General features: G+C 60.7%; 106 protein-coding genes (2 of these 106 only partly in view). 63 read left to right on the top strand and 43 right to left on the bottom strand.

Features of this window, described 5'->3' with window-relative positions:
* On the bottom strand, positions 1-1,111 hold the 5' portion of the coding sequence (gene algB / locus J5M57_RS15825) for a sigma-54-dependent response regulator transcription factor AlgB (protein ID WP_003220286.1). It extends 236 nt beyond the left edge of the window; only the first 1,111 of its 1,347 coding nucleotides appear in the window; the start codon lies at positions 1,109-1,111; its stop codon lies beyond the left edge, outside the window.
* 427 nt (positions 1,112-1,538) lie between these two features.
* Between algB and J5M57_RS15820 the strand changes: the two genes are divergently transcribed.
* From J5M57_RS15820 to J5M57_RS15800, 5 genes are all read left to right on the top strand, one after another.
* Positions 1,539-1,823 (top strand): hypothetical protein, encoded by a 285-nt coding sequence (locus J5M57_RS15820; protein ID WP_064585242.1) that lies wholly within the window; start codon positions 1,539-1,541, stop codon positions 1,821-1,823.
* 72 nt (positions 1,824-1,895) lie between these two features.
* On the top strand, positions 1,896-2,060 hold the full coding sequence (locus J5M57_RS15815; protein ID WP_003177151.1) for a DUF1328 domain-containing protein: 165 nt from the start codon (positions 1,896-1,898) through the stop codon (positions 2,058-2,060).
* Positions 2,061-2,062: 2 nt separating this feature from the next.
* Positions 2,063-2,527 carry an inhibitor of vertebrate lysozyme family protein gene (locus tag J5M57_RS15810; protein WP_064585241.1) on the top strand — a complete coding sequence of 155 codons (465 nt, stop codon included), beginning with the start codon at positions 2,063-2,065 and terminating at the stop codon, positions 2,525-2,527.
* Between the two features lie 701 nt (positions 2,528-3,228).
* Positions 3,229-4,560 carry a glutamate/aspartate:proton symporter GltP gene (gene gltP, locus J5M57_RS15805; protein ID WP_064585240.1) on the top strand — a complete coding sequence of 444 codons (1,332 nt, stop codon included), beginning with the start codon at positions 3,229-3,231 and terminating at the stop codon, positions 4,558-4,560.
* 194 nt (positions 4,561-4,754) lie between these two features.
* A complete protein-coding gene (locus tag J5M57_RS15800; protein WP_064585239.1) occupies positions 4,755-5,984 on the top strand; it encodes a spore maturation protein in 1,230 nt (409 codons plus the stop codon).
* Positions 5,985-6,137: 153 nt separating this feature from the next.
* Here the strand turns inward: J5M57_RS15800 and J5M57_RS15795 are convergent, their stop codons facing one another.
* From J5M57_RS15795 to J5M57_RS15750, 10 genes are all read right to left on the bottom strand, one after another.
* Positions 6,138-6,764 carry an ABC-type transport auxiliary lipoprotein family protein gene (locus J5M57_RS15795; RefSeq protein ID WP_064585238.1) on the bottom strand — a complete coding sequence of 209 codons (627 nt, stop codon included), beginning with the start codon at positions 6,762-6,764 and terminating at the stop codon, positions 6,138-6,140.
* Positions 6,761-7,699, bottom strand: a complete 939-nt coding sequence (locus J5M57_RS15790) for an MlaD family protein (RefSeq protein WP_169842816.1) — start codon at positions 7,697-7,699, stop codon at positions 6,761-6,763. The genes J5M57_RS15795 and J5M57_RS15790 overlap by 4 nt, the downstream gene beginning before the upstream one ends.
* A 1-nt stretch (position 7,700) precedes the next feature.
* Positions 7,701-8,504, bottom strand: a complete 804-nt coding sequence (locus tag J5M57_RS15785) for an ABC transporter ATP-binding protein (protein WP_064585236.1) — start codon at positions 8,502-8,504, stop codon at positions 7,701-7,703.
* Entirely contained in the window at positions 8,501-9,649 is a 1,149-nt protein-coding gene (locus tag J5M57_RS15780) for an ABC transporter permease (RefSeq protein ID WP_207848692.1), read from the bottom strand. Before J5M57_RS15780 ends, J5M57_RS15785 begins: the two co-directional genes overlap by 4 nt.
* Positions 9,650-9,703: 54 nt before the next feature.
* Complete coding sequence (locus J5M57_RS15775; protein ID WP_207848691.1) at positions 9,704-10,732, bottom strand: DUF5924 family protein; 1,029 nt, start codon at positions 10,730-10,732, stop codon at positions 9,704-9,706.
* A 237-nt stretch (positions 10,733-10,969) separates the two neighbouring features.
* Positions 10,970-12,364 (bottom strand): insulinase family protein, encoded by a 1,395-nt coding sequence (locus tag J5M57_RS15770; protein WP_207848690.1) that lies wholly within the window; start codon positions 12,362-12,364, stop codon positions 10,970-10,972.
* Positions 12,365-12,533: 169 nt separating this feature from the next.
* Positions 12,534-14,192 (bottom strand): Na/Pi cotransporter family protein, encoded by a 1,659-nt coding sequence (locus J5M57_RS15765; protein WP_064585232.1) that lies wholly within the window; start codon positions 14,190-14,192, stop codon positions 12,534-12,536.
* 299 nt (positions 14,193-14,491) lie between these two features.
* Complete coding sequence (locus J5M57_RS15760; RefSeq protein ID WP_347709561.1) at positions 14,492-15,130, bottom strand: hypothetical protein; 639 nt, start codon at positions 15,128-15,130, stop codon at positions 14,492-14,494.
* Positions 15,127-16,284, bottom strand: coding sequence for a hypothetical protein (locus tag J5M57_RS15755; protein ID WP_207848689.1), 1,158 nt, complete (start codon positions 16,282-16,284; stop codon positions 15,127-15,129). Before J5M57_RS15755 ends, J5M57_RS15760 begins: the two co-directional genes overlap by 4 nt.
* A gap of 17 nt (positions 16,285-16,301) precedes the next feature.
* Positions 16,302-16,805 (bottom strand): PAAR domain-containing protein, encoded by a 504-nt coding sequence (locus J5M57_RS15750; RefSeq protein ID WP_347709560.1) that lies wholly within the window; start codon positions 16,803-16,805, stop codon positions 16,302-16,304.
* Between the two features lie 590 nt (positions 16,806-17,395).
* Here J5M57_RS15750 and J5M57_RS15745 point away from each other — a divergent pair.
* Complete coding sequence (locus J5M57_RS15745) at positions 17,396-17,746, top strand: DUF6124 family protein (protein ID WP_207848687.1); 351 nt, start codon at positions 17,396-17,398, stop codon at positions 17,744-17,746.
* A gap of 129 nt (positions 17,747-17,875) precedes the next feature.
* On the opposite strand, the gene J5M57_RS15740 is transcribed toward J5M57_RS15745, so the two are convergent.
* Both J5M57_RS15740 and J5M57_RS15735 read right to left on the bottom strand, forming a co-directional pair.
* Complete coding sequence (locus J5M57_RS15740; protein ID WP_064585231.1) at positions 17,876-18,643, bottom strand: TerC family protein; 768 nt, start codon at positions 18,641-18,643, stop codon at positions 17,876-17,878.
* Positions 18,644-18,713: 70 nt separating this feature from the next.
* Positions 18,714-20,021: a CitMHS family transporter gene (locus J5M57_RS15735; RefSeq protein WP_007954069.1), complete on the bottom strand. Its 1,308-nt coding sequence runs from the start codon at positions 20,019-20,021 to the stop codon at positions 18,714-18,716.
* Between the two features lie 323 nt (positions 20,022-20,344).
* Between J5M57_RS15735 and J5M57_RS15730 the strand changes: the two genes are divergently transcribed.
* Positions 20,345-20,746 (top strand): GFA family protein, encoded by a 402-nt coding sequence (locus J5M57_RS15730; protein WP_207848686.1) that lies wholly within the window; start codon positions 20,345-20,347, stop codon positions 20,744-20,746.
* Here J5M57_RS15730 and J5M57_RS15725 read toward each other — a convergent pair whose 3' ends face one another.
* Positions 20,747-21,073, bottom strand: a complete 327-nt coding sequence (locus tag J5M57_RS15725) for a DOPA 4,5-dioxygenase family protein (protein WP_207848685.1) — start codon at positions 21,071-21,073, stop codon at positions 20,747-20,749.
* A gap of 79 nt (positions 21,074-21,152) precedes the next feature.
* Between J5M57_RS15725 and J5M57_RS15720 the strand changes: the two genes are divergently transcribed.
* Positions 21,153-21,818 carry an NAD(P)H-binding protein gene (locus J5M57_RS15720; RefSeq protein WP_083367441.1) on the top strand — a complete coding sequence of 222 codons (666 nt, stop codon included), beginning with the start codon at positions 21,153-21,155 and terminating at the stop codon, positions 21,816-21,818.
* Between the two features lie 80 nt (positions 21,819-21,898).
* Here J5M57_RS15720 and J5M57_RS15715 read toward each other — a convergent pair whose 3' ends face one another.
* Entirely contained in the window at positions 21,899-22,849 is a 951-nt protein-coding gene (locus J5M57_RS15715) for a LysR family transcriptional regulator (RefSeq protein ID WP_207848684.1), read from the bottom strand.
* Positions 22,850-22,963: 114 nt separating this feature from the next.
* Here J5M57_RS15715 and betC point away from each other — a divergent pair, with 114 nt between their 5' ends.
* The 3 genes from betC to J5M57_RS15700 all read left to right on the top strand — a co-directional run bounded on the left by betC (position 22,964) and on the right by J5M57_RS15700 (position 27,176).
* A complete protein-coding gene (gene betC, locus J5M57_RS15710) occupies positions 22,964-24,478 on the top strand; it encodes a choline-sulfatase (protein WP_207848683.1) in 1,515 nt (504 codons plus the stop codon).
* A 16-nt stretch (positions 24,479-24,494) separates the two neighbouring features.
* Positions 24,495-25,415 (top strand): choline ABC transporter substrate-binding protein, encoded by a 921-nt coding sequence (gene choX, locus J5M57_RS15705; RefSeq protein WP_207848682.1) that lies wholly within the window; start codon positions 24,495-24,497, stop codon positions 25,413-25,415.
* A 192-nt stretch (positions 25,416-25,607) separates the two neighbouring features.
* Positions 25,608-27,176 carry a SulP family inorganic anion transporter gene (locus J5M57_RS15700; RefSeq protein WP_083367445.1) on the top strand — a complete coding sequence of 523 codons (1,569 nt, stop codon included), beginning with the start codon at positions 25,608-25,610 and terminating at the stop codon, positions 27,174-27,176.
* Between the two features lie 116 nt (positions 27,177-27,292).
* On the opposite strand, the gene aroE is transcribed toward J5M57_RS15700, so the two are convergent.
* Positions 27,293-28,114, bottom strand: a complete 822-nt coding sequence (aroE, locus tag J5M57_RS15695; RefSeq protein WP_207848681.1) for a shikimate dehydrogenase — start codon at positions 28,112-28,114, stop codon at positions 27,293-27,295.
* A gap of 9 nt (positions 28,115-28,123) precedes the next feature.
* The gene (hemF, locus tag J5M57_RS15690; RefSeq protein ID WP_025112274.1) at positions 28,124-29,038 is read right to left on the bottom strand and encodes an oxygen-dependent coproporphyrinogen oxidase; all 915 of its coding nucleotides are present in this window, start codon (positions 29,036-29,038) and stop codon (positions 28,124-28,126) included.
* Positions 29,039-29,202: 164 nt separating this feature from the next.
* On the opposite strand from hemF, the gene J5M57_RS15685 reads away from it, so the two are divergent.
* Positions 29,203-30,180, top strand: coding sequence for an NADPH:quinone reductase (locus tag J5M57_RS15685; RefSeq protein ID WP_207848680.1), 978 nt, complete (start codon positions 29,203-29,205; stop codon positions 30,178-30,180).
* A gap of 64 nt (positions 30,181-30,244) precedes the next feature.
* Here the strand turns inward: J5M57_RS15685 and J5M57_RS15680 are convergent, their stop codons facing one another.
* The 4 genes from J5M57_RS15680 to J5M57_RS15665 form a co-directional block, all read right to left on the bottom strand.
* The gene (locus tag J5M57_RS15680) at positions 30,245-30,919 is read right to left on the bottom strand and encodes a hypothetical protein (RefSeq protein ID WP_207848679.1); all 675 of its coding nucleotides are present in this window, start codon (positions 30,917-30,919) and stop codon (positions 30,245-30,247) included.
* A 240-nt stretch (positions 30,920-31,159) separates the two neighbouring features.
* Positions 31,160-31,717, bottom strand: coding sequence for an L-threonylcarbamoyladenylate synthase (locus tag J5M57_RS15675; protein ID WP_064585219.1), 558 nt, complete (start codon positions 31,715-31,717; stop codon positions 31,160-31,162).
* A 55-nt stretch (positions 31,718-31,772) separates the two neighbouring features.
* A complete protein-coding gene (dprA, locus tag J5M57_RS15670; protein WP_064585218.1) occupies positions 31,773-32,870 on the bottom strand; it encodes a DNA-processing protein DprA in 1,098 nt (365 codons plus the stop codon).
* Positions 32,871-32,952: 82 nt separating this feature from the next.
* A complete protein-coding gene (locus J5M57_RS15665) occupies positions 32,953-33,978 on the bottom strand; it encodes a LysM domain-containing protein (RefSeq protein WP_207848678.1) in 1,026 nt (341 codons plus the stop codon).
* A 159-nt stretch (positions 33,979-34,137) separates the two neighbouring features.
* On the opposite strand from J5M57_RS15665, the gene def reads away from it, so the two are divergent.
* From def to J5M57_RS15640, 5 genes are all read left to right on the top strand, one after another.
* A complete protein-coding gene (gene def, locus J5M57_RS15660) occupies positions 34,138-34,644 on the top strand; it encodes a peptide deformylase (protein WP_027610272.1) in 507 nt (168 codons plus the stop codon).
* Positions 34,645-34,701: 57 nt separating this feature from the next.
* Positions 34,702-35,661, top strand: coding sequence for a methionyl-tRNA formyltransferase (gene fmt / locus J5M57_RS15655; RefSeq protein WP_169842831.1), 960 nt, complete (start codon positions 34,702-34,704; stop codon positions 35,659-35,661).
* The gene (gene rsmB, locus J5M57_RS15650; RefSeq protein WP_169842832.1) at positions 35,658-36,968 is read left to right on the top strand and encodes a 16S rRNA (cytosine(967)-C(5))-methyltransferase RsmB; all 1,311 of its coding nucleotides are present in this window, start codon (positions 35,658-35,660) and stop codon (positions 36,966-36,968) included. Before fmt ends, rsmB begins: the two co-directional genes overlap by 4 nt.
* Before the next feature lie 22 nt (positions 36,969-36,990).
* A complete protein-coding gene (gene trkA, locus J5M57_RS15645; RefSeq protein WP_003220233.1) occupies positions 36,991-38,367 on the top strand; it encodes a Trk system potassium transporter TrkA in 1,377 nt (458 codons plus the stop codon).
* A 97-nt stretch (positions 38,368-38,464) separates the two neighbouring features.
* Complete coding sequence (locus J5M57_RS15640; RefSeq protein ID WP_064585214.1) at positions 38,465-38,779, top strand: hypothetical protein; 315 nt, start codon at positions 38,465-38,467, stop codon at positions 38,777-38,779.
* A 15-nt stretch (positions 38,780-38,794) separates the two neighbouring features.
* Here the strand turns inward: J5M57_RS15640 and J5M57_RS15635 are convergent, their stop codons facing one another.
* From J5M57_RS15635 to J5M57_RS15625, 3 genes are all read right to left on the bottom strand, one after another.
* On the bottom strand, positions 38,795-39,034 hold the full coding sequence (locus tag J5M57_RS15635; RefSeq protein WP_207848677.1) for a PilZ domain-containing protein: 240 nt from the start codon (positions 39,032-39,034) through the stop codon (positions 38,795-38,797).
* Between the two features lie 108 nt (positions 39,035-39,142).
* Positions 39,143-40,030, bottom strand: coding sequence for a lysophospholipid acyltransferase (locus J5M57_RS15630; protein ID WP_064389687.1), 888 nt, complete (start codon positions 40,028-40,030; stop codon positions 39,143-39,145).
* 40 nt (positions 40,031-40,070) lie between these two features.
* Positions 40,071-40,628, bottom strand: a complete 558-nt coding sequence (locus J5M57_RS15625) for a DNA-3-methyladenine glycosylase I (protein ID WP_207848676.1) — start codon at positions 40,626-40,628, stop codon at positions 40,071-40,073.
* Between the two features lie 81 nt (positions 40,629-40,709).
* Here J5M57_RS15625 and glyQ point away from each other — a divergent pair, with 81 nt between their 5' ends.
* From glyQ to J5M57_RS15605, 4 genes are all read left to right on the top strand, one after another.
* Positions 40,710-41,663: a glycine--tRNA ligase subunit alpha gene (glyQ, locus tag J5M57_RS15620; RefSeq protein ID WP_003187265.1), complete on the top strand. Its 954-nt coding sequence runs from the start codon at positions 40,710-40,712 to the stop codon at positions 41,661-41,663.
* Positions 41,660-43,714, top strand: a complete 2,055-nt coding sequence (gene glyS, locus J5M57_RS15615) for a glycine--tRNA ligase subunit beta (protein WP_207848675.1) — start codon at positions 41,660-41,662, stop codon at positions 43,712-43,714. The genes glyQ and glyS overlap by 4 nt, the downstream gene beginning before the upstream one ends.
* A gap of 4 nt (positions 43,715-43,718) precedes the next feature.
* On the top strand, positions 43,719-44,258 hold the full coding sequence (gmhB, locus tag J5M57_RS15610; protein ID WP_207848719.1) for a D-glycero-beta-D-manno-heptose 1,7-bisphosphate 7-phosphatase: 540 nt from the start codon (positions 43,719-43,721) through the stop codon (positions 44,256-44,258).
* An 82-nt stretch (positions 44,259-44,340) separates the two neighbouring features.
* On the top strand, positions 44,341-45,120 hold the full coding sequence (locus tag J5M57_RS15605; protein WP_064585208.1) for a lysophospholipid acyltransferase family protein: 780 nt from the start codon (positions 44,341-44,343) through the stop codon (positions 45,118-45,120).
* 167 nt (positions 45,121-45,287) lie between these two features.
* On the opposite strand, the gene J5M57_RS15600 is transcribed toward J5M57_RS15605, so the two are convergent.
* Positions 45,288-46,820, bottom strand: a complete 1,533-nt coding sequence (locus tag J5M57_RS15600; RefSeq protein WP_207848674.1) for a HAMP domain-containing sensor histidine kinase — start codon at positions 46,818-46,820, stop codon at positions 45,288-45,290.
* Positions 46,821-46,988: 168 nt separating this feature from the next.
* Here J5M57_RS15600 and J5M57_RS15595 point away from each other — a divergent pair, with 168 nt between their 5' ends.
* Together J5M57_RS15595 and J5M57_RS15590 are read left to right on the top strand one after the other, a co-directional pair.
* Entirely contained in the window at positions 46,989-47,708 is a 720-nt protein-coding gene (locus tag J5M57_RS15595) for a response regulator transcription factor (RefSeq protein ID WP_207848673.1), read from the top strand.
* Positions 47,709-48,046: 338 nt separating this feature from the next.
* On the top strand, positions 48,047-49,231 hold the full coding sequence (locus J5M57_RS15590) for a glycosyltransferase (RefSeq protein ID WP_338110655.1): 1,185 nt from the start codon (positions 48,047-48,049) through the stop codon (positions 49,229-49,231).
* Between the two features lie 90 nt (positions 49,232-49,321).
* Here the strand turns inward: J5M57_RS15590 and gyrB are convergent, their stop codons facing one another.
* Genes gyrB through dnaA form a run of 4 tightly spaced genes read right to left on the bottom strand, consistent with a single transcriptional unit; the run spans position 49,322 to position 55,529 of the window.
* Positions 49,322-51,739 carry a DNA topoisomerase (ATP-hydrolyzing) subunit B gene (gene gyrB, locus J5M57_RS15585; RefSeq protein WP_007960764.1) on the bottom strand — a complete coding sequence of 806 codons (2,418 nt, stop codon included), beginning with the start codon at positions 51,737-51,739 and terminating at the stop codon, positions 49,322-49,324.
* 5 nt (positions 51,740-51,744) lie between these two features.
* A complete protein-coding gene (gene recF / locus J5M57_RS15580; protein WP_003220208.1) occupies positions 51,745-52,848 on the bottom strand; it encodes a DNA replication/repair protein RecF in 1,104 nt (367 codons plus the stop codon).
* A 14-nt stretch (positions 52,849-52,862) separates the two neighbouring features.
* On the bottom strand, positions 52,863-53,966 hold the full coding sequence (dnaN, locus tag J5M57_RS15575; RefSeq protein WP_007960767.1) for a DNA polymerase III subunit beta: 1,104 nt from the start codon (positions 53,964-53,966) through the stop codon (positions 52,863-52,865).
* A 39-nt stretch (positions 53,967-54,005) separates the two neighbouring features.
* Positions 54,006-55,529, bottom strand: a complete 1,524-nt coding sequence (dnaA, locus tag J5M57_RS15570; protein ID WP_064585205.1) for a chromosomal replication initiator protein DnaA — start codon at positions 55,527-55,529, stop codon at positions 54,006-54,008.
* Between the two features lie 566 nt (positions 55,530-56,095).
* On the opposite strand from dnaA, the gene rpmH reads away from it, so the two are divergent.
* The 5 genes from rpmH to mnmE all read left to right on the top strand — a co-directional run bounded on the left by rpmH (position 56,096) and on the right by mnmE (position 60,023).
* Entirely contained in the window at positions 56,096-56,230 is a 135-nt protein-coding gene (gene rpmH, locus J5M57_RS15565; protein WP_003213577.1) for a 50S ribosomal protein L34, read from the top strand.
* Between the two features lie 16 nt (positions 56,231-56,246).
* On the top strand, positions 56,247-56,648 hold the full coding sequence (gene rnpA / locus J5M57_RS15560) for a ribonuclease P protein component (RefSeq protein ID WP_011336726.1): 402 nt from the start codon (positions 56,247-56,249) through the stop codon (positions 56,646-56,648).
* A complete protein-coding gene (yidD, locus tag J5M57_RS15555; RefSeq protein ID WP_010465488.1) occupies positions 56,641-56,886 on the top strand; it encodes a membrane protein insertion efficiency factor YidD in 246 nt (81 codons plus the stop codon). The genes rnpA and yidD overlap by 8 nt, the downstream gene beginning before the upstream one ends.
* 2 nt (positions 56,887-56,888) lie before the next feature.
* Positions 56,889-58,571 (top strand): membrane protein insertase YidC, encoded by a 1,683-nt coding sequence (yidC, locus tag J5M57_RS15550; RefSeq protein ID WP_207848672.1) that lies wholly within the window; start codon positions 56,889-56,891, stop codon positions 58,569-58,571.
* 81 nt (positions 58,572-58,652) lie between these two features.
* On the top strand, positions 58,653-60,023 hold the full coding sequence (mnmE, locus tag J5M57_RS15545; RefSeq protein ID WP_207848671.1) for a tRNA uridine-5-carboxymethylaminomethyl(34) synthesis GTPase MnmE: 1,371 nt from the start codon (positions 58,653-58,655) through the stop codon (positions 60,021-60,023).
* Positions 60,024-60,065: 42 nt separating this feature from the next.
* Here mnmE and J5M57_RS15540 read toward each other — a convergent pair whose 3' ends face one another.
* From J5M57_RS15540 to J5M57_RS15530, 3 genes are all read right to left on the bottom strand, one after another.
* On the bottom strand, positions 60,066-62,501 hold the full coding sequence (locus J5M57_RS15540) for a TonB-dependent siderophore receptor (protein ID WP_207848670.1): 2,436 nt from the start codon (positions 62,499-62,501) through the stop codon (positions 60,066-60,068).
* Positions 62,502-62,620: 119 nt separating this feature from the next.
* Complete coding sequence (locus J5M57_RS15535) at positions 62,621-63,568, bottom strand: FecR domain-containing protein (RefSeq protein ID WP_169842843.1); 948 nt, start codon at positions 63,566-63,568, stop codon at positions 62,621-62,623.
* Positions 63,568-64,074, bottom strand: a complete 507-nt coding sequence (locus tag J5M57_RS15530) for a sigma-70 family RNA polymerase sigma factor (protein ID WP_169842844.1) — start codon at positions 64,072-64,074, stop codon at positions 63,568-63,570. The genes J5M57_RS15535 and J5M57_RS15530 overlap by 1 nt, the downstream gene beginning before the upstream one ends.
* Before the next feature lie 570 nt (positions 64,075-64,644).
* On the opposite strand from J5M57_RS15530, the gene mnmG reads away from it, so the two are divergent.
* The 19 genes from mnmG to J5M57_RS15435 all read left to right on the top strand — a co-directional run bounded on the left by mnmG (position 64,645) and on the right by J5M57_RS15435 (position 84,227).
* Complete coding sequence (gene mnmG / locus J5M57_RS15525; protein WP_207848669.1) at positions 64,645-66,543, top strand: tRNA uridine-5-carboxymethylaminomethyl(34) synthesis enzyme MnmG; 1,899 nt, start codon at positions 64,645-64,647, stop codon at positions 66,541-66,543.
* Positions 66,540-67,184 (top strand): 16S rRNA (guanine(527)-N(7))-methyltransferase RsmG, encoded by a 645-nt coding sequence (rsmG, locus tag J5M57_RS15520; protein WP_169842846.1) that lies wholly within the window; start codon positions 66,540-66,542, stop codon positions 67,182-67,184. Before mnmG ends, rsmG begins: the two co-directional genes overlap by 4 nt.
* A gap of 18 nt (positions 67,185-67,202) precedes the next feature.
* Entirely contained in the window at positions 67,203-68,000 is a 798-nt protein-coding gene (locus J5M57_RS15515; RefSeq protein WP_003229787.1) for a ParA family protein, read from the top strand.
* A gap of 9 nt (positions 68,001-68,009) precedes the next feature.
* Positions 68,010-68,882 (top strand): ParB/RepB/Spo0J family partition protein, encoded by an 873-nt coding sequence (locus J5M57_RS15510; RefSeq protein WP_007960777.1) that lies wholly within the window; start codon positions 68,010-68,012, stop codon positions 68,880-68,882.
* A 148-nt stretch (positions 68,883-69,030) separates the two neighbouring features.
* Positions 69,031-69,438 (top strand): F0F1 ATP synthase subunit I, encoded by a 408-nt coding sequence (locus J5M57_RS15505; RefSeq protein WP_003229783.1) that lies wholly within the window; start codon positions 69,031-69,033, stop codon positions 69,436-69,438.
* Positions 69,439-69,454: 16 nt separating this feature from the next.
* Positions 69,455-70,324 (top strand): F0F1 ATP synthase subunit A, encoded by an 870-nt coding sequence (atpB, locus tag J5M57_RS15500; protein WP_064589928.1) that lies wholly within the window; start codon positions 69,455-69,457, stop codon positions 70,322-70,324.
* A gap of 133 nt (positions 70,325-70,457) precedes the next feature.
* Complete coding sequence (gene atpE / locus J5M57_RS15495) at positions 70,458-70,715, top strand: F0F1 ATP synthase subunit C (protein WP_003097235.1); 258 nt, start codon at positions 70,458-70,460, stop codon at positions 70,713-70,715.
* A gap of 59 nt (positions 70,716-70,774) precedes the next feature.
* The gene (locus tag J5M57_RS15490; protein ID WP_011336718.1) at positions 70,775-71,245 is read left to right on the top strand and encodes a F0F1 ATP synthase subunit B; all 471 of its coding nucleotides are present in this window, start codon (positions 70,775-70,777) and stop codon (positions 71,243-71,245) included.
* 12 nt (positions 71,246-71,257) lie between these two features.
* Positions 71,258-71,794 (top strand): F0F1 ATP synthase subunit delta, encoded by a 537-nt coding sequence (locus tag J5M57_RS15485; RefSeq protein ID WP_007911956.1) that lies wholly within the window; start codon positions 71,258-71,260, stop codon positions 71,792-71,794.
* Between the two features lie 21 nt (positions 71,795-71,815).
* Positions 71,816-73,360, top strand: a complete 1,545-nt coding sequence (gene atpA / locus J5M57_RS15480; RefSeq protein WP_064589927.1) for a F0F1 ATP synthase subunit alpha — start codon at positions 71,816-71,818, stop codon at positions 73,358-73,360.
* A 50-nt stretch (positions 73,361-73,410) separates the two neighbouring features.
* The gene (atpG, locus tag J5M57_RS15475) at positions 73,411-74,271 is read left to right on the top strand and encodes a F0F1 ATP synthase subunit gamma (protein WP_007954161.1); all 861 of its coding nucleotides are present in this window, start codon (positions 73,411-73,413) and stop codon (positions 74,269-74,271) included.
* Positions 74,272-74,298: 27 nt separating this feature from the next.
* Positions 74,299-75,678 carry a F0F1 ATP synthase subunit beta gene (gene atpD / locus J5M57_RS15470; RefSeq protein WP_034152182.1) on the top strand — a complete coding sequence of 460 codons (1,380 nt, stop codon included), beginning with the start codon at positions 74,299-74,301 and terminating at the stop codon, positions 75,676-75,678.
* A 45-nt stretch (positions 75,679-75,723) separates the two neighbouring features.
* Complete coding sequence (locus J5M57_RS15465) at positions 75,724-76,149, top strand: F0F1 ATP synthase subunit epsilon (protein ID WP_007954164.1); 426 nt, start codon at positions 75,724-75,726, stop codon at positions 76,147-76,149.
* Positions 76,150-76,267: 118 nt separating this feature from the next.
* Positions 76,268-77,635 carry a bifunctional UDP-N-acetylglucosamine diphosphorylase/glucosamine-1-phosphate N-acetyltransferase GlmU gene (gene glmU, locus J5M57_RS15460; protein ID WP_169842848.1) on the top strand — a complete coding sequence of 456 codons (1,368 nt, stop codon included), beginning with the start codon at positions 76,268-76,270 and terminating at the stop codon, positions 77,633-77,635.
* A gap of 158 nt (positions 77,636-77,793) precedes the next feature.
* Complete coding sequence (locus tag J5M57_RS15455; protein ID WP_169842849.1) at positions 77,794-78,570, top strand: DeoR family transcriptional regulator; 777 nt, start codon at positions 77,794-77,796, stop codon at positions 78,568-78,570.
* A 2-nt stretch (positions 78,571-78,572) separates the two neighbouring features.
* Complete coding sequence (gene glmS / locus J5M57_RS15450) at positions 78,573-80,405, top strand: glutamine--fructose-6-phosphate transaminase (isomerizing) (RefSeq protein WP_169842850.1); 1,833 nt, start codon at positions 78,573-78,575, stop codon at positions 80,403-80,405.
* Positions 80,406-80,480: 75 nt separating this feature from the next.
* The gene (locus tag J5M57_RS15445) at positions 80,481-81,407 is read left to right on the top strand and encodes a LysR family transcriptional regulator (RefSeq protein ID WP_064589923.1); all 927 of its coding nucleotides are present in this window, start codon (positions 80,481-80,483) and stop codon (positions 81,405-81,407) included.
* Positions 81,408-81,509: 102 nt separating this feature from the next.
* A complete protein-coding gene (locus tag J5M57_RS15440) occupies positions 81,510-82,136 on the top strand; it encodes a glutathione S-transferase (RefSeq protein WP_169842851.1) in 627 nt (208 codons plus the stop codon).
* A 60-nt stretch (positions 82,137-82,196) separates the two neighbouring features.
* On the top strand, positions 82,197-84,227 hold the full coding sequence (locus J5M57_RS15435; protein ID WP_207848668.1) for a pyridoxamine 5'-phosphate oxidase family protein: 2,031 nt from the start codon (positions 82,197-82,199) through the stop codon (positions 84,225-84,227).
* A 114-nt stretch (positions 84,228-84,341) separates the two neighbouring features.
* On the opposite strand, the gene J5M57_RS15430 is transcribed toward J5M57_RS15435, so the two are convergent.
* Genes J5M57_RS15430 through J5M57_RS15395 form a run of 8 tightly spaced genes read right to left on the bottom strand, consistent with a single transcriptional unit; the run spans position 84,342 to position 93,347 of the window.
* Positions 84,342-85,472: a glycosyltransferase family 4 protein gene (locus tag J5M57_RS15430; protein ID WP_064589920.1), complete on the bottom strand. Its 1,131-nt coding sequence runs from the start codon at positions 85,470-85,472 to the stop codon at positions 84,342-84,344.
* A complete protein-coding gene (locus tag J5M57_RS15425) occupies positions 85,473-86,603 on the bottom strand; it encodes a glycosyltransferase family 1 protein (RefSeq protein WP_169842853.1) in 1,131 nt (376 codons plus the stop codon).
* A complete protein-coding gene (locus tag J5M57_RS15420; RefSeq protein WP_207848667.1) occupies positions 86,587-87,963 on the bottom strand; it encodes a glycosyltransferase family 1 protein in 1,377 nt (458 codons plus the stop codon). Before J5M57_RS15420 ends, J5M57_RS15425 begins: the two co-directional genes overlap by 17 nt.
* Complete coding sequence (locus tag J5M57_RS15415; protein WP_207848666.1) at positions 87,960-89,225, bottom strand: ABC transporter ATP-binding protein; 1,266 nt, start codon at positions 89,223-89,225, stop codon at positions 87,960-87,962. Before J5M57_RS15415 ends, J5M57_RS15420 begins: the two co-directional genes overlap by 4 nt.
* Positions 89,225-90,022, bottom strand: coding sequence for an ABC transporter permease (locus tag J5M57_RS15410; protein ID WP_169842856.1), 798 nt, complete (start codon positions 90,020-90,022; stop codon positions 89,225-89,227). Before J5M57_RS15410 ends, J5M57_RS15415 begins: the two co-directional genes overlap by 1 nt.
* Entirely contained in the window at positions 90,022-91,464 is a 1,443-nt protein-coding gene (locus J5M57_RS15405) for a mannose-1-phosphate guanylyltransferase/mannose-6-phosphate isomerase (protein WP_207848665.1), read from the bottom strand. The genes J5M57_RS15410 and J5M57_RS15405 overlap by 1 nt, the downstream gene beginning before the upstream one ends.
* A gap of 3 nt (positions 91,465-91,467) precedes the next feature.
* Positions 91,468-92,436, bottom strand: coding sequence for a GDP-mannose 4,6-dehydratase (gene gmd / locus J5M57_RS15400; protein WP_207848664.1), 969 nt, complete (start codon positions 92,434-92,436; stop codon positions 91,468-91,470).
* On the bottom strand, positions 92,433-93,347 hold the full coding sequence (locus J5M57_RS15395; RefSeq protein ID WP_207848663.1) for a GDP-mannose 4,6-dehydratase: 915 nt from the start codon (positions 93,345-93,347) through the stop codon (positions 92,433-92,435). Before J5M57_RS15395 ends, gmd begins: the two co-directional genes overlap by 4 nt.
* Positions 93,348-93,775: 428 nt before the next feature.
* Between J5M57_RS15395 and J5M57_RS15390 the strand changes: the two genes are divergently transcribed.
* Genes J5M57_RS15390 through J5M57_RS15360 form a run of 7 tightly spaced genes read left to right on the top strand, consistent with a single transcriptional unit; the run spans position 93,776 to position 102,934 of the window.
* A complete protein-coding gene (locus J5M57_RS15390) occupies positions 93,776-95,416 on the top strand; it encodes a glycosyltransferase (RefSeq protein WP_207848662.1) in 1,641 nt (546 codons plus the stop codon).
* Positions 95,410-96,714, top strand: coding sequence for a glycosyltransferase (locus J5M57_RS15385; protein WP_169842860.1), 1,305 nt, complete (start codon positions 95,410-95,412; stop codon positions 96,712-96,714). The genes J5M57_RS15390 and J5M57_RS15385 overlap by 7 nt, the downstream gene beginning before the upstream one ends.
* Entirely contained in the window at positions 96,711-97,595 is an 885-nt protein-coding gene (locus J5M57_RS15380) for a class I SAM-dependent methyltransferase (protein WP_207848661.1), read from the top strand. Before J5M57_RS15385 ends, J5M57_RS15380 begins: the two co-directional genes overlap by 4 nt.
* A complete protein-coding gene (locus J5M57_RS15375; RefSeq protein ID WP_207848660.1) occupies positions 97,592-98,746 on the top strand; it encodes an acyltransferase in 1,155 nt (384 codons plus the stop codon). The genes J5M57_RS15380 and J5M57_RS15375 overlap by 4 nt, the downstream gene beginning before the upstream one ends.
* Entirely contained in the window at positions 98,740-99,567 is an 828-nt protein-coding gene (locus J5M57_RS15370) for a class I SAM-dependent methyltransferase (RefSeq protein ID WP_064589909.1), read from the top strand. Before J5M57_RS15375 ends, J5M57_RS15370 begins: the two co-directional genes overlap by 7 nt.
* Before the next feature lie 48 nt (positions 99,568-99,615).
* Positions 99,616-100,809, top strand: coding sequence for a DUF3142 domain-containing protein (locus J5M57_RS15365; RefSeq protein WP_207848659.1), 1,194 nt, complete (start codon positions 99,616-99,618; stop codon positions 100,807-100,809).
* Positions 100,796-102,934, top strand: coding sequence for a hypothetical protein (locus J5M57_RS15360; RefSeq protein ID WP_207848658.1), 2,139 nt, complete (start codon positions 100,796-100,798; stop codon positions 102,932-102,934). Before J5M57_RS15365 ends, J5M57_RS15360 begins: the two co-directional genes overlap by 14 nt.
* On the opposite strand, the gene J5M57_RS15355 is transcribed toward J5M57_RS15360, so the two are convergent.
* Positions 102,931-103,560, bottom strand: a complete 630-nt coding sequence (locus J5M57_RS15355) for a LysE family translocator (protein WP_207848657.1) — start codon at positions 103,558-103,560, stop codon at positions 102,931-102,933. The genes J5M57_RS15360 and J5M57_RS15355 overlap by 4 nt on opposite strands.
* Before the next feature lie 144 nt (positions 103,561-103,704).
* On the opposite strand from J5M57_RS15355, the gene J5M57_RS15350 reads away from it, so the two are divergent.
* Positions 103,705-104,178 (top strand): Lrp/AsnC family transcriptional regulator, encoded by a 474-nt coding sequence (locus J5M57_RS15350; RefSeq protein ID WP_169842867.1) that lies wholly within the window; start codon positions 103,705-103,707, stop codon positions 104,176-104,178.
* A gap of 178 nt (positions 104,179-104,356) precedes the next feature.
* Here J5M57_RS15350 and lpdA read toward each other — a convergent pair whose 3' ends face one another.
* Complete coding sequence (gene lpdA, locus J5M57_RS15345; protein WP_207848656.1) at positions 104,357-105,757, bottom strand: dihydrolipoyl dehydrogenase; 1,401 nt, start codon at positions 105,755-105,757, stop codon at positions 104,357-104,359.
* Between the two features lie 209 nt (positions 105,758-105,966).
* Between lpdA and J5M57_RS15340 the strand changes: the two genes are divergently transcribed.
* The 8 genes from J5M57_RS15340 to cfaB all read left to right on the top strand — a co-directional run bounded on the left by J5M57_RS15340 (position 105,967) and on the right by cfaB (position 115,254).
* Positions 105,967-107,931, top strand: coding sequence for a protease modulator HflK (locus tag J5M57_RS15340; protein WP_207848655.1), 1,965 nt, complete (start codon positions 105,967-105,969; stop codon positions 107,929-107,931).
* Positions 107,928-108,968, top strand: a complete 1,041-nt coding sequence (locus J5M57_RS15335; RefSeq protein WP_207848654.1) for a protease modulator HflC — start codon at positions 107,928-107,930, stop codon at positions 108,966-108,968. The genes J5M57_RS15340 and J5M57_RS15335 overlap by 4 nt, the downstream gene beginning before the upstream one ends.
* A complete protein-coding gene (locus J5M57_RS15330; RefSeq protein ID WP_207848653.1) occupies positions 108,965-110,026 on the top strand; it encodes a protease modulator HflK in 1,062 nt (353 codons plus the stop codon). Before J5M57_RS15335 ends, J5M57_RS15330 begins: the two co-directional genes overlap by 4 nt.
* The gene (locus J5M57_RS15325) at positions 110,023-111,930 is read left to right on the top strand and encodes a cation-translocating P-type ATPase (protein ID WP_207848652.1); all 1,908 of its coding nucleotides are present in this window, start codon (positions 110,023-110,025) and stop codon (positions 111,928-111,930) included. Before J5M57_RS15330 ends, J5M57_RS15325 begins: the two co-directional genes overlap by 4 nt.
* Positions 111,931-112,040: 110 nt before the next feature.
* On the top strand, positions 112,041-112,292 hold the full coding sequence (locus J5M57_RS15320) for a hypothetical protein (RefSeq protein ID WP_064589899.1): 252 nt from the start codon (positions 112,041-112,043) through the stop codon (positions 112,290-112,292).
* A 64-nt stretch (positions 112,293-112,356) separates the two neighbouring features.
* Positions 112,357-113,202, top strand: a complete 846-nt coding sequence (locus tag J5M57_RS15315; protein ID WP_207848651.1) for a DUF692 domain-containing protein — start codon at positions 112,357-112,359, stop codon at positions 113,200-113,202.
* Positions 113,193-113,981, top strand: a complete 789-nt coding sequence (locus J5M57_RS15310) for a DNA-binding domain-containing protein (protein WP_207848650.1) — start codon at positions 113,193-113,195, stop codon at positions 113,979-113,981. The genes J5M57_RS15315 and J5M57_RS15310 overlap by 10 nt, the downstream gene beginning before the upstream one ends.
* Positions 113,982-114,066: 85 nt before the next feature.
* Positions 114,067-115,254 (top strand): C17 cyclopropane fatty acid synthase CfaB, encoded by a 1,188-nt coding sequence (gene cfaB, locus J5M57_RS15305; RefSeq protein WP_207848649.1) that lies wholly within the window; start codon positions 114,067-114,069, stop codon positions 115,252-115,254.
* A gap of 41 nt (positions 115,255-115,295) precedes the next feature.
* Here cfaB and cls read toward each other — a convergent pair whose 3' ends face one another.
* A protein-coding gene (gene cls / locus J5M57_RS15300; RefSeq protein ID WP_207848648.1) for a cardiolipin synthase crosses the window boundary here: on the bottom strand, positions 115,296-115,343 show its 3' portion. It continues 1,392 nt past the right edge of the window; 48 of the gene's 1,440 nt are visible here — the last part of the coding sequence; its start codon lies beyond the right edge, outside the window; the stop codon is at positions 115,296-115,298.

The raw sequence follows: 115,343 nt of genomic DNA, 5'->3' as shown, positions 1-115,343 counted from the left end.
CCACGTTGCGCAGCTCACGAATATTGCCCGGCCAGCGGTAGCCGAGCAGCGCTTCGCGCGCCTCGTCGCTGAAGCCACGGGCCGGACGGGCGTATTCTTTGACGAAGCGCGCGAGGAAACGGTCGGCCAGGGTCAGGATGTCTTCGGCGCGCTCGCGCAGCGGCGGCAGATGCAGAGTGATCACGTTCAGGCGATACAACAGGTCCTCACGGAAGCGACCGTCGCGCACCATGTCTTCAAGGTTGAGGTTGGTCGCGGCCAGAATACGCACATCGGCGCGGCGGGTGACTGGGTCCCCTACCCGCTCATATTCCTTGTCTTGAATAAACCGCAGCAACTTGGGTTGCAACGTCAGGGGAAAATCGCCGATCTCATCGAGAAACAACGTGCCACCGTCCGCCTGATTGACCCGACCCAAAGTGCTTTCGCTGGCCCCGGTAAACGCGCCGCGACTGTGGCCGAACAGTTCGCTTTCCATCAGTTCGGCGGTCAACGACGGGCAGTTGATGGTCACGCAGGATTTCTTCTCGCGCTTGCTCCAGCCGTGAATGGCTCGCGCCAGTTCGCCTTTACCGGTGCCGGACTCGCCAAGGATCAGAATGTTGGCGTCGGTACCGGCGACCTGACGCGCGGTTTCCAGCACGACTTTCATCGCCGGGCTGTGAGAATCGAGGCCATCCTTGGGCTTGCGGATCTCGCCTTCGAGGGCTTCCAGGCGCGCCGAGAGCTGACGCACTTCCAGTTGCTTGGCGGTCGCCAGGCGCAACTGATCGGGGCTGCACGGCTTGACCAGATAGTCGGCGGCGCCTGCCTGGATCGCGTCCACGGCGGTATCGACCGCCGAGTGCGCGGTGACAATCACCACGCGCATCCATGGCGCCTGAACACGCATCTGCGCCAGCACATCAAGACCGTTGTCTTCGCCCAGACGTAAATCAAGGAAGCACAGGTCGAACACCTGGCGTTGCAGCAATGCCTCGGCCTGCGCCGCGCTGTTGGCGGTGGCCACTGTATAACCTTCGTCTTCGAGGCAATAACGGAAGGTTCGCAGGATGGCAGACTCGTCGTCCACCAGCAGAATGCGGCCTTGATGCTCAGTGGCAGATTCCATTTTTCCTACGCTCCATAAGTGATTGATCTTGGTTAGTCCCGGAAAAATCGGGCAAGTTGCATGGTCGATTCTGAACGATGCCAGCCATAGCAGGGTAGCCCTCTCCTGACATGACGGCCAATCCATTGAATTTGTTGAACATTTAAACAATCACCGGATTGCAGGCGGTTGCCTGCGTACTTTTCTGACATCCGAGACCTGCTCTCAATTCAATAAGAATGAAATCTCCTACGAAATAATCATGCATTTCGCACGACCGCAGATGACCCATCGTGCAGGATGCGTCCATGGCTGAAATCTCATCGCTTATAAGCCATTGATTTTATTGATTATTTTTCATTTAAAAAACTGGCATGCAGCCTGCAATAACTCATTCAGCCCGGGCAGATTCCACTGCCCCAACCAAACAAGAGTGAGGAAACCCAGGATGACTCGCCAACGTGCCGCCAAATTGCGTATCTCGCCACTGCATATCCAGCAGGGTCTGTTTGGCGTACTTGCACTGTTGATCACCCTGATCGCTTGCCAGCAATACCTGAGCTGGGAGAACAGCCAGAAACCTGAGCCGCTGATCTCGATTCAACACAACACGCAGACACATTTCAGCGCCGTCAGCAGCAGCCAGGCCGAGAGCGCCTCGATGCGCATGATGGATGTCGATCAGCCGCAACCGCTGGATCAACTTCCACGTGAAGAGCGCTGGGTTTTCTGACGCACTAAAGAATTCGGGCGCAACGCGCCAGGACACGCAACATCCCTAAATAGAGAAGTAAGGAGAATCACCATGTTGAGCTGGGCAATTACATTCTTGATCATTGCCATCATCGCCGCCGTACTGGGCTTCGGTGGTATCGCGGGCACCGCCACGGGTATCGCCAAGATTCTCTTTGTCGTGTTCCTGGTGATGTTCATCGCTTCCTTCTTCTTTGGCCGTCGCGGCCGAGGTTAACGATGATCGCTTTAAAGACACTGGCAGCCGCCCTGCTTCTGGGCGGTAGTGCCATGGCGATGGCGGCCAATGATGGCCAGACGCGGGTCAACGAGCTGCTCGGCTCCGACCCGCAATACAGGGAAACCTGGCAAGGCGTTGTGAAGCATGAAGAACGTCTGCCGGAATGGGTGATGAACCTGTCCGGCACGCCAGAACAGCAGATGAATGCCGTGACGGAAGACGGTGACAAGTATCTGGTCGGGCCGCTCTGCGAATCCGCAGACAAGTGCCTCAACCACCGCTTGATCGTCGCATTCAGCTTCGACAAGAAAGATGCTTACGCCATGCTCGTCGATGTGCCCGAAGGACTGCCGGCCGACAAGTCGCCGACGCGACATGCGACCTACCGCTTCCTCGGCAAACCCGATCAGGGCATGCAGGATCTTTTGATGGAAACCCTCAAGAAAGATCCAAAGTGGTACTGATTTGAACATGAAGGCAGCAGCCCTGCTGCCTTCCATTGCGCCCGCCCGAGGAAGGTGGTCGCATGACCAAGGGGCCGGGACGTTCTGACTGTTTCAGGGTCGGAGTGACCTACGGGTACAGGGAGTGCCTGCGCAAGGGCCGGGTCAGGGTAAAAGCTGCGACGCAGGTTCGCCGGCCCTCGGCGGTTCGACGGACTTGCGCTGAGCTTTTCATGATGCAAAACTTTGATCTAGAGCGTCCTGCTCATCTTTTTATGGCTCAGACTGCGCGCGAAAACATTTCGCCGTGTTTCCTGGCGACCGTATATCGACAAAGAGTCCTTTTAAACAGTGAGACTTCTAGTCTGCAAATGAAGGCTTTTTCTTAAATTTTTCGCCGAATTCACTCGCTCAAAAAATAACCAACCTAAGCTGAAATGGCCGGTTCACGGCACTTATGCCGGCTGAAATGTCGCAATCGAACCGGTTGGGACGCCAGTTTCATTTAAAAAAGCTCATGCCGATTCGGCATAGGGTAGGCGTTTACGGCATTAGACGGCGCAACCTTGCATCGGAATAGTTGCGCCTTTTTTCGCCTGCCGAAGAGCCGTAAACACGCGCTTCGGGGCACCTTATACGGAGGCAGATGCACAGACTTTTCCGCTAAAGAGCGTTCCAGTTGCTGCATGTGCCTGAGTCAAACGCAAGTAAGGGTAAAGATAATGAAGAAGGCAAAACTCAGCCTCGCCTGGCAGATCCTCATCGGTCTGGTTCTAGGGATTGCAATTGGTGCGTTGCTCAACCATTTCAGTGCCGAGAAGGCCTGGTGGATCAGTAACGTCCTGCAACCGGCAGGCGATATCTTTATCCGTCTGATCAAGATGATCGTGATCCCGATCGTCATCTCCTCCCTGATTGTCGGCATTGCCGGCGTGGGCGACGCCAAGAAACTCGGGCGTATCGGCCTGAAGACGATCATCTATTTCGAAATCGTCACCACTATCGCCATTGTTGTCGGCCTGCTGCTGGCCAACCTGTTCCATCCGGGCACCGGCATCGACATGAGCACGCTGGGCACGGTGGACATCTCCAAGTACCAGGCGACCGCCGCCGAAGTGCAGCATGAACACGCGTTCATCGAGACCATCCTTAACCTGATCCCGTCGAACATCTTCGCGGCCATGGCCCGCGGCGAGATGCTGCCGATCATCTTCTTCTCCGTGCTGTTCGGCCTCGGTCTGTCGAGCCTGCAGTCGGACCTGCGCGAGCCGCTGGTGAAGATGTTCCAGGGCGTCTCGGAAAGCATGTTCAAAGTCACCCACATGATCATGAACTACGCCCCGATCGGCGTGTTCGCCCTGATCGCGGTGACCGTCGCCAACTTCGGCTTCGCTTCGCTGCTGCCGCTGGCCAAGCTGGTGATCCTGGTTTACGTCGCCATCGCCTTCTTCGCCTTCGTGGTGCTGGGCCTGATCGCCAAGCTGTTCGGCTTCTCGGTGCTCAAGCTGATGCGCATCTTCAAGGATGAGCTGGTGCTGGCCTACTCCACCGCCTCCTCGGAAACCGTGCTGCCACGGGTGATCGAGAAGATGGAAGCCTACGGCGCACCGAAAGCCATCTGCAGCTTCGTGGTGCCGACCGGTTACTCGTTCAACCTCGACGGTTCGACCCTGTACCAGTCCATCGCGGCGATCTTCATTGCCCAGCTGTACGGCATCGACCTGTCGATCAGCCAGCAACTGCTGCTGGTCCTGACCCTGATGGTCACCTCCAAAGGCATCGCCGGCGTACCGGGCGTGTCCTTCGTGGTGCTGCTGGCCACCCTGGGCAGCGTCGGTATCCCGCTGGAAGGCCTGGCGTTCATCGCCGGTGTCGACCGCATCATGGACATGGCGCGTACCGCTCTGAACGTAATCGGCAACGCCCTGGCGGTGCTGGTTATTGCGCGTTGGGAAGGCATGTACGACGACGCCAAGGGCCAGCGCTACTGGAACTCCCTGCCGCACTGGCGCAGCAAGGAAAAACTGCCGGCTGGCGAAATTTCCAAGAACTGACACACAACCTGTAGGAGCTGCCGCAGGCTGCGATCTTTTGATCTTGCTTTTAAAAAAATGAAAAGATCGCAGCCTTCGGCAGCTCCTACAGTTGATTGAGGCACGCCTTACCAGACAAACCCCGGAGAAATCCGGGGTTTGTCGTTTCTGGCGACCCCGCTATCATTCGCCGCATCTTCCGGGGGATTTGACTGATGCTTAATGGCCTGTGGCTTGGCTTCTTCGTCGTGGCAGCAATATCGGCGCTGGTGCAGTGGCTGGTCGGCGGCAACGCCGGGATTTTTGCGGCGATGGTGGAAAGCATTTTTGCCATGGCCAAACTGTCAGTCGAGGTGATGGTGCTGCTGTTCGGCACCCTGACCCTGTGGCTGGGCTTCCTGCGCATCGCCGAGAAAGCCGGGATCGTCGAATGGCTGGCCAAGGTCCTCGGACCGCTGTTCCTGCGCCTGATGCCGGAAGTCCCGCCCGGTCACCCGGCGCTGGGCCTGATCACCCTGAACTTCGCCGCCAACGGCCTGGGGCTGGACAACGCCGCGACGCCGATCGGCCTCAAGGCCATGAAAGCGCTGCAAGAGCTCAATCCCAGTGCCACCGTCGCCAGCAACGCGCAGATCCTGTTCCTGGTGCTCAACGCGTCGTCCCTGACCCTGTTGCCGGTGACGATCTTCATGTACCGCGCCCAGCAAGGCGCACCGGACCCGACGCTGGTGTTCCTGCCGATCCTGCTGGCAACCAGTTGCTCGACCATCGTCGGCTTCCTCTCGGTGGCGTTCATGCAGCGCCTGCGCATCTGGGACCCGGTGGTGCTGGCCTACCTGATTCCCGGAGCGCTGCTCCTCGGCGGCTTCATGGCGCTGCTGGCGACGATGTCGGCCACGGCGCTGGCCGGGCTGTCATCGATCCTTGGCAACCTCACGCTGTTCGGCCTGATCATGCTGTTCTTGGTGATCGGCGCGCTGCGCAAGGTCAAGGTCTACGAGGCCTTCGTCGAGGGCGCGAAAGAGGGCTTCGACGTCGCCAAGAACCTGCTGCCGTATCTGGTGGCGATGCTTTGCGCGATTGGCGTGCTGCGGGCGTCCGGGGCGCTGGACTTCGGCCTGGACGGGATTCGCCACCTGATCGAGTGGGCCGGGTGGGACACGCGGTTTGTCGACGCGTTGCCGACGGCGATGGTCAAACCGTTTTCCGGCAGCGCGGCGCGGGCGATGCTGATCGAGACCATGAAAACCTCGGGCGTCGACAGCTTCCCGTCACTGGTGGCGGCGACGATACAGGGCAGCACCGAGACCACGTTCTATGTGCTGGCGGTGTATTTCGGCGCGGTGGGGATTCAACGCGCGCGGCATGCGGTGGGCTGTGCGCTGCTGGCGGAACTGGCCGGTGTGCTGGGCGCGATTGGCGTCTGCTACTGGTTCTTCGGCTGATCCCAGACTTCTTGGGCTAGACAGATTCTCTGTGGCGAGGGAGCTTGCTCCCGCTGGACTGCGCAGCAGGCCCCAGCTTTTGAATTAACCGCGAGGGCCGCTACGCGCCCCGGCGGGAGCAAGCTCCCTCGCCACAAAGGCATCCCTGTAAAGTCAGGGTTTTGGAGGGGCGAGTTTCTGGCCTTGATCGACCGCCCACGCCACGACTTTCGCGGTCAGCCGATCACTGGCCTGCCCAAACCCCGCCACCACCGCCGGCACCTGCACATCGCTCAGCGGCTGACGCTCTTCAAAGCGCCGGCTGGCGAGAATCTTCTGGTCATAACCGCGCACCAGCAACGCATCGACCCGCACCACGACGCTGGCCTGGTTGCCCTGATACTCGGTCTGAAACGCCTGCAGACTGCCGCCCAACTCCAGATCCGCAGCAAAGTTGCTGTCATCGGTGCTGAGCAAAGTCACCCGGCCATCACGCGCAAAGCCATCGAGCAGCCGATTGCGTACCAGCACCGGCGCCGGATCGCTCCAGCGCGAAGCCTTGTAGCTGCTGATCACGTCACCCTGTGGAATCACTGCGATGTTCGGCCGGTTCAGCGCTTCGCTGGCCTGCAGTTTGTTCAACCGCAGCGACCAGTGCTGGATGGCCGCCGGACTGGCCGAGGCGGGCGCCTGCGCGGCGGGCAGGCGATAAACGTCCGATGGCTCGGCCTTGGGCAGGATCGAGCACGCACTGAGCAGCGTAAGGCCGGCAGCGAAGAGGGCGAGACGAGTCAGCTTCATGGCGTGAACTCCTTGTTCTTGTCACTGCCCAGCAGGTAACCGCTGGGGTTGGCCTCCAGGCGTTGGGAAATGGCGCGCAGCGAAGTCAGGGTTTCACGCAGCTCGCGAATCGCCGGGGCCAGGCCATTGAGGCCCTGCATACCGTTGTCGAGGGCGTTCTGGTTCTTGAGCAGCAGGCCGTTGATGGTCGCGCTGCTCTGTTCCAGCGACTTCATCGCCTGCTCGGCACTGCCCAGCGCCTGCTTGCCCTGATCGTTGAGCAGGCCGTTGGCGTTGCGCATCAGCAGCGAGGTCTGTTCGAGCATGCTGCCGGCCTGTTTGCCGACGCTCGCCAGTTGCTGCATGGCCTGGCGCAGGTCGCCGCGTTGATCGTTGATCGAGCCGGTGGTCTGCTCCAGATGCGCCAGGGTGTTGCTGACACGCTCGACGTTCTGCGGGGAGAACATCTGGTTGGCATTGTTCAGCAGGGCGGTGATGCCGGTCATCAAGTCGTTGCTGTCATTAAGCAGCCGGGAAATGGGCGAGGGCGCGGCGACGATGGTCGGCAAATCGCCGTCATGCCCGCGCAGTTTCGGGCTCTGCGGGGTGCCGCCGCTGAGCTGGATGATCGAGGTCCCGGTGATCCCGGCCAAGGCCAGCTTGGCCTGGGTGTCTTCCTTGACCGGCGTGTCACCGCCGAGGCGAATCCGCGCCAGCACCCGGCGCGGGTCTTTGGGGTCGAGCCGCAGGCTGACCACGTCGCCGACCTTGATCCCGCTGTACTGCACCGGGCTGCCCTTGGACAGGCCGCTGACCGCCTCGTTGAAGACCACTTCGTAATCCTTGAACTCGGAGTCGACGCTGGACTTGGCCAGCCACAGGCCGAAGAGCAGGGCGCCTGCCACCACTATCACCGAGAACAGGCCGATCAACACATGATGGGCTCGGGTTTCCATGTCAGACCTCGTTGAGCAATTTGGCGGCGTCCAGCGCCGAGCGGCCGCGCGGGCCGTGGAAGTATTCGTGAATCCACGCGTCAGCGGTTTCCGAGACCACATCGATCGGGCCGGCGACCAGCACTTTCTTCTGCGCCAGCACCGCCACACGGTCGGTGATGGTGTAGAGCGTGTCGAGGTCGTGGGTCACCAGAAACACGCTCAGGCCCAGCGCATCGCGCAGGGTCAGGATCAGTTGATCGAACGCCGCCGCGCCAATCGGATCGAGGCCGGCGGTGGGTTCGTCGAGAAACAGGATGTCCGGGTCCAGCGCCAGCGCCCGGGCCAGCGCGGCGCGCTTGATCATGCCGCCGGACAACGAGGCCGGGTATTTGTCCGCCGCCGACAGCGGCAGCCCGGCCAGCGCCAGCTTCACCGCCGCCAGGTGCTCGGCGTCGTTGCGGCTCAGGCCGGCGTGTTCGATCAGGGGCAGGGCGACGTTCTCGGTCACCGTCAGCGAGGAGAACAGCGCGCCCTTCTGGAACAACACGCCGAAGCGCCGCTCGACCAGCGAGCGCTCGTGTTCGGACAGGCTCGGCAGGTTCTGGCCGAAGACTTTCACGCTGCCTTCGCTGGGCCGGCGCAGGCCGACAATACTGCGCAGCAGCACCGATTTGCCGCTGCCGGAGCCGCCGACCACGGCAAGGATTTCGCCTTTGTACAGATCCAGGTCGAGGTTCTCGTGCACGCTCTGGCTGCCAAAACGGTTGCACAGACCACGGACTTCGATCACCGCCTCCGAGGGCGCGCGGGGTAGACGACTCACCAGCCCATCTCCATGAAGAACAGCGCAGCCAGCGCGTCGAGCACGATCACCACAAAAATCGACTGCACCACGGCGGACGTGGTGTGCGCGCCGACCGATTCGGCGCTGCCGCTGACCTTGAAGCCTTCCAGGCAACCAATCGTCGCGATCAGAAAGGCAAAGATCGGCGCTTTCACCAGGCCGACCAGAAAATGCTGAATGCCGATGTCGCTTTGCAGCAGCGAGAGGAACATCGCCGGCGAAATCCCCAATGACACCGCACACACCACGCCACCGCCAATGATGCCGCAGAGCATCGCCAGAAACGTCAGCATCGGCAGCGCCACCAGCATCGCCAGCACCCGCGGCACCACCAGCAACTCCATCGGGTCGAGGCCCAGCGTTCGGATCGCGTCGATTTCCTCGTTGGCCTTCATCGAGCCGATCTGCGCGGTGAACGCACTGGCGGTGCGCCCGGCCATCAGGATCGCGGTGAGCAACACGCCGAACTCGCGCAGGAAGGAGAAGCCCACCAGGTCCACGGTAAAGATCGTCGCGCCGAAACTGGCCAGCACCGTCGCACCGAGAAACGCCACCACCGCGCCCACCAGAAAGGTCAGCAGCGCCACGATCGGCGCGGCGTCGAGGCCGGTCTGTTCGATGTGTGCAACGACGGGGGTGATGCGCCAGCGCTTGGGACGGAACAGATTGCGGGCGATGGTTTCGAGGATCAGGCCGATGAAACCCAGTACTTGCAGGGTGTCCTGCCAGACCGTTTCCACCGCGCGCCCGATGCGCGTCAGCAATTGCACGCTGACGCTGACTTCCGGCTCCTTGATCGGCACGCAGAAATCGCTCAGCGAGCGATACACGGTTTGCAGCAACGCGCGGTCAGCCGGGGAAATCGTGCAGTCGGGGTGTTCGGCGGATTGGCCCAGACGCTCGGAACCGAGCAACTCCACCAGCAGCGAAACGCCCGCAGTGTCGAGGGCGCCGAGGCTGTTGAGGTCAACCACGGTATTGGCGTCGTACTGGCCGCGAAGCTGTTCGGTCAGGTGCTTGAGGTCGGCGTAATGGACAAGCGTCCAGTCCCCGGACACCCGCAGGCGGGCAGGGCTGAGCGACGTGTCCAGTCGGGCATTACCGATCATCGAGCTGCTGGTCATAAGCTCCGTGCTTGTTTGGCTAAAACGCTGGCATACGTAATAGCACGAACCGGATTACTTTTCTTTGATCGCTGTGCTGTCCGTCACTTCGAAACGCAGCACACCAATCACCTGACCGTCTTCAGTCAGCACCCGCACCTGCCACTTGCCCACCGGGTTGCCGGGGAAGTTCTGCTTGTGCGTCCAGGCGCGATAGCCTTCCTTGCGCCCGCCATGGATATCGAGGGCGATGCGGTCGACTTCCTGACCGTTGAACTGCCATACGTGGTAGATCCGCTCATCCAGCCCGCGCGGGGCGTTGATTGCGGTGTAGGCGTAGAGGCCGCCGTTGCGGATCTGCTCGGCACTGACTTCGTCCAGGCTCGCGCCGGGCGTACGGTCCTGCAACTGGGTGCTGATCGCCACGTCGGTCATCCACAACGTCGCCGGCGGCACCCACGAGCGCAAGGTCCAGCCTACCGCGCCGATGCCGAACGTGATGCACAGGATTGCCAGTGCGTTGCGCACAGTGCGGATCGGAAAGATCGACGCCAGGCTCGGGAACGACAACACCACCGCCGTGCCCAGCGCCCATTTGAAACTCTGCGCGGTGGTCAGGTGCATGATCACCGGCAGCGCGGTGAGCAGGGCGGCAAACAGGGTCAGGGTGTGCAACGCGAGAAACGCCCAGCGCCGTGGCGCCAGCCATTTGTAGTAGAGCGGATCGACAATCGAGATCAACGCGGCGATGCACAGCAGGCCGGTGAAGATCAGCTGGCCGCTGTTCCACGTCGTGGTGATGAAGAAGAACGGCAGGACGAAAAACAGGCTTTCCTGGTGGATCATCTGCGTCGCGTAACGCAACAGCGGCTGCGGGATTTCGCGTTTGAAGATGCGGGTGAACAGCCCGGTGAGGGTGTTCTCCAGCATCAGCCAGATCCAGCTGAGCAGCATGATGATGGTGATCCAGCTCGCCAGCCCCTGCTGCCGATCGACCAGAATGAAACTGCCGACCCCGGAGATGAAACCGCCGAGCGCAATGACCCCGGGGTAGCGCTTCATCAACTCGAGAATGCGCTGGATCAGGACGGGGATTTTCGGCATGTTGGCGGTTCACGACTGGATAGGAAAAAACCTCGACAGAGTACCGTCCGCCGGGCGACGTTGCGAGGCTCCCGGTCAGCAAAGCGTCTTATTTCTGTGGCGAGGGCGCTTGCTCCCGCTGGGCTGCGCAGCAGTCGTTAAACCTGAGTGCGCGGTGTTCCTGAAACACCTGAGTCGTCGGTTTAGGGGCTGCTTCGCAGCCCAGCGGGAGCAAGCTCCCTCGCCACAGTATGTTCTTCACCCTTGGGCTTTGTGCTTTTCCCGGCGGTGCAAACGCCAGCCAATCAGCCCCAGCAACACCACGCCCAGACCACCGGCAATCAGCCACAACACCTCATCATCACTGAGCAACGGCTTCTCGATCCGCAGATACCCCGGCTGCAACAACAATTCGCGCATGGCCTTGTTCGCCGTTTCCAGGGTCACGCCCTGCAGCTCGCGGGCCGGGTTGGCAAAGCGCCCGTCCTCGTAGTCGCCCAGCGCGCTCCAGTAGTAATCCGCCATCGCGCTGTTGCCTTGCACAGCCCAGGCCTGGTGGGCGATGGCGGCCTGTTTGATCCGGGCGAAGGTGTCGGGGTCGAGGCCGTTTTTCAGCAAGTCGGCCTTGAGGTCTTCCAGCACCTGCTTGGCTTCGGCAAGGTCATCGCGATCCACGTCGGCATTCAGGCTCATGAAGCCGACCCCGCCAAACACTTCACGCTCGGCCCATGGCCCGTAGGACAAGCCGTGGTTCAGGCGAATCTGCCGGTACAGCGCCCAGTCGAGGTAGTCCTTGAGGATGTCGAACGTCTCGTCGTACTGATCGTCGAGCATCGGCTCCGGCACCAGCCAGTGCAACTTGGCACTGTCGCCGATAAAACCGCGGGTGAGGGTGCGTTCATGGGCGGCGCTGGTGCGGATGTCCGGCAGCTCACGGTGCTCGGCCGGGTCCACCGCTTCGAGCGCGCCCCAGGTGCGCTCCAGATAGGCCGGCAGCAATTTGTCGAGCTCGCCGACGACGATCAGGGTCATGTTGTTCGGCGCGTACCAGGTCTTGCGCACCTGCTCCAGTTGCTGCTGGGTCAGGTGACCGACTTCGGCCCGCTGCGGGCATTTCAGGCCCAGTTCCACCGCCAGTTGATTGCTCGCGGTGTGGCCCAGATCCTGCCGGTCGAGAAAGCGTTGCAGGCGCGTGTAATGGCCGCCGTCCTCGCGCTCGACCACGCGCTTGGCGGCGTTGATCGCGTTGTCGTCGATGCGGGTCTGGGTCAGCAGGCCGAGCAGCAGGTCGAGCACCTTGCGCTGGTTCTTCGCCGGGGCTTCGATGACGAACGTGGTGTCGGCGTTGCTGGTGAAGGCGTTCCACTCGCCGCCCAGCGCCTGCATGCGCTCCTCAAGGCCGCCTTCGCCGGTGGCGTCGACGCCGCTGAACAGCAGGTGCTCGAGCAGGTGCGGCAGCTCTTTTTCATCGCAGTCGAAATCGTCGAGACCGACGCCCACCACCAGGCGAATCGCCACATGCCCGCGTTCAGTGCCGGGCTTGAGCAACAGCTGCAAACCGTTGGGCAGCGCATAGCCTTCGACCTGAAAGCGATCAACGGCAAAGGCGGGCAGGGAACCGAGCAACAGACAGGCGAACAACAGGCAACGCATAACAGGCTTCCATACGGCTGATTTGGAGATCCGTGTCGTCAGTCAGGACCTCATCGCGAGCAGGCTCACTCCTGCATTTGAAACGCGTTCCCGCTGTAGGAGTGAGCCTGCTCGCGATAGCGCCCTGAAGGCTGAATCAATGTTACTGACTGACCCCAGCCGCAGACGTTCAAGGCGAATGCGTAATGTCGGCAATATCATCCGCTTCCAGCGCCCCGGTATCCGCCGTTTCCAGCACCACGTAAGCACTGCTGCAAAACAGCGAATTCAAGCGCTTCATATCCGCAATCAGCTCCAGGTGCAGCGAACTGGTTTCCAGACTCTGCACGATCTTACGTTGCAAACGGCTGACATGGGCATGGGCCAAACGGCGTTCCTGTGCGCGGAAGCGACGTTTTTCGCGCAACAACTGCCGGGCGCTTTCCTTGTCGCCGCTGAGAAACACCGACAGCCCCAGACGCAGGTTGGCGATCAGTTGCTGATGCAGCCCGGCCAGTTCTTCCAGTCCGTCCTCGGAGAACGAGCGCCGTTGTGAGGTTTTCTGCTGCTGCACCTTACGCAGCATGCGTTCGATCAGGTCGCTGGCCAATTTCAGGTTGATCGCCAGCTCGATGGTCTCCGCCCAGCGCCGACTGTCCTGCTCGCCAAGGTCCTCGCGGGGCATTTGTGCCAAGTACAGCTTGATCGCGCTATACAGCGCCTCGACGTCATCGGTCAGACGGCGCATCTCCTGGGTGACGGCGGTCTGTTTGCCGCGCAGCACATCGAGGGTAGCGTCGAGCATGTTGTCGATCAGATCGCCCATGCGCAGGGTCTCGCGGGCGGCGTTGGCCAGCGCCAGGCTTGGGGTGACCAACGCCGTCGCATCGAGATGCCGCGGCTTGGCAGTGCCATTGACCTCCGGGCGCTCCGGCAGCAGCCACGCGCACAGGCGCGCCATCGGCGAGACGCTGGGTAACAGAATCAGGCAGCGCGCCGTGTTGTAGAGCAGGTGGAAGCCGATGACCATTTCCTGCGGACTGAAATCCAGCCCGTCCATCCAGTGCACCAGCGGATCGAGCACCGGAATGATCAGCAACAGCCCAATCAGTTTGTACAACAGGCTGCCCAGCGCCACTTGCCGCCCGGCGGCGTTCTGCATGCTGGTGCTCATGAACGCCAGCACGCCGCTGCCGATGTTGGCGCCGATCACCAGACCGATCGCCACCGGCAGGCTGATCACGCTGGCGCCGGCCAGCGTCGCGGTCAGCAGCACGGCGGCGAGGCTGGAATAGGAAATCATCGCGAACAGCGCGCCAACCAGGGCGTCGAGGAGGATGTCGCCGGTCAGCGAAGCAAAGATCACCTTCACCCCTTGGGCGTGGGTAATCGGTGCGGCGGCTTCGACGATTAGTTGCAGCGCGAGAATGATCAGCCCCAGACCGATGCTGACCCGGCCCATCTGCCCGAGCCGCGTCTGTTTGCGCGACAGAAAGAAAATCACCCCGAGAAAAATCAGCAGCGGCGACAGCCACGACAGGTCAAAGGTCAGCACCCGCGCCATCAGCGCGGTACCGACGTCGGCGCCCAGCATGGTCGCCAGCGCCGGGGTCAGCGCCATCAGGCCCTGACCGACAAAAGAAGTGACAAGCATGGCGGTGGCGTTGCTGCTCTGCACCATCGCAGTCACGACGATGCCGGCGACGAACGCGAGCCAGCGCTTGGACATGTTCTGGCCAATGACATGGCGCAGGTTGGTGCCGTACACCCGCAGGATGCCGGTTCGGACGATGTGCGTGCCCCAGATCAGCAGGGTCACGGCAGAGAGCAAATTGAGCAGGGTGAGCATGCAGACCCCCTGTATTTCAGCGCCCCAGAGGGGCAAGTGGACGGTACCGCGCGGTTTCTACGTCTTGTACTTAAGCTGTAGTTGGCTAACGGTCAGGGCGCCAGCATTGCACAGCTAAAGTGCTGATTGAAATAAAAGTGTCATGAAAAGCACTTCATCCACCCCCTTCCACAATCACCACAAATCCCTGTGGGAGCTGGCTTGCCAGCGATGAGGGCCGCACTGCCGACATTGATGTTGCCTGACACGCCGCTATCGCTGGCAAGCCAGCTCCCACAGGGTTTGCGGGTGTGGCTGAATCAATCACTGAAATGATCCCTGCTCAGGCCAACGTCAATTAAATACCTGGCCGTATCCACATTCCGCTCGTCGCAACGCGCATAGCACTTGATGTGCATCAACAGGCTGTATTTGTGCGGAACCAAAAGAATGACCCCATCCGCCTGATCAAAAAGCTTTGCTTGTAGCTGTCGCTTTTCATCATCGCTTTGCACTTTGAGCCAATCATTTCCCTCAACGGGTTCAGGAATCCAGTTGGCGTCCCTGAACATCGATTGCAGCTCGTTCAATAGCTTCGCTGTCTGATCGAAGGGAAGCGTTTCAACCATTGGGGACGTGGTTATGCCATCCACTTTTCCCTTGGTATAGCCCACCGCTCCGTAGATGGTTTTGGGCAAGGTGAAGCCATGTTCAGGGTCATCAAAAGTGATCACGACCGGGCTGCTTATCCAGGTCGAGTCGACCTTGGGAGGGTCACCTGGGTACATGGCTGTTTTGCGCTCAACAGGAAAACTGGAGTCTTTGACGACTTCGGCATATGGCTTGCCAATATGGGCATAGATCCTGTCGACGCCAGACATGGAGTAGGCGACAACAACCGCCAAAACGACCGCAATCCCTGTTCCAGCAAACGCTAATCGACGAGAAAGTATCGTCACTTTATCCCCCCCCCGTGAGCAATGTCCGTAATCGACTGTTTCAGTTGGGCCCTAGTCGTTGGGTTCTTGAGCAGAGCATCGAATTGGTCAGCAGCACGTAATACGAACTCCATTCGCTGATCTCTGTCCGCGAGATTAGCGATAGGATTTTTGGAAAATGAAACCTGCCTGTTATCAGGCGCCTTGCATTGGCTAGCCAGCGTTAGTTGAATTTCCTCTGCTGCGCCAGAGAACAACCCCGTCACCACGGATACGTAATTGCCCGCATGAGTACCGCGCATCAACGTTGCAAAATGCGTGTCCTCGTACATTGCGGGCTGCAAGATATTCAATTGTTCGTGTCGCGCCATCTGTTGAACACTTTCGGCAATTTCACCGGCGTCAATGGCTTCAAATGTTCGGTAAATTTCACCCGTATCAACCCCAAACTGCACCTTATTCGCAATCGGCCACATCACATCTTTCGCGATCCCGCGCCGGCTCTTCAGACACTTTTCCATTTCCTTATAACCCCGCACCATAAAAAACCGGTGCAAGGGATAAACGTCCAGAAATAGCGATGTATTACCTAGCGCCAACATCTCATACACATAATCCAACTGCTGCTGAACCACTGAGCGTGGGTTGTCGCCGATAGTGATGTCCTCGGTCGGCATCGGGTTTGCCGCTCGGGCTTTCTCAAGTTCCTGTTCAACCTCAGGATTGGTTTTGCTGAACTTGAATCCGAAACCTTCGAACAATGTTTCCGATGGGGCGGTTCGCAGCTTTTCCAACGCTGCTTTCTGCGCAGCAATGGCGGTTTGCAGTTTGGTGGCATGGATCAAGCCACACCCCACCTGCTTCGAAGCAAACGCCGCCAACCCCGCCCACTGAAACCGGTTATCCGCCAGCCACAGTTGCGCATACGCGGCGTTGATCTTGCGGTTGCGCGCTTGCGGGTCGGCGATGAGGACGCCGCCGGGGGCGACCCAGTCTTCGGCTTCTTTCTGGAAGCGGCGCCACAGGCAGTTGCAGGTCAGCAGCGGGACTTCGACGCGGGTTTTAGGGTTGGGGCCGGTGGTGCTGGTTTCGCGTTTGCAGGTGGGCAGTTCGCAGGTGCTGTCCCAAAGCTTTTTCATGTCCAGGTCGTCTGGAGCGATGCATTGTCCGGTCATTGCTTCTTCCTTGAGTCTCAGACTGTCCAGCGCACGAGGGCGAGATCGGGCTGCAGGGTGGCGACGCTTTGGGTCATGCCTTTTTCATTGGTCTGGCCTTTGACGATGCGGCCTTCGGCGGTTTCGATTTCGTAGCCTTGTTCGGCGATGGGTTCGCCGTTGCCGGCGCTGACGGCTTTGAATTCCACCAGCGGCTGGCCAATGATCGGCAGCGGCGGGATGAAGGGCGCGGGTGTGTGCGAGCTGCCGATGATGACGTCGCCAGAACCGCCAATCACCACGCCGCCATGGCTGGCGGTGCTGTCGAGGGTCATGGCGTTTTTGCCGTTGATGAATACCGTCGCGGAGAAGGCGCCATTGAGGGCTTGGCCGCAGGTGCAGGTGTCACCGAGGCGGGCGGCGGCGAGGCCATTGAAAAAGACGTCGCCGGAACCGCTGGCAATCGGGTTGGTGCCGTGGCCAGGTAGCGGGCAAGTGGTCGGGTCCGTGACGCGCGCGGCGGGTTTTCCAGACATGAACATTCCTTGTTTGTCGTTTGAGACGAGCAGGGGACGCTAACGGCCGAGGCCCGGTGCGTCAACCTGTGAATCCCGTATCAAATGATTGCGATGTGCCACTGTGGGAGCGCTGAAAACCCTGTGCGAGCTGGCTTGCCAGCGATGACGGCGGCACCGCCAACATTGATGTTGCCTGACACGCCGCTATCGCTGGCAAGCCAGCGCCCACAGGGTTGGTGATGATGTTTGATAGGTGTTAAACGCGAATTTGGCAGAGTGTTTAAACAAACGTCGTGTTACGTCCGGGAGGCTACAAAACCTTGCGCCGTTGCCTACGGCTACGCCAGAATCCGCCGGCTTGTGCGCCTCGGGGCCGGTCTCTATCGTTTGCTTGCCACTGCTCATCAGTGGTCGGGATTAGTAGCCCGGGTTGCTAGTGTTGTGCGCAAGTACCGTTCAGTCAGGTTTCGCTTTCCTGCACTCGATGGTGGTTGTGCGCAGGGCACCCTCGGGTGCGCCGGTAAAGCTAGCTCCCCGGTCTACTAACCTGCGCACAGCCGCCTCCATTCTTTTAGTAGAGAACGATGGCGGCTTCATTTGAGGAGCTAGTCAATATGTTCAAAGTGACACCAAACCCGCCTGACACCGATCCGGCCACCGACACCCAGAAGATGAAAGAGGCGGCCGACCGGGCCATCGATTTCTACCTCGACCCAACGCTCAAGAAAGCCTGCGACCCGGTGCGCAAACCCAGCACGATTTTCCTTATCGACCCCAAGGTCGATAACGAAACCCTGTTGGTGCATGCCTGCGAATCCCTGGCGTCGGCGAGCGTCATGGCCAGTGATCTGGCGGGGTTTATCGACGGGCCGCAGCGCAGTTCGTTGTTGGGGATTGCGCAGGTGATCATGCTGGGTGAGCTGGCCGTGAACCGCGTCCTCGACAACCTCGTGCCGCCTGCCTGAACCCAGAAACAACTGTAGGAGTGAGCCTGCTCGCGATAGGGCCGTCAGCTTCAACATTGATGTTGACTGACAGGCCGCTATCGCGAGCAGGCTCACTCCTACAAGGGGTGTTGCGTATGGACTGGCGGATTACTGCCCAGGTACGTCCTTGCGCAGTTTCACCGGATCTTGCTGCTGTTTCTTCTTGGCCATCGCGCCGCGCAGTTTGATGTTGATCGCCTCAACCGCCAGCGAGAACGCCATGGCGAAGTAGACGTAGCCTTTCGGTACGTGCACGTCGAACGACTCGGCAATCAGCACGGTACCGACCACCAGCAGGAACGACAGCGCCAGCATCTTCAGCGACGGGTGCTTGTCGATGAACTCGCTGATTTTGCCCGAGGCCGCCATCATCACCAGTACGGCGACGACGATTGCCGCGACCATCACCGGCACATGGGAGACCATGCCGACGGCGGTGATCACCGAGTCCAGCGAGAACACGATGTCGATGATCGCGATCTGGATGATGGTGTAGAGGAAGTTGCCGCCCTTGCCCGAAGGCTCGTCGCCGCTTTCGTCTTCGCCTTCCAGCGCGTGGTACATCTCTTGCGAGCTCTTCCACAGCAGGAACAGGCCACCGAAGAACAGGATCAGGTCGCGGCCGGAAATGCCCTGGCCGAACACCACGAACAGGTCGGCGGTGAGGCGCATCACCCAGGTGATCGACAGCAGCAACAGGATCCGTGTGATCATCGCCAGGCCCAGGCCGAAGATCCGTGTGCGCTGCTGCATGTGTTTGGGCATGCGGCTGACCAGGATCGAAATCATGATGATGTTATCGATGCCCAGAACGATTTCCAGGGCGGTCAGGGTAAAGAAGGCAACCCAGATTTCGGGGTTGGTCAGCCAATCCATGTGTATTCCTTTGAGCAAGTGTTAAACCATGACGCCAGCAAGCAGCTGGCGTCATGGTGAGTGAATGCCGTTACAACGTGCTGAACAGCGGGAACGTCCCCAGCAGCAAGGCGGCCACCAGTATGCACAGGCAGACCAGCACTGCCCACTTCAGGGTGAAACGCTGGTGGTCACCGAATTCGATACCGGCCAGTGCCACCAGCAGATACGTCGACGGAACCAGCGGACTCAGCAAGTGGACGGGCTGACCGACGATCGAGGCACGGGCCATTTCCACCGCGGTGATGCCGTAATGGCTGGCCGCTTCGGAGAGCACCGGCAACACGCCGTAGTAGAACGCGTCGTTCGACATGAAGAATGTAAACGGCATGCTCACCAGCGCCGTGATCACCGCCAGGTACGGGCCGAGGAAGTCCGGGATTACTGCCAGCAGACTTTTCGACATGGCGTCGACCATGCCGGTTCCGGACAGGATACCGGTGAAGATACCCGCAGCAAAAATCAGACTGACCACCGACAGCACGCTACCCGCGTGGGCCGCTACGCGGTCCTTCTGCATTTGCAGGCACGGGTAGTTGACGATCATCGCGATACTGAACGCCACCATGAACAGCACCGGCAGCGGCAGCAGGCCGGCGATCAGCGTGCACATCAGCGCCAGGGTCAGCAGGCCGTTGAACCAGATCAGCTTCGGACGGCGGGCGTCCGGGAACTGCGACACGCTGATTTCGCTGTGATCGATCTCGTCGCCGATCAGGTGCAGCTCACCCAGACGCGCACGTTCACGTTTGCCGTAGAAGTAGGCAATGATCAGGATCGCCACCACACCGGCAGCCATCGCCGGGATCATCGGCACGAAGATGTCCGACGGGTCGACATGCAGCGCACTGGCGGCACGCGCGGTCGGGCCGCCCCAGGGGGTCATGTTCATCACGCCACCGGCGAGGATGATCAGACCGGCCATGATCCGCGGGCTCATGCCGATGCGGCTGTACAGCGGCAGCATGGCGGCCACGCAGATCATGTAAGTGGTCGCGCCGTCACCATCAAGGGAAACGACGAGCGCCAGCACGGCGGTACCGACCGAAACTTTCAACGGGTCGCCCTTGACCAGTTTGAGGATCTTGCGCACGGCCGGGTCGAACAGGCCGGAGTCGATCATCAGGGCGAAGTACAGAATCGCGAACATCAGCATCACGCCGGTCGGCGCGAGCTTGGTGATGCCTTCGAGCATCATCGGGCCGATCTTCGGCGCGAAACCACCGAACAGGGCGAACAGGATCGGGATGATGATCAGGGCGATCAGCGCAGACAGGCGCTTGGTCATGATCAGGAACATGAACGTGATGACCATGGCAAAGCCAAGGAAAGTCAGCATGGGAATACTCCAGGCGTAGCGCGGCGAATGAAGTGAGCGGATCGGAGGGGATCAGCGCAGAACGGGAAGCACGAGGCGTACGGGCGGAGTTTTAGCGAGAAGGCGGGCTACAGAGGACATCAGAATCACCATTGTTGTTGTTAATTGGGCCTGACGTGCGAGCGATCACACGCGTTGGCCAACCGGTCTGTTGCCGGTAGTGGCGGCGATCCTAATCGGGCAACCTTTCAGCTACCTTTCGCCGACGAAAGCTTCGGGCGAATGGCCAACCGGCCGTCGGATGCGGCTGGAGTCAATCAATTCGGGGACGGGAGGGCAGGGACATGGGAGAAGTGCACAGCGGTGGCTGCCATTGCGGACATATCCGCTATCAGTTCAGCGGGGCATTGCACGACATCGCGCATTGCCACTGCTCGATCTGCCGCAAGGTCAGCGGCGGCATCGTCACCACATGGATCACCGTGCCGGCGGCGAATTTCCAGTGGCTGGCGGGGACTCCGGCGCGCTATGACTCTTCCAGCAGGTGCGCGCGCTACTTCTGCCCGCAATGCGGCGCGCAACTGGCGCTGGTGACCCTGCTCAGTCCGGAGAGCATCGATGTGACCATCGCCACGCTGGATCATCCGCAGCGCGCACCGGCCGAGCGGCATATCTGGACCGACAGCCAACTGCCCTGGCTGCATCTGGACGAGCATCTGCCGGGCGAACCCGAAGAAACCCTTTGATCAGAAAATAGACAGGTCCAACGGGCGTATCGCGCCCATCCAGATCGCATGCTCGGTGTGGTCGAGCAGATCATTGCCGGTGTCCGGGTGCAGGAACACCACCAACCCCTGGCGATTGAGCGCCAGCCACGGCAGCACCTCGCCGATCAGCTGTGGGCCGAAGGCCAGTTGGCAGCTCCAGTCCGGATGCGGGCCGACCGGACGCTCGTGCATCCGGCCCATCTGCAAGGCAAATGTCTGCGCCGCCCGCTCGCACAAGGCCCGGGCCTGCGCAAGCGTGCTGGCGTTGTAATAGATATGGGCGTGGTAGCCCTTGATCGTATGCATGTGCAAGCCTCTGAATCGATTCGAACCCTCGCCGTTTCCTGTGGGTCACACGCCATATGACAGGAACAGGAGCTCAGCCATGAAAAATGCCGAAACCCCGACGGTGAAGGTGGTGCTCTATGGTGCCATGGCTAGCCTGGGCGGCGCGTTGATGGCTGAAATGCTGCGCAGGCAGCACGAAGTCATCGCGATTCTCGACGATTTGAACGTGCTCGCGCCACGGCCCGGGCTGCGCACCAAGAGCGGCGATCTGTTCGACGCCGAGCGGGTCAAGCAAAGCGTAGCGGGCAGCTCGGCGGTGATTTGCCTGCTGGATGCACCGGGCCTGCCGTTCAGCAGCGACCAGGTGGAACGGTCCGTAGTGCTGGGGCCGGTGGAGCAGGTGCTGGCGGTCGACGCACTGGTCGACGGCCTGCAAGCGGCGAACGTGTCTCGGCTGTTTCTGGTGGGGAATTTTGCCGTCCTTGATGAACCGGATCTGGACGACGGGCTGCAACGCCACGCCGCCGAAGAAATCCGCGAAGCCCTGCAAAGCAGCCCGTTGCAGTGGACACTGGTGAACGCGCCCCACGGTGTGGCCGGGCTGAGCATCGAGCATTTCAGTCAGGTGGGCGGCAATCTGGAGCCAGGGCTGGCAGAACCGCTGGAACGGCTGAACCGGGTCGCGGTGGGGATTGCCGATGAGCTGCGGTTGAATCTGCATGTGGGGCAGCATGTGAATTTTGTGGCGACGTCAGATACGTAAAAAGATCGCAGCCTGCGGCAGCTCCTACATAGACATGCAACCTCCTGTAGGAGCTGCCGCAGGCTGCGATCTTTTGATCTTCAAACCGCAATCGAAGGCAACGCCATACCATTCAGGGATTCGGCGCTGCTGGCCTGCTCAACCATCAACCAGTCAACAAACTGCTGAATCAACGCGCTCCGGCGTTTACGTTGCGGCAGCACCACGTAATAACCGAGGCGCGAGAGGGTGGTTTCGGCGATGGGCCGACAGAGCAAGCCTTGGGTCAGCAAGTTATCCACAAGGTGGCGCCAACCAATCGCCACGCCCTGACCGCCAATCGCCGCCTGAATCAGCAACGTGTAGTTGTCGAAACGCAATTGTCCCGGTGCCGGTGGCGTGCTGATGCCCAGTTCGCGGAACAGCCCGCTCCAGTCAAACCAGTTGCTGCTGTTTTCCCCGCGCAGGTGCAGCAGCGGCAACTCCAGCAGTGCCTGAGCGGGCAAGGGCAGGGGCCGGTCCTTGAGCAATTGCGGGCTGCACACCGGGAACACTTCTTCGCTGAACAGCCAATGGCTCTCGCCCTGTTTGAAGCGCCCGTCGCCAAACAGCACCGCGACATCAATGTCGGTGCGCAGCATGTTGTGGTTGCGCTCGCTGGTCACCAGGCTGACGTCGACGTTCGGGTTGGCCTGGTGAAAGCGCTGCAGGCGCGGCATCAGCCAATAGGCAGCGAAGGCAAAGTCGGTGGCGACCTGCAAAACTTCATGCTGCTGTTGCGTACTGATTGCGCTCAATCCTGCGTCGATATGCTGCAAACCGAGCTGAACCTGCTCGAACAGGATGGCCCCGCCCTCAGTCAGTTCGATACCGCGATAAATCCGGTCAAACAGCCGCGCACCCAACTGCTCTTCCAGGCGCTTGATCTGCTGGCTGATCGCCGGTTGCGTGGTACCCAGTTCCACGGCCGCCGCGGTGAAACTGCGATGCCGCGCCGCTGCTTCGAAGGCGCGCAACAGGTCGAGGGACAGATTACCGAGAGCGTCATACATAAGCGGTGCTTATCCTAGTCATTATCCGGCGCGGGCTTTACCGGACAGGGCATGGGCTCCATGCTCGATCGCAGCAATGTCGCATAAATATTCACTATGGAATGCCGCGATCACATGAAGCGCAAGAACATTCTTTTCATCATGGCCGATCAAATGGCCGCGCCAATGTTGCCGATCTACGGCCCATCGCCGATCAAACTGCCGAATCTCTCACGCCTCGCCGCCCAAGGCGTGGTGTTCGATGCCGCGTACTGCAACAGTCCGCTCTGCGCGCCGTCACGCTTCACCCTGGTCAGCGGCCAGTTGCCGAGCAAGATCGGCGCCTACGACAACGCCGCCGATTTCCCCGCCGACATTCCGACCTACGCCCATTACCTGCGCCGCCTCGGCTACCGCACCGCGCTGTCGGGCAAGATGCATTTCTGCGGCCCGGATCAACTGCACGGCTATGAAGAACGCCTGACCAGCGACATCTACCCTGCCGATTACGGCTGGGCGGTGAACTGGGACGAACCGGACGTGCGCCCAAGCTGGTATCACAACATGTCTTCGGTGCTGCAGGCCGGGCCGTGCGTGCGCACCAACCAGCTCGACTTCGATGAAGAGGTGGTGTTCAAGGCCCAGCAATACCTGTTCGACCATATCCGCGAGGACGGCGATCAGCCGTTCTGCCTCACGGTGTCGATGACTCACCCACACGACCCGTACACGATTCCCAAGGCATTCTGGGATTTGTACGACGACGGTGACATCCCTTTGCCGACAACCCCGGATCAACATTCCCTCGACCCGCACTCGCAGCGCCTGCTCAAGGTCTACGACCTGTGGGAAAAGCCGCTGCCTGTGGATAAAATTCGCGACGCGCGCCGTGCCTATTTCGGCGCGTGCAGCTATATCGATGCCAACGTCGGCAAACTCCTGCAAACCCTCGAAGATACAGGGCTGATCGACGACACCATCATCGTGTTCTCCGGCGACCATGGCGACATGCTCGGCGAGAAAGGCCTCTGGTACAAAATGCACTGGTTCGAGATGGCTGCTCGCGTGCCGCTGTTGATAAGTGCTCCAGGCCAGTTCAATGCAGGCCGCGTCAGCGCCGCCGTATCGACCGCCGACCTGTTGCCGACCTTCGTCGAGCTGGCCGGCGGTACCCTAGAACCGGGCCTGCCGCTGGATGGCCGTTCGTTGCTGGCGCATCTGCAAGGGCAGGGCGGGCATGACGAAGTGTTCGGCGAATACATGGCCGAAGGCACCGTCAGCCCGCTGATGATGATCCGGCGCGGCGCGTACAAATTTATCTACAGTGAAAGCGACCCGTGCCTACTCTTCGATGTGCACAACGATCCGCACGAACGTGAAGAGCTCAGCCAGTCGCCGCAACATCAACAACTTTTCGGCGATTTTCTCGCTGAGGCGCGGGCGAAGTGGGACATCCCGGCGATCCACCGCGAGGTCCTCGCCAGCCAGCGCCGCCGTCGTTTTGTTGCCGATGCCCTGACCATCGGCAAGCTGAAGAGCTGGGATCACCAGCCGCTGGTGGATGCCAGTCAGCAGTACATGCGCAACCACATCGACCTCGACGATCTGGAACGCAAGGCCCGTTATCCACAACCCTGCCAAAACCAATAATGTTAAGGGGAAGTCCATGCGCAAGTTATCCACAGTACTGACGATCAGCCTGCTGGCCCTGGGCAGTGCCTCGGCATTTGCCGAACAAAGCTGCGAAACGGTGAAAATGGCCGACCCGGGCTGGAGCGACATCGCCGCGACCAACGCCATCACCGGGTTTCTGCTGGACGGCATGGGCTACAAGGCCAAGGTCGACACCCTCGCGGTGCCGATCACCTTCGGCGGGTTGAGGGACGGTCAGGTGGATGTGTTCCTCGGCAACTGGATGCCGGCGCAGCAGGGCTTCTACGACAAGTTCGTCGCCACCGGCGACGTGACGCAACTGGCGAAGAACCTCGACGGCACCGAATTCACTCTGGCAGTCCCGGATTACGTGTGGGACGCCGGTGTGCATAACTTTGCCGACCTGAACAAATACGCCGACAAGTTCGAGAAGAAAATCTACGGCATCGGTTCCGGTGCACCCGCGAACATCTCGCTGCAGGAGATCATCAAGAAGAACGACTTCGACCTCGGGCAGTGGAAGCTGATCGAGTCCAGCGAACAAGCGATGCTCGCCGAAGTGTCGCGGGCCGTGAAGAAACAGAAATTCGTCACCTTCCTCGGCTGGACCCCGCACCCGATGAACGTGCAGTTGAAGATGCATTACCTGAAGGGCGGCGAGAAGTATTTCGGCGACACCGGCAGCGTGTTCACCCTGACGCGCAAAGGCTACGCCGAGGCCTGCCCGAACGTGGGCAAGTTGCTGACCAACCTGGCGTTCACCCAGGACATGGAGAACAGCATCATGGCTGAGGTGGTGAACAAGAAGGTCAGCAATGCCGACGCGGCGAAGGCGTGGATCAAGGCCAATCCGGCGGTGCTGGATAAATGGCTGGACGGGGTGAAGACCGTGGATGGCAAGGATGCTTTGCCTGCGGTGAAGGCCAGGCTCTGACGCATTCTTGTGGCGAGGGAGCTTGCTCCCGCTGGAGTGCGAAGCGCTCCCAATCGGGCTGACTGGGTTTTCGCAGATAAACCGAGCAGTCTGGTTTGCGACTGCTTCGCAGCCGGGCGGGAGCAAGCTCCCTCGCCACAGTGATTGCCGCGTCCTGATAACCTTGCATAAACCCACACCCCGCGAGGACCCATGGCCCTGCCCAGTCGCCATTCACTTTTCCCCTTCCTGACCTGGCTGCCCCGGCAAACCCGCGCCAGCGTCGGCCGGGATCTGGTCGTTGGTCTGAGCGGTGCCATTCTCGCGTTGCCACAGTCGATCGCCTACGCACTGATCGCCGGCCTGCCACCCGAATACGGTCTCTATGCCGCGATCATCCCGGTCTTGATCGCCTGCCTGTGGGGTTCGTCGTGGCATCTGATCTGCGGCCCGACTGCAGCGATTTCGATTGTGCTGTATGCCAGCGTCAGTCCCTTGGCCGTGCCCGCGTCGCAGGACTACATCACGCTGATCCTGCTGCTGACCTTTCTTGCCGGTCTCTTCCAGTGGCTGCTGGGCTTGTTGCGCTTCGGCGCTTTAGTGAATTTCGTTTCGCATTCGGTGGTGCTGGGGTTCACCCTTGGCGCGGCGGTGGTGATTGCCATCGGCCAATTGCCCAACCTGCTGGGGCTGGACTTGCCGGCGAAAGCCACGGCCCTGGCCAGCCTGATGGACCTGCTGCAACACCTGCGGGCTGTGGATAAACCGTCATTGGTATTGGGCGTGGCGACGGTGCTCGTCGGTTTCGTGCTCAAACAATTGCTGCCGCGCTGGCCGACCCTGTTGATAACCCTGGTGCTGGGCAGTGCAGTCGTGTGGTTATGGCCGTCAATGTTCGGCCATGTGCATCTGGTCAGCGCTTTTGTCGGGCGCTTGCCGCCGTTCAGTGGGTTGCCGCTGGATCTGGATCTGATTCTGCGCTTGCTGCCGAGTGCGGTGGCGGTGGGCATGCTCGGGCTGGTCACTAGCCTGTCGATTGCCCGCTCGATTGCTGCACGTTCGCAGCAACTGCTCGATGCCAATCAGGAGGTTCGCGCGCAGGGTTTATCGAATATCGTCGGCGCGTTCTTTTCCGGATCGTTGTCCGCCGGCTCGTTCACCCGTTCCGGCCTGAGTTACGAGGCGGGCGCCTGCTCACCGCTGGCCGGGGTGTTTTCGGCAATCTGGGTGGCGTTGTTCGCGATTTTCGGCGCCGGACTGATTTCGCACATTCCGATTCCCGCCATGGCCGGGAGCATTCTGTTGATCGCCTGGGGGCTGGTGGATCATCGCGGCATCCGCTCGTTGCTGCGGGTCAGCCATGCGGAGTTCGTGGTCATGGCACTGACCTGTCTCGCGACCTTGCTGCTGGAATTGCAGACCGCGATTTATGCCGGGGTGCTGGCGTCGCTGTTCTTCTACCTCAAGCGGACATCGCAACCACGCGTCCAGCATTGGCGCGACGGTGAAGACGATGTGCTGCGGGTCGGTGGCTCGATCTTCTTCGGCGCCAGCCATTACCTGCAAGTGCGCCTGCAACGGCTGCACGGCACGCGCGTGGTGATCGATGCGCAACACATCAACTTCATCGACTATTCAGGGGTGGAGATGCTGCATCAGGAAGCGCGGCGCCTGCTGCGCCAGGATCGCAGCCTGACCCTGCGCCGGGCACGGCCGCAGGTGGTGGAGGAGTTGAGAAAGCTGGAAGGGCCGGAGCAATGCCCGATCCGGTTCGAAGATTGACCATTTCTGACCTCTGTGGCGAGGGAGCTTGCTCCCGCTGGCTGCGTAGCAGCCCAAACCAATTGCGGGCGCTTCGCACCCGAGCGGGAGCAAGCTCCCTCGCTACAAAGGCTCTGTTATCGGGCTAGCTGGCGGCGTAGTTCGGCGAGCACCGGTGCCGTATCCGGACGCACACCACGCCACAGGAAAAACGCCTCGGCTGCTTGCTCAGCCAGCATCCCCAGGCCATCCATTGACACCGCTGCGCCATGCTCGCTGGCCCAACGGCAGAACGCAGTCGGTTCCTTGCCGTACATCATGTCGTAGCACAAGGTCTGGCCCGGCTCGATCAGGCTCGGCGCAATCGGCGGCACGTCGCCGGTCAGGCTGGCGGAGGTGGCGTTGATGATCACGTCCACCGGCTCCTGCAACCAGTCGAAACCACTGGCCGACACCGGTCCCAGATCACAGAACAACTCGGCCAGCAGCTCGGCCTTGTCCACCGTGCGGTTGGCGATGATCACCGACGCCGGTTTTTCCGCCAGCAACGGCTCCAGCGCGCCACGCACTGCGCCACCCGCACCGAGCAGCAGGATGCGTTTGCCGGTCAGGCTGAAACCGGCGTTCACCGTCAGGTCGCGCACCAGTCCGGCGCCGTCGGTGTTGTCGCCCAGCAATGAACCATCGGCCAGTTTGCTCAAGGTGTTTACCGCACCGGCCCGTTGCGCACGAGCGGTCAGGCTGTTCGCCAGACGATAGGCCTCTTCCTTGAACGGCACAGTGACGTTGGCGCCGCGACCTTCCCGGAAGAACGCCATGGCGCAGGCGCTAAAGTCGTCGAGTGGCGCCAGCAGGGTGCTGTAGTCGAGACTCTGCCCGGTCTGCTCGGCGAACAGTTTGTGAATCATCGGCGACTTGCTGTGGCCGATCGGGTTACCGAAAACGACGTAACGATCCATCAGCAGTCCTCAGGCCTGGGCCAGCCAGTCGCGGTCTTGCAGGAAGTAGTCGGTCAGACGCGCCTCTTCGCTGCCCGGCTCGGCTTTGAAGTCATAGGCCCAGCGCACTTGCGGCGGCAGCGACATGAGGATCGACTCGGTACGCCCGCCGGACTGCAGGCCGAACAGCGTGCCGCGGTCATACACCAGGTTGAACTCGACGTAGCGGCCACGGCGGAATTCCTGGAATTCACGTTGCTTGGCGCTGAACGCATCATGTTTGCGGCGCTGCACGATGGGCAGGTAAGCGTCGATGTAGGCGTCGCCGATGGCGCGCATGAAGGCGAAACTGGTGTCGAAATCCCATTCGTTCAGGTCGTCGAAAAACAGGCCGCCGATGCCGCGCGGCTCGTGGCGGTGCTTGATGTGGAAATAGGTGTCACACCAGGCCTTGTAACGCGGATAGACGTCCGGCCCAAATGGCGCGCAGGCCTGCTCGGCGACGCGGTGCCAGTGGATGCAGTCTTCTTCGTTGCCGTAATACGGGGTGAGGTCGAAGCCGCCACCGAACCACCAGACCGGCTCTTCACCTTCCTTTTCGGCGATGAAAAAGCGCACGTTGGCGTGGGACGTCGGCACGTGCGGGTTGTGCGGGTGAATCACCAGCGACACGCCAAGGGCTTCGAAGCCACGCCCCGCCAATTCCGGGCGATGGGCGCTGGCCGACGGCGGCAGGCCGCTGCCGAACACATGGGAAAAGTTGACCCCGCCCTTTTCGATCACCGTACCGTTTTCGATCACGCGGGTGCGACCGCCACCGCCGGCAGGTCGGGCCCAGGCGTCTTCGACGAAGCGCGTGCCGCCGTCCTCGGTTTCCAGTGCGGCGCAGATGCGGTCTTGCAGGTCGAGCAGATAGGCCTTTACGGCGTCGGTGCGGGTCGTCATGGCTTCACCTTGAATCAGGGCATAGCTACGCGGGCGCCCCGCAGGCGGGGGTCGGCGCAAATGGGCGCGTAGCATAACACCGCAGGCAAGCGCGCCGCAGTTGACGAAGATCAACCAGGGGAGTTGGATAGGGGGCTCATAAAAGACCCAAGGAGAGCAGGCAGATGGCAAAGCGTATCCAGTTCCGCGCCCACGGCGGTCCCGAAGTGCTCGAGTTTGTTGACTACGAACCCGCCGCGCCCGGCCCGAACCAAGTCCGGGTGGCCAACAAGGCGATCGGTCTGAACTTCATCGACACCTACTACCGCAGCGGTCTGTATGCACCGCCCGCTCTGCCATCCGGCCTCGGCGCTGAAGGCGCCGGCATCGTCGATGCGGTGGGCAGCGACGTCACCCGGTTCAAGGTCGGTGATCGCGTGGCGTACGGCAGCGGTCCGCTGGGTGCCTACAGCGAGTTGCACATCCTGCCCGAGGCCAATCTGGTCAAGCTGCCGGACGAAATCAGCTTCGACACTGCCGCTGGGGTCATGCTCAAGGGCCTGACGGTGCAGTACCTGCTGCGCCAGACCTATGAGCTCAAGGGCGGCGAAACCATTCTGTTCCACGCCGCCGCCGGGGGCGTCGGCTCGCTGGCCTGCCAATGGGCCAAGGCACTGGGCGTGAAACTGATCGGCACCGTCAGTTCCAAGGAAAAAGCCGAGCTGGCCAAGGCCAACGGCGCCTGGGCGACCATCGACTACAGCCACGAAAACGTTGCCCAGCGCGTGCTGGAGCTGACCGATGGCAAGAAAGTCCCGGTGGTCTACGATGGCGTCGGCAAGGACACCTGGCTGACCTCGCTCGACAGCCTGGCGCCGCGTGGCCTGCTGGTGAGTTTCGGTAATGCCTCCGGTGCAGTGGACGGGGTCAATCTGGGGATTCTTGCGGCCAAGGGCTCGCTGTACGTGACCCGCCCGACCCTGGCAACCTACGCCAACAACGCCGAGAACCTGCAGCGCATGGCCGACGAGCTGTTCGAGATGATCATCAGCGGCAAGATCACGGTGGACATCAGCCAGCGCTATCCACTGGCTGACGCGGCAAAAGCGCAGACCGAGCTGTCGTGCCGGCGCACCACCGGCTCGACCATCCTCCTGCCCTGAAAAACCTTCGGCGTCTTGCCAGTCAGGGTCTCGGTACCCCGACTGGCAGGACGGTCGAACGCCTTCAGACACCCCGCGGATGACACTCCAACGGGTGCTGCACCAGATGGCCAACCGTCGCCTGATCAGGCTGTTGAACGGCCGCGAGGATTTGCCGCCACTCGGCTGACAACACCCAGTAATCGCCGCGTGCGCGCTGTTCGATGTGCAGGGCATTGGACGCGATCGGCATCAGGCCGAACCGCTGGAAAAAGCGCAGTTGTTGCGACCTGCACAGTGCGGTGACGCCCTGGTAACCGCTTTTTATCGCCCACTCGGCAGCGGCTGCCAACAGACCGTTGACCGCGATGGGCAGTTGATGGGTCGAGTACGAGATCAAGCGACTGAATTCGACATGACGTGACAGCGCCACCGTGGGCGACACATGTTGCTGCGCCAGCAGCGCCCATTCGAACGGGGCCGGAGTCGCCCGCATGACCGCCAGCAGTTGATCGTGCCGATACAGCAGAAAGTGGGTACTGCGCGACTTTATCGCCAGTTGCGTTTCAAGCATCCGCGCACGTGAGGTCAGCATGTAATGCTGCAGCCGCAGCCGAAATTGCCGATCGATAAACCGATCGAACTCCTGAGTATCCGTCCCCGCTTCAAGCGTTACGATACGGCATCCCTCATGGTGACTCTTTAGCGTCACCTGAAGCGCCTGCAGGTAATCCGTGAGTTGCAAATCCGTAGTGTCCATTCTTTCTCCGCAGACCTTAACTTATCGAAGTGTTTCGAGTGCAGGGAAAGGATGGTTGCTTTTGGCGAATCCGCCACGGCAGGAGGTCTGATTATCAAGTGGGAAAAGTCAATGAATCCGGGCACTTGGCGACTTTTCCGACACGAGAACACGCCCCGTTGCAGGACAAATCGCAGGCATGCGTAGTACTCCTCGCCATCAAGCCGAAGAGTACTCACCTTTCGAGGGTTTGAGGCCGGATCAGTCGGGACGGATGACCTTGCCGGTCGCCAGATCACGGATCACGCTGGGGTTCTTGCGCCCACCCAGTTGCCCGCCGAGGATCAGGTCGATCTGCCCGCGGAAATACTGTTCGACACGCAACCGCGTACGCGCCGCCGGACGCCCCTGGGGGTTGGCCGAGGTCGAAATCAGCGGCCCGACCATCGAGCACAGATCGCGGACCTGCGGATGATCGCTGACCCGCAGCGCCACCGTGTCATGCACGCCCGTCACCCATTCCGGCAACAGGTTCTGATGCGGCACCAGCCAGGTATTCGGCCCCGGCCAGGTGCTGGACATGCGGTCGATCCACTCTTGCGGGAAGTCTTCGAACAGGAAATCGAACTGACGGATGTTGTCGGCGACCAGGATCAGTCCCTTGTCCACCGAACGGTTCTTGATCGCCAAAAGCCGATCCACCGCCTCTTCGTTCCACGGGTCGCAACCCAGCCCCCAAACGGCTTCGGTTGGATAGGCAATCACCGCCCCGGCGCGAATCTCTCGCGCGGCTTGTTGCACACGCCAACTGTTGACCATGAAAAAACTCTCCGCAAACAGGTTTTGCGCAGTTTACCGATCTTCCCTGTAAAACCTAGCGTGTCCTGGCCAGCCAGCGACCGTTTTCGCACACCGCACGCCCCTCCATTTCCAGTTCGGTGAGCGCGGCCAGGACTTTGGGCAGCGCCCAGCCACTGCTGTCGGCCAACGCCTCACTGGTGTGCGGCGCGGCATGCAGCAGGTTCAACAGGGGATGCTCACTGCGCGGCGTGTCTGTGGATAACGGCAGATGTTGCCAGCCGCGCAAGGCTTCGAGGATGTGCTCGATGGTTTCCACCAGCACCGCGCCGTCGCGGATCAACTGGTGACACCCCCGCGCGCCGGGGTGATGGATCGAGCCGGGAATCGCATACACCTCGCGCCCCTGTTCCGCCGCCAGCCGCGCGGTGATCAGCGAACCACTGGCGACACTCGCCTCAACCACCAGTACGCCGAGGGACAATCCGCTGATGATCCGGTTGCGCCGCGGAAAGTTGCTCGCCGTCGGGCCGGCGTCCAGGGGGAACTCCGAAAGCACCGCGCTGCCGGCGGCGATCATCGCCTCGGCCAAGCGCTGATTGCGCTGTGGATAAAATTTTTCCAGACCGGTGCCAAGCACGCCCACGGTGTGCCCGCCGACATCCAGCGCCGCTTGATGGGCGGCCGCATCGATGCCCAGCGCCAGGCCACTGGTGATGACAAAACCGGCCCCGGCCAGGCTGCGGGAAAACGCCGCGGCGGTGTCCATTCCCGGACGCGAGGCGCGACGGCTGCCGACCATCGCCAGTTGCGGTTTTTCCAGAATCAGCGGATCGCCGGCCACGAACAACAGCGGCGGCGGGTCGGGTATCTGCGCCAGCAATGCCGGGTAATCGGCCTGGTCCCACATCAGCAAATGCTGGTGCGGACGCTCTAGCCAGCGCAATGCATGGCTGGCACCGTCGCGCACTTCGGGACTGCGCCGCGCCTCGGCAGACGCCGCCGGCAAACCCAGCGCTCGCCAGGCACTGGCCGGCGCACTGAGGGCTTTCGAGGCAGAGCCGAAGGCTTCGAGCAGTTTGGCAAAACGTTTGGGGCCAACATCCGGCAAACGGTGCAGGCGCAAACGCGCTTCCAGTTCCGCAGGGGAAACCGGCGTACAGGCAGACAGCATCGTGGATCATCCTTGATCGTTATAAGTCCCGAACCATTCGGAACAAGCTGTGGATAACTCTGTTGGTAACTTGTTAAGCCTGCTAAGGATTTCGCACCTTGTCGAGCACCGCCAGCGAGCGTGAAGCGTTGAGCACAAGGCCGTAACTGAGCTTGTCGTAAGTGCGGAACACCATCAGCAACCCGGCCCGTTCGTCAGGAATTTTCAGTGGCTGGCCGGTGATCCGGTCGCGCACGGTTTCCCCGGTCTTCATCACCACCAGTACATTGCCTTCGGCCAGGCCGTCGCGTTTGCCCTTGTTCAGGGTGACCACGTCCATCACGCCGATCTGGGTGACGCCGCGCGGCACGTCGATGATCAGCCCGTTGATACTGGTGCTCGGAGCGCTGGGCATGAAGGTTGAGTTGATCGAACGCTCTTCGCCGCTGAACAAGCGGTCGCCCAGGCGCACTTCCTGGGTGGTGCGTTGCAGGGCGAGGGTGGCGACGTCGCCTTCGGTGGCCACGATCTCACCGCCGCCGATGTCGTCGGCGTTGATCCCGAGAAATTCTTTGGTCTGCGGGTCGGTGTAGACCTTGCCCTGGCGGAAGATGCCGTACACCGGCTGATTCGGGTCGAAATGGCCGCGCGCGAAGATCCGGTCGCCGGTGCCGCTGAGCACGCGTTCGGCATCGCCGGCGACGATGTACGGCGCCTTGTCGAATTCCTCGACCTTGTCGACGATGCGGTTGCTCAGCAGAAAACTGTTGATCGATTTCAGTGGGATGCTCGGAATCGCCTCGGCCACCGGGCTGGTGCGGATACGCGGCGACAGTTTGATCGTGCCCCGTGACTCGCCACGGTTGAGGGTCAGTTGCGGCTGGCCGTTGACGTAACGGAGCGTCAACGTGTCGCCGGGGTAGATCAGGTTGGGATTTTCGATCTGCGGGTTGGCCCGCCACAGCTGTGGCCACTGCCAGGGCTCGCGCAGGTATTTGCCGGAAATGTCCCAGAGGGTATCCCCCGAAACCACCGTGTATTGCTGTGGAAAACCATCCCTGAGTTGCACTTGCCCTTGCGCCACGCCGGCCGAAGCCAGAAGCAGCAGGGCGAGTAGTGTTTTCCTCATGCAACGAATCCCTTTATCATGTGCGTTCGCGTGAACCGTCAGAGCCCCCGTGGCTCGCCAGTGCAAACTGCATTGGCTACGCTTCACAACGGTAGCCTGCATCTTCGGACCTGCCAGGCCATCGACCCGACTTTACTCAATACGTGCAGCAATCAGCCTATGGCCATTTTGAACATCCTCGAATTCCCGGACCCGCGTCTGCGTACTATCGCCAAGCCTGTGGCTGTAGTGGACGACGAAGTGCGTCAGTTGGTCGATGACATGTTTGAAACAATGTATGAAGCGCCGGGCATCGGCCTCGCCGCGACCCAGGTCAACGTGCACAAACGTATCGTCGTGATGGACCTTTCCGAAGACCGCACCGAACCCCGGGTGTTCATCAACCCCGAGTTCGAATCGCTGACCGACGAGATGGATCAGTACCAGGAAGGCTGCCTCTCGGTGCCGGGTTTCTACGAAAACGTCGACCGCCCGCAGAAGGTCAAGATCAAGGCGCTGGACCGCGACGGCCAGCCTTACGAACTGATCGCCGAAGGTCTGCTCGCCGTGTGCATCCAGCACGAATGCGACCACCTCAACGGCAAGCTGTTCGTTGACTACCTGTCCACGCTCAAACGCGACCGGATCAAGAAGAAACTGGAAAAGCTGCATCGCCAGAACGCTTGATGCCCCTCTTCAAAGGCTTGCTGCGGCAAGCCTTTTTCTTTTTATGAGACTCCTTTCATGACTGAGCCATTGCGCATCGTTTTTGCCGGCACCCCGGAATTCGCCGCCGAGCACCTCAAGGCCCTGCTGAACAGCCCCTACGAGATCGTTGCGGTCTACACCCAACCGGATCGTCCGGCCGGTCGTGGGCAAAAACTGATGCCGAGCCCGGTCAAACAACTCGCGCTGGAAAATAATATCCAGGTGTTGCAGCCGCCGACGCTGCGCAACGCCGATGCTCAAGCCGAGCTGGCTGCGCTGCAGCCGGACTTGCTGGTGGTGGTCGCCTATGGCCTGATCCTGCCGCAGGCGGTGCTGGATATTCCGCGCCTGGGCTGCATCAACAGTCACGCCTCGCTGCTGCCACGCTGGCGCGGTGCGGCGCCGATCCAGCGCGCCGTGGAACACGGTGATGCCGAAAGCGGCGTGACCGTGATGCGCATGGAGGCAGGCCTGGATACCGGGCCGATGCTGCTCAAGGTTGTGACCCCGATCAGCGCCGACGACACCGGCGGCACCCTGCACGACCGTCTAGCCGAAATGGGCCCGCCCGCCGTGGTTCAGGCGATTGCCGGCCTCGCAGCCGGAACGCTGGCAGGCGAAGTGCAGAACGACGAACTCGCCACCTACGCGCACAAATTGAATAAGGACGAAGCACGCATCGACTGGAGCCGCCCGGCTGTCGAGCTGGAGCGTCTGGTGCGTGCGTTCAACCCGTGGCCGATCACCCACAGCACCCTCAATGGCGAAGCGCTGAAAGTGCTGGCGGCGACACTGGCCGAAGGCAAAGGCGCGCCGGGCGAAGTGCTCAGCGCCAGCAAGGACGGCTTGATCGTCGCGTGCGGCGAGCAGGCGCTGTGCCTGACACGCCTGCAATTGCCCGGCGGCAAGGCGCTGAACTTCAGCGACCTGTTCAACAGCCGCCGTGAGAAATTCGCCGTCGGCACCGTGTTGGGTGCAGCGGTGGACGCGCAATGAATCCGCGTCTGGCCGCCGCCAAGGCACTCGCCGCCGTCCTCAGCGGCAAGGCTTCGCTGAACAGTTCGCTGCCGACGCAACTGGACAAGGTCGAAGACCGTGATCGCGGTTTCACCCAGGATCTCGCGTTCGGCACCGCACGCTGGCAGCCACGCCTGTCGGCACTGGCCGAAAAGCTGCTGCAAAAGCCGTTCAAGGCGGCTGACGCCGATGTCGAGGCGTTGCTGCTGGTCGGCCTCTATCAGTTGCTCTACACCCGTGTGCCGCCGCACGCTGCCATCGGCGAAACCGTCGGTTGCGCCGACAAGCTGAAAAAACCGTGGGCCAAGGGTTTGCTCAACGCCGTGCTGCGCAACGCCCAGCGTGAAAGCGAGACGATTTTCGCCGAGCTGGAGCGCGACCCGGTGGTACGCACTGCTCACCCGCGCTGGCTGCAAAAATCCCTGAAGGCCTTCTGGCCGGAGCAATGGGAAGCGATCTGCGCCGCGAATAACGCGCATCCGCCGATGATCCTGCGGGTCAACCGCCGCCATCACAGCCGCGACGCCTACCTCGGCTTGCTCAGCGAGGCCGGCATCGCCGCCACGCCGTGTGTCTACAGCCGCGACGGCATCGTCCTCGACGCCGCCGCCGACGTGCGCAGCCTGCCGGGTTTTGCCGAAGGCTGGATCAGCGTGCAGGACGAAGCCGCGCAACTGGCCGCCGATCTGCTCGATCTGGCGCCGGGTCAGCGCGTGCTCGACGCCTGCTGCGCGCCGGGCGGCAAGACCTGCCACATCCTCGAGGCCGAACCGGCGCTGGCCGGCGTGGTGGCAGTGGACCTGGAAGCCAAGCGTCTGGTGCGCGTAAAGGAAAACCTTGAGCGACTGGGCCTGAGCGCCGAACTGATCGCTGCCGACGGTCGCGATACCGCAGCGTGGTGGGACGGCAAACCGTTCCAGCGCATCCTGCTCGATGCGCCGTGCTCGGCCACCGGGGTGATCCGCCGCCATCCGGACATCAAGCTGACCCGTCAGCCGGACGACATCGTCGCCCTCGCGCAACTGCAAGGCGAGTTGCTCGACGCGCTGTGGAAAACCCTCGAAGTGGGCGGGATCCTGCTGTACGCCACCTGCTCGACCTTGCCTACCGAGAACACCGAGGTCATTGCCGCGTTCCTCGAGCGCACGCCGGGTGCCCGCGAACTGGATCTGGCGACTGCCGCCGGGATCAAACAACCCCATGGTCGCCAATTGCTGGCCCAGCAGGGCGGCCATGACGGGTTCTACTACGCCAAGCTGATCAAGATCGCTGCCGCGCGCGGCTAAACGGATTCAACGGAGTGACTGGATGAAAATCATCATCCTCGGTGCGGGACAGGTCGGCGGTTCGCTGGCCGAACACCTGGCGAGCGAAGCCAACGACATCACCGTGGTCGACACCGACGGCGAACGCCTGCGCGACCTCGGTGATCGCCTCGACATCCGCACCATTCAGGGCCGCGGCTCGCTGCCGTCGGTGCTGCGTCAGGCCGGCGCCGATGATGCCGACATGCTGGTGGCGGTGACCAACAGCGACGAGACCAACATGGTCGCCTGCCAGGTCGCCCACACCCTGTTCCACACCCCGACCAAGATCGCCCGGGTGCGCGAGGCGTCCTACCTCAATCGCGAGGAACAGCTGTTCCAGAACGAAGCGATTCCGGTCGACGTGCTGATCAGCCCCGAGCAAGTGGTGACCAACTACATCAAGCGCCTGATCCAGCATCCGGGCGCGCTGCAAGTGATCGACTTCGCCGAAGGCCAGGCGCAACTGGTGGCGGTGCGCGCGTATTACGGCGGGCCGCTGGTGGGTCAGCAACTGCGTCAGTTGCGTGAGCACATGCCGAATGTCGAGACGCGTGTCGCGGCGATTTTCCGCCGCGACCGGCCGATCCTGCCCCAGGGCGATACGGTGATCGAGGCCGATGACGAAGTCTTCTTCATCGCCGCCCGTGAGAATATTCGCGCAGTGATGAGCGAAATGCGCCGCCTCGACGAAACCTACAAGCGCATCGTCATCGCCGGCGGCGGGCAGATCGGTGAACGCCTGGCCGAGGCCATCGAAAGCCGCTACCAAGTGAAGATCATCGAGATGAACCCGGCACGCTGCCGTTATCTCTCCGACACCCTCGACAGCACCGTGGTGCTGCAGGGCAGCGCGTCGGACCGCGACCTGCTGCTGGAAGAGAACATTGCCGACGCCGACATCTTCCTCGCGCTGACCAACGATGACGAAGCCAACATCATGTCGTCGCTGCTGGCCAAACGGCTGGGGGCGAAGAAGGTCATGACGATCATCAACAACCCGGCCTACGTCGATCTGATTCAGGGCGGCGATATCGACATCGCCATCAGCCCACAACTGGCGACCATCGGCACCTTGCTCGCTCACGTACGCCGTGGCGACATCGTCAGCGTGCACTCATTGCGTCGGGGCGCGGCGGAGGCCATCGAGGCGATTGCCCACGGTGATGCGAAGTCGAGCAAGGTCATCGGCCGGCCCATCGAAAAAATCGGCCTGCCGCCGGGCAGCACGATTGGCGCGATCATTCGCAACGAAGAAGTGATCATCGCCCATGACGACACGGTGATCGAAACCGGCGACCATGTGATTCTGTTTCTTGTGGATAAAAAGCATATTCGCGATGTGGAGAAGCTGTTTCATGTGGGGCTGAGCTTCTTCTGATCCTGAATGAGCGGTGTCTTCATTGGCCACATAGCTGGCAAGCCAGCGATTGCAGCGCCACAGATCTTCCCTGACACAGCAGAAAAGGAATCCACCGATGCTCGAATCCCTGGAAAAAATGCTCGCCAAGGGTGTGGATAACGCCTTGCTGCGCTTCGGCCTGGGCAAGGGTTATCTGGACCTGGGGGAGAACGCCAAGGCAGCCGAGCATTTTCAGCACTGCGTAGCCTTCGATCCGAAGTACTCGGCCGCGTGGAAACTGCTGGGCAAGGCGCAGCAGGCGCTGGGCGATCACGCCGCCGCGCGCCAGGCATGGGAACAGGGTCTGGACGCCGCCCGCGCCCATGGCGACAAGCAAGCGGAAAAGGAAATGACGGTGTTTCTGAAGAAGCTCGACCGTCAGGCGCAATAAGTCAGCGGACGTTATTCACAAATAGCGCAGGCCGATGCCCTCGGCATCCACCGCCACCACTTCCATCCGCACCCGCGGCGCGCCTGTGGGTAAACCCTGCACCTGACCATAAACCACCGCGCCCTTGGGCAGCGACGCCAGGCGCGGATGCTGCACATATACCCCGACAGGCGTCAAATTGCGGGTCTGCCCGAGGCATTCGCCGAAGCTGTCGTGGGTGATCTTGATGCGGAATGATTTGCGTTGTTCGGACATCTTTCTGCGCCCTTCGATGAACGGGGTGTGGATAACCGCAGAAGCCAGATCAAAAGATCGCAGCCTGCGGCAGCTCCTACAAGTTATCCACAGAGTGTGCCAAGTGGGTCAGTACCAGCGCTCTTCGCCCGGCGGACGTTTCTTGAAGCGCTTCATGCTCCACATGTACTGGCTCGGATACGCCGCCACATAGCGCTCGACCACTTTGCTCATCGCCGCGCAGGACTCTGCGGTATCGGTGCTGTACATGGCCTCTGGCGCCGCCTCGAGGATCACTTTGTATCCGGAACCGTCCGGCAGGCGCAGGGCATGAAGGAACACCCCGACCGCTTTGCCGCCGGCGAGCATGTTCGGTACGAATTTGCTGGTCAGCGCCTGAGTCGCGAAGAACGGCACAAAGATCCCGGCGGATTCGGCCGGTTCCGGGTCAGCGGGGATGCCCACTGCACCACCCTTGCGCACTTCCTTGATGACGCTGAGGATGCCTTCCTTGGTCGACGCGGCGACTTTGTTGCCCAGTTGCACGCGTTGTTTGCGCAGCAATTCATCCACCGCCTTGAGCTTCGGCGGACGGTAGAAAATGATCGGTTTGCACTGGCTGCAATAGAAATGGTTGAGCACTTCCCAGTTGCCCAGGTGGCTGGTGATGCCGACCACGCCTTTGCCCGAGGCCAGCGCATCCTTGAGGATGTCGAGTCCTTCGACTTCGCGCACCAGATCGATCGAGCGCTGCGCCGGCCAGATCCACGCGCAGGCGCTTTCGGTCAGGGACTTGCCGATGTCTTTGAGGCTCTGGCCGACCAGACGCTCGCGCTCGGCCGGGTCCATCTGTGGAAAACATTTGGCGAGGTTGATCCGCACCACGTCGCGGGAACGGTTGGGGGTTTTCCACATGATCCAGCCGATGGCCGAACCCACGGCCTGTACAGCCCGCCATGGCAGCAGGGCAAACAGCCGCAGAGCGCCTACCAGCAAGGCGCCTTTAAACTTTTCCACAGGTCACTCCTGATCTTGTGCTGTGCGCGAGGCGGCCATTCTAACCGCCGTTGACGAGCTGCGCGTAGCGGTCGCAGTCCTGGGTGTGATCCATGACCATGCCCGAGGCCTGCATCAGCGCGTAGCAAATGGTCGGGCCGACGAAGGTGAAACCGGCCTTTTTCAGGGCTTTGCTCATCGCCAGCGCTTCGGGGGTGATCGCCGGGACTTCGCTGCGATCCTTGAAATGATTGATGATCGGCTGGCCGCCGACGAACGACCAGAGGAATGCCACCGGGTCTTCCAGCGCCAGCCAGGCTTGCGCATTACGGCGGGCGGCATTGAGTTTGAGACGGTTTCGGATGATCCCCGGATCGAGCATCAGTTCGGCGATTTCCGCGTCACTCATCTGCGCCACACGCTGCACGTCGAAGCCGTACAACACCTCGCGGTAGCGCTCGCGCTTGCGCAGCACGGTGATCCACGACAGCCCGGCCTGGAACCCTTCGAGCAAAAGCAACTCGAACAAACCCTGCGCATCGCGTAGCGGCGTGCCCCACTCCTGATCGTGATAAGCCATGTACAGCGGATCTTCGGTACACCAAAAGCAGCGTGGCATAAGGCTCCAGGGGGTGGAGGTGCGACTGAATCGGGTATACTCCCGCTCTTTAAATCGCAGCCCAAGAAACAGGTGAATTTCGTGAGCCAGCCTACGCCAGCCGTGCGTACCTTCCAAGACTTGATCCTCGCGCTCCAGCAATACTGGGCCGAGCAAGGTTGTGTGGTACTTCAGCCCTACGATATGGAAGTAGGCGCCGGCACTTTCCACACCGCGACCTTCCTGCGCGCCATCGGCCCGGAAACCTGGAACGCCGCGTACGTGCAGCCAAGCCGCCGTCCGACTGACGGCCGTTACGGCGAAAACCCGAACCGTCTGCAGCACTACTATCAGTTCCAGGTAGTCCTGAAGCCGAACCCGGACAACTTCCAGGAACTGTACCTGGGCTCCCTCAAGCATGTCGGCCTGGACCCGCTGGTCCACGACATTCGCTTCGTCGAAGACAACTGGGAATCGCCGACCCTCGGCGCCTGGGGTCTGGGCTGGGAAGTCTGGCTCAACGGCATGGAAGTGACCCAGTTCACCTACTTCCAGCAGGCGGGCGGCATCGAGTGCTACCCGGTCACCGGTGAGATCACCTACGGTCTGGAGCGTCTGGCCATGTACCTGCAAGGCGTGGACTCGGTCTACGACCTGGTCTGGGCTGACGGTCCGTTCGGCAAGGTGACCTACGGCGACGTGTTCCACCAGAACGAAGTGGAGCAGTCCACCTACAACTTCGAACACGCCAACGTCGACAAACTGTTCGAACTGTTCGACTTCTATGAAAGCGAAGCCAAGCGCCTGATCGAACTCGACCAGCCGCTGCCGCTGCCGAGCTACGAAATGGTTCTGAAGGCGTCGCACACCTTCAACCTGCTGGATGCGCGCCGGGCGATCTCGGTGACCGCGCGTCAGCAATACATTCTGCGCGTACGCACCCTGGCGCGTTCCGTTGCGCAAGCCTACCTGCTGGCCCGCGCCAAGCTGGGCTTCCCGATGGCGACCCCGGACCTGCGTGACGAAGTACTGGCCAAGCTGGAGGCTGCACAATGAGTGCGCAAGATTTTCTGGTTGAACTGGGCACCGAAGAACTGCCACCCAAAGCCCTGAACACCCTGGCTGAAGCGTTCCTCGCCGGCATCGACAAGGGCCTGCAAGCCGCCGGCCTGAGCTACGAGAGCAAAACCGTCTACGCCGCACCGCGTCGTCTGGCTGTGCTGATCACTGCGCTGGCCACCCAGCAACCGGATCGCAGCATCAACCTCGACGGCCCGCCGCGTCAGGCGGCGTTCGATGCCGAAGGCAACCCGACTCAGGCTGCCCTGGGTTTTGCCAAGAAGTGTGGCGTCGAGCTGAGCGAAATCGACCAGAGCGGTCCGAAACTGCGCTACAGCCAGAACATCGCCGGCAAACCGACCGCGAGCCTGCTGCCGACCATCGTCGAAGATTCGCTGAACGACCTGCCGATCCCGAAACGCATGCGTTGGGGTGCGCGCAAGGAAGAGTTCGTGCGTCCGACCCAATGGCTGGTGATGCTGCTCGGTGACCAGGTCATCGACTGCACCATCCTCGCCCAGAAGGCTGGCCGTGATTCCCGTGGTCACCGCTTCCACCACCCGGAAAGCGTGCGCATCGGTTCGCCATCGAGCTATCTGGCCGACCTGCGCGCCGCTTATGTCCTGGCCGACGCCAACGAGCGTCGCGAGATCATCAGCAAGCGCACCGAAGAGCTGGCCACCCGTCAGGAAGGCACGGCAATCGTGCCGCCGGCACTGCTCGACGAAGTGACCGCGCTGGTTGAATGGCCGGTGCCGCTGGTGTGCTCGTTCGAGGAACGCTTCCTCGACGTGCCGCAGGAAGCGCTGATCACCACCATGCAGGACAACCAGAAGTACTTCTGCCTGCTGGATGCCGACGGCAAGTTGCTGCCACGGTTCATCACCGTCGCCAACATCGAAAGCAAAGACCCGCAGCAGATCATCGCCGGTAACGAGAAAGTGGTTCGCCCACGCCTGACCGACGCCGAGTTCTTCTTCAAGCAAGACAAGAAGCAGAAGCTCGAAGACTTCAACCTGCGCCTGCAGAACGTGGTGTTCCAGGAAAAGCTCGGCAGCGTCTACGACAAGGCCGAGCGCGTTTCGAAACTGGCGGCGTACATCGCCGCGCGCATTGGCGGCAACGCCTCGTGGGCGGCCCGCGCAGGCCTGCTGTCGAAGTGCGACCTGTCCACCGAAATGGTCGGCGAGTTCCCGGAGATGCAGGGTGTCGCCGGTTACTACTACGCCCTCAATGACGGCGAGCCGGAAGACGTCGCGCTGGCGCTCAACGAGCAGTACATGCCACGCGGTGCCGGTGCCGAACTGCCGGCGACCCTGACCGGTGCGGCCGTCGCGATCGCCGACAAGCTCGACACCCTGGTCGGTATCTTCGGTATCGGCATGCTGCCAACCGGCAGCAAGGACCCGTATGCCCTGCGCCGTGCGGCACTGGGTGTGCTGCGCATCCTGATCGAGAAAAAACTCGACCTCGATCTGAACGATGCTGTGAATTTCGCCGTGGCCGCGTTCGGTGCCAAGGTCAAGGCTGCCGGTCTGTCCGATTCGGTACTGGAATTCATCTTCGACCGTCTGCGTGCGCGTTACGAAGACGAAGGCGTGGATGTCGCGACTTACCTGTCGGTGCGTGCCTTGAAGCCGGGTTCGGCGCTGGACTTCGACCAGCGTGTACAAGCGGTGCAAGCCTTCCGCAAACTGCCGGAAGCGGCAGCGCTGGCGGCGGTCAACAAGCGTGTATCGAACCTGCTGAGCAAGGTGGAAGGCTCGGTGCCGACCGTGGTCGAAGCCAAGTATTTCGACAACGCCAACGAGTTCTCGCTGTACTCGGCGATCCAGCAAGCGGATCAGGCGGTGCAACCAATGGCCGCAGCACGTCAGTACAACGAATCGCTGGCGCGTCTGGCTGCCCTGCGCGAGCCGGTAGACGCGTTCTTCGACGCCGTCATGGTCAATGCCGAAGACGCCAAGGTCCGGGCCAACCGCTACGCGCTGCTGGCGCGTCTGCGTGGCCTGTTCCTCGGTGTTGCCGACATTTCGCTGCTGGGTTGAGGGACTGCTGTTGAAACTGCTGATTCTCGATCGGGACGGAGTGATCAATTACGACTCCGACGCTTACATCAAGTCGGTGGAGGAGTGGATTCCGCTGCCCGGCTCGATCGAGGCGATTGCGCAGTTGAGCAAGGCCGGCTGGACGGTGGCAGTGGCTACCAATCAGTCGGGCATTGCTCGCGGCTACTACGACCTCGCCACCCTCGACGCCATGCACGCGCGCTTGCGCACGCTGGTGGCGGAGCAGGGCGGTGAGGTCGGGCTGATCGTTTACTGCCCGCATGGGCCGGATGAAGGCTGCGATTGCCGCAAGCCGAGACCGGGCATGTTGAAAACCATCGCGGCGCATTACAACGTGGCGCTGACGAATGTCTGGTTCGTCGGCGACAGCCTTGGTGACCTGGAGGCCGCCAAAGCCGTCGATTCACAGCCCGTTTTGGTAAAGACCGGGAAAGGCGAAAAGACTCAGAGTAAAAACCTGCCGGTTGGCACCCTGATTTTTGACGATCTGGCGGCGATTGCCGCAGAACTTATCCACAACTAGAGTGCTTCTGAAGTTCCTGACCAGGGATTGATCGGGAGTGCGCTTGAACAGTCGGGCAGTGCCCGTAACGGTAAACGTCGCCATGTCGATACTGCAGGCCATCAGAATTTTTCTCTTTTACCTGCTGCTGGGCACCACTGCCTTGCTGTGGTGCAGCCTGAGCTTTTTTATCGCGCCCTTTCTGCCGTTCAAGGCGCGTTATCGTTTTATCAATGTCTACTGGTGCCGTTGCGCCTTGTGGTTGACCAAGGTGTTTCTCGGCATTCGTTATGAGGTCAAAGGCGCGCACAACGTGCCGGACCGGCCCTGCGTGATTCAGTCGAACCACCAGAGCACCTGGGAGACGTTCTTTCTCTCCGCTTATTTCTCGCCCTTGAGCCAGGTGCTCAAGCGCGAATTGCTGTACGTGCCGTTCTTCGGCTGGGCGATGGCCATGTTGCGGCCGATCGCGATTGACCGCGACAACCCGAAAGCCGCGCTCAAGCAAGTCGCGGCCAAAGGCGATGAACTGCTCAAGGATAACGTCTGGGTATTGATCTTCCCTGAAGGCACCCGCGTTCCTTACGGCACCGTCGGCAAGTTTTCCCGCAGTGGCAGCGCGTTGGCGGTGAATGCGGCGCTTCCGGTGCTGCCGATTGCACACAATGCCGGCAAGTTCTGGCCGAAAATCGGCTGGGGCAAACAGCCGGGCGTGATCACCGTGGTCATAGGCGAGCCGATGTACGCCGAAGGCACTGGGCCACGCGCCATCGCCGATCTGAACGACCGCGTGCAAGCCTGGAACGAGCAGGCTCAGCGCGAAATGGGTTCCCTGCCGCCGGCGCAACAGGCCCCGGCGGCAAATGATCAGATGGCTGTCTGATTTTTGTGGATAACCTGTGTACGGTTTTGTTGAAAAAGCCTGAATATTAAAAGTAACTGATTGATTTACTTATATATTTCTCAAGCTAATAAAACGCCGCAAAACGTGCATAAGTTTTTTTCGGAAGTAAAAAAACCGGCTGATATAGCCGGTTTTTTTGTGCCCGATCATTCGGCAATCAGTGGTATTCGAAGCCGGAAGGTCGTGCCCTGATTGACCACGCTCTGACACTCGATACTGCCGCCGTGATGATCGATCACGGCTTTGACCATCGACAGCCCCAGGCCGACGCCATCGATTCCCTGCGCCGATGAAAAGCGGCGGTACTGGGTAAACAGATCTGGGAGTTCTTCGGCGGCGATGCCTTTGCCCTGATCGGTCAAATCACAGCACAGCCACTCGTCCTGGCAACGGACGCTCAACTGAATCGTGGTCCCGGGCGGGCTGTACTTGATCGCGTTTTCCAGCAGATTGAACAAGGCGCGGGTCAGCAGGCCTTGGTCGGCATTGATCAGTCGCTCCTGGGATGGCTCATCCATGTCATGCAACAGCTGGATGTTTTTCTGCTGGGCAATGGGCAAGGCCTGGTCCAGTACGTCCAGCACCAGCATCGCGAACAGGCTGGGCTGGAATTGATAGGCTTCGGATTCCGCTCGCGCCAGCAACACGAAGCCATCGGTCAGATCCAGCGCACGGCGCACCTGGCGCTCGATCTGTTCGAACAGGGGAGAGTCCGCTCCGGCCTGATGACGGTGCACATCGAGCAGAGCGAGGATTGCCGAATGCGGGGCACGCAGATCGTGGGAGAGAAACCGCAGCAACACGCCGCGTTGTTCTTCGGCGGCGCGTTCGGCGCTCAGGTCCGTGAGGCTCAGCAGCCAGCCGATCGGCGTATCTCCATCCACCGGCAACAATGCCGCGCGTTCCAGACGCAGGCTGCGCTCCTTGTGATCGCGAAACTCCAGCAGCGCCAGGGCAGACAACGCCGGGCGCGGTACTGTGGACAACTCCGGGTAGCCAAGACGGGCCAGTTGTTCGAGCACATCGTCACCTACCAGCGGGTGATCGAACAGAACACGAGCCTTACGGTTGCCCAGCAGGATCTGCCCCTTCGGATCGCTGATCAGTGTCGCCACCGGCAGGTATTCCAGACCATCGGCAATGAAACGCCGGGTATCGCGGGTGCGGCTCATGGCCTGTTCCAGCGCCATGATCTGCCCCTGTAACTGGTCAGCGCTGGTGAATTGCGCGCGGCGACGTTCCGGGAACACTTTCGGCTCGCGGTCCAGCCGCGCCAGCTCCCAGCCAAAATACGTCAGCACCACGCTCAAGCGCCGCCAGTTCCAGATCAGATAGCCGAACAACATGCCGAGCGCCGCCGGGGTCGGTGACCACCAGTGCCGGATTTCCGCCAACCCGGCGCTGGTCAGCAACACGCACGCCACCCCGCCCAGCGTCACCCAGATCGCCCAGCGCGGGCGCCACAGCAGCAAACCGAGCACGCACGCCACCAACCCCACCGAGAGCAGCGCGCTCCAGGCCGGTACCGCATCGTGCAGGTTGATCTGGGCGCGATACGACAACAGCGCAGTCAGCGGCAACAGCACTAGACTTATCCACAACCACTCACGTACCAGCCGCCGAAACAGGCGCTGGACCTGACTCGGCTCGCGGCTTTCGCGCCGGCGCGGGTTATTCATGGCAAACAGGGCAGGGGGCAGTGAATGGTTTCATGAGCCACAGGTCTGAGGACGTAGATCCGAACAATCATAGCGGACGTCGATCGACGGCGGACGGCTTACTTTCACCGCAAAGGCCAAGCCGCTAAGGTTATCGGCCACTGCCCAAGCAACAAGGAACCCACGCGTATGCGCGTTGCGATACTGGACGATGAACCCGCCGAACTGCGCCGGGTCGAGCAAACCCTGCAGCAAATGGCCGATGCCGGCGAGCAGCCATGGTCACTGCACAGCTTCGAGCGCGGTGAAGACTTGCTGCGTCAATTGCGCCGGGACACGTTCGACCTGCTGATCCTCGACTGGCAATTGCCCGACCTGACCGGCCTGGCCCTGCTGCGCTGGACCCGTGAACACATGGAAGCACCGCCGGCGGCGATCATGCTGACCAGTCGCGATGGCGAGAGCGATATCGTCCAGGCCTTGAACGCTGGCGCCGATGATTACGTGAGCAAACCGTTCCGTCCCAATGAATTGAAAGCTCGAGTCGCCGCCGTACTGCGCCGGCACAGCCAGCAGCGCAGTACCGCCACCGAAGTGCTGAGCTTCAATGACCTGACCTTCGACGACGCTGAACTGACCGTTACCCGCAAGGGTAAGGCCGTGGTCATGACGGAGCGTGAATATCGCTTGGCACGGTGCCTGTTCAGTAACCTGGGGCGGCCGCTGTCGCGCGAATACCTATATGAACGGTTCTGGCCCCATGAAGAGGTGGTCTCTTCGCGACCGCTGGATACGCACATCTACCGTCTGCGCAACAAGTTGGGGCTGACGGCGGAGCGTGGATGGCAGTTGCTGACGATTTATGGGTATGGGTATCGGTTGGAAAGTGTCGCAACAACGAGCGAGTGAAGAGCGCAGGCCAACGGAATGCGTTGGCCTGCCGTGATCAATGAAAGGTCAGCGCCAGCAAGCGCACGGTCGTATTACTGTTAGCCAGCCCTATCAGTTTCCAGGCAAACCAACTCTGCGGAACAAAACAGGTCAGCAGCCACAGACCAAAGTAGGGGAAAGATACGGGCAGCCACGCGGCAACCAGCGATGATGATAAAAAACGAGCTCCCCAACAGCAGGGGCAACGCATTGACCCATGGACGTCTGGCCTATAGGTGAGTAATTAGGAACAATTACCGGAAGCCGTTGAGGCTTTGCCATCAAGATCTCATGGAATAAATGTCAGGGAATTGACCGTGAAAATAGCCCCCGCTCCCAATGCTGCCACCTTCGTGGTGTTCGAACATGTGGTCATCTCCCGGGACTGTGTCGATGCCTTGCGGATGCTGGGTTTCTCAGTGACCTTTCTGCCTCTGACCGAAGAAAACGTCATGGCGCTGATGAACACGCGGCCGGACTACGTGCTGACGATCAACTTCAATCAGTACATCTCCGAGGTTTGCGAACTCCTGCAAATCCCCTATCTGGCTTGGGTGATCGACACGCCTTGCTATCCCATCTATGACAAAGCCATCAACAACCCGCATACCTTCACCTTTATATATGATGTCGCCGTCGCGCTCAGGCTGAGGAACAGTGGGGTTCGACAGGTCTACCATCTGCCCGTTGCTGCCAACCTGGAACGCATCAGACAATTCCAGGTACAAGAACCTGACCTCGGCTTTGCCCACGACATCAGCTTTGTCGCCAACCTGACCCGGACCGAATATCGAACTTCAATTCTGCCCCGCCTGTCGGCAGCCACCCGGCAGCGGGGCGCTCGGCTGATCGACTCATTGGACCGATCCGAAGGATTCGTACATCTGACCAAGCAGATTGATGATGATCTGATCAGCGCATTCAAACGTGAATCGGGCTATCAACTTGCTGGAGATCACTATCTCTCGGTCGCGGAAAAGACCGCTTATTTGCTGGGTCGGGAACATTCATGGCAGGAACGCATTGGTCTGATCCAGCGCCTTGAGGCCGATTTTTCCATTCGTGTGTATGGCAACGAAGAGTGGCAAGACAAGATCCATTGTTACGTTGGGCATGTTGATCACTTCAGCCAGATGCCAAAGATATTCCAACGCTCCAGGATCAATCTGAATCTCACGCGCTCATTCGTGGAATCCGGGTTGCCGATGCGCGTCTTCGATGTGCTCAGTTGCGGTGCTTTTCTTGTCACCAATGACAAACCGGATCTGCACAAACTCTTTATCGATGGCAAAGACCTGGTGATTTTCCGCGACACTCAGGACTTGATGGAGATCTGCAGCTATTACCTCGCGCACGAAGAAGAGCGCAAGGCGATCGCCCAGCAGGGATTGGCGACGCTGGCGCAACACCATACGTTCCGATCACGCATGATCGATATGCTGACCACCGTGCAGGGCGAATTGAGCGGCAAGCCAGGCACTTTGAGCCGTTGGTATTCTTGATGCTCTACGCGGTGCCCAGGTCGCCGCAGAAATAAAAAAACCCCGGCACACAGGCCGGGGTTTTCTTTAGCGGGCGTTGCCTACACAGGATCAGAAATCCAGGTTGGACACCGCCAAAGCATTGCTCTCGATGAAGTCACGGCGAGGTTCGACCGCATCACCCATCAGGGTGTTGAAGATCTGGTCTGCGCCAATGGCGTCTTCGATGGTGACTTTCAGCATGCGACGCACGCTTGGGTCCATGGTGGTTTCCCACAGCTGATCCGGGTTCATTTCGCCCAGACCTTTGTATCGCTGAATGGTGTGGCGCTTGGTGCTTTCAGCCATCAGCCAGTCGAGGGCTTCCTTGAACTCAGTGACCGCTTTCTTGCGCTCGCCGCGCTGGATGTACGCGCCTTCGTCGAGCAGGGTGCTCAGTTGAGCGCCGAGGGTGACGACGGTCTTGTAGTCATTGCTGCCGAAGAAGTCGCGGTTGAAGGTGACGTAGTTCGACAGGCCGTGGGAGATCAGTTCGACCTCCGGCAACCACACGCCACGTTCACGGTCTTCACGCAGGCTGGCCTTGTAGACCAGGCCCGACTTCTCGACGGTGCGCAGACGGACTTCGTACTGGGCCAGCCAGTCCTGCATCTTGGCGTGGTCGCCGAGCATTTCCAGGCTGACGGCCGGCAGGTAGATGAAGTGCTCGGTCAGCTCCTGCGGATACAGGCGCGACAGACGCTTGAGGGTCTTCATCACCATGCGGAAGTCGTTAACCAGACGCTCGAGCGCTTCACCGGAAATGCCCGGGGCTTCTTCGTTCAGGTGCAGGCTCGCATCTTCCAGGGCCGACTGCGTCATGTACTCTTCCATGGCGTCGTCGTCTTTGATGTATTGCTCTTGCTTGCCTTTCTTGACCTTGTACAGCGGCGGCTGGGCGATGTAGATGTAGCCACGCTCGATCAGCTCCGGCAACTGACGGAAGAAGAACGTCAGCAGCAGGGTACGGATGTGCGAACCGTCGACGTCAGCATCGGTCATGATGATGATGTTGTGATAACGCAGCTTGTCGATGTTGTACTCTTCGCGACCAATGCCGCAGCCCAGCGCGGTGATCAGCGTGCCCACTTCCTGGGACGAGATCATCTTGTCGAAGCGTGCCTTCTCGACGTTGAGGATCTTGCCCTTCAGCGGCAGGATCGCCTGGGTCTTGCGGTTACGTCCCTGCTTGGCAGAGCCGCCCGCGGAGTCACCTTCCACGAGGTACAGTTCTGACAGTGCCGGGTCTTTTTCCTGGCAGTCAGCGAGCTTGCCCGGCAGGCCGGCGATGTCCAGCGCGCCTTTGCGGCGGGTCATCTCACGGGCTTTTCGCGCCGCTTCACGGGCACGGGCCGCGTCGATCATCTTGCCGACGACCAGCTTGGCTTCGTTCGGGTTTTCCAGCAGGAAGTCGGAGAAGTACTTGCCCATCTCCTGCTCGACCGCGGTCTTCACTTCGGAAGACACCAGCTTGTCTTTGGTCTGCGAACTGAACTTCGGATCCGGCACTTTTACCGAGATGATCGCGGTCAGGCCTTCACGGGCATCGTCACCGGTGGTGGCGACTTTGTGCTTCTTCGCCAGACCTTCCTGCTCGATGTAGTTGTTCAGGTTACGCGTCAGGGCCGAACGGAAGCCCACCAGGTGGGTGCCGCCGTCGCGCTGCGGAATGTTGTTGGTGAAGCACAACAGGTTCTCGTTGAAGCTGTCGTTCCACTGCAGGGCGATTTCCACGCCGATGCCGTCTTCACGCTGAATGTTGAAGTGGAACACCTGGTTGACCGCAGTCTTGTTGGTGTTCAGGTATTCAACGAACGCACGCAGGCCGCCTTCGTACTTGAACAGCTCTTCCTTGCCGCTGCGCTCGTCCTTGAGGACGATGCCGACACCGGAGTTGAGGAAGGACAGTTCACGAATGCGCTTGGCCAGGATGTCCCAGCTGAAGTGAATGTTCTTGAAGGTTTCGCTGGAAGCCTTGAAGTGGATCTGGGTACCGGTGGTCTCGCTGTCGCCAACGATGGCCATCGGCGCCTGAGGTACGCCGTGAACGTAGGTCTGTTCCCAGATCTTGCCGCTGCGGCGCACGGTCAGTACCAGTTCTTCGGACAGGGCGTTCACAACCGACACACCTACGCCGTGCAAACCGCCGGATACCTTGTAGGAGTTGTCGTCGAACTTACCGCCAGCGTGGAGGACGGTCATGATGACCTCGGCGGCGGAAACACCTTCCTCTTTGTGCACGTCTACCGGGATGCCACGGCCGTTGTCTTTAACGGTGATGGACTCATCCGGGTGGATAATGATGCTGATGTCGTCGCAGTGGCCGGCGAGGGCTTCGTCGATCGAGTTGTCGACCACTTCGAACACCATGTGGTGCAGACCGCTGCCATCGTCGGTGTCACCAATGTACATACCGGGACGTTTGCGTACGGCATCCAGGCCTTTCAGCACTTTAATGCTCGTTGAGTCGTACGTATTTTCTTCGCTCAATGCCTTCACTCCCGATGGTCGTGGGTCTGGGTGATACGGCCCTGTTCCACGTGGAACAGAGCGACTGGCGTTTCCGTCTGCCAGCCTTCCCTCAATAATTCGTGATCTACACAGGTGATAAAGACCTGGCAGCGTAAGTCTTCCAGCAAGCGGCACAGCGCGCGACGGTGGCTCTCGTCCAGCTCGGACGGCAAGTCATCCACCAGATAAATACACTGACCGCGTCGGGCCTGGCTCACCAGATGCCCCTGGGCAATCCGCAATGCGCAAACCACCAACTTCTGCTGACCCCGGGACAAGATGTCCGCGGCGTTGTGTGCGCCCAATCTAAGACGCAAATCAGCCCGTTGCGGTCCGGCCTGGGTATGACCCATTTGCTGATCCCGTTGTACGGAACCAGCCAGTACGGCACTCAGTTCCCGGTCCTTGTCCCAGCCGCGGTAATAGCTGAGCGTCAAACCTTCAAGCTCAACCAGTTCGCTCAAGGTTTGTTCAAAGACTGGTTTCAAGGCTTTGATGTAAGCGCGGCGGTATTCATCGATTTCAGCGCTAGCCTGGCACAGTTCCCTGTCCCAAACCGCTTGCGAAACGGCGTCAAGTGTACCATGCCGCAGCCAGGAGTTTCTCTGGCGCAAGGCCTTCTGCAAACGCTGCCAGGTCGCCATGAACCGCGGCTCGACGTGGAACACGCCCCAGTCGAGGAACTGCCGGCGAATCTTCGGCGCGCCTTCGAGCAGGCGGAAGCTGTCTGGGTTGATCAACTGCAGCGGCAGGATCTCCGCCAGTTGCGCGGCGCTGCGGGCGTTCTGGCCGTCGATGCGGATCTGGAACTCGCCCTGACGATCGCGCGAGATCCCCAACGCACTGTGCCCACCCTCGGCCAGCTCGACCTGCCCGAATACCGTGCAGGCAAGTTGCTCGTACTGGATGACCGGCAACAGCCGCGTGCTACGAAACGAACGGGCAAGCCCCAGCAGATGAATGGCTTCCAGAACACTGGTTTTGCCGCTGCCGTTGGCGCCGTAAAGAATGTTGATGCGGGGGGAGGGGGAGAAGGTCACCGGGTGCAGATTGCGCACCGCGGTGACCGAAACGCGACTTAAGGACATCCAGGTTCAGCTGATTACAGACGCATCGGCATGACAACGTAAGCCGAGTCGTCATTGTCGGACTCTTGCACCAGCGCACTGCTGTTGGAGTCGGACAGGATCAGGCGAACCTGCTCGGTGGTCATCACGCCCAGCACGTCGAGCAAATAGCTCACGTTGAAGCCGATTTCCAGCGAGCCACCGTTGTACTCAACGCCCACTTCTTCTTCCGCTTCTTCCTGCTCCGGGTTGTTGGCCTGGATCTTCAACTGACCGCTCGCCAGTTGCAGACGGATACCACGGTATTTCTCGTTGGACAGAATCGCGGTACGGCTGAAGGCTTCACGCAGTGCCTGACGATCGCCCAATACCAGTTTGTCGCCACCTTTCGGCAGTACGCGCTCGTAGTCCGGGAATTTGCCGTCGACCAGCTTGGAGGTGAAGGTGAATTCACCGGTGGTGGCGCGAATGTGGTGCTGGCCGAGAACGATGCTGACGTTGCCATCCGGCTCGGTGAGCAGACGCGCCAGTTCGAGAATACCTTTGCGCGGCACGATCACCTGATGGCGATCCGGCTGACCGATATCGGCCTGCATCGAGCACATCGCCAGACGGTGACCGTCGGTGGCCACGGCACGGATCACGCCGGCAGAGACTTCCAGCAGCATGCCGTTGAGGTAGTAACGCACGTCCTGCTGGGCCATGGCGAAGCTGGTGCGTTCGATCAGACGACGCAGTTTGCTCTGCTCCAGGCTGCAGGTCAGCGAACCCGGGCCTTCTTCCACGGTCGGGAAGTCGTTGGCCGGCAAGGTCGACAGGGTGAAGCGGCTGCGGCCGGCCTTCACCACCAGTTTCTGCTCGTCGACCTTGATATCGATCAGCGCATCGTTGGGCAGGCTCTTGCAGATGTCCATCAGCTTGCGCGCAGGCACGGTGATGGAACCTGTTTCGGCCGGCTCTTCGAGTTGCACACGACCGACCAGCTCGACCTCAAGGTCGGTACCGGTCAGCGACAGTTGCTGGCCATCGACGACCAACAGCACGTTGGACAGTACCGGCAAGGTCTGTCGGCGCTCGACGACGCCTGCGACCAGTTGCAGGGGTTTCAACAGGGCTTCGCGTTGAATGGTGAAATGCATGGTCTAGTCCCTTGCCTTAATAAGCTGCGCTGGTGTTCATCAAGTGGTCAGTGTACGCAGCAGGTTCTTGTAGTCCTCGCGGATGTCCGCGTCGGATTCCTTAAGTTCGTTGATCTTGCGGCAGGCGTGCAACACCGTCGTGTGGTCGCGACCGCCAAACACATCGCCGATTTCCGGCAGACTGTGGTTGGTCAGCTCCTTGGACAAGGCCATGGCCACCTGACGCGGACGAGCCACCGAGCGCGAACGGCGCTTGGACAGCAGGTCGGAGATCTTGATCTTGTAGTACTCGGCGACAGTGCGCTGAATGTTATCCACAGAGACCAGTTTGTCCTGCAACGCCAACAAGTCTTTCAGGGATTCGCGGATCAGCTCGATGGTGATGTCGCGGCCCATGAAGTGCGAGTGGGCGATCACGCGTTTCAGCGCACCTTCCAGCTCACGGACGTTGGAGCGAATACGCTGGGCAATGAAGAACGCCGCATCGTGTGGCAGCTCGACTTTGGCCTGGTCGGCCTTCTTCATCAAGATCGCCACGCGGGTTTCCAGTTCCGGCGGCTCGACGGCAACGGTCAGGCCCCAGCCGAAGCGGGATTTAAGGCGCTCTTCAAGGCCTTCGATTTCTTTCGGGTAGCGGTCACTGGTGAGAATGACCTGCTGACCACCTTCAAGCAGGGCGTTGAAGGTGTGGAAAAACTCTTCCTGGGAACGCTCTTTGCGGGCGAAGAACTGAATATCGTCGATCAGCAGAGCGTCCACCGAACGATAGAAGCGCTTGAACTCGTTGATCGCGTTCAGTTGCAGCGCCTTGACCATGTCGGCCACAAAGCGTTCGGAATGCAGGTACACGACCTTGGCATTCGGGTTCTTCTTTAACAGGTGGTTACCCACCGCGTGCATCAAGTGGGTTTTACCCAGACCGACGCCGCCATAAAGGAACAGCGGGTTGTAGCCGTGCTTGGGATTGTCCGCCACCTGCCAGGCCGCCGCGCGGGCGAGCTGGTTGGACTTGCCTTCCACGAAGTTCTCGAAGGTGAACGTGCGGTTCAGGTAACTGGTGTGCTTGAGCGCGCCTTCTACCTGAACGGTGCGCTGTTCGGCGCGAACCGGGGCCTGCTGCGAGGCCGCACCGGCCATCGGATCAAAGCTGTCGCGGGACGGCTCTTCACTGACTTCTTCGGTTTTCTGCGTCGAGCGCTTGGCCGGAGCGGGCGTTGGCGCAGGTGCCGGGGCACTGGCCGGCGCCGCGTTGGCCTGAGCCAGGGACGCCTGCGCGGCAGCCAACGGTGCATTCGGCGCGGCGCGGGGAGCCGAGCTGCGTTTGCTGCCTATTAATAAGGAAAGCGCTGGCGCCATGCCGTTGCCATGCTCATCCAGCAGTTCAAGGACGCGACCCAGGTACTTTTCGTTGACCCAGTCCAGCACAAAACGGTTCGGTGCGTAGACGCGCAACTCGTCGCCTTCGGCTTCGACCTGTAGTGGACGGATCCAGGTGTTGAATTGTTGGGCAGGCAGCTCCTCGCGCAAAAGCTCCACGCACTGCTGCCAAAGTTCCACTGACACGGATATCCCCTAAGTTGAAAGCCGGTGAGGCAAAAACAAGCGGCCATTGTAGCGGCGAGTGGTCCACTTATCCACATGCAGGTTGTGTGGTGACCATGATTAATCAATGCGTTAAGCGGGAAAAAGGCGACCAACGGTGTGTGCATAAGCTCTGTGGATAACCGCCTCTGAGGGCACTGGACAACTGGGGGTAGAACTCGGTGGATAACCAGCCTGTGCATAACTCGCCTTTCCACACACAGGTTATCCGATAGCGCAGCACAGGCTGAACACTGTTTTCCACCGTAGTTGTCATTCTCTGTACATCAAGCCGTATAAGGCCTGAGACTAGTTATCCACAGAAGGTGGCGGCCCTAGCTTTTACAAGCTTTACAGAAAAGCTTTAAATAATTCCCTTCTTTATTTTTATGTTTGGCAGGCAGGGTTTCGATTCTGGAAGGTCCCCAGATCTATTTATAAGGAAACGCTGGTTGGAAATTGACCTGAAGGCTTGCTTTCTCTAGAATCCCCGGTCTCTTAAAACGGGGGCCATTCCGGCCCGTTGTGGACGAACCAGGTAACACGACATGAAACGTACTTTCCAACCAAGCACTATCAAACGCGCTCGTACCCACGGTTTCCGTGCTCGCATGGCTACCAAGAACGGTCGTGCCGTCCTGTCGCGTCGCCGCGCCAAAGGTCGTGCGCGTCTGGCAGTTTGATAATCCGGCACTGGAGGTGAGTCAGGACTTCAGTCGGGAAAAGCGTCTGCTTACCCCCCGGCATTTCAAGGCAGTCTTTGACTCCCCTACCGGCAAGGTTCCGGGGAAAAATCTCCTGCTCCTTGCGCGCAACAACGATCTTGATCACCCCCGTCTCGGGCTGGTTATCGGGAAAAAGAGCGTAAAGCTCTCCGTCGAGCGCAATCGTCTCAAACGCCTAATGCGCGAATCGTTTCGCCTGCACCAGGATTCACTGGTCGGTTGGGACATCGTTATCGTCGCGCGCAAAGGTTTGGGCGACGTAGAAAACCCCGAATTGATTCAGCATTTCGGCAAACTCTGGAAACGTCTGGCCCGTAACAAGCCAGTTCCAGCAGTCAAAACCGAAACTGTAGGGGTAGACAGTCCAGATGCGTAAACTGGCCCTCGTTCCGATCCAGTTTTATCGCTATGCCATTAGTCCCCTGATGGCCAGCCACTGTCGTTTCTACCCCAGTTGTTCCTGCTACGCGTATGAAGCCATCGAAAATCATGGCCTTCTGCGCGGTGGCTGGCTGACCTTTCGTCGTTTAGGTCGCTGTCATCCGTGGAATCCCGGTGGTTATGACCCGGTTCCACCTATCCCTACCTCCCGTTCTTCTTCGATGGCCGAGTAATCATGGATATCAAACGCACGATCCTGATCGTCGCCCTGGCAATCGTGTCCTACGTTATGGTTCTTAAATGGAACCAGGACTATGGCCAGGCTGCCCTGCCGACTCAGAATGTTGCTTCCAGTACGACTGCATCCGGTTTGCCGGACACCGTTCCTGGCAATAACGCTTCCGCCAGTGACGATATTCCGCGTGCCGCCAGCGATACCAGCGCGCCAGCAGAAACCCCGGTCGCTGCCAGCAAGGATCTGATCCAGGTCAAAACCGACGTGCTCGATCTCGCGATCGATCCACAGGGCGGTGACGTTGCGCAACTGACCTTGCCACTGTATCCACGTCGTCAGGACCGTCCGGATGTTCCGTTCCAGCTGTTCGACAACGGCGGCGAACGTACTTATCTGGCACAAAGCGGTCTGATCGGCACCAACGGTCCGGACGCAAGCCCGGCCGGTCGTCCGGTTTACTCCTCGGAGAAGAAAAGTTATCAACTGGCTGACGGTCAGGACCAACTGGTCGTCGACCTGAAGTTCAGCAAGGACGGCGTCAACTACATCAAGCGTTTCACTCTGAAACGTGGCCTGTATGACGTGACCGTGACCTACCTTGTGGATAACCAGAGCGCGCAGCCTTGGTCCGGTTCGATGTTCGCCCAGTTGAAGCGCGACGCCAGTGCCGACCCTTCATCGACCACTGCAACCGGCACCGCGACTTACCTGGGCGCCGCCCTGTGGACAAGTTCCGAGCCGTACAAGAAAGTGTCCATGAAAGACATGGACAAAGGTCAGCTCAAGGAAACCGTCGCCGGTGGCTGGGTAGCGTGGCTGCAACACTACTTCGTGACTGCATGGGTTGCGCCGAAGGGCGAAAACAACATCGTTCAGACGCGTAAAGACAGCAAAGGCAACTACATCATCGGTTACACCGGTCCTTCGCTGACCGCTGCGCCGGGTGCAAAAGTTGAAACCAGCGCCATTCTGTACGCTGGCCCGAAAAGCCAGGCCGTGCTGAAAGAGTTGTCCCCAGGTCTGGAACTGACGGTCGACTACGGCATTCTGTGGTTCATCGCTCAACCGATCTTCTGGCTGCTGCAACACATCCACGCGATTGTGGGTAACTGGGGCTGGTCGATCATCTTCCTGACCATGCTGATCAAAGGGATTTTCTTCCCGCTGTCGGCTGCCAGCTACAAATCCATGGCGCGCATGCGTGCCGTTGCTCCGAAACTGGCTGCACTGAAAGAGCAACATGGCGATGACCGGCAGAAAATGTCGCAGGCCATGATGGAGCTGTACAAGAAAGAGAAGATCAATCCGCTGGGCGGCTGCTTGCCGATCCTCGTGCAGATGCCGGTTTTCCTTTCGCTGTACTGGGTTCTGCTGGAAAGCGTGGAAATGCGCCAGGCGCCGTTCATGCTGTGGATCACTGACCTGTCGATCAAGGATCCGTTCTTCATCCTGCCGATCATCATGGGCGCGACCATGTTCATCCAGCAGCGTCTGAACCCGACTCCGCCGGATCCGATGCAGGCGAAGGTCATGAAAATGATGCCAATCATCTTCACCTTCTTCTTCCTGTGGTTCCCTGCCGGTCTGGTGCTGTACTGGGTTGTGAACAACTGCCTGTCGATTGCACAACAGTGGTACATCACGCGTAAGATCGAAGCGGCGACGAAAAAAGCCGAGGCGTAACTTACTCTGTGGATAACACCACTCAAAACGCCCCCTAGTGGGGCGTTTTGCTATCTGCCATTTTTGTCTGGATTCCGGTTTATGAGCGCACCTCGTGAAACCATCGCCGCTGTCGCCACCGCTCAAGGTCGCGGCGGTGTCGGCATCGTCCGTATTTCCGGGCCGTTGGCCTGTGTTGCGGCCAAAGCCATCAGCGGCCGCGAACTGAAACCGCGTTACGCTCATTACGGTCCTTTTTTCAGTGCTGATCAGCAGGTGCTGGACGAAGGTCTGGCGCTGTATTTCCCGGGACCGAACTCATTCACCGGCGAAGACGTGCTTGAGCTGCAGGGCCACGGCGGGCCGATCGTTCTGGACATGCTGCTCAAACGCTGCCTGGAGCTGGGCTGCCGCCTGGCCCGCCCGGGGGAATTCAGCGAACGTGCGTTCCTCAACGACAAGCTCGACCTGGCCCAGGCCGAGGCGATCGCCGACCTGATTGAAGCCAGTTCTGCACAGGCTGCACGCAATGCCCTGCGTTCGCTGCAGGGCGCGTTTTCCCAACGTGTGCATAACCTCACCGAACAACTGATCGGGTTGCGCATCTACGTCGAAGCCGCCATCGACTTCCCGGAAGAAGAAATCGACTTCCTTGCCGATGGCCACGTGTTGAGCATGCTCGACAAAGTGCGCGATGAACTGTCCACAGTGCTTCGCGAAGCCGGGCAGGGTGCTTTGTTGCGTGACGGCATGACCGTGGTGATCGCCGGCCGGCCGAATGCCGGCAAGTCCAGCCTGTTGAATGCCCTGGCCGGGCGCGAAGCGGCGATCGTGACCGAGATTGCTGGCACCACCCGGGACATCTTGCGCGAACATATCCACATTGATGGGATGCCGTTGCACGTGGTGGATACCGCCGGTCTGCGCGATACCGACGATCAGGTGGAAAAGATCGGTGTGGAGCGGGCGTTGAAAGCGATCACCGAAGCAGATCGAGTGCTGCTGGTGGTCGATGCCACCGCTCCGGAGGCGGCAGACCCGTTTGCCCTGTGGCCTGAGTTCCTCGAAACCCGCCCGGATCCGGCCAAGGTCACCTTGATCCGCAACAAGGCCGACCTGACGGGTGAAGCCATTGCTCTGGAAGTCAGTGAAGATGGCCATGTCACCATCAGCCTGAGTGCGAAATCGGCCGGTGATGGTCTCGAACTGCTGCGCGAACACCTCAAGGCGTGCATGGGCTATGAACAAACCTCGGAAAGCAGCTTCAGTGCCCGCCGCCGGCATCTTGAGGCCCTGCGCCACGCCAGTGCGGCGCTGGAACATGGGCGTGCGCAACTGACGTTGGCTGGCGCAGGAGAGCTGCTGGCTGAAGATCTCCGTCAGGCGCAGCACTCGCTGGGGGAAATCACCGGGGCTTTCAGTTCCGATGACCTGCTTGGGCGGATCTTTTCCAGCTTCTGCATCGGTAAATGACCAAAGGGGCTGTGGACAATTTATCCACAGCCCCTTTTCGTTTCACCAGTTGTAAGACACCGTACCGAGCAAGGTGCGATCTTCACCCCAGTAGCAACGGCCAGCATCGTTGCATCCCGACACATATTCCTTGTCGAACAGGTTCTTGGCGTTCAGGTCGACGCTCCAGTGCGTGTCGATCTGATAGCCGATCGCCGCATCCACCAACGTGACGTCGCCGGCATCCAGCTTTCCGTACAGAGAAGGCGCGGTGTAGGCGAAAGCACTGTCGAAGTAACGCACGCCGCCGCCCACGTACAAACCTTTCAAATCGCCATCAAGGAAGCGGTACTTGGCCCAGGCCGACGCCTGATTACGTGGCACGCCGGTCATCTGGTGGCCTTTGACCAACGAGGTCGCCGCGTCCTTGGTGATCCGCGCGTCGGTGTAGGTGTAAGCCGCCGTCACATTGAGGTTTTGGGTCAGATTGCTGTTGAGTTCCAGCTCGACACCTTTGGAACGGCTTTCGCCTACCTGGCGATAGGTCGACGTGGTCGAGTCGAAGTAGGTGTCGTCCTTTTTGCGCAGGTCATACACCGACGCGGTGAACGCGGTATCCCAGCCGATCGGTTCGTACTTGAGGCCCACTTCGTATTGGCTGCTGGTGATCGGATCGAGCGGTGCGCCGGCATTGGAAATCTGCTGCACCGGTACGAATGAGGTGGAATAGCTGACATACGGCGTCATGCCGTTGTCGAACTGGTACATCACCCCGCCCTGATAGGTGAATTTCTTGTCCTCGGAAGTGATGTTGCTGCCCTTGGCCACTTTGTCGCGGAAATCACTGTCGACCCAGTCCTGGCGCCCACCGAGCAAGAACAACCAGTGGTCATATTTGCTCTGGATCTGTGCATAAACACCTTTCATCTGCTGCTCGAGCAAAGTGTTTTGCACCGCGATCGGGGTAGTGGGATCGCGTAGATAAACCGGATTGTAGATATCGATTGGTCCGACGATGCCGGCATTCCAGTCCTGATTGAACGAAGTGCGGTCGTAGCTGGCGCCGAACAGCACGGTGTTTTCCAGCTCACCGACCTGGAATTTGCCTTCCAGTTGGTTATCCAGCGAATACACCATCGATTTGTTGAAGCGATCGTACGCAGTCATGTTCAGGCGCGTGCCGAAGCCTGCGTTGTTGAGGTTGCCCGGCCAGGTTTCATGGCGGTTGATGCGCGACTGCATGTAGCGCGAGTTCTGCCGGAACTGCCAATCATCGTTGAAGGAGTGGCTGAACTCGTAGCCGGTACTCCAGGTTTCCCGTTCGAAGGTGTTCCAGTCCGGGTCACCGAGCAGGGTGCCTTTGGATAACTTGCCGTTGGGGTTTGTCAGTAAAGTCCCTGCGGCCGGTAGGCCAAGTTCCATATTGGTGTGATCCTTCTGGTAGTTGGCCAGCAAGGTCAGGGTGTTGAAATCGTCGAAATTCAGGGTCAGCGAAGGGGCGATGTAGAGACGGTCATCCGGGACGTGATCGGTTTGAGTGTCGGACTTGCGACCGAGCATTACTACGCGCCCGAGAATGTTGCCACTGTCGTTCAGGGGGCCCGACACATCGACACCGATCTGCCGGCGGTTGTTCGAGCCATAACCCAGCTGCACTTCACCCCGAGGCTCAGCAGTCGGGCGTTTGCTGACCAGATTGACCAGACCGCCCGGTGCGTTTTCCCCATAGAGCAGCGAGGACGGGCCACGGAAAATCTCCACTCGTTCAAGTCCGTAAGGCTCGGTGCTGGTGTCATAGCGGTTACCTTGCACACGTAGGCCATCGCGCAGCAGGCCGTAGCCGTAATCGGTCGCATTGAAACCGCGAATGAAAAACAGATCGCCGGCCAGACTGTCGCCGGCGGCAAACGGTGGGGCAAAGATCCCCGGAACGTAGCCGAGTACTTCGGTCAGCGTCTGAGATTTCTGATCTTTCATGCGCTCTGCGGTAACCACCGACACAGAACGCGGCGTTTCCGACAGCGGCGTGCTGGTTTTCGTACCGATCCGGCTGTTCTGCGCCCTGTAGCCGACGTCGGCGGCGTAATCCAGGTTCATCGGATTGGCCAATTGCCCATTGATGTTGGTCGGGGCCAGTTCCAGCGAATCGCCGTTCGGCAGCGCCTGCAGAATGTAACTGCCCGGCGCCTGCGGTACGACTTGCAAGCCCGAGCCTTGCAGCAGTTGGGCGAATCCCTGTTCGACGGTGAAGGTGCCGTTCAGTCCGGCACTGGTTAAACGGCTGGTCTGCTGCGGCGAGAACGACAGAATCACGTTTGCGGCGGAAGCGAATTGGCTCAAGGCGTTGTCGAGAGGGCCGGCAGCGATGGTGTAGGGCTGGGCGGCCGTTGCCGCGAAGGCGTTATCAGTCATTACCAGGCAGGCCGCGGCACTGGTCATCAGCAGGCTGTAGGCAATGCAATGGTGGGAAAAACGCTGACGGAATGTGGGAAGACGCATGTGTGGATAAGCCCTGAAGGTGGCGAAGAGCCGCGTTTATCGCGATTACCTGTAGGGCCGGGTCAGGGCAAAAAAAGATAACCCTGTTTTCGATTTATTTTTCCCCAGGTGATTTTCGATCAGCCATTGTGGCTGATCGATACCCAGTAACGGCTGAAGTAGCGGACGTTGATCGGTAGCGAGGCCTGAAGATTGGCGAGCACGGCATCAGTGGAGTCGAGCCGAAAGGTGCCGGACACCCGTAGATCCCGGGCGCGGCTATCGCAGTGCAGAATACCGCTGCGATAACGCTTCAGCTCTTCGATCACCTCACCCAGCCGAGCATCGAGCACAATGAGCTGGCCGTTGGTCCACGCCACTGCCGAGGATTTAAAGGGGTGAAGGAGCCCGATATGCCGACTATCGAAATCCGCACCTTCGCCAGCTTTCAGGATCATCGCGGTCGTTGATCGATCAGCGGGTTGCACGCTGACCCGATCTTCCAGCACGCCGACCCGGGTTGAACCCGACAACTTATGCACAGAAAAACGGGTACCCAACGCTTGAATCCGGCCATCCCCGGTTTCGACAAAAAACGGTCGCTGATCGCCAAGCTTGCCGGTCTGAATGAGGATTTCACCCGAGCGCAAGCGAATCAGCCGTTGCGCTGCCTCGAAAGACACATCGATGGCCGTATCGGTATTGAGCTGGATCTGGCTGCCATCCGCCAATGAGAGGTTACGCCGCTGGCCAACGACGGTTTTGTAGTCCGCCCAGGCATTCCCAAGGGACGTATGTTGTTGGGCATTCCAACCGAGGAATCCCGTTCCGGTCGCGAGCAGCAACAACTTCAGCACCTGGCGCCGTTGTTGGCCGGTATTCAGCGCGCGACGTTTCAAATCCTGCGGCAAAGTGCCGAGATGACGCTGCAATTGTTCCATCTGGTTCCAGGCCGCCAGATGCGCTGGATCGCTATCTATCCACAGCTGCCAGGCCTTTTGTTCGGCGAGCGTCGGCGGATCGGCCTGAAACTGCACGTACCAACCAGCAGCGGCTTCGAAAACCTTGCGGTTCGGTGCACTGGCCATCAACGCTGCGCCATGATCAGGGCACATTCCGTCAGGGCGCGGATCATGTGCTTCTTTACTGTGGTCAGGGAAACCTTCAGTTGCACAGCAATCTGTTGATAAGTCAGGCCGTCAATCTGCGAAAGGATGAAGATCTTCTGGGTTCGCGCGCCCAGACCGGCCAAGGCTTTATCCACAGCGACCAAGGTTTCGATGATCAGCGCCTTATCTTCTTCGCTGATGGCAGTGGCTTCCGGTCGAGCAGCCAAAGTCTGCAAGTAGGCGACTTCGATGGCCTGTCTTCGATAACGATCAATGACGAGGCCACGTGCGATGGTCGCCAGATAATCCCGCGGTTCACGAATCTGCGAGGCATTACGTGCTGCGAGAATCCGCACGAAGGTGTCATGCGCGACATCGGCAGCATCGCAGGCGTCATGCAGTTTGCCCTTGAGCCATCCATATAGCCACGAATGGTGTTGCTCGTAGATTTTCTCGATCGCTGCATGATGGGCGGGTAAGGACATGGGAGAAACTGGCGAGTTAATGATAATGGCTATTATTAGCCTCTGTTACGTTCTCTCACAATAGCCCTGTCGCATCCCTCTATCGGCTTCCTGGTCGTCACCGATCTCTCGGCGGCGCTTTTTTTACGCCCAGAAAAAATGCTTGGGTCGAATTTCTGTGGATTAAGCCCTGTGAATAACTGCCACTGAGGTCGGTTGATAACAGGGCTTCAAAACTGGATATAACCTCCTCTGTGGATAACCACCCCTTTGATCCACAGGCTTACACCGGTTATCCAACGGCCTCATTGGCACATGAGCACAGGGTTTTGAAACTCTGTACACATTGAATAATAAGGCTTGTAGCAATCTATCCACAGAAAGGTGGGTCAGTAAGAATAAACATAAAAACAAAGGTTTTATAAATTTCTCTCTTTTTTATTCTTTTAACTTCGAGTTCTCCACAGCTGGTTAAATTTTGTGCAAAGGGTTCTTTAGGAAGGGCGAAGTCCCTATACTTGTCGACCAGGTCCAGAAACCTGATCTCAAACTATTCCTGAATTACCTACTTAAGCAGGCACGAGGTGCGTGGTGGATTTCCCTTCCCGTTTTGAAGTGATCGTCATCGGCGGCGGTCATGCCGGTACCGAGGCAGCACTGGCCTCAGCACGTATGGGGGCAAAAACCCTGTTGCTGACGCATAACGTGGAAACCCTCGGCGCCATGAGCTGCAACCCGGCCATCGGTGGCATTGGCAAAAGCCATCTGGTCAAGGAAATCGATGCCCTCGGCGGCGCGATGGCCATCGCCACCGATCTGGGCGGCATCCAGTTTCGCGTGTTGAACAGCCGTAAAGGCCCGGCCGTGCGTGCGACTCGGGCACAAGCCGACCGAATTCTGTACAAGGCCGCGGTCCGCGAAATCCTGGAAAACCAGCCGAACCTGTGGATATTTCAACAAGCCGCGGACGACCTGATCGTTGAGCAGGAACAAGTACGCGGTGTTGTCACCCAAATGGGTCTGCGGTTCTTCGCCGATTCCGTGGTGTTGACCACCGGTACCTTCCTTGGCGGACTTATCCACATCGGTTTGCAGAATTTCTCCGGCGGTCGCGCCGGTGATCCGCCGTCGATTGCCCTGGCGCATCGTCTGCGTGAACTGCCGTTGCGTGTGGGTCGCCTGAAAACCGGTACGCCACCGCGCATCGATGGCAAATCTGTGGATTTCTCGGTCATGACCGAGCAGCCAGGCGATACGCCGATCCCGGTGATGTCGTTCATGGGCAACAAGGAACAACATCCACGCCAGGTCAGTTGCTGGATTACCCATACCAACGCCCGCACCCACGAAATCATCGCGGCGAACCTCGATCGTTCGCCGATGTATTCCGCTGCTGGCGAAATCGAGGGCATCGGTCCACGTTACTGCCCGTCGATCGAAGACAAGATTCATCGCTTTGCCGACAAGGAAAGCCATCAGGTGTTCATCGAACCGGAAGGTCTGACCACCCATGAGCTGTACCCCAACGGGATATCCACAAGCTTGCCGTTCGACGTGCAGTTGCAGATCGTGCAATCGATCCGCGGCATGGAAAATGCGCACATCGTGCGTCCGGGTTATGCGATCGAGTACGACTACTTCGATCCGCGCGACCTGAAGTACAGCCTGGAAACCAAAGTGATTGGCGGTCTGTTCTTCGCGGGCCAGATCAACGGCACCACCGGTTACGAAGAAGCCGGTGCACAAGGTCTGCTCGCTGGCGCCAACGCCGCGCTGCGTGCGAAGGGCAAAGAAGCCTGGTGCCCGCGTCGCGACGAGGCGTACATCGGGGTGTTGGTCGACGACCTGATCACCCTCGGTACCCAAGAGCCGTACCGCATGTTCACTTCCCGTGCCGAATACCGCCTGATTCTGCGTGAGGACAACGCCGACCTGCGTCTGACCGAAAAAGGTCGCGAGCTCGGATTGGTCGATGACGCGCGTTGGGCGGCCTTCTGCAAAAAGCGCGAAAGTATCGAGCTCGAAGAGCAGCGCCTGAAAAGCACGTGGGTTCGTCCGGGCACTCAGCAGGGCGATGCGATCGCCGAAAAATTCGGCACGCCGCTGACCCACGAATACAACTTGCTCAATCTCTTGAGCCGCCCGGAAATCGACTACGCTGGTCTGGTCGAAGTGACCGGGCAGGGCGCCGAAGATCCACAGGTCGCCGAACAGGTTGAGATCAAGACCAAATACGCCGGTTACATCGACCGTCAACAGGACGAAATCGCCCGTCTGCGCGCCAGTGAAGACACGAAACTGCCTGTGGATATCGATTACACCAACATTTCCGGTCTCTCCAAGGAAATCCAGAGCAAGCTCGGTGCGACGCGTCCAGAGACGCTCGGCCAGGCTTCGCGGATCCCGGGTGTGACCCCGGCAGCGATTTCGCTGTTGATGATTCATTTGAAAAAACGCGGCGCGGGCCGTCAGTTGGAGCAAAGCGCTTGAGTTCTAAGGTCACTTCGCAACACGCCGAAGAGTTATCCACAGGAGCCCGCGAGCTCGGTGTCAACCTCAGCGCCGCCCAGCACGAATTGTTGCTGGGTTACCTGGCCCTGTTGATCAAATGGAATCAGGCCTACAACCTGACTGCAGTCCGCGATCCTGACGAAATGGTTTCGCGCCATTTGCTCGACAGCCTGAGCGTGATGTCATTCATCGAAAACGGTCGCTGGCTCGATGTCGGTAGCGGCGGCGGCATGCCGGGGATCCCGTTGGCGATCCTGTATCCGGACTCGCAAGTGACCTGTCTGGACAGCAACGGCAAGAAAACCCGCTTTCTGACCCAGGTCAAACTCGAACTCAAACTGGATAACCTGCAAGTTATCCACAGTCGCGTCGAAGCGTTTCAGCCTGCCGAGCCGTTCAACGGGATCATTTCCCGGGCGTTCAGCAGCATGGAGAACTTCACAAACTGGACTCGCCACCTCGGCGATGCCGATACGCGCTGGCTGGCAATGAAGGGCGTTCATCCGGCCGATGAGCTGGTAGCATTGCCGGCAGACTTCAAACTCGATAGCGAACACGCCCTGGCCGTACCCGGTTGCCAAGGCCAACGCCATCTGCTGATACTGCGCCGCACGGCATGATTGGGAACACAAGCAAGAATGGCTAAGGTATTCGCGATAGCGAACCAGAAGGGTGGTGTGGGCAAGACCACCACCTGTATCAACCTCGCAGCATCCCTGGTCGCGACCAAGCGCCGGGTGCTGTTGATCGATCTCGATCCACAGGGCAACGCCACCATGGGTAGCGGTGTGGATAAACATGGCCTGGAAAACTCGGTCTATGACCTGCTGATCGGCGAATGCGATCTGGCCCAGGCCATGCACTACTCCGAACACGGCGGTTATCAACTGCTTCCGGCCAACCGCGATCTGACTGCGGCCGAAGTGGTCCTGCTGGAAATGCAGATGAAGGAAAGCCGTCTGCGCAGCGCGCTGGCGCCGATCCGTGAAAACTACGATTACATTTTGATCGACTGCCCGCCGTCGCTGTCGATGCTCACGCTGAACGCACTGGTCGCCGCTGACGGGGTAATTATCCCCATGCAGTGCGAATACTTTGCGCTCGAAGGTTTGAGCGACCTTGTGGATAACATCAAGCGCATCGCCGAACTGCTGAACCCGAACCTCAAGGTCGAAGGTTTGCTGCGGACCATGTATGACCCGCGTCTGAGCCTGATGAACGATGTTTCGGCACAGCTCAAGGAACACTTTGGCGAACAGCTGTACGATACCGTGATCCCGCGCAACATCCGCCTGGCCGAAGCGCCGAGTTACGGTATGCCGGCACTGGCCTACGACAAGCAATCGCGTGGCGCGCTGGCCTATCTGGCTTTGGCGGGCGAGATGGTTCGCCGTCAACGCAAAAATTCACGCATCGCCGCTGCCCAGCCAACTTAAGGAATCCCCATGGCCGTCAAGAAACGAGGTCTCGGACGTGGACTGGATGCACTGCTGAGTGGTCCGACCGTCAGCGCGCTGGAAGAACAGGCGGCGCAGGCTGATACCCGTGAACTGCAACACCTGCCGCTGGATCTGCTGCAGCGTGGCAAATACCAGCCACGTCGCGACATGGATCCGCAGGCGCTGGAAGAGCTGGCGCAGTCGATCAAGGCGCAAGGCGTGATGCAGCCGATCGTGGTTCGCCCGATTGGCGGTGGCCGCTTCGAAATCATTGCCGGTGAACGCCGTTGGCGCGCCAGCCAGCAGGCTGGCCAGGAAACCATTCCGGCCATGGTCCGCGATGTGCCGGATGAAACCGCGATCGCCATTGCGCTGATCGAGAACATCCAGCGTGAAGACCTGAACCCGATCGAGGAAGCCGTCGCCTTGCAGCGTTTGCAGCAGGAGTTCCAGCTCACTCAACAACAGGTTGCCGAGGCTGTGGGTAAGTCCCGCGTGACTGTGGCTAACCTGTTGCGGCTTATTGCACTGCCCGAAGTGATCAAGACCATGCTGTCGCACGGCGACCTGGAAATGGGTCACGCCCGTGCTTTGCTCGGTCTGCCGGACAATCAGCAGGTGGAAGGGGCGCGACATGTTGTCGCACGCGGCCTCACCGTGCGCCAGACTGAAGCACTGGTTCGCCAGTGGCTCAGCGGCAAACCGGAGCCTGTTGAAGCGGCGAAACCTGATCCGGACATCGCTCGTCTCGAACAGCGTCTGGCCGAGCGCCTAGGCTCTGCGGTGCAGATTCGCCATGGCAAGAAGGGAAAGGGTCAGCTGGTCATCGGTTATAACTCGCTCGATGAGCTTCAAGGTGTGCTCGCACACATCCGCTGAAACATTTCCTCATGTAGCGCGCAGTCGGAAATCACTACCTGACAGTTGAATAGGGGCAGAACCGCCCCTATACTCTGCGCGCATTTTGTCGGCACAAATTATGCCAAGTTATTGAATTCTGGCAGCCGACCATTGGAGAGCAAACGTGATGGAAACCCGCAAGCCAAACCGCCTGCCGTTCCATCGCCTGGCGGTCTTTCCGGTGTTGATGGCTCAATTTGTCATTTTGCTCATTGCCGCTTTGGCGCTTTGGCAATGGCACGGAGTCGTTGCCGGATACTCGGGACTTTGCGGAGGCCTGATAGCCTTGCTGCCCAATGTTTATTTCGCTCACAAGGCATTTCGGTTTTCCGGCGCCCGAGCAGCCCAGTCCATCGTCCGGTCATTTTATGCCGGCGAGGCAGGCAAACTGATTTTGACGGCAGTGCTGTTTGCACTGGTGTTTGCAGGTGTGAAGCCATTGGCGCCGATCGCAGTATTCGGCGCTTTCGTGCTGACTCAGTCGGTCAGCTGGTTCGCTCCCCTGCTGATGAGAACAAGACTTTCGAGACCTTAGGGCGTTTGAGGCAACCATGGCAGAAACAACCGCTTCGGGCTATATCCAGCACCACTTGCAGAACCTGACTTTCGGTCAGCTACCTAACGGCGGCTGGGGCTTTGCCCATTCCGCAGCAGAAGCCAAGGAAATGGGCTTCTGGGCTTTCCACGTCGATACCCTCGGCTGGTCGGTCGCACTGGGTCTGATTTTCGTTTTCCTTTTCCGCATGGCGGCAAAGAAGGCGACTTCCGGTCAACCAGGTGCACTGCAGAACTTCGTTGAAGTATTGGTCGAATTCGTCGATGGCAGCGTGAAAGACAGCTTCCATGGCCGTAGCCCGGTGATTGCACCGCTGGCACTGACCATTTTCGTCTGGGTGTTCCTGATGAACGCCGTCGACCTGGTACCGGTCGACTGGATTCCTCAGCTGGCCATCCTGATCACCGGCGACCACCACATCCCGTTCCGCGCCGTGTCGACCACCGACCCGAACGCGACCCTGGGTATGGCGTTCTCGGTTTTCGCACTGATCATTTTCTATAGCATCAAGGTCAAGGGCATCGGCGGCTTCATCGGCGAACTGACCCTGCACCCGTTCGGCAGCAAGAACATCTTCGTTCAAGCCCTGCTGATCCCGGTGAACTTCCTGCTGGAATTCGTGACCCTGATCGCCAAGCCGATCTCCCTGGCTCTGCGTCTGTTCGGCAACATGTATGCCGGCGAGCTGGTGTTCATTCTGATCGCTGTGATGTTCGGCAGCGGCCTGCTCTGGCTGAGTGGCCTGGGCGTTGTTCTGCAGTGGGCGTGGGCTGTGTTCCACATCCTGATCATCACCCTGCAGGCGTTCATCTTCATGATGCTGACCATCGTTTACCTGTCGATGGCGCACGAAGAAAACCATTAAGAGCAGCCTCGGCTGATCTGATGTCCCTCCCGGTCAAACGGGAGGGGGCTCTTAACCGGGCCTCTGAAACGATTTGTTTTACCGCTTTAATCTAAAAAACCTAAACCATACGACGTAAAAGTCGGGAGGAAAGATGGAAACTGTAGTTGGTCTAACCGCTATCGCTGTTGCACTGTTGATCGGCCTGGGCGCACTGGGTACCGCAATTGGTTTCGGCCTGCTGGGCGGCAAGTTCCTGGAAGGCGCAGCGCGTCAGCCAGAAATGGTCCCAATGCTGCAAGTTAAAATGTTCATCGTTGCCGGTCTGCTCGACGCCGTAACCATGATCGGTGTTGGTATCGCTCTGTTCTTCACCTTTGCGAACCCGTTCGTTGGTCAGATCGCTGGCTAATTACCCGGATTCTTCCGAGTAATTTGATGTGATGGACAACGTAACTGCGAGGTGTTGGCGTGAACATTAATGCGACCCTGATTGGCCAGTCCGTTGCGTTCCTGATTTTTGTACTGTTCTGCATGAAGTTCGTATGGCCTCCGGTCATTGCGGCTCTGCACGAACGTCAAAAGAAGATCGCTGATGGTCTGGACGCTGCCAGCCGAGCAGCTCGCGACCTGGAGTTGGCCCAAGAGAAAGCGGGTCAGCAACTGCGCGAAGCGAAAGCTCAGGCAGCTGAAATCATCGAGCAAGCCAAGAAACGCGGTAACCAGATCGTTGAAGAGGCTGTTGAAAAAGCCCGTATCGACGCTGACCGTGTGAAGGTTCAGGCTCAAGCCGAGATCGAACAGGAACTGAACAGTGTCAAAGACAAGCTGCGCGCCCAAGTGGGCTTGCTGGCTGTCGGCGGCGCCGAGAAGATCCTGGGTGCCACAATCGATCAAAACGCGCACGCAGAGCTGGTTAACCAACTGGCTGCTGAAATCTAAGCGAGGGCGATCATGGCAGAACTGACCACGTTGGCCCGACCTTACGCTAAGGCGGCCTTCGAGCACGCTCAGGCCCACCAGCAACTGGCCAATTGGTCAGCCATGCTCGGCCTGGCAGCAGCGGTGTCGCAAGACGACACCATGCAGCGCGTGCTCAAGGCCCCGCGACTGACGAGCGCAGAAAAGGCCGCCACGTTCATTGACGTGTGCGGCGACAAGTTTGATGCCAAGGCACAGAATTTCATCAATGTCGTTGCCGAAAACGACCGTCTCCCGCTTCTGCCGGAGATCGCCGCTCTTTTCGACCTGTACAAGGCCGAACAAGAGAAGTCGGTAGACGTTGAAGTGACCAGTGCTTTTGCATTGAACCAAGAACAGCAAGACAAACTCGCCAAGGTTCTCAGTGCACGACTCAACCGGGAAGTGCGCCTGCAAGTTGCGGAGGACGCTGCCTTGATTGGTGGTGTCGTGATCCGCGCCGGCGACCTGGTTATCGATGGCTCGATTCGCGGAAAAATCGCGAAACTTGCCGAAGCATTGAAATCTTGAGTTTGAAGGGGCAGCAGAGCAATGCAGCAACTCAATCCTTCCGAAATAAGTGAAATTATCAAGGGCCGCATCGACAAGCTCGATGTGACCTCCCAAGCCCGTAACGAAGGCACTGTCGTCAGCGTATCTGACGGCATCGTGCGGATTCACGGTCTGGCCGACGTCATGTACGGCGAGATGATCGAGTTTCCGGGCGGCGTCTACGGTATGGCCCTCAACCTGGAGCAAGACTCCGTAGGTGCCGTTGTATTGGGCGCATACACCAGTCTGGCTGAAGGCATGAGCGCCAAGTGCACTGGCCGCATCCTCGAAGTTCCGGTTGGTAAGGAACTGCTGGGTCGCGTAGTCGACGCACTGGGTAACCCTGTTGACGGCAAAGGTCCACTGGGCAACACCGAGACCGACGCGGTCGAGAAAGTTGCTCCGGGCGTGATCTGGCGTAAGTCGGTAGACCAGCCTGTACAGACTGGCTACAAGGCTGTCGATGCCATGATCCCTGTCGGCCGTGGCCAGCGTGAGCTGATCATCGGTGACCGTCAGATCGGTAAAACCGCTCTGGCGATCGACGCGATCATCAACCAGAAAGACAGCGGCATTTTCTGCGTCTACGTAGCGATCGGTCAGAAACAATCGACCATCGCCAACGTGGTTCGCAAGCTGGAAGAAAACGGCGCCCTGGCCAACACGATCATCGTGGCTGCCAGTGCTTCGGAATCTCCTGCGCTGCAATTCCTGGCACCGTACTCCGGTTGCACCATGGGTGAATTCTTCCGCGACCGCGGTGAAGACGCGCTGATCGTTTATGACGATCTGTCCAAGCAAGCAGTGGCTTACCGCCAGATTTCCCTGCTGCTGCGCCGTCCACCAGGCCGTGAAGCTTACCCAGGCGACGTGTTCTATCTCCACTCCCGTCTGCTGGAGCGCGCATCCCGCGTTTCGGAAGAGTACGTAGAGAAGTTCACCAACGGCGCAGTGACCGGCAAAACCGGTTCCCTGACCGCACTGCCGATCATCGAAACCCAGGCTGGCGACGTTTCCGCGTTCGTTCCGACCAACGTGATTTCCATCACCGACGGTCAGATCTTCCTGGAATCGGCCATGTTCAACTCGGGCATCCGCCCTGCAGTGAACGCCGGTGTTTCGGTATCCCGTGTGGGTGGTGCCGCTCAGACCAAGATCATCAAGAAGCTGTCCGGTGGTATCCGTACCGCTCTGGCTCAGTACCGTGAACTGGCGGCATTCGCCCAGTTCGCTTCTGACCTGGACGAAGCGACCCGTAAGCAACTTGAGCATGGTCAGCGCGTTACCGAGCTGATGAAGCAGAAGCAATACGCACCAATGTCGATCGCTGACATGGCGCTGTCGCTGTATGCCGCTGAGCGTGGGTTCCTGACTGACATTGAAATCGCCAAGATCGGCAGCTTCGAACAAGCGCTGATTGCTTTCTTCAACCGCGATCACGCCGATTTGATGGCCAAGATCAACGTTAAAGGTGACTTCAATGACGAAATCGACGCTGGCATGAAAGCCGGTATCGAGAAGTTCAAGGCCACCCAAACCTGGTAAGCCGCAGCGGGAGCCGCGAGGCTCCCGCTTGCTAACCTGATAGGTGTTACATGGCAGGCGCAAAAGAGATTCGCAGTAAGATTGCGAGCATCAAAAGCACGCAAAAGATTACCAGCGCCATGGAAAAAGTGGCGGTCAGCAAAATGCGCAAGGCACAAATGCGCATGGCTGCTAGCCGTCCTTATGCGGAGCGTATCCGCCAGGTAATTGGGCATCTGGCCAACGCCAACCCGGAATACCGCCACCCGTTCATGATCGACCGCGAAGTAAAGCGCGTCGGTTATGTCGTCGTGAGCAGTGACCGTGGTTTGTGCGGCGGCTTGAACACCAACCTGTTCAAGGCCCTGGTCAAGGACATGGCGGTAAACCGCGAAAACGGCGTCGAGATTGATCTGTGTGTCGTGGGTAGCAAGGGTGCGGCCTTTTTCCGCAACTTCGGCGGTAACGTCGTTGCAGCTATCAGCCACCTGGGTGAAGAGCCGTCGATCAATGATCTGATCGGCAGCGTCAAGGTGATGCTGGATGCCTACCTGGATGGCCGTATTGATCGCCTGTCCGTGGTGTCCAACAAGTTCATCAACACCATGACGCAACAGCCTACCGTGGAGCAGTTGATTCCACTGGTGGCGACCCCGGATCAAGAACTCAAGCACCACTGGGACTATCTCTACGAACCGGATGCCAAAGAGCTGCTTGACGGCTTGATGGTGCGTTACGTGGAGTCGCAGGTCTACCAGGCGGTGGTCGAGAACAACGCGGCCGAACAAGCTGCGCGGATGATCGCGATGAAGAACGCTACCGACAACGCCGGTGATTTGATCAGCGATTTGCAGCTGATCTACAACAAGGCGCGTCAGGCTGCGATCACCCAAGAGATCTCGGAAATCGTCGGCGGCGCTGCCGCGGTTTAACGGTTCAAATATTCAGAGGATCCAGCTATGAGTAGCGGACGTATCGTTCAAATCATCGGCGCCGTTATCGACGTGGAATTCCCACGCGACAGCGTACCGAGCATCTACAACGCGCTGAAAGTAATGAGCGCGGCCGAAACCACTCTGGAAGTTCAGCAACAGCTGGGCGACGGCGTGGTTCGCACCATTGCGATGGGTTCCACCGAGGGCTTGAAGCGCGGTCTGGAAGTTACCGATTCTGGCGCAGCCATCTCCGTACCGGTCGGTAAAGCGACCCTGGGCCGGATCATGGACGTCCTGGGTAACCCAATCGACGAAGCCGGTCCAATCGACACCGAAGAGCGTTGGGGCATTCACCGTCCAGCGCCTTCGTTCGCTGAACAGGCAGGCGGCAACGACCTGCTGGAAACCGGCATCAAGGTTATCGACCTGGTTTGCCCGTTTGCCAAAGGCGGTAAAGTTGGTCTGTTCGGTGGTGCCGGTGTAGGCAAAACCGTAAACATGATGGAACTGATCCGTAACATCGCCATCGAGCACAGCGGTTATTCCGTGTTCGCCGGTGTGGGTGAGCGTACTCGTGAGGGTAACGACTTCTACCACGAGATGAAGGACTCCAACGTTCTGGACAAAGTGGCACTGGTTTACGGTCAGATGAACGAGCCGCCGGGAAACCGTCTGCGCGTAGCACTGACCGGCCTGACCATGGCCGAGAAGTTCCGTGACGAAGGTAACGACGTTCTGCTGTTCGTCGACAACATCTATCGTTACACCCTGGCCGGTACTGAAGTATCCGCACTGCTGGGCCGTATGCCTTCGGCAGTAGGTTACCAGCCGACCCTGGCTGAAGAGATGGGCGTTCTGCAAGAACGTATCACTTCGACCAAGGAAGGTTCGATCACCTCGATCCAAGCGGTATACGTACCTGCGGACGACTTGACCGACCCGTCGCCAGCGACCACCTTCGCCCACTTGGACGCCACCGTCGTTCTGTCCCGTGACATCGCTTCCCTGGGTATCTACCCAGCGGTAGATCCACTGGATTCGACTTCGCGCCAGCTGGACCCGAACGTAATCGGCCAGGACCACTACGACACCGCTCGCGGCGTTCAGTACGTTCTGCAACGTTACAAAGAGCTGAAAGACATCATCGCGATCCTGGGTATGGACGAGCTGTCGGAAGCCGACAAACAGTTGGTTAACCGTGCTCGTAAGATCCAGCGCTTCTTGTCGCAGCCGTTCTTCGTGGCTGAAGTCTTCACCGGTGCTTCGGGTAAATACGTTTCCCTGAAAGACACCATTGCTGGCTTCAAAGGCATCCTCAACGGTGACTACGACCACCTGCCAGAACAAGCGTTCTACATGGTTGGCGGCATCGAAGAAGCGATCGAGAAAGCCAAGAAACTGTAATCCCGGCGCCCGGCAACGGGCGCTAATTTAGGTTGAGGCAATCAGATGGCTATGACAGTCCATTGCGATATCGTCAGCGCGGAAGGGGAAATCTTTTCCGGCCTGGTCGAGATGGTGATTGCGCACGGTGCACTGGGTGATCTTGGTATCGCTCTGGGTCACGCGCCGCTGATCACTAATCTGAAGCCAGGTCCGATCCGCCTGATCAAGCAAGGCGGGGAAGCCGAGGTGTTCTACATCTCCGGTGGTTTCCTCGAGGTTCAGCCGAACATGGTCAAGGTGCTTGCCGATACCGTGCAACGTGCCGCCGACCTGGATGAAGCTCAGGCTCAAGCAGCTCTCAAGGCTGCCGAGGCTGCTCTGCACGAAAAGAGCGCAGATTTCGATTACGGAGCTGCGTCCGCACGTCTGGCCGAGGCCGCAGCTCAGCTGCGTACCGTCCAGCAGATCCGCAAGAAGTTTGGCGGTTAATCCGTCAGCCGCTTGTTGTGCGATTGATAAAAAAGGGTAGCCTCGGCTACCCTTTTTTCTTTTCCGAATTTTACAAACCCGGTCGCAGTTGCTGACCACCCAGGATTGGTAGCCAGTCATGTCTCTCGAAATCGTTATTCTCGCGGCCGGTCAAGGCACCCGCATGCGCTCGGCGTTGCCTAAAGTGCTGCACCCGGTTGCCGGCAATTCCATGCTGGGTCATGTTATCCACAGCGCACGGCAGCTTGATCCGCAGCGCATCCACGTGGTCATCGGTCACGGTGCCGATGCTGTGCGTGAGCGTCTGGCGGCTGATGATCTGAATTTCGTGCTGCAGGACAAACAGCTCGGCACAGGTCATGCGACCGCTCAGGCTGTGCCGTTCATCACCGCCGACACGGTACTGATTCTTTACGGTGACGTGCCGCTGATCGAAGTCGAAACCCTGCAGCGCCTGCTAAAGCATGTCGTGCCGGGACAGATGGGGCTGTTGACCGTCGAGCTGGACGATCCGACCGGTTACGGACGCATCGTGCGTGACGCTGACGGCAAGGTCGCTGCCATCGTTGAGCACAAAGATGCCAGCGAAGCTCAGCGCGCAATCACCGAAGGCAACACTGGCATTCTCGCCGTCCCGGCTAATCATCTGGCCGACTGGATGAGCCGCCTGTCGAACAACAACGCGCAGGGCGAGTATTACTTGACCGACGTGATCGAGATGGCTGTCAACGATGGCCTGGTGGTTGCTACTGAGCAGCCGCACGATCCGATGGAAGTGCAGGGCGCCAACGATCGCAAGCAACTGTCGGAACTGGAGCGTCATTACCAGCTGCGTGCCGGTCGCCGTTTGATGGCACAAGGTGTGACCTTGCGCGATCCGGCGCGTTTCGATGTGCGTGGTGAAGTGACTGTCGGCCGCGATGTGCTGATCGACGTCAACGTGATCCTTGAAGGCAACGTGGTTATTGAAGACGACGTGGTGATCGGCCCGAACTGCGTGATCAAGGACAGCACGCTGCGCAAAGGTGTAGTGATCAAGGCCAACAGCCATATCGAAGGAGCAGTTCTCGGTGAAGGCAGTGATGCCGGTCCGTTCGCTCGCTTGCGTCCGGGGACTGTCCTTGAAGCCCGCGCCCATGTGGGTAACTTTGTCGAACTGAAAAACGCGCACATGGGCGAGGGTGCCAAGGCCGGGCACTTGACCTATCTGGGCGACGCCGAAATTGGTGCGCGCACCAACATCGGCGCTGGCACCATCACCTGCAACTACGATGGCGCCAACAAGTGGAAAACCGTATTGGGCGAAGATGTGTTCATCGGTTCCAACAACTCGTTGGTGGCGCCTGTGGATATCTCCTCGGGTGCAACCACCGCGGCTGGATCGACCATCACGCAGAATGTGGATAAATCGCAGTTGGCCGTCGGTCGGGCGCGGCAGAAGAACATCGATGGCTGGAAGCGGCCGGAGAAGATCAAGAAGAGCTGAGTTATCCACAGCGGCTTGAAGACCCAGAAATCGCAGCCTTCTGCAGTTCCTACAGGACCTGTCCGGGGTTGCGATTTTTTTTGCGACATGGCTTGACGATTTATGGCCGATAGGTTTTGATTGCTTCCGTTATCTTTCGAATCGAAACTTAAGTCGCCATGTCGAAACGCAACACGCCGCAACGCCGCCACAACATTCTCGCCTTGCTCAACGAGCAGGGCGAAGTCAGTGTGGATGAATTGGCCAAGCGCTTCGAAACCTCCGAAGTTACGATTCGCAAGGATCTGGCTGCGCTGGAAAGTCATGGTCTGTTGCTGCGCCGTTACGGCGGGGCGATCACCATGCCGCAGGAGTTGGTCGCGGAACCCGGCCAAAGTGTTTCGAAGTACAAACAGGCGATTGCCCGCGCCGCCGTCAAACGCATCCGCGAGCACGCCCGCATCATCATCGACAGTGGCAGCACCACCGCCGCCATGATTCCCGAGCTTGGCCAACAGCCGGGTCTGGTGGTCATGACCAACTCCCTGCACGTTGCCAACGCCCTCAGCGAGCTCGAGCACGAGCCGGTGTTGCTGATGACCGGCGGCACCTGGGATCCGCATTCGGAGTCCTTTCAGGGGCAGGTCGCCGAGCAGGTACTACGCTCTTACGACTTCGACCAGTTGTTTATCGGCGCCGATGGCATTGATCTGGTGCGCGGCACCACCACGTTCAACGAGTTGCTTGGCCTGAGCCGGGTGATGGCCGACGTGGCGCGTGAGGTCATCGTGATGGTCGAGGCCGACAAGATCGGTCGCAAGATTCCCAACCTGGAGCTGCCGTGGAGCAGCGTCCATACCCTCATTACCGATGATCGCCTGCCCCTCGAGGCCCGCGATCAGATTCAGGCCCGCGGTATCACCGTGATTTGCGCGGCTGTCAGTCAGGAGAAATAAGCATGTGTGGAATTGTCGGCGCGGTTGCTGAACGTAATATCACCGCTATCTTGCTCGAAGGCCTCAAGCGCCTCGAATACCGTGGCTATGACAGTGCCGGTGTGGCGGTTTTCACCAATGATGAAAAGCTTGAGCGCATGCGCCGTCCGGGCAAGGTCAGCGAACTTGAAGCAGCGCTGGCTGAGCATCCACTGGTCGGTCGTCTCGGTATCGCGCACACCCGTTGGGCGACCCACGGCGCGCCTTGCGAGCGTAACGCGCACCCGCATTTCTCCGGCGACATCGCCGTGGTGCACAACGGCATCATCGAGAACCACGAAGCCCTGCGTGAGCAGCTCAAGGCGTTGGGTTACGTGTTCACCTCGGACACCGATACCGAAGTCATCGCGCACCTGCTGAACCACAAACTCAAGGATCAGCCTGACCTGACCGTTGCACTGAAAGCGACCGTCAAGGAACTGCACGGTGCCTACGGTCTGGCCGTGATCAATGCACATCAGCCGGACCGTCTGGTTGCCGCGCGCAGTGGCAGCCCGTTGGTGATCGGCCTGGGTCTGGGCGAGAACTTCCTCGCCTCCGACCAGTTGGCGCTGCGTCAGGTTACTGACCGCTTCATGTACCTCGAAGAGGGCGATATCGCCGAAATTCGCCGCGATAGCGTGCAGATCTGGGATGTAAACGGTCAGGCCGTCGAGCGCCAGACCGTGCAGTACAGCGATGGTGCCGAGGCCGCTGATAAAGGTGAGTTCCGCCACTACATGCTCAAGGAAATCCACGAGCAGCCGTCGGTGGTGCAGCGCACCCTCGAAGGTCGTCTGAGCCCGAACCAAGTGCTGGTTCAGGCTTTCGGTCCACAGGCTGCTGAACTGTTCGCCAAAGTGCGCAACGTGCAGATCGTCGCCTGCGGTACCAGCTACCACGCCGGCATGGTCGCCCGTTACTGGCTCGAAGAACTGGCCGGCATTCCGTGCCAGGTCGAGGTCGCCAGCGAATTCCGCTACCGCAAGGTGGTGGTGCAGCCAGACACTCTGTTCGTCACCATTTCCCAGTCCGGCGAAACCGCCGACACCCTGGCCGCGCTGCGCAATGCCAAAGAGCTGGGCTTCCTCGCCAGCCTGGCGATCTGCAACGTCGGCATCAGCTCGCTGGTGCGCGAATCCGACCTGACCCTGTTGACCCAGGCCGGTCGTGAAATCGGTGTGGCCTCGACCAAGGCGTTCACTACGCAACTGGTTGGCCTGTTGCTGCTGACCCTGTCGTTGGGCCAGGTGCGCGGTACGCTGGGCAAAGATGTCGAAGCCACGCTGGTGGAAGAGCTGCGTCGCTTGCCGACCCGTCTGGGCGAAGCGCTGGCGATGGACAGCACCGTGGAAAAGATTGCCGAGTTGTTCGCCGAGAAGAACCACACCCTGTTCCTCGGCCGTGGCGCGCAATTCCCGGTGGCGATGGAAGGCGCCTTGAAGCTCAAGGAAATCTCCTACATCCACGCCGAAGCCTATCCGGCCGGCGAACTCAAGCACGGCCCGCTGGCGCTTGTGGATAACGACATGCCGGTGGTCACTGTCGCGCCGAACAACGAACTGCTGGAGAAGCTCAAGTCCAACCTGCAGGAAGTCCGGGCCCGTGGCGGCGAACTGATCGTGTTCGCCGACGAGAAGGCCGGGATGACCAACGGTGAAGGCACCCACGTGGTACAGATGCCGCACATCCACGACATCCTCTCGCCAATTCTCTACACCATCCCGCTGCAGCTGCTGTCGTACTACGTCGCCGTGCTCAAAGGCACCGACGTCGACCAGCCGCGCAACCTGGCGAAGTCGGTGACGGTGGAATAAGTTATCCACAGCTGATAATGACCCGCAAAAATCGCAGCCTCGGCTGCGATTTTTGTATCTGACTCGAGGGCATACATGGACCGTTTCCAAGAAATGCAGATCTTCGCCACGGTGGCCCAGGAGCAGGGGTTCTCGGCGGCGGCGCGGCGTCTGGGTCTGTCGGCGGCCAGTGTCACCCGGGCGGTGGCAGCGCTGGAGCAGCGGATCGGTACGCAGTTGCTGATCCGCACGACGCGCAGTGTGCATCTGAGCGAGGCCGGTCAGCGTTATCTGGAAGACTGTCGGAGAATTCTCGCCGAGGTGCAGGAAGCCGAGGATTCGGCTGCCGGCAGTCACGCCCAGCCCCGTGGGCAATTGACGGTAACCGCGCCGGTGTTGTTCGGCGAGTTGTTTGTCACGCCGTTGATGGCCGGTTATCTGACGCAATACCCCGACGTTTCGATCAATGCGCTGTTGGTCGATCGGGTGGTGAGCATGGTCGAGGAGGGCATCGATGTCGCGGTGCGCATCGGTGAGTTGCCGGACAGCAATCAGCACGCCATCCGCGTCGGCGAAGTGCGGCGGGTGATCTGTGGTTCGCCGGCCTATCTGGCGGAGCACGGCCGTCCCGCGCATCCGCAAGCGCTGGCCGGTGCGCCGGTGGTGGCGACTTCGTCCATTGGCCAGTTGCGCAGTTGGCCGTTTCTGGATCAGGGCGAAGCGATCAGCGTGCGGCCCGAACCGAGGCTGGTGGTCACTGCCAATCAGGCGGCAATTGCGGCGGCCTGCCTAGGGTTGGGTCTGACCCGGGTGTTGTCCTACCAGGTCGCTGGCAAGGTGGCGTCGGGTGAACTGGAAATTGTCCTCGCCGACTTCGAACTGCCGCCGCTGCCGATTCATGTGGTGTATCAGGGCGGGCGCAAGGCGCCGGCGCGGGTGCGCAGTTTTGTCGATCACGCGGTGAAAGTGCTGCGCGAGCACCCGGCGCTGCAGAACGCGGCGTTATTTCATCAGATGAAATAATCGATTGCGATTGCTGGTGATTCTGTTGCTTTGAGGATGGGTAGAAGATGGCCTCCATCGGCGCTGCCATCCCGAACAGCGCCACCTCCAGCGGAGTCGACCATGCAAGCGATCAAACTCTACAACTTCCCGCGTTCCGGCCACGCCCATCGGGTGGAGCTGATGCTGTCCCTGCTGCAGCTGCCGACCGAGCTGATCCTGGTCGATCTGGCCAAGGGTGAGCACAAGCAGGCGCCGTATCTGGCAATCAACAGCTTTGGTCAGGTACCGGCGATCGATGATGACGGCGTGGTGCTGGCCGACTCCAATGCGATCCTGGTGTATCTGGCGCTCAAGTATGGCAATGGCCGCTGGCTGCCCACCGATCCATTGGGTGCTGCGCGGGTGCAACGCTGGCTGTCGGTGGCAGCGGGGCCGATTGCTTTCGGGCCGGCCGCGGCGCGCCTGGTCACGGTGTTTGGGGCGCAACTGAACGCTGAAGAACTGATTACCCGTGCGCACAACCTGCTCAAGGTGATGGAGCTGGAACTGGGCAAGACCCCGTATCTGGCCGGCAGCGAGCCAACCATCGCCGACGTTTCCGCCTACAGCTACATCGCCCACGCGCCGGAAGGCAACGTGTCGCTGGACGACTACGCCAACGTCCGCGCCTGGCTGGCGCGGGTCGAAGCCTTGCCCGGTTTTGTCGGCATGCCACGCACCATTGCCGGTCTGCAAAAAACTGCCTGAAGACCTGGCCCGGTCTGACCGGGCCCTGCACATTGCGCCAGCGGCGCGGGGAGATGCGTGATGGAACGTTCACCGTGGCACGCTGGCGAGCAGCAATTGCAGGCCCATGTCGGGGTAGCCGAACGCATGGAGGCCTTCGGCCGTAAAGTGATTCGCGACTGGATGCCGGATCAGCACCGCGCCTTTTATGAGCAATTGCCGTTCATGCTATACGGCGCGGTCGATGCTGAAGGTCGTCCGTGGGCCAGTGTGCTCGAAGGGGCGCCGGGGTTCGCCGGCTCGCCAGATCCGCAGCACCTGCAACTATCCAGTCTGCCGGCAGCAGATGATCCGGCCCGACTGCTCAACGGCGCGGCCATCGGTTTGCTGGGCATCGAACTGCACACCCGGCGGCGCAACCGTCTCAACGGTCGCGTCGGCAATCTCGACGCCAGCGGTTTCGCGGTGACGGTGGACCAGTCGTTCGGCAACTGTCCGCAATACATTCAACTGCGCCAGTTCCAGCGTGTGCCGCTGTCCGATCCGCAGACGCGGCCAGCGCAGCATGGCGACGGCCTCGATGACGCGGCCAAAGCCATGATCGAAGGCGCCGACACCTTCTTCGTCGCCAGTTACGTCGATGTCGACGGGCAACGTGCGGTGGACGTTTCCCATCGCGGCGGCCAGGCCGGGTTTGTCCGGGTCGAGGGTAATCGCCTGACCATCCCGGATTTTGCCGGCAACCTGCACTTCAATACCTTAGGCAACCTGCTGCTCAACCCGCGTGCGGGCCTGTTGTTCATCGACTTTTCCACAGGCGATGTGCTGCAACTGAGCGGGCGTACCGAGATCATCCTGGAGGGGCCGCAGATCGAAGCGTTCCAAGGCGCCGAGCGCCTGTGGACATTCGAGGTGGAGAAAAGGGTGCGGCGTCCGGCGGCACTGGCCTTGCGCTGGCGCTTCGACGGCATGTCGCCCACCAGCCTGCTGACCGGCACCTGGGCCCAGGCCGATGCGCGTTTACAGGCCAAGGCCTTGGGTGACAGCTGGCGGCCACTGCGAGTGACCCGCATCGAGCGGGAGAGCCAGCACATCCGCTCGATCTATCTGCAACCGGACGACGGCGCCGGCATGCCGGTGTTTCAGGCCGGGCAGCATTTGCCGCTGCGCTTCACCCTGGACGGTGAAACGCATATCCGCACCTACAGCCTGTCGAGTGCGCCGTCGGATGACTTTTTACGCATCAGCGTGAAGCGCGAGGGGCTGGTTTCAAGCCATTTGCACCAGCAAATCCGCGTTGGCGATGTCCTCGAAGCACGGGCGCCACAGGGGCACTTTACGGTGGCGCCGCTGGAGCGACGCCCCTTGGTGCTGCTCGCGGCGGGTGTCGGCATAACGCCGTTGCTGTCGATGCTGCGCGAGGTGGTGTATCAAGGCCTGCGCACCCGGCGGATTCGCCCGACGTGGTTGTTGCAGAGTTCGCGCAGTCTGGCCGATCAGCCGTTTCGCCAGGAACTGGATCGCTTGCTGGAAGACGCAGGTGACGCCGTACGAGTGATGCGCCTGCTCAGCCAGCCCGAAGCCGACGTACACGAGGGAGAGGATTTCGACCGGCGCGGGCGTATCGATGGGGCACTGCTGCGCGACTTGCTGGAGGTCGAAGATTACGACCAGATCGACTTTGTGGTCTGTGGCCCGGGCGGTTTTACCCAAGGTCTTTACGACAGCTTGCGCGAGCTCGACATTCGCGATGCGCGGATCCATGCGGAAACGTTCGGCCCGTCAACGCTCAAGCGCCAGCCGGATCCGGATGCGGTTGTCATTGCGCAGCCGCCCGCAGCCACGACGTCAGTCCCGGTGATGTTCGAACGTTCTGCCAAAGAAGCGCGCTGGCAGCCGGACGGCGGCAGTCTGCTGGAGCTGGCGGAAAGCCGCGGCCTGCGCCCGGAGTTCAGTTGCCGGGGAGGTTCGTGCGGCACCTGCAAGACGCGTCTGGTCAGTGGCGCGGTGAATTATCCACAGCCCCCGGCGGACATGCCGGAGGCGGGGCAGGTGCTGATTTGCTGTGCGGTGCCGGCGCAGAGCGAGCAGTTGCTGGTGCTGGATCTGTAACGCTTTCCCCCTGTAGGAGCTGCCGAAGGCTGCGATCTTTTGATTCTGGGTTTCTAAAATCAAAAGATCGCAGCCTTCGGCAGCTCCTACAGGAGATTGAGGTCGTGTCTCAGGTCAGGCGTAAGACAGGTCCTTCTCTTCCAGCAACTCCTGATACAACTCGGTCCACTTGCGACCCATCTCATCGGCCGTAAACAACTGCCGGTAACGCGCTTCGGCCTTCACACCCATGGCCGCCGCGCGTTCCGGGTTTTCCCAAAGGGTGCGCATCGCCTCGCGAAACGCCAATGGGTTGCTCGGCGGCACGACCAGGCCGGTTTCGTTGTGGATATTGATGTAGCTGGTACCGGTGCCGATTTCGCTGGAGATCATCGGCTTGCCGTACATCGCACCTTCGAGCAGCGAAATGCCGAACGCTTCGGAGCGCAGGTGCGAAGGGAACACGATGGCGTAGCTCAGTTGCAGCAGGGCAACCTTGTCTTCGTCACCCAGGCGTCCGAGGAAGTGGATATTGCGCAGGCCCAGTGCGGCGGCCTGGGCGTGCAATTCCAGCTCAAGCGGGCCCGCGCCGACGATCACCACCGGGTAGTCCACGTCCTTCAAGGCATCGAGCAGAATGTGCAGGCCCTTGTAATAACGCATGACCCCGACGAACAGGAAAAACTTATCCCCAAGCTGCTGGCGCCAGCGGTTCATTCGCTCTGCATCGGCCTGTGGATAACCCGCTTTGTTCAAACCGTACGGAATTACTCGGGTCTTGTTCTGGAACTGCTGCAACACGTCGCTGGTGTGCAGGTAGTTCGGCGAGGCCGCGACGATTCGGTCGGCGCTGGCGAGGAAGCGGTTCATCAGCGGCCGGTAGAGTTTGAGCAGATGTTTCTGGCGAATGATGTCCGAGTGGTAGGTCACCACGCTTGGTTTGTTCATGCCGCTGGCGAAATGCACCAAGTCCATGAACGGCCAGGGAAAGTGATAGTTGACCACATCGGCTTCAGCCGCCAGCTCGCGAAACTGTTTGAACACACTCCAGGAAAACCCGGTGGAGGCGAACTGAATGTCGAGTCTGGCGCGGTGGACTTCGTGCTGGCCCAGTTGCACCACTGGCGGTGTCGGGTCGGCGCTGAGGGTCAGGACCTGGCCGTCGATGCCGTGATGCGCACCGCTCTCGCACAGCTGGAAGATCACTTGCTCGATACCGCCGACCGAGTCAGGCAGGTAGGTTTTGAAGAAATGAAGCACTCGCATTCAGCCTCCCATGGCCTGGCGGTAGGCACCGGCGGTGGCCTGTGCGCAACGTTCCCAGGAAAAAAGCCGCGTCCGGTGCAATCCGGCTTCTCGGCAAGCCTGCCAATGCGCGTGATCGTCGATCAGGCGGTTCAGCGCATCGCGCAGGCCCTGTGCATCGTCAGGTTCAATATAGTTGCCAGCCGCGCCGGCGACTTCCGGCATGGCTGAAGAACGGGTCAGGATCACCGGCGTGCCGCTGGCCATGGCTTCCAGTACCGGCAGCCCGAAGCCTTCGTACAGCGATGGAAACACCAGTGCCCGGGCGCCGGCCAGCAGTTGCGCGACCTGTTCATCGGGCAGATAGCCGAGCAGGCACACGTGTCCCGAGGCCAGGGCCTGGCGCAGTTCGTCGCTGAACTGGCTCTGTTGCCAGCCGGCCATGCCGACGATCAGCAGCGGAAAGCGCTGGCGCACGGCCTCCGGCAGCAGGGCATGGGCGCGCAGGGCCAGGTTCAGGTTCTTGCGCGGCTCGAGGGTGCCGACACACAGGAAGTATTCGCGCGGGGCAACGGCATGCGCGTTGAGCACCGCCGCGATGGCGTGCGGTTCCCGTGGGTGAAAGCGCTCGGCGACACCCAATGGCGCCACCACAAAGCGTTCGGCTGGCAGGCCGAACCAGGCTTGGGCCTCGTCGGCAATCGCCTGCGAGTCGGTGATGATGCGCTGCGCCTGTTGCACGCCAGCGGCCAGGCGCCGTTCGATTTCCTTGAGGCGCGCTGCCGGTTGGCTGTCAGGAAAGTGCAGGTGAGTCAGGTCGTGCAGGGTGATCACGGTCGGGCCGTCGAAGGCCAGCGGCCACAGGCTCGGTTCGTGATACAGGTCGATGTCTTGCGCACGGCCTTGATCGAAACGTTTCTGCTCCAGCCAGCGCCGCGCCTGGTAGGCCCCGGGGATCTGCCGCAGCAGTGGTGTCACACGCGAGTAGCCGGGCATGGCCGCTTCCGGCAACGCCGAACTCCAGCCCCAGCCGTGAAACAGCGCCACTTCGACATCGGTTGTGTCGCGCAAGGCGCGGACCAGTTCGGCGACGTAATGGCCGATGCCGGTGCGCGGCGCCTGGAGAATCCGCGCGTTAAGAGCAATGCGCATGCTGGCTCTCTGACGCCGGCTGTGAATGATCCAGGTTGCGTTCGATACGCTGGACCAGTTGCGCACTCGCTTCGCGCCAGCTCAGCCAGCGCCATTGGTCGAGGCTCTTGGGCGCCGGAAACACCCCGGAGCGTTCCATTGCGAGCACCAGCTCGGTGAGGCTCTGCGGGTTGTGCAGATCGAAATACGCCATGTAATCGCCGCCGATTTCACGGAACACCGGAATATCGCTGGCCATCGCCGGCAGGCCGCGCTGCATGGCTTCCACCAGCGGCAAGCCGAATCCTTCGACGTGCGACGGGAACACCAGTGCGGTGGCGTGGGAGTAGGCGTGCTCAAGGCTTTTGTCCGAGAGCGAGTTGAACATGAACAGACGCCGGTTCAGTTGCGGGTGCTGGCGAATCCGCTCGATCAGCGCCTCACATTTCCAGCCGATTTTCCCGGCAATGCACAACCGTGCCGTGGAGCCCGCGGCCCAGGCCCGTTCAAAGGCATCGAGCAGGTAGGCGTGGTTCTTGCGCGGTTCGATGGTGCTGACCATCAGGAACACCGGCTCCGGGCGCTTGAACATGTCCAGCAGATGGCGATCGACTTCGGTCGTGGCATCGCTCAAATCCAGCTCGGAGCCGAGGTGGAAATAGTCGAACCAGCGCTGTTGGACCTGTTGCGTGCCGATCCGGCGCAACATCTCCTGGCGCACCTGATCGCGGATGGTGGTCGAGATCGCGACATAGCCGTCGGCAGTGCGCGCGATCCAGTCGAACCAGTCGTTGAACACCTTGACCAGGCCCGCGTCGCAGAACTGCGGATGGGTCAGCGGGATCAAGTCGTAAATCACCGAAACGATGCCCACGCCATCGCGCTTGAGTTGTTCGGCCAAGGGGAAGAAGTTGGCGTGCCAGGACGAGTCGAGCAACACCAGTTGATCGCCAGCTCGATGTTGCAAGGGGACGCAGCGCTCGGGCACGGGCTTGCCCTTGAGCAGGCGTCCGAGCACGCGCATCGGCAGGCTGAAACAGGCAAACGCGGTGAGCCGGCAGAGCACGTACAGCACCCGCCGGGCGAAATGCGACTGGCTGAAAGGGCGGCGTCGTTCGAGGGCGCGATGGCGCAACCAGAAGCCGTTGGCCCAGTGTTCCAGCTTCACCCGCAGGCTGGTCAGATTGATTTTCGGCGTCTTGATCGGTGCCAGGCTTTTCACCTGATACAGGGCTCCGTCGAGCATCACCACCGGAATGCATTCACGCTCGGCGTCAGCGTCGGGCAACTGTTGAATGACGTTGCGCACCACCCGTTGAATGCCCGAATTGGCCGACGGGTGCTCAAAGACATAGGTGCACTCGACCAGCAGTCGTGTCATCGCGAGATCTCCTTGTCCGCCTGTAGTGTCGTGTTCTCACTGGCGCGGCTGATCTCGGTCCGGGCCTGCAGCCATGAGCAGCCGACAAAGTCTTCCTGACGATTGTTGATCACGTGGAAAACCAGACCGTAATCGCGCCATTCGAAGTTGCGGTCCAGGTGCGAATCCAGGCGCGACAGGCTCAGCGCTACCGAATAGCTGCCCTTGCCCAGACGCATGTCGAAGGCGAAGCGGAAGGTCACTTGTTCACCGGCACTCAGGTCGCTGATCGCCTGATCCTGGCGATGGGTGTTGATGCCGTAGATCGCCTGGCCGAGGCGATCCTTGATCAGAAAGCCCAGCACCAGGCGCTCGATGTCCTCGCGGACCTCGGTCTGTACTTCCAGCACCACCGGCTGCCCGACTTCCGCGACTTCCAGGCTGCGTCCCTGAGCGTCGAGCAAACGTACGCTGACAATCCCGGCCTCACCGGTGCCGGAAATGGTTTGCACCTGACCATTGGCGAGCATTTCCTGGCGAACGATCTGGCCTTCGCGCTGGGCGAGCATGGCGTTGTAGTAGTCCATGACTTCTTCGGGTTTGCCACGCATGGCCAGGCGACCGTTTTCCAAAAGGATCGCGGTGTCACAGATCGACTGAATCGCCGAGCGGTCATGGGACACAATCAGCAGGGTGGTGCCGGCCTTGCGGAAATTGCGGATGCGCTCGAAGCTTTTGTGCTGGAAGTAGGCGTCGCCCACCGACAGCGCTTCATCGACGATCAGGATGTCCGGACGGCGCGCGGTGGCGACGCTGAAGGCCAGGCGCATCTGCATGCCGCTGGAATAGGTGCGCACCGGGTGGTCGATGGCTTCGCCGATTTCGGCGAAGCTCTCGATTTGCGGCATCAATACTTCGATCTCTTCGACCTGCATGCCCAGTAGCTGACCGGCCATGAACGCGTTCTGGCGGCCGGTGAAATCCGGGTGGAATCCCATCCCCAATTCCAGCAGGGCGGCGACGCGGCCTTGCAGTTGAATCTGCCCGCAGCTCGGTTGCGTGGTGCCGGTGATCATCTTCAGCAGGGTGCTTTTGCCCGCGCCGTTGACCCCGACGATGCCGACGGCTTCGCCGGGCTGGATCTCGAAATCGATGTCCTGCAGGACCCAGTGCAAGTGGTGCCGGGTGCCCGAAAACGGCACCAGCCACTCGAACAACCGGCTCCAGCGATTGGGGTATTGCTTGTAGGCCTTGCCCAGGCCACTGACGCGTATATGTCCCATCAGAGTTCATCCACCATTTCGCCGACTCGTTGCCGGAACAGGCGCAACGCCATGGCGCAGAACAGCAGGCCGATGATCAGCAGCGGCAGCAGCGATGGCCAGTCTGGCCACTGGTTGTAGAGGAACACGTTCTGGTAGCTGGTCATCAACGCCGTCATCGGGTTGAGGCTGATCAGGTGCTGGATGCCCGGCGGCAGGATCGACAGCGGGTAAACGATCGGCGTCAGCCAGAACCAGAACTGCAGGCAGATGCCGAACATCTGTCCGACGTCGCGGAAGAACACGTTGAGGATGCCGAGGATCATGCCCAGCCCGGCGGCGAAGATCACTTGCACGATCAGCAGCGGTATCAGCGCGAGCAAGGCCATGCCGGGCAGGCGTCCGCTGATCAGCAGAAAACCGAAAAACAGCGCGAGGATGATCGCGAAGTTGATCCCGGCGTTGAGCAGCGCAATCACCGGCAGGCAGATGCGCGGGAAGCTGATTTTCTTCAGCAGGTTGGCGTTTTCCAGAAACATGCTCTGGCTGCGCGAGGTGATTTCGGCAAACAGTCCCCAGGTCAGCAGGCCCGCACACAGGTACACGCTGTAGGCCAGGCCATCATCCACCCCCGGCAGGCGCGCGCGCATGATCTGGGAAAAGATCACCGTGTATACGACGATCATCGACAACGGGTTGAGCACGGTCCACAGCGCGCCGAACAGCGAATTGCGATAACGCGCCTGAAACTCCCGCTTGACGCTGCCGAGGATGAATCCGCGGTAGCTGCGCAGCGAGCGGTACAGGGAAAGCAGCATCAAACCGTCCTGCCGTATTGGTCTTCGAAGCGCACGATGTCGTCTTCACCGAGGTATTCGCCGCTTTGTACTTCGATGATCACCAGGTCGATGACCCCGGGGTTTTCCAGGCGATGCCGGTGTCCGGCGGCAATGAACGTCGATTCGTTCTTGGCCACCAGATGGGTGCCGGTGCCATTGTTGGTGACCTTGGCCATGCCTTCGACCACCACCCAGTGTTCGTTGCGGTGATGGTGCATTTGCAGCGACAGCTTGCCGCCGGGCTTGACCACGATGCGTTTGATCTTGAAGCGCGGACCTTCCTCAAGCACGGTGTAAGTGCCCCACGGACGGCTGACCGTGCGATGCAAACGATAGGCTTCGTGGGATTTGTCCTTGAGTTGCTTAGCGACACGTCGCACGTCCTGGGCGCGGTCGGCGTGGGCCACCAGCACCGCGTCGGCGGTGTCGACGATGATCAGGTTATCCACTCCGACAGCGGCCACCAGCCGGCCTTCGCTCTGCACGAAGTTGTTATGGCTGTCGACGAAGATCGCTTCGCCGCTGGCGCGGTTGTTGTCGGCATCGGCGGGTAGCAGCGCCGCCACGGCGCCCCACGAGCCAATGTCGCTCCAGTCGAAACCGGCGGGCACCACCACGACCTTGTCCGAGCGTTCCATCAACGCGTAATCGATGGAGATATCGGTGATTTCCGCGAACAGTGCCGGTGACAGTTCCTGTTGCAGGCAGCCGACGGTTTCCACCGCGGCGCTGGCCTGCATGCAGGTGCGAGTCTGCTCCAGCAACTCGGGAGCATGCTGTTGCAGTTGGTTGATCAGGGTGGCGGTGGTGAAGCAGAACATGCCCGAGTTCCACAGGAAGTTGCCGCTTTCCAGGTAATGCGTGGCGGTCTGCAGGTCGGGTTTTTCCACGAAGCGTTGTACTTTCGCTGCGCCTCTGGCGTCCAGTGGTGCGCCGGTCTCGATGTAGCCGAAGCCGGTTTCCGGGGCAGTCGGCACTACGCCAAAGGTCACCAGGTAGCCGTCCTTCGCCAGATGGACGGCGTGTTCGACGGCGCTCTTGAGTGCCTCCTGATTGACGATCAAATGGTCGGCGGGCATGACCACCATGATCGCGTCGTCGCCATGCAGCGCCTGTAGCGACAGGGCTGCGGCGGCAATTGCCGGGGCGGTGTTGCGCCCGGTCGGCTCGAGCAGGAAATGCCCGCGATGGCGCGACACGTGGGCAGCGCAATAGTGATCCTTGCTCTGGAAGTAGTACTCGCGGTTGGTCACCGTGACGATGTCGCCCCAGCCATCGAGCAATGCAGCAGCACGCTGATAGGTCTTGCCCAGCAACGACTGGCCGTCGGGCAGGGTCATGAACGGCTTGGGATGGCCCTCGCGGGACACCGGCCACAAACGAGTGCCGGCGCCGCCGGACAGAATCACGGGGATGAGCATGACCTACTCCTTGGCGACGCGTTTCATGTCCGCATCCATCATCATGCGGATCAGGGTGTCCAGGTCGGTTTTCGGTTTCCAGCCCAGCACGCGCTGCGCCTTGGCCGGGTTGCCGAGCAGCACTTCGACTTCGGCCGGGCGGAAGAACGCCGGGTCGATCTTCACGTAGTCACGGTAGTTCAGGCCGACGTGATCGAAGGCGATGCGGCACATTTCGCGCACGGTCGTGGTGACGCCGGTGGCGACCACAAAATCGTCAGGTTTATTTTGTTGCAGCATCAGCCACATGGCTTCGACGTAGTCACCGGCAAAGCCCCAATCGCGTTTCGCGTCGATGTTGCCCAAGGCCAGCTCCTGCTGCTTGCCCTGCTTGATGCGGGCGGCGGCGTCGGTGACCTTGCGGGTGACGAACTCGATGCCGCGCAGAGGCGACTCGTGGTTGAACAGGATGCCGCTGCTGGCGTGCAGGTTGAAACTTTCACGGTAATTGACGGTAATCCAGTGGCCGTACAACTTGGCCACGCCGTAAGGGCTGCGCGGGTAGAACGGCGTGTTCTCGTCCTGCTGCTCGGCCTGGATCAGGCCGAACATTTCGCTGGTAGAAGCCTGATAGAAGCGGGTGTGCGGACTGAACTGGCGAATCGCTTCGAGCAGGTGGGTCACGCCCAGGCCATCGACGATGCCGGTGGTCACCGGTTGATTCCAGGACGCGGCGACAAAGCTTTGCGCGGCCAGGTTGTAGACCTCGTCCGGCGCCGCTTGAATGACAGCACGCTGCACCGAGCAGGCATCGGCCATGTCACCGTCCAGATAGACGATGTCCGCTTCGACGCCCATCTCGCGCAGGCGCCAGCGCGAATCGCTGCTGCGCCGGGCGACCAGACCGTAAACCTTGTAACCCTTGTCGAGCAGCAGTCTGGCCAGATAAGCGCCGTCCTGGCCGGTAATCCCTGTGATCAGTGCACTTTTCATTCTTGTCGTACTCGCTGCTCCCAGTCGGACAGGATCGTCCGCAGGGATTGTTGTGTGGTGATTGCCGGCGTCCAGCCGGTGGTCTGGGCCAGCCTTGCGTGACTGCCGCACACCCGGCGCTGATCGGCACGGCGCATGCGCGCCGGGTCTTGAACCAGTTGCAGGTCGACCTCGGCGAGGTCGCCCATCTGCTCGATCAGACTACGGATGCTTTGCTCGCGGCCCGAGCAGATGTTGTAAACCTGCCCCGGCGTGCCTTTTTCCAGCAATGCGAAATACGCCGAGATCACATCGCCGACATCGAGAAAATCGCGCGTGACGTCGATGTCGCCGACTTCCAGTTGCGGGGCTTGCAGGCCTTGTTTGATGCGGTTGATCTGGCGCGCAGCACTGGCGATGACAAAGTTGTCTTTCTGCCCGCTGCCAATGTGGTTGAACGGCCGCGCCCCCAGCACCGGCCAGCCTTCGCTGAGGCCCCATTGCAGGCTGAGGAATTCTGCCGACAGTTTGCTCACCGCATAGGGATTGCGCGGGCAGGGCGCTTGTTGCTCGGTGATGGGCAGGGCGCTCTCGGCCACCTGACCATAGACGTCGCCGGAACTGACATACAGAAAGGTCCCCTGAAATCCGCGCGCCTTGAGCGCTTGCAACAGATTGAGGGTGCCGAGCAGATTGATCTCGAGAGTTCGGGCCGGATCACGGAAGGCTTCGGGAACGAAGGTCTGGCCAGCCAGGTGAATCACTGCGTCGGGCAATTGCGGCCACAGGTCGACGAGGCTCGCCGGTGCCGTGAGATCGTAGGGCGCGGCGGCAGGCAGCAGCTCCCACGTCGAGTCGGACCGAGTCAGGCGCGACTGGATATGTTGTCCCACGAATCCACTGAGACCCGTGATGAACAGACGTTTTTTCAAACAGCGACCCCTTGGTCTTTAACTTTCGCCACTTTCCCACAGGCTTTAAGGAGAAGTCTGTCAGGCCGGATGAAAAAGGCCGACATGACGGCGGGCGAAGTCGTTGTTGTAGTTGTTTGTTACCAATCTGTGCCAAATGCGCAGCAATTTCAACAGCGCAAACCGTGACTGGTCAGTTCTCGTCAGCGTAGCCCGATTTATTCTCGTCGGGCGGTTCCCGGATTCGCGAAGGATGTGTTTAGAATGGCCCTCGTCGCCATTTCCCCGGGGTCATCGGGGATGTTGCGCAACAGGGTGAAACCAGCCACTAAAACAAGAACGAAGACGAGCTCCATGACGAAGGACGAGCAGCGGTGATCCCGACTCGATCCAACGCCTGGCCGTCATAGCGTGAAACTGCCGGGATGGTGGTTTCACCGTGGGATGCCATGAATTTCATTCTTTATTCGGACGTCAACGACCGCTCCATCAGCCAGAGTCTGGGCCGTCCGGAGTACAGCTATTACTTCGTGCTCAAGGCCTACCGCCCAGTGCTGGAAAGCCTTGGGCAAGTGCACGTGGTGTCGACGGCGGCCGAAGTCGACCCGTTGTACCGGCAGTTGCAACTGGCCGGCCAGGACTGCCTCTTTCTTTCGTTTGCCCCTCCGCACAAAACCCCGACTGAGCTGCAATGCCCCGTGGTTTGCGTCATTGCTTGGGAGTACGACTCGATCCCGGTCGATCCTCGCGAAGAAGATGCCCACCATGACTGGAGCCGGATCCTCGCGCGTCATGGTCGGGCGATCACCTTGTCCAGCCACACGGCGCAAGCCATTCGCCGAACCCTGGGTGAAGATTTCCCGGTGCTGGTATTGCCCACGCCGTTGTGGGAAGGCTTTGCCGGGGTGCGCCAGCAATACCCTGCTGCGCCGGTGAACCCGGGCGCCTTGCTGCAGATCAAGGGCTGCATCATCGACAGCCGTGCCCTCGGGTTGTCCGCCGATGGGCTGATTGCGCCCATTCACAATGAGCAGGAATGTGAAGCACGGGACCTGGCGGACGTCGTTGTGCCGGCCGGACCAAACCCAGAGCCCGAACCTGAGGCGGCACCGGCCCTGACCTTGCGCCGACGTGCGTTCATCACCAAGCACTACTTGCGCGAAAGTTATCGGGCCGCCGCGACCCCGAGTGACCACGGGCCGCTATTTTTGCTCAAGCACAATCTGCTGCTGTGGTATCGCGAAGCCGTTCGCGATTTGCTCCCGGTCGCGGTCCGCCGACAGCTCTTCCGATTGCGTACGCCAGCAGCTGTGTCATTGCCGCCGGCCGTCAATGTCGAGGCACCCGCGGTAGCCGAGCATCCACAGGCCAGCCTGCCGGACACCACTGCCACGGTGCAGACCGAGGTCAGCGGCGTGGTGTATGTGAGCGTGTTCAACCCCGAAGACGGGCGCAAGAACTGGCATCACCTGATCACCGCATTCTGCTGGGCCATGCGCGACGTGGAAGACGCCACGCTGGTGTTGAAGATGACGCAGAACGATCTGGCGACCTACTACGTGCACCTGATCACTTTGTTATCGCAGCTGTCGCCGTTCGCCTGTCGGGTGGTGGTCATGCACGGTTACCTGGAGGACGACGAGTTCGCCAGGCTTTACGGTGCGGCCAGTTTCTACGTCAACGCGTCCCGTTGCGAAGGTCTGTGCCTGCCGCTGATGGAGTTCATGTCCTGCGCCCGTCCGGTGATTGCGCCGGACCATACGGCGATGCACGACTACATCGATGAGCGTGTCGGCTTCATCGTCAAATCCAGTCGTGAGCCGACGATCTGGCCGGATGACGTGCGGATCCTCTATCGCACCCTGCGCCATCGACCAGACTGGGGTTCGTTGAAAAAGGCCTACGAGGACAGCTACGCCATGGCCAAGCACGATCCGGCGGCCTATCAGGCCATGGCCCTGGCCGCCAATGAACGCATGCGCGAGTACTGCAGCTTTGCCCCGGTGCAACAGCGTCTGGCGCAATTTCTTCAGCTGACGCCGAATGCAGCCCCACAGTTGATCGCCGAGGCGGGGACTGCATCATGCTGATCATCATTCATTCGGAAACCAACAAGAGCAACATCCAGCAGAACCTCGGACGTCCCGAGTACAGCTACTACTTCGTGCTCAAGGAATTCCGCCCCGTGCTCGAACGCCTGGGGCAAGTCATCGAGGTGAGCAACCCGGACGAACTGGTCGATCGCTTGTACTTCGATTGCCTGAGTCGCGGTGAGGCATGCGTGTTTCTGTCGTTCTCGCCGCCGCATCGCACGCCGATTCATTACGCCTGCCCGACGATCCCGGTCTTTGCCTGGGAGTTCAGCACCATCCCCACCGAGAGCTGGCACGGCGAGCCACGCCATGACTGGCGCGTCGTATTGAACGCCTGCGGCATGGCGATTACTCATTCGAGCTTTACCGTCGACGCTGTCTGCGACGTGATGGGCTCGGACTATCCGATCTGCGCGATTCCCGCGCCGGTGTGGGATCGTTTCGCCGCCCGCGGTGCGCAATTGCGCAAGCAGCCCGTGGTCGAAGCGGTGCAGTTGCAGTTGCGCGGCCTGTTGCTCGACAGCCGCAGCGTTGACCTGCGCGCCTACGGTCCACCAGGGTTGTGCGAAGGCACGCCGCTATCGTTTGCCGGGCCGCCACAGGACTGCCAGTTGCAACTGGACGGGGTGGTCTACACCTCGGTGTTCAACCCTTACGACGGGCGCAAGAACTGGCAGGACATGATCAGCGCCTTCTGCACCACGTTCCGTGACGTCGCCGATGCCACCCTGGTGCTGAAGCTCACGCACCATGACATCGCCAACGCCCTGAGCGACATGCTGCATCACTTGTACAAGAACCAGTCCTACCAGTGCCGGATCGTGCTGATCCACGGGTATCTGGCGGACGCCGATTACGAAGCGCTGGTGCAGGCCACCAGTTACGTGGTCAACAGTTCCTACGGCGAAGGGCAGTGCCTGCCGCTGATGGAGTTCATGTCCTGTGGCAAACCGGCGATTGCGCCGCTGAACACGGCGATGGCCGACTACGTCGACAGCGACAATGCGTTCATCGTCGACTCCACCGACGAACTCACGGCGTGGCCTCACGACCCACGAGCGGCCTATCGCACCTTGCGCTACATGACCGATTGGGACTCGCTGTGCGCGGCGTACCGCGACAGTTACGCGGTGGCGAAAAACGACGTCGAGCGCTACGCGCGGATGTCTGAACATGCCGTGCGCAACCTGCAGAAATTCTGCAGTCAGGCGAGCGCCGAGGAGCGGCTGCGGACGTTCTTTGCCCAGCGCGCGCCAGCGCTCAAGTCGTTGTCTATGGAGGCTTCGGGCGCATGATCCGGCGCCTGCTCGCACGCTTGCGCCCGGCACCGTTGCCTGCTGCACCTGCACCGTCCGTGCAGGTTTCGCCACGGGACGTAGGGTTGCATGACGCGATCCTCGATGGCTGGTTTTTGCCCGACAGCGGCGAATTGCTCAAAGGCTTCGCGATCACCGCTGACGACACCTTGCTCGACGTCGGTTGCGGCGAAGGCGTGGCGACGCTGTTCGCGGTGCGGCAGGGCGCCTCGGTGATTTTTACTGACAGCGAACATGCCAAGGTCCGCGATCTGGCCCGGCAGGTTCAGGCGCAAAGCGACAAGCCGAATCTGGGGCTGGTCAGCAACAGCCTGCCATTGCCGCTGGCCGCCGGTTGCGCCAGCAAAGTGGTGTGCATGGAAGTGCTGGAGCACATCGATCAGCCGGAACCGTTCATGGCCGAACTGGTGCGCATGGGCCGCCCTGGTGCGCAATACCTGCTGAGTGTCCCGGCGCCGGTGGGTGAGCACCTGCAGCAGGGCATCGCCCCGGCCAGTTATTACCAGACGCCCAATCATGTGCAGATTTTTACCGAGCAGCGCTTTGCCGAACTGGTGGAGAACGCCGGGCTGGTGATCGAGCATCGGCAGGCCACTGGGTTCTTCTGGGTGATGGGCATGATCTTTTTCTGGGCCAGCGAACGCGCTGCCGGCCGTGACCTCGGGGGCGCGGTGCGCGACCGGATTCAGGCGCCGTATCCGCCGCTGATGGAGAGCTGGGCGCGGACCTGGCAGGACCTGTTGGCACAGCCCGACGGCCTGGCCATCAAGCAGATGCTCGACCGCTTCATGCCCAAGAGCCAGGTGATCATCGCGCGCAAGCCGCTGGCAGCTGAAACCAGCGCCGGGGGGCAGCCATGAGTGCCAAGCGGATCATGGACATCGAGGTGTTGCGTGCCATCGCCGTCCTCGGGGTATTGTTCCATCACCTGCAGGGCAGCCTGTTCACCGACACTGTGCCGCTGCTGGAAAAAATCCACGCCTGGGCGCAGCCGTGGTGGGGCGTCGATCTGTTTTTCGCAATCTCCGGGTTTGTCATCGCCCGCAGCCTGATTCCTGCGCTGCGAGGCTGCTCGACGCGTCAGGAATATTGGCAGCAGACGCGCAATTTCTGGTTGCGGCGGGTGTTCAGGCTGCTGCCCTCGGCCTGGTTGTGGCTGGCGCTGATCCTGCTGGCGTGCGTGTTTCTCAACCGCTCCGGCGCCTTTGGCAGCCTGCACGCGAACCTGCAGGCGACGCTGGCGGGCGTGTTGCAGTACGCCAATTTCCGCTTTGCCGACAGTTTCTTTCATTACGAGTACGGCAGCAGTTTCGTCTACTGGAGCCTGGCCCTGGAGGAGCAGTTTTACCTGCTGTTCCCGTTGCTGATTCTGCTGTGCCGCAAGCATCTGGTCTGGGCCTTGCTGGCGCTGGTCGCGGTGCAACTGTTGACCCTGCGCACGCCGTTGCTGATGGTGGTACGCACCGATGCCCTGGCGCTTGGCGTGCTGTTGGCGATGTGGAGCGCGCAACCTTCTTACTCGCGCTGGCAGCCGACGTTTCTGCGGCGCCCGTGGGCCGGCGTGTCCGTGCTGATCGGCGTGGCGCTGCTGATGAGTTTCATGGCCACCGACCGTTTCACCTTCGCGCCTTACCGCATCGGTTCGATTGCCGTGCTCGGCGCGCTGCTGGTATGGATCGCCTCGTATAACCGCGATTACCTGCTGCCGGCGGGCCCTGTGCAGCGGCTGATGGCGTGGATCGGCAGTCGTTCCTACGGGATTTACCTGATTCATATCCCGGCCTATCTGCTGGTGCGTGAGCTGATCTTCCGTCTCCAGGCTGCGGGTTTGCCGAGCCCGGCCGGGCACCCGATTCTGACGTTGCTGATCGCCTTCGGCCTGATCGTGCTGCTCAGCGAGCTGAACTACCGTTTTATCGAAATGCCGATGCGCAATCGTGGAGCTGCCCTGGTGCGGCGCCTTGATACGTCCCGAACTGCCGTTTCATCTCCCGGAGCCACCTCATGTTGAGCCTATTGAAGAAACTCACGGCGGCGACGCCTGCACCGGCCCCCGCGCAGCCCGCCGCCCCGGTGGCGGACAAGGTCGATCCGTACATGCTCGGCCTCTACGATGCCAAGCTCAGCGGCTGGTTCAACCAGGAGACCAACGAGCTGTTCAAGGGCTTCCCGGTGACGGCCGATGACACCCTGCTCGACGTCGGCTGTGGCGATGGCGGCAATGTGCACTTCTGCGGCATGCGCGGGGCGAAGATCATCATTGCCGATATCGACGGCGCCAAGGTCGAGGCCACCCGCCAACGCCTGAGCGACACCCCGGCGCGCAGCGTCGAATGCCACGTCACCGACTGCAACCCGTTGCCGATTGCCGACGGCACCGCTACCCGGGTGGTGTCCACCGAAGTCATCGAACACGTCGACGACCCGGCGCAGTTCCTCGCCGAACTGGTACGGGTCGGCCAGTCCGGGGCGCTGTACCTGCTGAGCGTGCCGCACCCCAGTTCCGAAGACCTGCAAAAGGACATTGCGGCGCCAGAGTATTTCCAGAAGCCCAACCACATTCGCATCATCAGCGAAGCGCAGTTCAAGGCGCTGGTCAGCGACGCGGGCCTGGAGATCATCAGCCACAGCCAGTACGGTTTTTACTGGTCGATGTGGATGCTGCTGTTCTGGGAGGCCAAGGTCGATTTCAGCCATCCGGATCATCCGTTGCTCAACCACTGGGCCGATACCTGGCAAGCGGTGCTCGATTCGCCCCGTGGCGCGCAGATCAAGCAGGCACTGGATGCGGTGGTGGCGAAAAGTCAGGTGATCATTGCCCGCAAGCCCTGAGTGCTTTTGTGTAACCTTGCAGCCTGATGTCTCAGGGATCTGCAAGGTATGCGCGTTATCGCCGGGTTGTTGGCCATGCTGGCTGTGTTGTTGCTCTGCGCGTGTGAGCGCCAGGACGCAGCGCCACTCGATCAGCAACTCTATGTCTGGCAACGCCAATGGACACCCGCCCATGAGCTTGCGCTGAAAGACAGTCGCCACGATTTCTCGACCTTGCGCGTGCTGGCCTTGCAGGCGTTCCCCAATGACGGCTGGCATCGGGCGCGTATCGATGCGCCGTTGCTCAAGCACGATGGCCGGCCCCTGATTGCGGTGATTCGCCTCGACGGCCAGCTCAAGGCGCTCGATCAGCAGCAGGTCACCGCACAGATTCTTCAGATGCTGGCTGACTGGCAGGCGTTAGGGCTGACCGTGAGCGGCATCGAGATCGATCACGACGCCGGGAACGCACGTCTGTCGGCCTACGCCGAATTCCTCTCCCATCTGCGCCGTGCATTGCCGGCCAACGTAGCGCTGAGCATTACCGCGCTGCCGGCGTGGCTCGGCAGTCCACAGTTGCCGGTGTTACTGGCCACGGTCGACAGCAGCGTGCTGCAGGTGCATGCCGTCAGCGATCCGCGACGCGGGTTGTTCGACCCCGAGCAGGCGCGGCGCTGGGCCAGCGACTGGGGGAAAATCAGCAGCAGACCGTTCTATCTGGCGCTGCCAGCCTACGGTGTGGCGCTGCTGCCGGATACCGGCGGTGCACCAGTGGTGGAGGGCGAAGTGCCGCTCGAGCGCGATGGGCAGCGCCGGGAACTGCTCGCCGATCCGTTGCAACTGAGCCAACTTGCAAAAGCCCTGCGCGACGATCCGCCGGCGCATCTGGCCGGGCTGATCTGGTTTCGCCTGCCGCTGCCCAATGACCGCCGGGCCTGGAGCCTGACCACGTTGCGCGCCGTGGCTCGCGGCGATGCGTTAAGCAGCCGGCTCAGCCTGACCTTCAGCGAACACGACGGCCTCTACGACATCCACCTCGCCAACCCGGGGAATCTCGACGCGGCCTGGCCTGCGCAGTTGCGCGTCAAGGCGCGCGGCTGTGAAGGTGCCGATGCGCTTGCCGGTTACTCGTTGCAACAAAGCCCGGATCTGCTTACCTTCACCCGCCTGCGCGACGGTCGTCTGCCGGCGGGTGGACAACGCGCCATCGGTTGGGCGCGCTGTGCATTTATTGATCAAGGAGGTTCGCATGTTGACCCGTAACTGGCCCCGCCATCTGCTCTGCCTGAGCCTCAGCCTGCCGCTGGGTTCGGCGCTGGCCTGCGGCCCGGACTTCCCGATGCGCCTGCTCGACAATCGCGGGCAAACCCTGGCCGAGCTGCCGGAGGGTAACTTCAACTTCGAGATCAGTCGCTTGGGCAAAACCATTGCCGGGCTGAAGCACGTCACCGCGGCGACGCACAATCCTGACGACCTGTACGGCGACGAAAGCGAGCCTGCTGCGGCTCGCGAAAAAGCCGAACAGGTGGGTCTGAGCGCCGAGCAACAAGCGTTGGTCAAGCAACTGCGCGGCCTGACCGATGCGCGTCAGGTCGAGGCGCAGGGCGCCAGTCTGCCGGCGGAAATTCGCCTGTACGTGGCCGGCGCGGTGGCCTTTGCCACGGGCGACCATCAACTGGCCGTCGAGTATTTCAACAAGGTGCTGGCGCTGCCGGCCGATCAGCGGCCACTGCGCAGCACCTGGGCGGCGTATTCCCTGGGACGCACCTGGTTTGCCATGAGTGCCGAGGCGGGCGACGCCATCGAAGCACTGGAGCAGGCGCGCGAGGCGTTCCGTCAGGCCCGACAGATGAGCATCGATGGCTTGAGCGATCCGCTGGAGCTTGGTGTGGCCAGCCTCGGCGAAGAGGCACGGGTGCTGCGCACTGCTGGCGACTGGAGCGGCGCCATCGAACTGTACGAAGCGCAGAACCTGCACGGCTCGGCCGTGGGTTACACCTCGCTGAAACAGCTGATGAATGAACTGGCCGAGCTGCCCGAGCCGGAACTGGCGAAGCTGCTGGAGCGCAAGGCGGTGCAGCAACTGGTCACCGCCTCGTTGGTCAGTCGCATGGGCTGGTCATTCGACGAGCAGCCGCCGAACGAGAAGAAACTCATCAAGCTGTTGCAGAACAGCACCCGTGGCAGCCTGGAAAACGCTGATCGACTGGCGGCGATGAATTACCAACAGGGCGATTACGCCAGCGCCAAGGCCTTTCTGGAAAATGCCGGTGACGGCGGACTGGCGTGGTGGCTGCGGGCCAAACTGGCGGTGCGTGACGGCGACAAAAATGCGGCCGCTGCCGCTTATGCCAAAGCCGCGCAGGCGTTCCCGCAGAACGAGGACTGGGGCTACCGGCGCACCCCGGACTGGGACTTCGAAACCCTGCAGCCCAAATGCCGGGTCGAAGGCGAGAGCGCGATTCTCGCGCTGCAACGTGGCGAATACCTGCAAGCGTTCGTGCAGCTTTATCGCAGTAACAGCATCTATTGGTTCGACGCGGCGACGGTGGCCGAGCGCGTGCTGACGGTCGATGAGCTCAAGCGTTATGTCGATGACAACGTGCCGGCCCCGCCGGCGCTGACCCAGCAGCAGCGCGACAACTACGTGCCGCTGCCGGTTGCCGCCAGCCTGCGTAACCTCTTGGGGCGGCGCTTGCTGCGCGAAGGGCATTACGAGGAAGCGGTCGGCTATTTCGACAATCCCGATCTGCAGCACAAGGCCCGGCTCTACGGTGAACAACGGATGAAGGCCGACGCTGCCTGGTGGCCGACCAAACGCGCCAGCGCCTTGTACAACGCGGCGTGGACCGCGCGTGAATGGGGCATGGACATCCTCGGTTACGAGATGGCCCCGGATTACGCCACGTTTGGCGGTAACTACAGCCTGGAAAGCACCGAGCTGAAGGTCGGGCCGCTGGTGGCCGAGGGCGAAGTGCAGCGGCAGAAGGCCAGTGAAGCGCAGCCGGACGAGCGTTATCACTACCGTTTTGTCGCCACCGCGTTGGCCGGTCGCGCCGCCGACAACTTGCCGCACACCAGCCAGGCGTTTGCGGCGGTGTTGTGCAATGCCGCGGGCTTCAACAGCAGTCTGGAGGAGCAGAGCGCGCTGTATCGCCGGTACGTCAACGAAGGCCCGTACGTGCCTTGGGCGGTGGACTTCGGCAATCAGTGCCCGTACCCGGATTTCGAAAACGCCGACAAGCGTTACGTGACCCAGGTCACCGATGCCGCTCGTACGGCCCTGCGACCTTACAAATGGCCGGTGCAGATCGGCGCGATCGTGCTGGGCGTCGGCGTTGCATTGGCGCTGATCAGCCGTCGCCAACGCAAGGCGCGCAAACCCTAGGCCTGCTGGATAAACGTCAGGCGCACGGCGAAGCCGATCAACAGGCTGCCGAACAGCCATTGCTGGACGCGCTGCGCGGTTGGATTGTGTTGCAACCAACGGCCCAGCGCCGCGCCGGCGAGGGCGTAAGCGCTGTCGAACAGCAGCCCGACGCCCACCAGCAGCACGCCGAGGGTGGCAAATTGGGTCAGCACCGGTGCGCCGTCATTGACGATGAATTGCGGCAGCAGCACCGAGCAGAACAGCAACGCCTTGGGGTTGAGCAGGTTGGTCAGCAAGCCGCGACGAATCGCTTCGCGCCACTGTCCATGGGCGTCGGTGTCAGGGGCCGCATTGAGGTTCGGCAGCAGCGTGCTGCGCAGGCACTGAATGCCGATCCACAGCAAATACGCCGCGCCCGCCAGGCGCACCAGATCAAACGTCCACGGCGCTGCCTTGAACAGCGCCGCCAGACCCAATGCCGCCAACGCCACGTGACAGCCGCGAGCGATCCCCAAGCCAAGAGCGGTCGCCAGCGCCGCGCCGCGACCCTGACGAGCACCGGTTTGCAGCAACAGGATCATGTCCGGGCCGGGCAACAGGAAGACCACGGCCAATGCCAGAAAAAACAGCCAGATACTCGCCATGTCGCAGCCCCTTCGTGATCGATTCGGTGAGCCGATTCTATGGCGTAAGCGCGGGGCAGGTGCTTGCGTAGTCAGCTTCAAAAGCACTAGGAATTGGCATAACCTGCTTTCTTTTCGCGCCTTGACTATCAGGATCTGCCAACCATGAAACTCGACGTCTTTGACCGCAAGATTCTCGCCGCTTTGCAGCGCAACGGCCGGCTGAGCAACGTCGAGCTGGCGGACGAAATCGGGTTGTCGGCGTCACCTTGCCTGCGCCGGGTGCGGATGCTGGAGGAGGCCGGGGTGATTCGCGGCTATCAGGCCAACCTGGACCGCGACGAAGTGGGGCTGGGACTGACGGTGTTTGTCGGGGTCAAGGTCGAGCGGCACAACGACGAACAGGCCGAAGCCTTTTATGCAGCGGTTACGGCGCTGCCGGAAGTGATCTCGGCATTTCTGGTGTCGGGGGAGTCGGATTTTCTGTTGCAGGTGGTGGTGCCGGACCTGCGTGCGTATGACCGCTTTCTCAGCGGCTGTTTGCTGAAGCTGCCGGGGGTGAGTGACATTCGCAGCAATTTTGCGATTCACACGGTGAAGACCCCGGGGGCATTGCCGTTGGGGCATCTTCCGCTGTAGACCGCGTAGCCTTCATCGCGAGCAGGCTGGCTCCTGCATTTGAGCGCAGTCCTCCAGCAGGAACACGGTCAACTGTGGGAGCTGGCTTGCCAGCGATAGCGGTGTGTCAGCGACCGCAACGGGTACAGGACTGACGCCATCGCTGGCAAGCCAGCTCCCACAGGGATTGGGTGACCATCTACATCTGCGTCGCCATCCCTTCGACATTCATCGCCGCCTGGCGCAACGCTTCCGAACGCGTCGGGTGCGGGTGGCAGGTCAGCGCGATGTCTTCGGCCGACGCGCTGAATTCCATGGCCACGCAGTATTCTCCGATCATTTCACTGACGCTCGGGCCGACCAGGTGCACGCCGAGGATTTCGTCGGTGCGTTCGTCGGCGAGGACTTTGGCGAAGCCTTCGGTTTCGTGGTTGATCTTCGCCCGGCTGTTGGCGGTGAACGGGAATTTGCCGACTTTGTAGGCGCGCCCTTCGGCCTTGAGTTGCTCCTCGGTCTTGCCGACGCTGGCCAGCTCCGGCCGGGTGTAGATGACGTTGGGAATCAAATCGTAATTGACCTCGCCGGCCTTGCCGACGATCTGTTCGATACAGGCCATCGCCTCGTCTTCGGCCTTGTGTGCGAGCATCGGCCCGGACGTCACGTCGCCGATCACCCAGACGCCGTTTGCTTCGGTGCGGTGCTGGCGGTTGGCGAGCATGCCGCGCTTGTCGGTGGTCAGGCCGACATTCTCCAGGCCCAGACCCTGGGTGTACGGGCGCCGACCGATCGCGACCAGCACGTAGTCGGCTTCGAGCAATTCGGCGCTGCCACCGGCGGCGGGTTCGACGCTGAGCTGCACGCCGCTGGCCGAGGGGGTGGCGCGGGTGACCTTCGAACTCAGTTTGAAGCTGATGCCTTGCTTGCTCAACGAGCGCTGCAAGGTCTTACCAGCCTCGGCATCGACGCCCGGGCAGATGCGGTCGAGGTATTCGACCACGGTCACCTGGGCGCCGAGGCGGCGCCATACCGAACCCAGCTCGAGGCCAATCACCCCGGCGCCAATCACCACCAGATGCTTGGGCACTTGACTCAGCGACAGCGCACCCGTGGAGTCGAGAATGCGTTGGTTGTCGATCTCGACGCCGGGCAGGGGCGTGGGTTCGGAGCCGGTGGCGATGATGATGTCCTTGGCGCTCAGATCGGTCCGGTTGCCTTGCTCATCGGTTACCGTGACTTTGCCCGGGCCGTCGATATGGCCCCAGCCCTTGATCCAGTCGACCTTGTTCTTGCGAAACAGAAACTCGATGCCTTTGGTCAGGCCGCTCACGCTCTCGTCTTTCTGTTTCATCATTTGCGCGAGGTTGAGCGTGGGTTTGACCTCGATGCCGAGGTTGGCGAATTCCGCACCCATGGCCGCGTCGTACAGCTCCGAGGCGTGCAGCAAGGCTTTGGACGGCATGCAGCCGACGTTCAGGCAGGTGCCGCCGAGGGTGGCGCGACCCTCCACGCACGCCGCCTTCAGGCCCAACTGGCCGGCGCGGATCGCCGCGTTATAACCACCGGGCCCGCCGCCCAGAATGACCACATCGTAGTGACTCATGCTCTTGCTCCTCGTTGGGGATGCGGATCGCTGAAAGTAATCAGGCATAAAATTACGTACGTAATATGTGCGTTTCCGGACATTTCGGTCAAGGCTTCAGGCAAGCGACAGGTTGTGCATCTTTAGATAAGCGTATTTGTGTACGAATATTTCACGGTTTTCGTTATATCGTAACGATTAGGCCGCTGAATCAATGGCTTTGGGGTGATATGCAAGTCGATCTGGATGTCGATGGCACGCAAGTGACCGGGCTGCCGCGCTTTCAACAAGCGGCCCTGCAGGGGCGCCGCTTGCGCCGACTGGCTATAGGTCTCGGCGGATTGGCCGGGGCAGGGTGGGTCCTGGCGTTTTTTGTCGGGCTGTTTGCCGCGCAATCGTTATGGCCGGCGTTGCTGGTCAATCTGAGCGCAGCGCTGCTGGTGCTGGTTGCCGGCCTGCAGTCGGCGTGGTGGGTCACCCAGTGGCGCGCACGGGTGATGAACCCGCTGGCGCCGGTGGCGCTGACCGAGGAGCTGGAGCCAGCAGCGCCTGACGGCTGGTACGAACGGCTGCTGGCGCGTTTGAGTCAGCGCGGAGTGCACCTGCTCGGGCAGATCGGCGCTGCCACCTTGTGGCTCGGCGGCTGGTCGGCGTTGGTGGTGCTGAGCATCGATCAGGTGTGGAACCTCGCGTTGCCGGCCGGCGCGGTCGGGTTGTCTGCCAGCGTCGGCGCGGCGCTGATGTTGCTGCTGGGCTTCGGTTTGTTGGTGCTTGAGCGCCAATTGGCTCAGGAGATCCCGACGCAATGGCCGGAAGCCGGACCCCTCGCGCAATTGGCGCGGGTGGCGATCATCAGTCTGGTACTCGGCGCGCTGTGCCTGTTATTTGCCAGTGAGGCGTCGCTGTGGCCCGTACGGCTAGCGGTGTTGATCGGGATCTTGCCGGGATTGGTCGCAATCGAGTTGCTATTGCGCGCGGTCCTGTCGATATTCAGCCCGCAGCGCGAACGGCTCGAACCGACCTTGTTGGCGCGCAGTTTTGTCGCCGATATGCTGCGGTGGCCGCCCCAGCCGTTGCTGGCGTTGCAGCATGAATTGCACAACCGTTTCGGCATCGATTTGCGCCAGATCTGGGCATTCAGCTACATGCGCCGGGCTTTTCTGCCGGTGTTGGCGCTGGTCGCTGCGGTTGGCTGGGTGTTGACCGGCATTCACGAAATTCCGCTGCAGGGGCGCGGCATTTACGAGCGCTTCGGTAAACCGGTGCAAGTCTTCGGCCCCGGGCTGCACGCCGGTCTGCCGTGGCCGCTGGGCCGTGTGTTGAATGTCGAGAACGGCGTGGTGCACGAGTTGGCGACCAGCGTCGGCGATGCTCCTGCCCCGATCCAAGTCGAGCCCGCCGAAGGTCCGGCACCGATGAGCGCCAACCGTCTGTGGGATGCCAGCCACGTCAACGACAAATCCCAAGTGATTGCCAGCAGCCGTGGCGATCAGCAGAGCTTTCAGATCGTCAACATGGACGTGCGCTTCGTCTATCGCATTGGCCTGGGTGACCAGGATGCTTTGGCCGCGACCTACAACAATGCCGATGTGCCGACGCTGATTCGCAGCACCGCGAGCCGGATTCTGGTCCACGATTTTGCCTCGCGCACCCTCGACGGTCTGTTGGGGGCGGACAGGGTAGGGCTGGGCGAAGAAATCGGCCGCGCGGTGCAAGGCGATCTGCAGAAACTCGACAGCGGTGTGGAGATCCTCGCCACTGTGGTCGAGGCGATTCATCCCCCTGCCGGTGCCGCCAATGCTTATCACAGCGTGCAAGCGGCGCAGATCGGCGCGCAGGCGTTGATCTCCCGCGAGCGCGGCGCGGCGGCTGAAGCCAGTAACCAGGCGCAGTTGCAGGCCAGCCTTGCCCGGGATCAGGCCACTGCCAGTGCGCGTGAAGTCAACGCCACGGCGCAGGCGGCGGATCTGAAGTTCAAGGCGGAACAACAGGCCTATGCCAGCGCCGGCCAGGCGTTCGTGTTGGAGCAATATTTCAGTCAGCTCAGCCAAGGCCTGAGCAAGGCCAAGTTGCTGGTGCTTGATCACCGTTTAGGCGGCAGCAGCAATGCGCCGACCATCGACCTGCGTACGTTCACGCTGCCGGCTGACCCGACGCCCGCGCGCACCACCGCTCAACCAGGAGTTGCCCCTTGAGCCAGTCGCACACACACGATTCGCATGACCACAGCGGCCACGATCACGGCCACGCCGGGCATCACCATCATCATGGGCATCACCACCACGGTGCGCCGGAAGAGGCGGGCCCTTTTCCGTGGCGGCGCATGGGCTGGGCGGTGTTGCTGGTGGCGTTTGCCATCGCAGCGGCGAGCCTGGTGCAAGTGCGCTCGGGCGAAGCCACGGTCATTACCCGTTTCGGCAATCCGTCGCGAGTGTTGCTTGAGCCCGGTTTGAGCTGGCGTTGGCCTGCGCCGTTTGAGGCGGCGATCCCGGTGGATCTGCGCCTGCGCACCACCTCCAGCGGCTTGCAGGATGTCGGCACCCGCGACGGTTTGCGCATCATCGTTCAGGCCTACGTGGCTTGGCAGGTGCAGGGCGATCCGGACAACGTGCAGCGTTTCATGCGCGCAGTGCAAAACCAGCCGGACGAAGCCGCGCGGCAGATCCGTACCTTTGTCGGCTCGGCACTGGAAACCACCGCCAGCAGTTTCGACCTGGCGAATATGGTGAACACCGACGCCAGTCAGGTGCGCATCGCCGATTTCGAAGCGCAGTTGCGCAAGCAGATCGATCAGCAACTGCTCGCCACTTACGGCGTGCGCGTAGTGCAGGTCGGCATCGAACGGCTGACACTGCCCTCGGTGACACTCACGGCCACGGTCGATCGAATGCGTGCCGAGCGTGAAACAATCGCCACCGAACGCACGGCCATTGGCAAGCGTGAGGCGGCGCAGATTCGTTCGGCAGCCGAACGCGATGCGCGGATCGTGCAGGCCGATGCCACGGTGAAAGCTGCAGACATTGAAGCGCAATCCCGGGTTGAAGCCGCTCAGATTTACGGTCGCGCCTTCGCCGGTTCGCCGCAGCTGTATAACCTGCTGCGTTCTCTGGACACCTTGGGCACCATCGTCACGCCCGACACCAAACTGATCCTGCGCACCGACGCCGCGCCATTCCGCGTGCTGGTGGACGGTCCGCCCACGGTCGATAACAAATCCGGATCGCAACCATGAGCGATGAAGTTCCACGTGGAACACATTCGTTGAGCAGTCCGTGGATTCAGGCCGGGCGTCTGGCGTTTTTCGCCTTGTACGCGGTGACGGTTTTGGCCGCGTTGGCGTGGGCGTTCTCCAATGTGCGGCAGATCGACCCGCAGAATCGGGCGGTGGTTCTGCACTTTGGCGCGCTGGATCGCATCCAGAATGCCGGCCTGTTGCTCGCTTGGCCGCAGCCGTTCGAACAGGTGGTTTTGCTGCCGGCCGCGGATCGTGTCATTGAGCGCCGAGTGGAAAATCTGCTGCGCAGCAGTGAGGCGATCAAGGCCGATCGTGTAGCGACCTTCGCTACGCCCCTGAGCGATGCACTGGCGGGCTCCGGTTATTTGCTGACCGGCGACGCCGGTGTGGTGCAGCTGGATGTGCGAGTGTTTTACAAAGTCACCGATCCGTACGACTTCGTATTGCAGGGTGATCACGTGCTGCCGGCGCTGGATCGGCTGGTCACCCGCAGTGCGGTGGCGTTGACTGCCGCCCGCGATCTGGACACGATTCTGGTCGCGCGGCCGGAGCTGATCGGCGCCGATAATCAGGCGGCCGAGCGCCGCGAGCGTCTGCGCGGTGATCTGGTGCAAGGCATCAACAAACGCTTGGCCGAACTGAAGGCGAGCGGGCAGGGCATTGGCATCGAAGTCGCGCGGGTCGACGTTCAGTCGAGTCTGCCGGATCCGGCCGTCAGCGCCTTCAATGCTGTTCTGACTGCCAGTCAGCAAGCCGACAAAGCGGTCGCTAATGCGCGCACCGAGGCGGAAAAACTCACCCAGACTGCCAACGAACAAGCCGACCGCACCCTGCAAGTCGCCCATGCGCAGGCCGGCGAACGGTTGGCGAAAGCCTCTGCCGACACCGCAACGGTCCTGAGCCTGGCCAAGGCCCAGCAACAGGGCACCGATCCGCAGATGCTCCTGCGTCTGTACCGCGAACGCATGCCGAAGATTCTCGGCCAGGCCGGCTCGGTGACTACGGTCGATCCGAAAGACGATTCCCGCCTGATCATTCAGGGAGCCAGTAAATGACTGCGACCACTGCTGCACCGAGCCTGTTGTCCTCGGCCGAACAGCGCCGCGCCGCACGGCAATTGACCTTGGCGATGCTCGCCCTGGGCTTGCTCGGACTCGGCCTGATCTGGCGTTGGCAGGTGCCGGAACAAACCGGTGTCAGCCAGTTGCTGCTGGGTTTTGCTTCCTTATTGGTGGCGGTGCCGGTGATGCGTTCGGCGTGGTACAGCCTGCGTTATCCGAGCCTGCACGGCATCACCGATCAACTGATTGCCCTGGCGATGCTCGGCGCGTGGGCGACGGGCGATCTGCTAACCGCCGCGCTGCTGCCGATCATCATGATCTTCGGCCACGTACTGGAAGAGCGCAGCGTGATCGGCTCGCAGGAGGCGATTCACGCCCTTGGCCAATTGACCCGCAGCCACGCACGCAAGATTCAGGCGGACGGTTCGATCATCGAAGTCGATAACGGCACGCTCAAACCGGGTGATACGGTCGAAGTGCGCGCCGGTGATCGGGTGCCGGCGGATGGCCGGGTGCTGTCCGGTCAGGCCAGCCTCGACACGGCCTCCATCACCGGCGAGTCGGTCCCGGTTGAAGCGGCGGCGGGCATGACGGTGTTCGGTGGGGCGATCAACCTCGACGGCTTGTTGCGCATTGAAGTGACCCGCACCGGCGACCAATCGACGTTGGGCAAGGTCATCGCGTTGATGCAAAACGCCGAGCGCTCCAAGCCGCCGATCACCCGGCTGCTGGAGCGTTATGCCGGCAGCTACATGGTGCTGGTGTTGTTGCTGGCGGCGGTGACCTGGTTTGTCACCAACGACGCGCAAGCCATGCTCGCGGTATTGGTCGCGGCATGTCCCTGCGCTTTGGTGCTGTCGGCACCGGCCACGGCGATTGCCGGGGTGGCGGTGGCGGCGCGTCACGGCATCTTGATTCGCAGTTCAGCGTTCCTTGAGGAACTGGCCGATCTCACCTCGCTGGTGGTCGACAAGACCGGCACCCTGACTTACGGCACCTTGCGTTTGCAATCAATCAGCAGCCCGCGTCTGGATCAGGCCTCGGTGATGGCGCTGGCCGCCAGCCTCGGCGCGGCCAGCAGTCACCCGGTCAGCCGTGCGCTGGCCGGGCTGGTCAGTCAGGAACAGAGTCTGCCACTGACCGATGTGCATGAGCGCCAGGGTCTGGGCGTGGTCGCCATGACCGCGCAGGGCGAGGCGGCGTTGGGGCGTCCCGAGCTGTTCGCGCAACTGGGCATTGTCACCACGCCCGTTCCCGTACATGACGGGCCGATCGCCGGCTTGGCCTTGAACGACGAGTTTGTCGCCTGGCTGTTACTGGCCGACAGCGTCAAACCGGAAGCGCGCTTTGCCCTCGCTGAGTTGCGCGAACTCGGCCTGGGTCGGCAGTTGCTGCTGACCGGTGACCGCCAGAGTGTCGCGCAGACCCTGGCCCGGGAGGTGGGCCTGCAAGAGCTGGAAGCGCAGGCGCTGCCCGAGGACAAACTCAACCGCGTGCTCAAGGAAATCGACAATGGTTTCCGGCCGATGGTGGTGGGCGATGGCATCAATGATTCGCTGGCGCTCAAAGCCGGGGTGGTCGGTGTCGCCATGGGCGCCGGCGGTGCTGACATCGCGCTGGCCTCGGCGGACATCGTGCTGATTGGCAGCGACCTGCGTCGCCTCGGCACCTGTGTGCGGCTCAGTCGTCAGTGCCGCCGGACCTTGCAGGTCAACGTGATCATCGGTCTGGGCTGGACGCTGGCGATCGTGGTGTTCGCAGCCTTCGGCTGGCTCGGCGCGGCGGGGGCGATGATTGCCGCGTTGCTGCATAACCTCAGCACGCTGCTGGTGCTGGGCAATGCCGGACGGTTGCTGCGGTTTCAGGAGCCGCTGCTCAAGCTCAAGGACGATCACTGAAAATATTTTTCGCACCTCTGTAACGCCGTCGGGGCAGCCCTCTCTAGTGCTATGTCGGGACTGAACAACCTTCCAGCCGACACCCCTGACGCTTACCGAGGATATAAAAAATGACTATCAAATCCGCTGCTGCTGGTGCCGCTCTCGCTTTGGCCGCCGCCACAATGTTCGCCGGTGTCGCCACCAACGCCATGGCGGCCGATGCTCAGGTTCACTGCTACGGCGTCAACGCCTGCAAAGGCCAGAACGACTGCAAGACCAAGGACCACGCGTGCAAAGGCATGGGCTCCTGCAAAGGCCAGGGCTTCAAGGCCATGACTCAGTCGGCTTGTGAAAAAGCCGGTGGCAAGGTCGGCGAGTAAGCCACCTGTGAGTGCTGCCGCAGCGGGTGATGCCGCTGCGGCCACTTTGCAAAGGAGTCCTGGCATGTCAGCTTCTGTTCCTTTCCTGGGTTATGGCCTGGGTTTGCGCAGCGCCTATTACCAACAGATCCTCGAACAGTCGCCGGACGTGGACTGGTTCGAAGTGGTCTCGGAAAATTTCATGGTGCAGGGCGGCAAAGCCTTGTACTTCCTCGACGCCATCGCCGAACGCTACCCGGTAGTGATGCATGGCGTGTCCCTGTCCATCGGTGGGCCGCATGCCCTCGATTCGGACTATCTCAAACAGCTTAGGCAACTGGCCGATCGGGTCAAACCGGCGTGGATCTCCGATCACCTCTGCTGGAGCCGTGGCAACGCCCATCAGCTGCATGATCTGTTGCCGCTGCCGTACACCGAAGAAAGCCTTGCCTACATCGCCGGGCGCGTGGCGCAGGTGCAGGACGTATTGCAGCGGCCATTAGTGCTGGAGAACGTGTCCAGTTACGTGCGCGCCGCCACCGATGACTTCACTGAGTGGGAATTTCTCCAGGCCCTGAGTTACGTCAGCGGCTGCGAATTGCTGCTGGACGTAAATAACGTCTACGTCAGCTCACGCAATCATGGCTTCGATCCGTGGACGTTCATTCAGAGCTTGCCCAAAGACAAGGTGCGCCAACTGCATCTGGCCGGGCATAGCGACTACGGTGACTACGTCATCGACACCCACGATCATCCGGTGAGCGATCCGGTCTGGGCGCTGTATCAACGCACGCTGGAACACTTCGGGCCGGTGGCCACGCTGCTGGAACGCGATGATCATTTCCCGCCGTTCGCAGAACTGCTCGACGAACTGCACAAGGCCCGCGAACTGGGCGACCACGTTTTGGCCGGGAGACAGCAATGCGCCTGAACGAATGGCAATTGGCATTTGAGGCGTTTCTGCTGGAGGAGGCGATGGCAGCGCCCCCGACCTTGAGTGCCAGTCTGATCGGCGGCCCGACGCTGGACGTGGACACAGGGCTGGCGATCTATCACAACGCCTTCAAGGCGCGTTTGCTGGAGGTGCTGCGCAATGACTTCACGGCCATCCACCATTGGCTGGGGGACGAAGAGTTCGACGCGCTCGCGGCGGCGTACATCCGTCAGCACCCATCGAAGCACTACAGCCTGCGCTGGCTCGGCCGAGGTTTCGAGGCGTTTATCCGTGAGCATCTGGTGCCGGAGCAAAGCGCAGCGTTGAGTGAACTGGCCACCCTTGAGTGGGCGTTTACCTTGGCGTTTGATGCACCGCCCGGTACGCCGTTGACGATTGAGGCGATGGCGGCGTTTTCCCCACAAGAATGGCCCGTCCTTAAGGTCAAAGCGACGCCGTCGCTGCAGTGGCTTGAGCAGCGATTCAACAGTCTGGTCCTGTGGCGCTCGGTCAAGGAAGCAACGGATTTCCCGCATAGCGAGGCACTTGAAGTCCCGCAGGTTTGCCTGATCTGGCGCAGTGATCTGCTGTGCAACTACCGAAGTCTGGAGCCGGCTGAGGCGAGCGCGCTGCACGGCCTGTTGATTGAAGGCTGGAATTTCGCCGAACTGTGCACCGAGTTAACAGTCATCTATGGTGAGGGCGCGCCACTTCAGGCTGTTACCTGGTTAAAGCAGTGGGTGCATGACGGCATGCTGGAGCGTCTGGAACGATAGTCTCGGCCAATCAAATCGATAGCCTGCTATTTTTCAAGGATGGTCTACCCTCAGATCTGACGTCTGAAACAAGGGGGGATTTTCCATGCTCGCGCAACTTCCACCGGCCTTACAGAATCTGCAGCTTCCGCTGCGCTTGCGACTCTGGGACGGCCATGAGTTCAATCTCGGGCCGGCGCCCAGTGTCACCATCGTGGTCAAGGACCCGACGATGGTCAGCCAGTTCACCCATCCAAGCCTTGACGCGCTGGGGGCGGCGTTTGTCGAGGGCAAGCTGGAACTGGAGGGCTCGATCAGCGAGGTCATCCGGGTGTGCGACGAATTGAGCAGTGCCTTGCTCGATGAAGACGATGACCCCCAGCCAGTGCGTGCGGTACACGACAAGGAAACCGACGCCAAAGCCATTTCCTACCACTACGACCTGTCCAACGCGTTCTACCAGCTGTGGCTGGACAGCGACATGGCGTATTCCTGCGCGTATTTCGAAACCGGCAGCGAAACCCTGGAACAGGCGCAACAAGCCAAATTCCGCCACTTGTGTCGCAAGCTACGCCTGCAACCGGGCGAATATCTGCTGGATGTCGGCTGTGGCTGGGGTGGTCTGGCGCGTTTTGCCGCGCGGGAATTCGGCGCCAAGGTGTTCGGTATCACCCTGAGCAAGGAACAACTGGAACTGGCCCGGGAGCGGGTCAAGGCCGAAGGCCTGGAAGACCAGGCCGAACTGCAACTGCTCGACTACCGCGATCTGCCGCAGGACGGTCGCTTCGACAAAGTGGTCAGCGTTGGCATGTTTGAGCACGTCGGCCACGCCAACCTCGCCGAGTACTGCAAAGTCCTGTTCGGTGCGGTGAAGGAGGGCGGTCTGGTGATGAATCACGGCATCACCGCCAAACACACCGATGGCCGTCCGGTAGGGCGCGGGGCCGGCGATTTCATCGAGAAATATGTATTTCCCAACGGTGAGCTGCCGCACCTGGCGATGATCTCGGCCGAGATCAGCGAAGCAGGGTTGGAGATTGTCGACGTCGAAAGCCTGCGCCTGCATTACGCGCGCACGCTGGACCACTGGAGCGAGCGTCTGGAGGACAACCTCGAAGCTGCCGGTAGGTTGGTGCCGGATCAGGCGTTGCGTATCTGGCGGCTGTATCTGGCCGGGTGTGCCTATGCGTTCGCCCGTGGCTGGATCAACCTGCACCAGATTCTGGCGGTGAAGGCGCATCCCGATGGTAGCCATGAACTGCCCTGGACTCGCGAAGATATCTACCACCCTTGAGGCTCGAACCCATCTCCCTCAGTCGCGAGGGGATGGGCCGTCTAGAGAATCGGCGAAATGAGCCGGGCGATCCGCATGCCGAGCTGTTG

It is taken from the genome of Pseudomonas sp. 86_A, from assembly GCF_017491705.1.
GTDB classification, from domain to species: domain Bacteria; phylum Pseudomonadota; class Gammaproteobacteria; order Pseudomonadales; family Pseudomonadaceae; genus Aquipseudomonas; species Aquipseudomonas koreensis.
This window is presented reverse-complemented; position numbering and strand designations above follow the sequence as displayed.

Coding starts and splice junctions, on each gene's coding strand:
- J5M57_RS15515 (WP_003229787.1), top strand. CDS start 67,203: ATGGCTAAGGTATTCGCGATAGCGAACCAGAAGGGTGGTGTGGGCAAG.
- dnaN (WP_007960767.1), bottom strand. CDS start 53,966: ATGCATTTCACCATTCAACGCGAAGCCCTGTTGAAACCCCTGCAACTG.
- J5M57_RS15635 (WP_207848677.1), bottom strand. CDS start 39,034: ATGTCCGAACAACGCAAATCATTCCGCATCAAGATCACCCACGACAGC.
- J5M57_RS15795 (WP_064585238.1), bottom strand. CDS start 6,764: ATGAAGCTGACTCGTCTCGCCCTCTTCGCTGCCGGCCTTACGCTGCTC.
- J5M57_RS15445 (WP_064589923.1), top strand. CDS start 80,481: ATGGACCGTTTCCAAGAAATGCAGATCTTCGCCACGGTGGCCCAGGAG.
- J5M57_RS15820 (WP_064585242.1), top strand. CDS start 1,539: ATGACTCGCCAACGTGCCGCCAAATTGCGTATCTCGCCACTGCATATC.
- J5M57_RS15765 (WP_064585232.1), bottom strand. CDS start 14,192: ATGCTCACCCTGCTCAATTTGCTCTCTGCCGTGACCCTGCTGATCTGG.
- J5M57_RS15355 (WP_207848657.1), bottom strand. CDS start 103,560: ATGGCGAGTATCTGGCTGTTTTTTCTGGCATTGGCCGTGGTCTTCCTG.
- J5M57_RS15430 (WP_064589920.1), bottom strand. CDS start 85,472: ATGCGAGTGCTTCATTTCTTCAAAACCTACCTGCCTGACTCGGTCGGC.
- J5M57_RS15440 (WP_169842851.1), top strand. CDS start 81,510: ATGCAAGCGATCAAACTCTACAACTTCCCGCGTTCCGGCCACGCCCAT.
- trkA (WP_003220233.1), top strand. CDS start 36,991: ATGAAAATCATCATCCTCGGTGCGGGACAGGTCGGCGGTTCGCTGGCC.
- J5M57_RS15420 (WP_207848667.1), bottom strand. CDS start 87,963: ATGACACGACTGCTGGTCGAGTGCACCTATGTCTTTGAGCACCCGTCG.
- J5M57_RS15350 (WP_169842867.1), top strand. CDS start 103,705: ATGAAACTCGACGTCTTTGACCGCAAGATTCTCGCCGCTTTGCAGCGC.
- J5M57_RS15640 (WP_064585214.1), top strand. CDS start 38,465: ATGCTCGAATCCCTGGAAAAAATGCTCGCCAAGGGTGTGGATAACGCC.
- glmU (WP_169842848.1), top strand. CDS start 76,268: ATGTCTCTCGAAATCGTTATTCTCGCGGCCGGTCAAGGCACCCGCATG.
- J5M57_RS15735 (WP_007954069.1), bottom strand. CDS start 20,021: ATGCTGACTTTCCTTGGCTTTGCCATGGTCATCACGTTCATGTTCCTG.
- hemF (WP_025112274.1), bottom strand. CDS start 29,038: ATGACGACCCGCACCGACGCCGTAAAGGCCTATCTGCTCGACCTGCAA.
- J5M57_RS15595 (WP_207848673.1), top strand. CDS start 46,989: ATGCGCGTTGCGATACTGGACGATGAACCCGCCGAACTGCGCCGGGTC.
- atpB (WP_064589928.1), top strand. CDS start 69,455: ATGGCAGAAACAACCGCTTCGGGCTATATCCAGCACCACTTGCAGAAC.
- J5M57_RS15720 (WP_083367441.1), top strand. CDS start 21,153: ATGAAAAATGCCGAAACCCCGACGGTGAAGGTGGTGCTCTATGGTGCC.
- J5M57_RS15725 (WP_207848685.1), bottom strand. CDS start 21,073: ATGCATACGATCAAGGGCTACCACGCCCATATCTATTACAACGCCAGC.
- fmt (WP_169842831.1), top strand. CDS start 34,702: ATGACTGAGCCATTGCGCATCGTTTTTGCCGGCACCCCGGAATTCGCC.
- J5M57_RS15730 (WP_207848686.1), top strand. CDS start 20,345: ATGGGAGAAGTGCACAGCGGTGGCTGCCATTGCGGACATATCCGCTAT.
- J5M57_RS15310 (WP_207848650.1), top strand. CDS start 113,193: ATGCGCCTGAACGAATGGCAATTGGCATTTGAGGCGTTTCTGCTGGAG.
- J5M57_RS15380 (WP_207848661.1), top strand. CDS start 96,711: ATGATCCGGCGCCTGCTCGCACGCTTGCGCCCGGCACCGTTGCCTGCT.
- gltP (WP_064585240.1), top strand. CDS start 3,229: ATGAAGAAGGCAAAACTCAGCCTCGCCTGGCAGATCCTCATCGGTCTG.
- J5M57_RS15375 (WP_207848660.1), top strand. CDS start 97,592: ATGAGTGCCAAGCGGATCATGGACATCGAGGTGTTGCGTGCCATCGCC.
- J5M57_RS15780 (WP_207848692.1), bottom strand. CDS start 9,649: ATGACCAGCAGCTCGATGATCGGTAATGCCCGACTGGACACGTCGCTC.
- glmS (WP_169842850.1), top strand. CDS start 78,573: ATGTGTGGAATTGTCGGCGCGGTTGCTGAACGTAATATCACCGCTATC.
- J5M57_RS15775 (WP_207848691.1), bottom strand. CDS start 10,732: ATGCCGAAAATCCCCGTCCTGATCCAGCGCATTCTCGAGTTGATGAAG.
- J5M57_RS15755 (WP_207848689.1), bottom strand. CDS start 16,284: ATGACCGGACAATGCATCGCTCCAGACGACCTGGACATGAAAAAGCTT.
- yidD (WP_010465488.1), top strand. CDS start 56,641: ATGCGTAAACTGGCCCTCGTTCCGATCCAGTTTTATCGCTATGCCATT.
- atpE (WP_003097235.1), top strand. CDS start 70,458: ATGGAAACTGTAGTTGGTCTAACCGCTATCGCTGTTGCACTGTTGATC.
- J5M57_RS15715 (WP_207848684.1), bottom strand. CDS start 22,849: ATGTATGACGCTCTCGGTAATCTGTCCCTCGACCTGTTGCGCGCCTTC.
- J5M57_RS15505 (WP_003229783.1), top strand. CDS start 69,031: ATGGAAACCCGCAAGCCAAACCGCCTGCCGTTCCATCGCCTGGCGGTC.
- J5M57_RS15540 (WP_207848670.1), bottom strand. CDS start 62,501: ATGCGTCTTCCCACATTCCGTCAGCGTTTTTCCCACCATTGCATTGCC.
- yidC (WP_207848672.1), top strand. CDS start 56,889: ATGGATATCAAACGCACGATCCTGATCGTCGCCCTGGCAATCGTGTCC.
- betC (WP_207848683.1), top strand. CDS start 22,964: ATGAAGCGCAAGAACATTCTTTTCATCATGGCCGATCAAATGGCCGCG.
- J5M57_RS15810 (WP_064585241.1), top strand. CDS start 2,063: ATGATCGCTTTAAAGACACTGGCAGCCGCCCTGCTTCTGGGCGGTAGT.
- J5M57_RS15740 (WP_064585231.1), bottom strand. CDS start 18,643: ATGGATTGGCTGACCAACCCCGAAATCTGGGTTGCCTTCTTTACCCTG.
- mnmE (WP_207848671.1), top strand. CDS start 58,653: ATGAGCGCACCTCGTGAAACCATCGCCGCTGTCGCCACCGCTCAAGGT.
- J5M57_RS15745 (WP_207848687.1), top strand. CDS start 17,396: ATGTTCAAAGTGACACCAAACCCGCCTGACACCGATCCGGCCACCGAC.
- J5M57_RS15815 (WP_003177151.1), top strand. CDS start 1,896: ATGTTGAGCTGGGCAATTACATTCTTGATCATTGCCATCATCGCCGCC.
- gmd (WP_207848664.1), bottom strand. CDS start 92,436: ATGAAAAGTGCACTGATCACAGGGATTACCGGCCAGGACGGCGCTTAT.
- J5M57_RS15510 (WP_007960777.1), top strand. CDS start 68,010: ATGGCCGTCAAGAAACGAGGTCTCGGACGTGGACTGGATGCACTGCTG.
- J5M57_RS15360 (WP_207848658.1), top strand. CDS start 100,796: ATGTTGACCCGTAACTGGCCCCGCCATCTGCTCTGCCTGAGCCTCAGC.
- cfaB (WP_207848649.1), top strand. CDS start 114,067: ATGCTCGCGCAACTTCCACCGGCCTTACAGAATCTGCAGCTTCCGCTG.
- J5M57_RS15465 (WP_007954164.1), top strand. CDS start 75,724: ATGGCTATGACAGTCCATTGCGATATCGTCAGCGCGGAAGGGGAAATC.
- J5M57_RS15685 (WP_207848680.1), top strand. CDS start 29,203: ATGGCAAAGCGTATCCAGTTCCGCGCCCACGGCGGTCCCGAAGTGCTC.
- J5M57_RS15750 (WP_347709560.1), bottom strand. CDS start 16,805: ATGTTCATGTCTGGAAAACCCGCCGCGCGCGTCACGGACCCGACCACT.
- J5M57_RS15535 (WP_169842843.1), bottom strand. CDS start 63,568: ATGGCCAGTGCACCGAACCGCAAGGTTTTCGAAGCCGCTGCTGGTTGG.
- dprA (WP_064585218.1), bottom strand. CDS start 32,870: ATGCTGTCTGCCTGTACGCCGGTTTCCCCTGCGGAACTGGAAGCGCGT.
- rpmH (WP_003213577.1), top strand. CDS start 56,096: ATGAAACGTACTTTCCAACCAAGCACTATCAAACGCGCTCGTACCCAC.
- aroE (WP_207848681.1), bottom strand. CDS start 28,114: ATGGATCGTTACGTCGTTTTCGGTAACCCGATCGGCCACAGCAAGTCG.
- rsmB (WP_169842832.1), top strand. CDS start 35,658: ATGAATCCGCGTCTGGCCGCCGCCAAGGCACTCGCCGCCGTCCTCAGC.
- J5M57_RS15385 (WP_169842860.1), top strand. CDS start 95,410: ATGCTGATCATCATTCATTCGGAAACCAACAAGAGCAACATCCAGCAG.
- J5M57_RS15370 (WP_064589909.1), top strand. CDS start 98,740: ATGTTGAGCCTATTGAAGAAACTCACGGCGGCGACGCCTGCACCGGCC.
- J5M57_RS15455 (WP_169842849.1), top strand. CDS start 77,794: ATGTCGAAACGCAACACGCCGCAACGCCGCCACAACATTCTCGCCTTG.
- J5M57_RS15530 (WP_169842844.1), bottom strand. CDS start 64,074: ATGTCCTTACCCGCCCATCATGCAGCGATCGAGAAAATCTACGAGCAA.
- J5M57_RS15665 (WP_207848678.1), bottom strand. CDS start 33,978: ATGAGGAAAACACTACTCGCCCTGCTGCTTCTGGCTTCGGCCGGCGTG.
- glyS (WP_207848675.1), top strand. CDS start 41,660: ATGAGTGCGCAAGATTTTCTGGTTGAACTGGGCACCGAAGAACTGCCA.
- J5M57_RS15680 (WP_207848679.1), bottom strand. CDS start 30,919: ATGGACACTACGGATTTGCAACTCACGGATTACCTGCAGGCGCTTCAG.
- J5M57_RS15485 (WP_007911956.1), top strand. CDS start 71,258: ATGGCAGAACTGACCACGTTGGCCCGACCTTACGCTAAGGCGGCCTTC.
- atpG (WP_007954161.1), top strand. CDS start 73,411: ATGGCAGGCGCAAAAGAGATTCGCAGTAAGATTGCGAGCATCAAAAGC.
- def (WP_027610272.1), top strand. CDS start 34,138: ATGGCCATTTTGAACATCCTCGAATTCCCGGACCCGCGTCTGCGTACT.
- J5M57_RS15390 (WP_207848662.1), top strand. CDS start 93,776: ATGAATTTCATTCTTTATTCGGACGTCAACGACCGCTCCATCAGCCAG.
- atpD (WP_034152182.1), top strand. CDS start 74,299: ATGAGTAGCGGACGTATCGTTCAAATCATCGGCGCCGTTATCGACGTG.
- J5M57_RS15770 (WP_207848690.1), bottom strand. CDS start 12,364: ATGCGTTGCCTGTTGTTCGCCTGTCTGTTGCTCGGTTCCCTGCCCGCC.
- J5M57_RS15405 (WP_207848665.1), bottom strand. CDS start 91,464: ATGCTCATCCCCGTGATTCTGTCCGGCGGCGCCGGCACTCGTTTGTGG.
- J5M57_RS15410 (WP_169842856.1), bottom strand. CDS start 90,022: ATGCTGCTTTCCCTGTACCGCTCGCTGCGCAGCTACCGCGGATTCATC.
- J5M57_RS15800 (WP_064585239.1), top strand. CDS start 4,755: ATGCTTAATGGCCTGTGGCTTGGCTTCTTCGTCGTGGCAGCAATATCG.
- J5M57_RS15700 (WP_083367445.1), top strand. CDS start 25,608: ATGGCCCTGCCCAGTCGCCATTCACTTTTCCCCTTCCTGACCTGGCTG.
- J5M57_RS15435 (WP_207848668.1), top strand. CDS start 82,197: ATGGAACGTTCACCGTGGCACGCTGGCGAGCAGCAATTGCAGGCCCAT.
- J5M57_RS15315 (WP_207848651.1), top strand. CDS start 112,357: ATGTCAGCTTCTGTTCCTTTCCTGGGTTATGGCCTGGGTTTGCGCAGC.
- J5M57_RS15365 (WP_207848659.1), top strand. CDS start 99,616: ATGCGCGTTATCGCCGGGTTGTTGGCCATGCTGGCTGTGTTGTTGCTC.
- recF (WP_003220208.1), bottom strand. CDS start 52,848: ATGTCCTTAAGTCGCGTTTCGGTCACCGCGGTGCGCAATCTGCACCCG.
- J5M57_RS15600 (WP_207848674.1), bottom strand. CDS start 46,820: ATGAATAACCCGCGCCGGCGCGAAAGCCGCGAGCCGAGTCAGGTCCAG.
- choX (WP_207848682.1), top strand. CDS start 24,495: ATGCGCAAGTTATCCACAGTACTGACGATCAGCCTGCTGGCCCTGGGC.
- lpdA (WP_207848656.1), bottom strand. CDS start 105,757: ATGAGTCACTACGATGTGGTCATTCTGGGCGGCGGGCCCGGTGGTTAT.
- J5M57_RS15320 (WP_064589899.1), top strand. CDS start 112,041: ATGACTATCAAATCCGCTGCTGCTGGTGCCGCTCTCGCTTTGGCCGCC.
- J5M57_RS15425 (WP_169842853.1), bottom strand. CDS start 86,603: ATGCGCATTGCTCTTAACGCGCGGATTCTCCAGGCGCCGCGCACCGGC.
- J5M57_RS15625 (WP_207848676.1), bottom strand. CDS start 40,628: ATGCCACGCTGCTTTTGGTGTACCGAAGATCCGCTGTACATGGCTTAT.
- J5M57_RS15415 (WP_207848666.1), bottom strand. CDS start 89,225: ATGGGACATATACGCGTCAGTGGCCTGGGCAAGGCCTACAAGCAATAC.
- atpA (WP_064589927.1), top strand. CDS start 71,816: ATGCAGCAACTCAATCCTTCCGAAATAAGTGAAATTATCAAGGGCCGC.
- J5M57_RS15790 (WP_169842816.1), bottom strand. CDS start 7,699: ATGGAAACCCGAGCCCATCATGTGTTGATCGGCCTGTTCTCGGTGATA.
- J5M57_RS15330 (WP_207848653.1), top strand. CDS start 108,965: ATGAGCGATGAAGTTCCACGTGGAACACATTCGTTGAGCAGTCCGTGG.
- J5M57_RS15675 (WP_064585219.1), bottom strand. CDS start 31,717: ATGGTCAACAGTTGGCGTGTGCAACAAGCCGCGCGAGAGATTCGCGCC.
- J5M57_RS15605 (WP_064585208.1), top strand. CDS start 44,341: ATGTCGATACTGCAGGCCATCAGAATTTTTCTCTTTTACCTGCTGCTG.
- J5M57_RS15340 (WP_207848655.1), top strand. CDS start 105,967: ATGCAAGTCGATCTGGATGTCGATGGCACGCAAGTGACCGGGCTGCCG.
- J5M57_RS15325 (WP_207848652.1), top strand. CDS start 110,023: ATGACTGCGACCACTGCTGCACCGAGCCTGTTGTCCTCGGCCGAACAG.